Here is a 99,535-nt window from a genome sequence, read left to right on the forward strand (position 1 = left end):
CCAGCTCCCACATTTTGATCGAGTTCATTCAGGGGGATCGATAAAAGAAAAGGCCTGGCTTTTCGTGGAGCCAGGCCTTTTCTATGTTGCTCTATTGGCGTGGGGCTGCTACGCAGCCCAACTGGAGCAAGCTCCCTCGCCACAATAGCGATCCGATTCAGTTGCGTTCGAGCGCCAGGGCGACACCTTGGCCGCCGCCGATGCACAGCGTTGCCAAACCTTTCTTGGCATCGCGCTTGATCATTTCGTGCAGCAGGGTCACCAGTACGCGGCAGCCTGAAGCACCGATCGGGTGGCCGATGGCGATGGCGCCGCCGTTGACGTTGACCTTCTGCGCGTCCCACTCCAGCTCTTTGCCCACCGCCAGTGATTGCGCGGCGAAGGCTTCGTTGGCCTCGATCAGGTCCAGGTCCGCAAGCTGCCAGCCGGCCTTGTCCAGGCAGCGGCGGGTGGCCGAGACCGGGCCGATGCCCATGATGGCCGGGTCGACGCCCGCGTTGGCGTAGCTGGCGATACGCGCCAGTACGGGCAGGCCGAGTGCCTTGGCTTTGTCGGCGCTCATCAGCAGCACGGCCGCAGCGCCGTCGTTCAGGCTGGAGGCGTTGCCGGCGGTGACGCTGCCGTCTTTCTTGAACGCAGGCTTGAGCTTGGCCAGGGATTCGGCGGTGGTGCCGGCGCGGGGTTGTTCGTCCACGGCGAAGGCCACCGGGTCGCCTTTGCGCTGGGGAATCAGGATCGGTGTGATCTCATCGGCAAAGCGTCCGGCTTCGATAGCGGCGGCAGCTTTTTGCTGGGAGGCGGCGGCAAAGGCGTCCTGGGCTTCGCGGCTGATGCCGTACTTGTCCACCAGGTTCTCGGCGGTGATGCCCATGTGGTAATCGTTGAACGCATCCCACAGGCCGTCGGTGATCATGCTGTCGATCATCTTCGCGTGGCCCATGCGCAACCCGGTGCGTGCGGCAGGCAGTACGTACGGGGCCAGGCTCATGTTCTCCATGCCACCGGCAATGATCACCTCGGCGTCGCCGCAACGAATGGCCTGGGCGCCCAGGTGCAGGGCCTTGAGGCCCGAACCGCAGACCTTGTTCAGAGTCAGGCTCGGCACGGCATGGGGCAGGCCGGCAAGGATCGAAGCCTGGCGCGCCGGGTTCTGGCCGCTGCCTGCGGTGAGCACCTGGCCGAGGATCACCTCATCCACTTGCGCCGGGTCCAGGCCGGTCTGCTCCAGCAGGCGACGGATCACGGCGGCGCCCAGTTCCGGGGCCGGAATGTTCGCCAGCGAACCTTGGAAGCTGCCCACGGCGGTGCGGGTGGCAGCAACAATCACGACGTCTTGCATGGAATCTGTCCTCACTGGAAGTGCATTTCTGGAACGTGGTCCGGGACGATCAGTTTACCGGCGGTCTTGCTCACAATCTCTTCAACGCTGACGCCAGGTGCGCGTTCCTTGAGGACAAAAGCGCCATTTTCGATTTCCAGGTACGCCAGATCCGTGAGCACACGCTTGATGCAGTTGGCACCGGTCAGCGGGAGGCTGCATTGGCTGAGCAACTTGGACTCACCGTCTTTGGATGCGTGAGTCATGATCACAATGATGTTTTCTGCGCCGGCCACCAGGTCCATGGCACCGCCCATGCCCTTGACCAGCTTGCCGGGGATCATCCACGAAGCGATGTTGCCCTGTACGTCCACTTCGAATGCGCCCAGTACGGTGAGGTCGACATGCCCACCGCGAATCATCGCGAACGACTCGGCGGAAGAGAAGATCGAGGCTCCGATGCGTGCGGTGACGGTCTGCTTGCCGGCGTTGATCATGTCGGCGTCGATGGTTTCTTCGGTTGGGAACGGGCCCATGCCAAGCAGGCCGTTTTCCGATTGCAGCATCACTTCCATGCCGTCGGGGATGTAGTTGGCCACCAGGGTCGGAATGCCAATACCGAGGTTCACGTAGTAACCGTCCTGCATCTCGCGGGCAACGCGTTGAGCCATTTGTTCGCGGGTAAGCGCCATGATTGTTTCCTCTTGTTGTTCTGGACGGGGATTATTTGCGGACGGTGCGCTGTTCAATGCGCTTTTCGAAGGTGCCGCAGATGATCCGGTCGACGTAGATGCCAGGGGTGTGGATCTGCGCCGGGTCCAGCTCGCCCGGTTCGACGATTTCCTCGACTTCGACCACGGTGATCTTGCCGGCGGTGGCGGCCAGCGGGTTGAAGTTCTGGGCGGTGTGACGGTAGATAACGTTACCGAAGTGGTCGGCTTTCCAGCCTTTGACGATGGCAAAGTCGCCGGTGATGGACTCTTCCATCAGATACGGGCGGCCCTTGAATTCGCGGGTTTCCTTGCCTTCGGCAACGGGGGTGCCGACGCCAGTGGCGGTAAAGAAGGCCGGAATGCCGGCACCGCCTGCGCGCATTTTTTCTGCCAGGGTGCCTTGAGGGGTAAGCACCACCTCAATCTCGCCGCTGAGCAGTTGTTTCTCGAAGAGGGCGTTTTCACCCACGTAGGAAGCGATCACTTTGCTGATCTGCTTCTGTTCCAGCAGCACACCCAGGCCGAAGCCATCGACGCCACAGTTGTTGGAGACCACCGTCAGGTCGCGGGTACCTTTGCGCTTGATTTCGGCAATGAGGTTTTCCGGAATGCCACACAGGCCAAAACCACCGGAGAGCACGGTCATGCCGTCTTCCAGGCCTGCCAGCGCTTCTTCATAGGACGCCACGCGTTTATCGAAACCTGCCATATGCACCTCTTTTATTGTTTGTGGTCCAGCCAGTGAGTTGAGTGTTGCGCCAGCGGATTGATTTGTTAAGTTGTTTTTTAAGGTTGATTGATTTAGAAAACAGCATAGTCCAATCGTCGTCCGGAGCTGCGTCATGACCGTTAAACAGATGCGTGCCTTTCTCGCCGTCGCGCAAAGCCTGAGTTTTGCCGCGGCCTGTGAGCGTTTGCACCTCTCTCAATCGGCGTTGAGCTTGACCATCAAGGGCCTGGAAGAAGGCTTGGGCGGGCGCCTGTTCAGCCGTAATACCCGTAACGTCGCGCTGACCCCTGAAGGCGAGTCCCTGCTGCCCCTGGCCCGCCGGTTGATTGCCGATTGGGACAACGCCGAAGACGAACTGCGCCAGCGTTTTACCTTGCAACGTGGCCGCGTCACGGTGGCCGCCATGCCCTCGTTCGCGGGGAACCTGTTGCCGCCGATCCTGAAGATATTCCGCGCCCGTTACCCCCAGGTGAACGTGACGGTGCATGACCTGATCAATGAACAGGTGCTGGAGATGGTGCGCGACCGTCAGGTGGAGCTGGGGGTGGCGTTCGAGCCGTCCGATGGTTCGTCATTGGCGTTCACGCCGTTGTACCTGGATCGCTTTGTCGCCGTGGTCCCGGGGGATTCGCCCTTGGCACAGCGTGCTGAAATCGACTGGAAAGCCTTGTTGGAGCAGCCGTTCATCACCCTGCAGCGGCCTTCCACTGTACGAGTGATGCTGGAAGAACACCTCGGTGCCTTGCAGATGAAACTGCCCGTTGCCTTGGAAAGCCATCAACTGGCGACGGTGGGCAAGATGGTTGCCAGCGGTTTGGGGGTTAGTGCAGTGCCAGCGTTATGCGCCAGGCAGATGGAGGAGGCGGGAGCCCATTGCATTACCTTGACTGGCCCGGTGATCGAGCGACCAATTGGGGTGCTGACCAAGCCGGGGCATGAACTGTCGGCGGCGGCGCAGGTGCTGTTTGATATCTTTCGGGATGAGGCGGGGAAGGGCAGGTTTCCAACTTTTTAAATCAGTAAATACAAATGTGGGAGCTGGCAAGCCAACTCCCACATTGATTGAGTACTACTTAGTAGTAACGGTCGATCACTTTAACTTGCGAGCTGTCTTTGAAAGACGCCCAGGCATTGTTAAGTGTGTCGAACACTTGCTCGATAAAGTTGCGATCAGCGGCGGCCTTCTTGCCGACATAACCCTGGCCACGGCGGTACATCTTCAGGCGCGCCGCCAGCTCACGGTTGTTACGGTCAAACTCGGCTTCTTCGGTATGGGGCGCCAGGCAGTCAATTTGCACTTCGCCCGATTTGCCAATCCACAGGATATGGTCGTCGAGTGTGTCTTTCTGCGCTGCGAACATCTCAGCCAATTCATCGATAGTTGGTTGGTTGTTCAAATTCATGTGTAAGCCCCTTGACCAGTTGGCGATCTATCAGTTGATTCGTTAATACCAGTAAGTTGTCTCCGGTCACTAAAACCGGGCGTCAGCGACGGGCTGCCGAATACGGGCAGGGTCTTGAAGCTGATGCATGTAGTCTTGCTGATGAACTGCTACGCAATGCTCTGATTGCGAAGACAAGCCGCGTTTGAGCGCCTTGTACCTGCCCCTTCCGGGGCCGGTCACTTCATCAATCTGCCTTGTGGGCAGTGCACATCCGGAAAAACAGCTCGGCGGTCAGACGAGCCTGTTCGAAACGCTTGTTACCAACGCTCCCGATCCGAGAGACGTCTAGATCATGCAAGGACAAAAAGGTTACGTCAACGGTTATGTAGTGATTATTTTTGATCACTACATAAATTGCCGTGGGGACGGGGGAATGCGCGAAAACGTGACTTGGGCGTCATTTTCTGTGCGGTGGGTCGCGGGATTTTGGTGGCGGATTTACGCCGAACCCTGTGGGAGCTGGCTTNNCACACTGCTATCGCAGGCAAGCCAGCTCCCACATGTTGATGTGTCGCTATCTCAATCTCTCGGTCAATAAGGGTAACAGTTGCTCGCAAGACGCCTGGATCTTCACCTGCAACAACTCATCCCCCCGAGTCTTGCCCAGGTTGATGGCAATCACCGGCTTACCCTGTTCAACCATCGCCTTGCACAGGCGAAACGCCGAATAGGCCATCAGCGACGACCCCACCACCAACAGCCCTTCGGCATGCTCTACCGCCGTCATTGCCTTGAGCGCCGTCGCCGGCGCGACGTTTTCGCCAAAGAACACCACATCCGGTTTCAGCCGTTCGCCATTGCAGTGCGGGCAGCGGGGTACCTGGAAGTGCTGTTCAAACGCCGGATCAAGCAAGGTGTCGCCATCCGGCGCTTGCACCGCATGAACCTGTGCCATGTGCGGGTTATCGACCTCCATCTGCCGCTGGATCACGTCGCGCTCGCTGCGCAGTTGGCAATCCAGGCACAGCACCCGATGCAAGCTGCCATGCAGCTCGATCACATCCTGGCTGCCGGCCTGGTCATGCAGGGTGTCGACGTTCTGCGTGATCAGCCCGCTGATATGGCCACGGTGCTGCAGCGTCGCGAGCGCTAGGTGGGCCTTGTTCGGCTGGGCAATGCGCACCCGTGGCCACCCCAGCATCACCCGCGCCCAGTAGCGGCGCCGCGCCTCGGGAGTGGCGAGGAACTCCTGGTACATCATCGGTGGCTTGCCCCGGCGTACACCTTCCCCGTCCCGGTAATCCGGGATACCCGAAGATGTACTTATCCCTGCGCCGGTCAGCACCAGGAAACGCCGGCCGGACATGGCCCGGTGCAGAGTATCGAGGTGGTCTTCCTGATGGTCCAGCGTGTCGAGCATGGGTTCCCCCTATTCGCCGCGGATGTACTGTTCCAGTTGCTGGATCAAGGCCGCTTGTTCGGCAATTGCTTCCTTGACCAGGTCACCGATAGACAGCAGGCCCAGCAGTTTGCCGTCTTCGACCACCGGCAGGTGGCGCAGGTGACTGTCGGTCATGATGTTCATGCATTCCTCGACACTCTTGTGAGTATCCACAGTGATCACCGGCGAGCTCATCACCTCATGGACCTTGGTGGTAACTGACGAGAGGCCCTTGAGCATGATTTTACGTGCGTAATCCCGTTCACTGATGATGCCGACCACCACGTCATCCCTGACCACTGGCAAGGCACCGACGTTTTTCTCCGACATCCGCACCAGCGCTTCAAATACGGTGTGGTCCCATTTGATCGTGTGGACGTCCTGGTTTTTCTGGTCCTTGGCTTTCAGCAGTTGTGCAACGGTCTTCATGGCGGCCACTCCGGTGTTGTTGTTGGTAGTCCAGATCCCCTACAGAATCCTAGACCGAACCCGCCGGAGCAAGGGCCAATGCGGCGTTAAATCTGTCGAAAAACGTCATGTGCCAGTCTTTTTTGGTATTTATCCCGCATTTGCCGGCTTTTTTCCGCGCTTGGGGTTGGTGCCAGCTTTACGTGGGGCGGCCTTGCGCTTCTTTTTCCACGGCGTCGCACCTCGGCCAGCCGGGCTGGCGGGGCCAGTGATAGTCATGCGCATGCCGTTACAGCGTGCCACCTGCTTGCTCATCCAAGCCGCTTGCTTGGCGACGAATTCCTCCAGGCTCATTTCGCCGCTTTGCACCATGTCCAGTGCCTGTTCCCAGATGGCGGTGGTGCCGGGGTCGGCGATGGCGCGGGGCACCGCGTCGATCAGGCTGAACGCGGCCGGGGTTGCCGACAGGGCCTTGCCGTTTTTCACCAGATAACCGCGATCCAGCAAGCCCTGGATGATCCCGGCGCGGGTGGCCTCGGTGCCGATGCCAGTGGTGTCCTTGAGTTTTTGCTTGAGCAACGGGTCCTCCACCAACTTGGCGACGTTTTTCATGGCCTTGATCAGGTCGCCTTCGGTAAAGGGCTTGGGCGGCTGGGTCCACAGGTCTTTGAGGTTGACCTTGGCCACGGCGTAGTCGTGGCCCTGCACCAGCGTCGGCAAAGCTTGGGGCGCAGGCGCTTCGCGACCTTTGGCGGGTGCCAGCGCTTCGGGCAAGGCGCGTTTCCAGCCCGGTTCAATAATGACTTTGCCCACCGCGCGCAACGCCTGGCCGGCACAGTCGAAATCGGCCTGGGTGCGGTCGTATTCATGGTTGGGCAGGAACTGCGCCAGGTAGCGCGCACGAATCAGCGTATAGACCGCACGGTGCTTGCCGGTCAGTTGGCTGAGCTCCTTGCCGGCTCCGGTGGGGATGATGCCGTGGTGGGCGCTGACTTTCGCGTCGTTCCAGGCCCGCGAACGGCGCCGAGGGTCGATGTGCGACATCAGCTCGTTGACCGCCGTGTCCGCACGGCCCAGCGCCGCAAGGATCTTCGGCGCTTCACTGTGCTGGCTCAATGGCAGGTAGCCGCAATCGCTGCGCGGGTAGGTGATGGCCTTGTGGGTTTCGTACAGGGATTGGGCGATATCCAGGGTTTCCTGGGCTCCCAGGCCGAGCTTCTTCGAACAGATCTCCTGCAAGGTGCCGAGGTCGAAGGGCAGGGGCGCCACTTCGCGCATGCGCTCGGTACGCAGCTTCACCAGCCGCGCCGTGGCGGCGTTGAGCATGGCGTCGGCGGTGTCCCGCGCCAGTTGCGGGTTGAGGCAACGGCCCTGGTCGTCACAGGCATCCTCAGGGGCGCGCCATTGGGCGGTGAAGGTGATGTGATCGTGGCGCAGGTCGACATCAATGGCCCAGTAGGCCACCGGCACGAAGTCGGCAATGCTGCGATCACGGTCCACCACCAGGCGCAGGGTCGGGGTTTGCACCCGGCCTACCGGGAGTACGCCCTGGTAACCGGATTGGCGCCCCAGCAGGGTAAACAGGCGGCTCATGTTCATACCTATCAGCCAGTCGGCGCGCGAGCGCCCCAGGGCCGAGTGATACAGGCTGAAGGTTTCTGCACCGGGTTTGAGCGCCGCCAGGGCCTTGCGAATGGAGGCGTCGTCAAGTGCCGACAGCCACAACCGCTGGATCGGCCCGCGGTAGCGGCAGTGTTCCACCAGTTCACGGGCGATCATCTCGCCTTCACGGTCGGCGTCGGTGGCGATCACCAGTTCCTGGGCTTCCCCCAGCAAGCGCTTGACGGCCTTGTATTGGCTGGCGGTCTTGGGCTTGACCAGCATTTTCCATTTATCCGGGACGATCGGCAGGTCGGCCAGCACCCAGCGTTTGTATTTGGCGTCGTAGGCATCGGGCGGTGCGGTCTCCAGCAGGTGGCCGATACACCAGGTGACCGTGACTCCATTACCCAGCCAGCACCCATCGCCGCGGCGGCTGGCACCGAGCACGGCCGCGATATCCTTGGCCTGGGAGGGTTTTTCACAGAGGTACAGCCGCATGGTCATCACATCAGATCGGGTTGATGCCTTGCAGGATGCTTATTTGAAGGGGTTTGAGCAACCATTATGTGTATGGATGTACAGCAATTTGTGTGGGTGCCATACGCCGCTGTAGGAGCGAGCTTGCTCGCGAAGGTCGTTANGATGACACGGGGCGCCTGGTGCCCCGCGTTGCTCTCAGGTTCTTCGCGAGCAAGCTCGCTCCTACAGGGCAGAGGTATCAGTTGTTTTCGATATCCACATGCCGGGTTTCCTTGAGGCAGAACAACCCGACGATCAGGCTCACGCCCGTCACCACCACCGGGTACCACAACCCATAGAAGATATCGCCGGTGTACACCACCAAGGCAAACGACACCGTCGGCAGGAACCCGCCAAACCAGCCGTTACCGATGTGGTAGGGCAGGGACATCGAGGTGTAGCGGATGCGCGTCGGAAACAGCTCAACCATCAGCGCTGCCAACGGCCCGTAGCACATAGCAGCGATGAAGATCAGCACCACGATCAGCACCACCACCATCAGCTTGTTGACCTGGGCCACATCCGCCGATGACGGGTAACCGGCCAGGGCCACGGCGCCACGCAGGGCCGCTTCATCAAAGCCGTCGATACGCACATCGCCCACGCTCACTTGCACCGGGCTGCCCGCAGGGGCGGCGGCGCTGCTGTAGGGCAGACCCTGTTTGACCAAGAAGGTCTTGACCTTATCGCAGGGGCTGTCAAAACGGGCCTTGCCCACCGGGTCGAACTGGAAGGTGCAGGTGGCCGGGTCGGCCAGTACGGTGATCGGCGCCTGTCGGCTGGCCTGGTCCATTGCCGGGTTGGTGTAGTGCGCCAGGCCCTTGAAGATCGGGAAGTACAGGGCGGTCGCCAGCAGCAGGCCGAGCATCAGCACTGGCTTGCGCCCGACCTTGTCCGACAGCCAACCAAACAGGATAAAGAACGGCGCGCCAATTACCACGCTGATGATCAACAGCATATTGGCCAGGGCCGGGTCCATGCGCAGGAATTGGGTGAGGAAGAACAGCACATAAAACTGCGCCGCGTAGAAGGTCACCGCCTGCCCGCCGTTGATACTGAACAGCGCGATCAGCACCACCTTGAGGTTTTCCCATTTGCCGAAGGACTCGCGAATCGGCGCCTTGCAGGCCTTGCCTTCCTCTTTCATCTTCAAGAAAGCGGGCGATTCGTGCAGGCTCATGCGGATCCAGGTCGAGATGCCCAGCAGCACGATGGAAAACAAGAACGGAATGCGCCAGCCCCACACTTCGAACTGATCGCCGGTGAAGTAACGGCAGGCCAGCACCACCAGCAGCGACAGCAGCAGGCCGAGGGTGGCGGTGGATTGAATCCAGCTGGTGTGCAGGCCGCGCTTGCCCGGTGGCGCATGCTCGGCCACGTAGGTGGCGGCGCCACCGTACTCACCGCCCAGCGCCAGGCCCTGCAGCATGCGCAGCACAATGAGGATGATCGGCGCAGCAATGCCGATGCTGGCGTAGGTCGGCAGCAACCCGACGCAGAAGGTTGCCACGCCCATCAGGATGATGGTCACGAGGAAGGTGTATTTACGCCCGATCATATCGCCCAGGCGGCCGAACACCAGCGCACCGAATGGCCGCACTACAAAGCCTGCGGCAAAGGCCATCAAGGCAAAGATAAACGCCGTGGTGTCGTTGACCCCGGCAAAGAACTGCTTGCTGATCACCGCCGCCAGGGCGCCGTAGAGGAAAAAGTCATACCACTCGAACACCGTCCCCAAAGAGGAGGCGAAGATGACCTTTCTTGATTCGTTGGCGGTACTTGCACTGGCCGCCGAGCCCAGGGGTTGAGCATGTTCTGACATCGGGTGTCCCTCACAGTGATTATTTATTGTTGTTCCACTGTCGGCGCTGACCTCGGCGCCGCTATTTTTTCAACGTCTTCAATATCGTTAATGATTACGCGGGGTGCCTTGTAGTGCGCGGTGCCGTTGGGTTTTTCGCGAGCAAGCTCGCTCCTACAGTGTTTGGGGACAGGATCAGCTGCGCGGCCTTCTCCGCGATCATCAGCGTGGGTGAGCAGGTATTGCCGGAGGTGATGCGCGGCATGATCGACGCATCCGCAATGCGCAGGCCGGGAATGCCGTGTACGCGCAGCTGGCTGTCGACCACGGCGTCTTTGTCATCGCCCATGCGGCAGGTGCCCACCGGATGGAAAATCGTGGTACCGATCCGTGCAGCGGCCTCGTGCAGTTGTTCTTCAGTTTGCAGGGCTTCGCCGGGCAGGTATTCCACCGGTTTGAACTGGCTCAGGGCCGGAGCGGCGACGATGCGCCGGGTCAGGCGAATAGCGTCGGCGGCCACGCGCAAGTCTTCGGGGTGGCTGAGGTAATTAGGCTGTATCAGCGGCGCATCCGCCGGGTTGGTCGAACGGATATCCACCCGGCCGCGACTTTGGGGGCGCAGGTCGCAGACCGACGCGGTAAATGCCGGGAAGCCGTGCAACGGTTCGCCAAAGCGTTCCAGGGACAGTGGCTGCACATGGTATTGCAGGTTGGCGGAGGTTTGCTCCGGGCCGGAGCGGGCAAACGCGCCAAGCTGGCTGGGCGCCATCGACAGCGGGCCGCTGCGGTCGTACAGGTAGCGCAGGCCCATGCCCATCTTGCCCCACAACGTGCCGGCGATCTGGTTCAGGGTGCGGGCATTTTCCAGCTTGTAGATCAGGCGCAGTTGCAGGTGATCTTGCAGGTTGCCGCCAACGCCTGGCAGCTCGTGCACCACGTTGATACCCAGCGGCTTGAGCACATGGGAAGGGCCGATCCCTGAGCGTTGCAGAATGCCCGGCGAGCCCACCGAGCCGGCGCACAGTACGATCTCTTTGCGCGCCTTCCAGCTCAGTGCCTGGCCGTGTTGGCGTCCCAGTACCTGCGAGGCACGACCGTTTTCCAGTAGCACACGCTCAACCTCTACCTCAGTCAGCACGGTGAGGTTGGGGCGCTGGCGGATCGGCTTGAGGAACGCCTTGGCCGCATTCCAGCGCACACCGGCTTTCTGGTTGACCTGGAAGTAACCGCAGCCCTCGTTGTCGCCCTGGTTGAAGTCATTGATATTGGCGATGCCGCTTTGGGCAGCCGCTTCACGAAACGCATCGAGGATCGGCCACGACAGGCGCTGTTGCTCGACGCGCCACTCACCGCCCTCGTTGTGGAATTCAGAGCCGCCGGCAAAATGGTTTTCGCTCTGTTTGAACAGCGGCAGTACGTCTTTCCAAGCCCAGCCCGCGTTGCCCGCCGCCGCCCAGCCATCGTAGTCCTGGGCCTGGCCACGCATGTAGATCATGCCGTTGATGGACGAGCAGCCGCCCAGCACTTTGCCCCGTGGGTAACTCAAGGCGCGCCCCTGCAGGCCGGCTTGAGGTTGGGTCTTGAAGCACCAGTCGGTGCGTGGGTTGCCGATGCAGAACAGATAGCCGACGGGGATATGGATCCAGGGGTAGTTGTCGCGGCCACCGGCTTCCAGCAGCAGGACACGGTGAGCCGGGTTGACGGACAGACGATTGGCCAGCAGGCATCCGGCAGGGCCGGCGCCGACGACGATGTAATCGTATTCAGCAGTTGCATTGGGCATCTGGGGTCTCGCTTGTTTTTCTTATTGGGCCCATCCTAGTTGTTAGTTTTCGTCTTAAAAATGTTAGTTTTTACCCACCCGCTGTGCGTTTTTAAACAACGCCGGCGGGCCCAGGCTCTGGAGGCGATATGTTCGACTGGAATGACCTGCGGTTTTTTCTCGAGTTGCAGCGCAGTGGCCGCCTGCTCACCGCCGCCCAACGCCTGAAAACCACGCATGCCACCGTGGCGCGGCACATCGACGCCATCGAGAAAAGCCTCGGCACGGCGCTGTTCGTGCAGCACGCCCAGGGCTATGAACTGACGCCTGCCGGCGAAGCATTGCTCAAACATGCCGAAGCTATGGAAAACGTGGCACTGCTGGCCGAAGACGAGCTCACCCACTCTGCGGCGCCCCTGGGCAAGATTCGCCTTGGTGTAGCCGAAGGGCTGGGCGTGATGTTTCTGGCCGCACGCATGGGCGGGTTGTTTGAACGCTATCCAGGTTTGGAGGTGGAGCTGGTCGCGGTGCCGCGTTTCGTCAGCATCCTCAATCGCGAAGCGGAGATCAGCATTCACTTGGAACGCCCCAGCGCCGATCAACTGGTGACGCGCAAACTCACCGATTATCGTCTGGCGCTGTACGCCAGCCGTGCCTACCTGGCGCGTAACCCGCCCATCGAAAAACGTGAAGACCTCTCTGCCCATGCCTGGATCGATTATGTCGATGACCTGCTGTTCAGCCAGGAATTGAAGTTCCTCAACAGCTTCTGCCGTAGCCCCCGGGTGGTGTTCCACAGCACCAGCGTGATCGCCCAGCACCAGGCGGCGCGTTCGGGGTTGGGCATTGCGGTGTTGCCATGTTTCATGGCGGCTGGGGATGGAGAGTTGGTGCCGTTGCTACCGGCGGAGGGTATCCAGCGCAGCTATTGGATCAGTTCGCGCCGGGAGCTGCACAAGTCGGTGCGGTTGCGGGTGTTGTGGGATTATGTGGTGGAGCTGTGCGCAAGGGAGCAGGGCTTGTTGCTCGGCGAGTCCCGCTGACACACACGGATTAAAATGTGGGAGCTGGCTTGCCTGCGATGGCGGTGTGTCAGTNAGTCACCGATGGGCAAGCTGACCGGCCATCATCGCAGGCAAGCCAGCTCCCACATTTGGATCGTGGTGTGTCAGGGACAGTCTAGAGCTTTACTACCTGATGCACCTGCTCGGCACAGGCCCGGGCCTCTTCAATCATCTTTCCGAACGCATCGCTGGTGACTTCGGCATGGGTCAGCCAGCGCTTTTTCTGGCTCAGGCGATAGTGATAGCGCAGCGAGCCGTCCTCCAGTTTTCCGTCCAGGTCGAGGTCGTACCAGGGCGAGCGTACCTTGCAGCCGGGGATGGCTTTTTCCATCTTCCCGCCTGCCAGGGTGTAGGTGTAGTCATAGGTTTCAGGATTGCCCAGGTAAAGGTCGGCCTGTTGCCCCTGGCGGCGATAGTTGATGTAGCCCTCCCAGCGGTCTTTCAAGGACGGGTCGGTGTAGACATAGTCATTGGCCAGTTTTTCCAGGGCGCGCTGATCGTTCATGCGGGCGGTGACGCTGTAGCCGTCATGTACCACAAAGCGGGTGGGTTCGCGGGTGATCTGGCAGTCGCTGATATCGTTGCCGAAGTTGGCGCAGATGTTCTGGTCGGTGGCGGTGGTGCCTTGCTGGCGGTCTGCGACGCTCAGTTGCATCAGCGGCAGGCGGCTGAAGGTAATAGTCGCCTTGACCGCGCCATCTCCCTCTTTGCCGTACTGCACCTGTTTGTCCAGGCGTATCGAGACTTCGGGGCGCTCCAGTGGGATGTGTTCTTCGCGCACCTGGCCCTGCGCATCGTTGACCAATACCCAGCGGTCCTGAATATCGGGCATGGTCTGGCCAGGGGCGAAGACCGGGTTGGTCGGGTCAAGCCACCACACCTGGCCATTCACTTCGGCACGCACGATGGCGTGGTTCGGCGCCTGGGTGCCAGGAATCAGCAGGGCATCGACCACGTCGCCACGGCTGACCCACGCGGTCTCAGCCTTGATGCCACTGGCCTTGAGCATGGCCGTCAGCAGCGTCGCCAGGTCCTTGCAGTCGCCGTAGCCGTGCTGCTCGATTTCCGCCAGGCTGAACGGCACATAGCCGCGCTCGGTCGCCCGCCAGTCACCCAGGTAGCGGTAATGATCATTGATGTGCTGCATCATTGCCGCGACTTGCTCAGCTGGCGCCAGGCTGCGTGCGGCGGCCACGGCGGCGGCGGCTTGCGCCGGCAGGGTGGCGCCGAGGATCTGGTTGTAATGCTGGGCGAAATCACCGAAGTACGCCTGGCGGTCCACGGCGCTCCCCACTTCCAGGCGTGGGACGCGCAGTAGTGCGGCGGCGGAGGATTCATTGATGTAGTTGAGGTAGGTCGGGGCTTTTTGCACCACATCCAGGGTCTTGCCGTTGCTCGAAGGCGTTACCTTGAAACCGTCGAACAATTCACTTCGCCACTGGATCGGCCGTTCGGCGGTAAAGCGCGCCTTGAAGCGATCGCGACGGGCTGAGCTGGGCCCGAACTTGAGCACATAGTGGAACTGAGTCATCAGCGGTTTGGCCGGGTAATGCTGGCGTACCGTGTAGCGGATCTGCGTGCCCACGCGCAGGTTGGGGAAGGCCAGGGAGGTTTGCTTGTCGCGGCTGAAGCCTTGGTCCGGGTTGGGTGCGCTGCGGGTATCGATTTGCGTGGCGGCCAGGGCGACCGGCTTGGCGCCAGGCTGGGTGGATTGAGCGCTGACCACTTCAAAGGTGTCGGCTTCGGAGTAGTCGAAGTCGATGCGCGAGAGCATTTCGCGGCCGTTGGCCTTGAGGATCGTGTAGCGGTAAGTGGTGGTGCAGTCGGTGCTGGCGTCGCGGTTGAAGTGGCAGTGCAGCTCGGTGTCACTGGCCAGCGGGGCTTCGGCTATGGGTTGCAGGGCTGCGCTGACGGAATGGGAAACCAGCCCCAGGCTGATGGCAATCAAAGGGCGGTGAAACGAAAAACGGTACATGGGCGCCTCGGGTGACACATTGAAACAGCTACCCGGCGGGTAGCGAGAAGGCGCCGGATGATAATAGATCTCAACGGCAAAGGCCAGGATTGTTCGACAATTTATCGGGCTGAAAAGCCCGTGCTAGAGCCTTTTGTTTGATTTGTGTCAAGGTTTCAGCAGTTCGAACTCTGCACTGGCCAGGCGTTCACCGTTGATCAAAACATGTATCCGATGCGTGCCGGGGTAGTGCTTGCGCGTGGTCAATTCGCGGATGTGCTGCTCGCGGTTGATGGTCTGCCGTTCGCCGGCGCCCAAGGTAAAAGCCTTGAGCTTGAACACTTTGGATGCGCTGTGGCCAGCGCTTTTTACGTAGTCGATGGCGTAGTCCACCACCAGTTTTTGCGCGTGGTTGGCGGTGGATTCCAGCTGGAATGACAGATTGATCCGCTCGCCCAATCGGATCACGGCGGGGGTGACGCTCAGTCCACGGATCGTCACCTCAGCCTTGGCTCCGGCCCCCATGATCGTCAGCGCGCGGGTGTCGCCTTGCTTGATCAAGCTGCGCAACGCATGGCGAGCGATCCAGGCGGTGTGGGCGTTGGCCAGGTTCCAGCCTTCGATCACATTGAGCACCCAGTCGGGGTGGTCCTTGGTGATGTCATTGAGGTGGTTGGCCACCGACTTGCGCACATAGAGGCTGCTGTCGGCCCTGAGGTTATCCAGGATCGACGCACATAACTTGGGGTTGGCCTGCACGTTGGCGAGGCGAAACGACCAAGGCAGGCGAGGGCGTGAGCCTTCACTGGCCAGGCGGCGTACGTGTTCGTTGCCATCCAGCGACCATTGCTGCATCACTGCCAAGGTGCGCTCGAAGTCGTGCAGTAAGAAGTGGCGAATGGCGAACTCGGCCGAACCAAAGGTGGTGAAAAACTTCAGCGCGGCCATTGAACGTTTGAAATCACCCAGGCCATAACTCGCCACGTAATGCGCCAGGAACAGGCTGACAAAGCCGCTGTTGATGCGCGGTGCCAGAGCGTAAAGCAGCTTGAGGGTTTGCGCATAATCCAGCGGGATCACCGCGTGCAGGCTCTCGCTGACCCGGGCCATGCGTTGCATCACCGATAACTCGGCCAGCCCGACGCAAGCGTGCTGGAGAAAACCCTTGGCGTCGAACGCCGGGTACACCACAGTCATTTCGGTGGCGATGTGTTGCAGGCGTTCGATGTTGAAGATTTCCTTGAGGGCCGGGGCGGCTTGGTCGCTCATCTGCATTTCCATGGTGGGGTCAGAGAAACCAGCGATATTCTCGCGCATGGATCTCTTGTTGAAATGCCAGGTGATCCTGGCGTTTGTTCTCGCAATACACTTCGACAAATTCCGCGCCCAGCTTGTCGCGCAGTATTGGTTGCTGCTGCATGGCACGCACGGCGTCGAGCATTTCCACCGGGAAATCGGTGCCGCTGTTGCGGTCTTCGTTCAATGGCGCGATGGGTTCGCGCTTGGCATCAAGCCCGTGCTCCAGGCCCACCAGGATTGCCGCCAGCACCAGGTAAGGGTTGGCATCGGCGCTGGCCAGGCGGTGCTCGATCCGCAGGTTGCGCGGGTCGGACTCGGGGATACGCACACAGGCATCGCGGTCTTCAAAGCCCCAGCTCGCCCGCGTCGCAGCGTTGACCGTGCCGCCCAGGCGACGGAAGGCGTTGTGGTTGGGCGAGAAGATCGGCATGCAGTGGGGCAGCAATTCCAGGCAACCGGCTACGGCGTGGCGCAATGGCTGCTGCTGATGGGCCGCTAGCAAGTTATTGCCCGCTGCGTCGTAAAGGCTGACATGCACGTGCATGCCGCTGCCGGGAAATTGCAGATAGGGTTTGGCCATGAAGCTGGCGCGGTAACCATGCTTGAGCGCAACGCCACGGGTGCTGCGGCAGAACAGGGCGGCCCAGTCGGCGGCGCGCAGGCCGTCATCGCAGTGGCCGAAGTTGATCTCGAACTGGCCGGGGCCGATCTCGGCGGTGATCACCGTGATGTCGATGCCTTGGTCCTTGGCGGTTTGCGCCATGTCGTCGAGCACGTCGCTGAAACGCGACAGCCGTTCGATATGCAGGTTGGGCTGGTCGTCGGCATCCCCACTGAGCGGGTCGCGGGCGAATTGCGGCAGGCCGTTTTCCAGCTGTTTATCGAACAGGTAGAACTCCAGCTCAAACGCCACCACGGGATGAATGCCCTGATGCTGCAAGCGTTCCAGGACCTTGGCCAAGACTTCGCGGGGTTCGAACTCGATGGGCGCTTCGGTGCCGTCCGAGGTGATGAGCATTTGCCCCAATGGCTGCGACTCCCAGTTCACCGGTTTGAGCGTGCCGGGCACCAATCGGCGATTGGCATCCGGGTCGCCATCGTTGAAGCAGTAGTCGCCAATCTTGAACAACCCCCCCTGGACCCCCAGCAATACCGCATTCTGCGGCAGCTTCAGCGGGCTGCCAGCGGCGACTTTTTCAAGCATCTCCACGGGGTAGCGCTTGCCGTAGAAATGCCCGGGAATGTCCAGGGCGATCAGGTCGACATAGCGCACGTCGGGGTGGTTCTGGCGAAAGCTGCGTACTTCGGCCAGCAACGTGGAGGAATGGCTTTTCACGGGTGCAGCTCCTAGTTGTAAACCCACAAGACGCGGGCGGGCAGGTCGGTCAGGTTGGCGTAGCGGCAGTGGGCGAAACTGGCGAGGTGGAAACTGTCGCCGGGGCTGAGGGTGACTGGCGCGGCTTCGTCATCCACCCACAGGGTCAACTCGCCTTCGAGCACAAATCCGGCCTGTTCGGCACGGTCGCTCATGCTCTGTTCGCCGCTGTTGGCACCGGGGGCCAACAGGCTGTCAAGCATCGAGAACGCACCGTTCATGCTCGGCGACACCAGGATGTCGGTGATGCCATTGGCGTAATACACCGTGCGCCGCTCGTTGGGGCGTGTGACCCAATCCACCGCCTTGGGTTTGGGCAGGCTGTAGAAATAGGTGGTGGGCACATCGAGGGCGTGACTGATGGCAGTTAAATCGGCCACGGTCGGGCGCGACAGGCCACGTTCGACCTGGGACAGAAACCCCACCGACCGTTCGATTTTTTGCGCAAGTTGGGCCAGGGTGAGTTTCTTGTGCTTGCGCAGGTCGTGGATCAGCGCCGCGAGGGTGGCGAGTTCTTCTTGAGGGGTCATGAAATTTAATTCGAATAATTTCATGAAAAATTACACGATTATTTTCACGCTCGCAAACCCTATGCACAAACCCTTGTGGCGAGGGAGCTTGCTCCCGCTGGGCAGCGAAGCGGCCCCAACCCATTCACCGCATGCGTTCAGTGGATGCGCGGTGTGGCTTTTTGGGGCTGCTGCGCAGCCCAGCGGGAGCAAGCTCCCTCGCCACAAAGGATTGGGAAATATGGGGAAACTGTATTGGGCAGGGACATCTCAGGTGCCTGCTAGGTTGAATGGACCATTCAACCATTCAGGGGAGCAAAGGATTGCTTCACAAGCCCAACTCTCATTTGTTGCGACGTGGCCGTTATTCAGAACCTGGTCGAGCTTATTTGGTGACTGCCGTGGTTTATCAACGTCGCCCGGTATTTGCCGATCTTTACCTGGGGCGGCTATTGGTTGCCGAGCTCAAACGAGCCCATGACCTTGGACTGGTCAACTCGCTGGCTTGGGTCATTATGCCGGACCACCTTCACTGGTTATTTGAATTGCGAGGCGCGACGCTGCCTGAAGTGATGAAACGGGTGAAGTCGCGCAGCACACTGACCATCAACCGAGCCCGTCGCACGCACGGTGCTTTTTGGCAGTACGGCTATCATGATCGTGCGGTGCGGGCCGATGAAGACCTTATCAAGGCTGCTCGCTACATCATCGCCAACCCACTGCGAGCCGGACTGGTCGAGCATGTTGGCGACTACTCGCTCTGGGACGCCGCCTGGCTATAACGGTGTACCCCCCTGTGGCGAGGGAGCTTGCTCCCGCTGGGCTGCGAAGCGGCCCCAAAAAGCCCGACCGCGTACCCACTGAAAACATGCGGTGAATGGATTGGGGCCGCTGCGCAGCCCGGCGGGAGCAATCTCTGGTCACAGGGAAATACGGCTGAATGATTACGCGCCGCCGCGGTCGGAATCTGGGTACGCACCATTAATTGAAGGAGCACCCATGAAGTCGAAAACCTTAGCCGCTTGCCTGCTGGTCGCTGCCAGCTTTTCCTCCGTCAGCGCTGTAGTGCAGGCCGGCGATATCCCTCAGGAAACCGTGCAACCTTCAAACATCAACGCTCGTGATTTGAAAGAAGGCGACCGCGCTCCGGATATCCTGATGCGCAAGGAGTCGGCCATCAGCGATTGGAAAAAGCGCGGCCTGAAGCAGCCCGAAGAAGAAAGCCAGTGGGCGCGCGTAGGCGACAAGTACGTCCTGCTCAAGACCACCAACGGCACCATCCTCGAGATTACGCCAGTCAAGAAATAATCCCGCCGGGGCACCTGCTCGTTTCATGTTTCTTGCGTTAAGGTAACCGACCGCAATGGTCGCGTTACCTTTGAAGAACGAGAGCAGGATGCTTGCCACCATCAGAAACTACCCCCGCACCGTGAACCTGTTGCTGTGCGCCACGTTGCTGCTTACGCTGGCCAAGGCCATCACTTTTCCTTATCTCGTGATCTACCTCACCAGCCATTTCGCCTTGGACATTACCCAGGTCGGCCTGGTAATCGGCAGTTCGCTGATCGTCGGTTCGCTACTCAGTGTCTACGGTGGTTTCCTGGTCGACCGCATCAATAGCTATCGCCTGTTGCTCGGCTTGAGCCTGGTGTTTGTGCTGGGGTTTATCGGCACGGTGCTGGCGCAAAATATCTGGTCGTTCTATGGCTGCCTGATCCTGATCAACCTGGCCTACGCCGTCATCGATATTGCGGTGAAAGCCGGCTTCGCCAGCCTGCTGCCCGAAGACGCGCGCAGCGAAGTGTTTTCCATCAAATACACGCTTACCAATATCGGCTATGCCGTGGGGCCGTTCTTTGGCGCGATGGTGGCCAAGCTGGATATCAGCCTGCCGTTTATTCTGTCGGCGCTGTTGGGGCTGGGGTTTTTTCTGCTGTACGGGCGCTGGGGTGACCGTAACTTGGCCACGGTGGACGCCACGCAAAAGCCGCTGCCGTTCCTTGCCGTCGCCCGCGTTTTGCTGCAGGACCGTCGCCTGGTGTGCTTCACCCTCGGCGGTTTACTCAGCGCGGTGGTGTTCGGCCAGTTCACGGCCTATCTGTCGCAATACCTGGTGACCACCACGACCGCCGAATACACCTACACGGTGATCAGCGCGGTGCTGACCACCAACGCCGTGCTAGTGATTGCCTTGCAGTACTTGATTGGCAGGCGCATCTCGCACCGTTACCTGAGCCAGTGGCTGATCGCTGGCTTGAGCATGTTCATGCTGGGGTTGATTGGCTTCGGGCTGTCCACCAGCGTGGTGGGCTGGGTGCTGGCGATGGCGGTGTTCACCGTCGGGGAGATCATCGTGTTTCCGGCCGAATACATGTTTATCGACCGAATTGCCCCGGACCACCTGCGGGGCATGTATTACGGGGCGCAAAACCTGTCCAACCTCGGTGCGGCGCTGGGGCCGGTGTTGTGTGGGCTGGTGTTGGCCAGCCTGCCGGCCCATTACATGTTCTACATGCTGGGGGCGTTTATCGTTGCCGGCGGGGTGTTTTATTTCATGGGAGCGGCGATAAAGGCAAATCATCCAGCGTGAGCTTGCCGACGTTGTTGCTTTGCAGCTCGTAGCGCAATTCATCCACCATTTTCGCTACTTCCTGCGGGGTCTGCAGGCGGTTGGTGCTGATGCCGGTAACCACCAGGTCGACGCGGCCGGTCTCGGCATCGTAGACCTTGAGGGTCAAGGACGCGTCCCGGCACAGGGTGAATTCGCACGTCAGCGGTGACAGGCCTTCTTCGATGCAGTTGCGCAGCTGAGAGAGGGTAAACATGCGGGTTCCTTCTAGGCATAAATACGATCCCTTGAAGGTTATTGCTTGCACCGCCGCTCAATAAGGCGAATTCGCACTAGGCGCACTAGTGCATTTGCAGGGTCAGGGCTTGTTTTTCAGGCGCAAATCACCGGCAAACAGCCCGCGTTCACGAGCCCAGACGATCGCAGCACTACGGCTGTGCACCCCCAGCTTGGAATACACCGTGGCCACATGGTTACGCACGGTGTTGGGCGCCAGTTTCAGGCGCGAGGCGATTTCTTTGTCCGCCAGGCCCTCGCAGATCAGGCCCAATACATCGCGCTCGCGGGCGGTGAGGTCGGTGAAGGAAACATTCGGCAGGTTGGGGCTGTTGACGCTCTTGGCGTTGGCCAGCTTCTCGATCAGGGTCTGGCTGAACCAGGACGCGTCCTGCATGACTTCCTCGATGGCCGCCACCAGTTCCAGCTCCGAGCGTTTGCGCTCGGTGATGTTCATCAGCACCATCAGGTAGCAGGGGACGTCCTGGATAATCACGGTGTCGGCGGATACCACGCAGTCGATCACCTCGTTGCCTTTCTTGCGCACCTTGAGGTCCTGGCCTTCAAGGTTGCCGGCTTTTTCCAGGGTGGCGAACAACTGCGCGCCGGCCTGGGGGCTGTCGATGAAGTTGATGTCTTCGATGGATTTGCCGATCAATTCCTCGCTGATGTAGCCGGTGATGCTCATGAAGGCTTCGTTGATGTCTACTACCTGGCGGTTGTCGGCACTGCATACCAGGGTCGGCACGGGCGTCAGGCGGAAGGATTTGGCGAAGCGTTCTTCGCTCTGGCGCAGGGCGATCTCGGCTTTGCGCCGAGGCTCCAGGTCGGTGAAGGAAAACAGCATGCAGTCTTCCTCGTTCATGTCCAACGGTTGGCCGGCGACGATCACCAGTTTGCTGCCACCTTCGGGCAGTCTCAGTTCGGCCTGCATCTGCGGGATGGTCGCGCCTTCGCCCAGGCGCTGGATCGCCAGGTCCTTGCGCTCGGCCTGTTCCAGCACATCCAGTTCATACACAGATTTGCCGATGACCTGGTCGCGGTTGTAGCCGGTCATCTCCAGAAAACCCTGGTTGACCTTGATGTAGCGCAGGTCGCTGAGGCGACAGATCACCGCGGGCGCCGGGTTGGCGTTGAAGGTTTTCTCAAAGCGTTGCTCGGCGCTGGCCCATTCGGTGGCGTCGCTGAGGATCAGTACCAGCAACTCAGGTTCACCCTGGGCATCGGTCAGCACCAGGCTGCGCAGGCGATGTACCCAACTGCGGTGTTCGTCGTCGGCGGGTGTGACTTCCACCACCACATCGCTGAACTCTTCGCCGGCAGCCACGCGGCTGAGGGGGTAGCTGTCCAGTGGCAAGGGATGGTTGTTGCGATAGCGCAGGGCAAAGCGTTTGGCGTACGCCTCGGTATTGGCGCCCAGTTCCTTGACCTCGCTGACCCCATGCATGGTCAACGCCGCTTCATTGGCCCAGAGAATGGTCTGGTCGACCTCGGCCAGAATCACACCGTCGGACAGCCCGGAGATGATGGTTTGCAGTTGGCGGCGGTTGGTTTCTTTGGCGAGAACATCCTGGGTCATAACGTCTCCGATTAGGGCAGGGCAAGGCACATTGGGTTACGACATCCTGGCTTCAGGATAGTGCAGAGTAATTGCCCATGGGGCAGTGCGAATGCACCAGGTCACCTGGTGCATATGGGCCAGGACTGAACGTATGTCGTTTCGCCACACTCACACCCATCAAGGCGCATTGCCTTGCTCCTCAATTTGAAAAGGACCTTTGTATGACCACTGTCTATGAAACCAATCGATCGCTGTTTCGAGTGTCGTGGAGCTCGGTACTGGCCGGTAGTGCAATCGCACTGGTCACCTACCTGGTCTTGAGTGTGTTGGGCACCGCCATTGGCGCCAGTGCCGTTGACCCGATGGAAGCGGGCAACCCGTTGAGCGGTTTTGGCACGGGTGCGGGTATCTGGCTGTTTGTATCGACACTGGTCGCCATCGCGTTGGGCGCGTTCGTGGCCGGCCGCACCGCGCCGGATCGTGGCGGCCTGCATGGGGTGCTGACCTGGACCTTGACCACCTTGCTCACCACTTGGCTGTTGGCGGGCCTGGCTTCCAGCGTGGTCGGTACGGCCGGCAACGTGGTGGGTAAAGGTCTGTCTGCTGCGGGCAGTGGCATTGCTGCCGCCGCGCCGGGGATTGGCAATAGCATCAAGCAACAGTTGAACGAGCAGGGCATCGAGTTGGACTGGAACAGCCTGCAAGGCCAACTGGATACCTTGCTCAAGCAGAGCGGCAAGGCTGAACTGGACCCTGCCAATGTCGAGCAGAAAGCCGATCAGGCAGCTGTCGATGGCAAGCAGTCGGCTACCGATGCAGCGACCAATCCTGCGCAGGCCGGTGATGAGCTCAAGCAATGGTTCGAACGTGTGAAAGCGTCCGGCGAGCCAGCATTGAATGCAGCGGATAAAGAGGCGCTGGTCAACATCGTCGCGGCCCGCACTGGCAAGAGCAAAGAAGAAGCCACGCAGATCGTCGACAACTATGCCCAGGCTTATCAGCAAGCCATGCAAAAGGTTGATGAGCTGAAAAAGCAGGCTGAACAGAAAGCCCGTGAAGCCGGTGAAGTCGCTGCCAAGCAACTGTCCCGCGCGGCCTGGAGCACCTTGGCCATGCTGCTGTTGGGTGCGGCGTTGAGCTTCTTTATTGGTCGTATCGCGCTGACTACCCGTCGCGTGCCTTTGGCTTAAAGATGTCTGCGGCAAGGACGCCGCCGGTGTGAAGGGGTAAAATGCTGGCATTTTACCCTTATCCCACAAAGGTGACCCTTGAGCGCAGGCAAAGCCGTCGGACTGTTATTACTCACTTCCCTGTTGGCTGCGTGCGGCACCTCGCCGCCACGCACGCCCAACGACCTCTGCGGTATCTTCCGCGAAAAAGACGACTGGTACGACGCCGCCAAGGTCACGCAAAAGCGCTGGGGCGTACCGATCCAGGTGCCGTTTGCCATCATGTATCAGGAGTCGGGCTTTCGCCACGACGCCAAGACCCCGCGTAAATACCTGCTGTGGATCATCCCATGGGGCCGCGTCTCCACCGCTTCCGGCTATGCCCAGGCCAAGGATGAAGTATGGAACGACTACCGCAAAGCCACCGGCCGCAGCGGCGCTGATCGCGAAGACTTCGACGACGCGATCGACTTTATCGGCTGGTACATGGACAAGACCTACACCATCAACGGCGTCTACAAATACGATGCCTACGGCCAGTACCTGAACTACCACGAAGGCTGGGGCGGCTACCGCCAGCGCACCTATGCCAGCAAAGCCTGGCTGCCGCCGGTAGCGAGCAAGGTACAGGCGCGTTCGCAGATGTATGCGCGCCAATATGCCGGGTGCAAGGATGAGTTGGGGCGCGGGTTCTGGAGCCGGTTCTGGCATTGGTTGTAAAGGGTCGACACGGCGACCTCTGAATGCATGCAGATTCAATGTGGGAGCTGGNGCATTGACTGACACACCGCCTTCGCAGGCAAGCCAGCTCCCACATTGGATTCTGACGCGGCTGTATGCATTCCAGCGAACGGTCCACCATCACGTTGGCCATTTCCCTGCACTTGCCAAACCCCTCCGATTCTGGGAAAACCCCAGCCTTTGACCCTTCAATGAGAACCCCATGAGCAACGACGAACTGCAGGTCACCGACATCCGCCTGGGCGACGGCAAAGCCGTGGTCAAGGGCGCGCTGATCACCACCCAATACACCGGCACCCTGGAAGATGGCACGGTGTTCGATTCCTCCTGGGAGCGGGGCAAACCGTTCCAGTGCGTGATCGGCACTGGCCGCGTGATCAAGGGGTGGGACCAGGGCTTGATGGGCATGCAGGTTGGCGGTGTACGCTCGTTGTATGTACCGGCGCACCTGGCCTATGGCGAGCGCTCGATGGGCGCGCATATCAAACCCAACAGTAATCTGCGCTTCGAAATTGAATTGCTGGAAGTGCTGACACGGGATGATTGAAGAGGTTGAACATGGACGTTGATCCACAGGTGTTGCCTGGCAGTTTCCTCGAAGGCATTCGGGTGGTTGAGCTGCTTGGCTGCGATGAAGCTGAGCTGCAGCAGTTTTTTGAACAGGCGCCGGCTTACTTCATCGCGGTGAATGGCGAACCGGCTACCCCGTCCGAAGCACGGGAAGAATTACGCGGCCAATTACCCGCCGGCTGGCATTGCAGCCGCCTGTACTGGCTGGGTTACCGAGATGCGCAGGGCCACCTGGTCGCCGTGGTGAATATCGCCGCGGATTTGCTCGCCACCGGGGTGTGGCACATCGGGTTGCTGCTGGTGCATGCGCGCTGGCACGGCAGCGGGCTGGCGCAGCGCTTGCACGCGGACCTTGAGGCCTGGGCGGTGGCGAAGGGCGCCCAGTGGCTGCGGCTGACGGTAGTGGTGGGCAATACCAGGGCCGAGCGTTTTTGGCCCAGACTTGGCTATGTACAGGTGCGTACCCGCGAGGGCATCACGATGGGTCGGCAGGTGAATAAGGTGTCTATCCAGGTAAAGGGTGTTGCCAGCGTGAGCATTGAAGACTACGTGGCGTTGGTTGAAAGGGATCGACCTGATACGCCATAGCCAGGGATGTACATCAATCCCAGGTAGACGCTGATCGAGCTGACGCACCGCGATCCAAATGTGGGAGCTGGCTTGCCTGCGAAGACGGCCTGACAGTCAACACAGTTGGACCGTGTACATATCCATTCCTGCGGTAACGGCTACTCAGGGTTCCGCTTTTATAGCGGCTCACTTTTGAAAAGCCGGACTGCCGGCCCAGACAAAAGTAAGCAAAACGCTCTTTCCTGAACCCATCCTGAAGAATCTTCTTATTCACCAAGCTGGCACTTTCCTACGGTTTACTCCGCCAACATCGGGGCGTAAGCTTCGCGCGTTTTCATCAATAGCGGAGACCCTCAGTGGGTACTTGTTCGAGTGACAGTCGTCGGCCGGTTTCGGTAACCGGCCTCTACTTGGCAAGGTAACGCGCATTTTCCAGATGCCGTTGTCTCGCCTCATAAAGCGAGAAGCGGCATCCCGGCGGTGGCCACTCCTGGCAACTGCCTGATTCCCTCTCATCGACGCTGACCAGCACCTGGGTAACGCCTGGATGCTACGGACGTGCCTGCCTGTTACGGCGGGCGGGCCAGGTTCGGCTGTGCCTGTGTGACGGGCGCGGTGTGGACGGGCAGTACCTGCACGACGGTTTTTCCTCGCGCAGGAGTTACACCATGAACCTCACTTTGCTCAAAGAGTTCTTCGCCGGTTTCCTGCGGACCCGGCATATCGCCCGGCATTTTCGCCGCCTGGCGATGCTGGAAACCGTGACCGATGCCAGCGTCAGCCGCGAAGTACCGCCCAGCCTGGCGCAGACACTGGTGGCCTCTGCCAACCGCAGCACTGTGCAATTGCTGTGCGTGCTGGGCAGCCACGCCGAGGGCTTGAGCACTCAGGAAGCCGACGCCCTGCGCGTGCAATACGGCCTTAACGAAGTCGAGCACGAACAGCCGCTGCCGTGGTGGGTGCACCTGTGGCATTGCTACAAGAATCCGTTCAACCTGCTGCTGACCCTGTTGGCGGTGATCTCTTGGCTGACCGAAGACATGAAGGCCGCCACGGTGATTTTCTCCATGGTGGTGCTCTCGACCCTGTTGCGCTTCTGGCAGGAGGCCAAGTCTAACAAGGCCGCCGACGCCTTGAAGGCCATGGTGAGCAATACCGCGACGGTGCTGCGCCGCGAGTCTGCCAAGCGCATTGAACTGCCGATCAAGCAACTGGTGCCAGGCGATCTGATTGTATTGTCGGCCGGCGACATGATCCCCGCGGACTGCCGCGTGCTCAGCGCCAAGGACTTGTTCGTCAGCCAGGCGGCGATGACCGGCGAATCCATGCCGGTGGAAAAGTTCGCCCACCAGCAGGACGCCCACACGCGCAACCCGCTGGAGCTGGAGAACATTCTGTTTATGGGCACCAACGTCGTGTCCGGCGCCGCCACGGCGGTCATCCTCGCCACCGGCAACAGCACGTATTTTGGTGCCTTGGCGCAACGCGTCACGGCGACGGACCGTGCGACCACCTCGTTCCAGCAGGGGGTCAACAAGGTCAGTTGGTTGCTGATTCGCTTTATGTTCGTGATGGCGCCGCTGGTGCTGTTCATCAACGGCTTCACCAAGGGCGACTGGACCGAGGCGTTGCTGTTCGCGCTGTCGATTGCGGTAGGCTTGACCCCGGAAATGCTGCCCATGATCGTCACCTCGACCTTGGCCAAGGGCGCGGTGTTTCTGTCGCGCAAGAAGGTCATCGTCAAGCGCCTGGACGCGATCCAGAACTTCGGCGCCATGGACGTGCTGTGCACCGACAAGACCGGCACGCTCACTCAGGACAAGATTTTCCTGGCGCGCCATGTGGACGTGTGGGGCCAGGAGTCGGACGACGTGCTGGAAATGGCCTATCTCAACAGCTACTACCAGACCGGCCTGAAAAACCTGTTGGATGTGGCCGTGCTCGAGCATGTGGACATCCATCGTGAGCTGAAAGTCGGTACCGCGTTCCACAAGGTCGACGAGATCCCATTCGACTTCAACCGCCGCCGCATGTCGGTGGTGGTGGCCGAGGAGCACCAACCGCACCTGTTGATCTGCAAAGGGGCGGTGGAGGAAATTTTGTCGGTATGCAATCGCGTGCGTCATGGTGACGTCGATGAGGCACTGACCGACGAACTGCTGGCGCGCATTCGCCAGGTGACCGCGGCCTTTAACGAAGAAGGGCTGCGGGTGGTGGCGGTAGCGGCGCAGCCGATGCCGGCAGGACGTGACACCTACACCCTGGCCGATGAAAACAACCTGACGCTGATCGGCTACGTGGCGTTTCTCGACCCGCCCAAGGAAAGCACCGCGCCCGCCCTCAAGGCCCTGAAGGCCCACGGCGTGGCGGTGAAAGTGTTGACCGGCGACAACGAACTGGTCACGGCGAAGATCTGCCGCGAAGTGGGCCTGGAGCAACAAGGCTTGCTGATGGGCAACGACATCGAGTCGATGAGCGACGCCGAACTGGCCCTGGCCGTGGAAACCACCAATGTGTTTGCCAAGCTCACGCCCAGCCACAAGGAACGCATCGTGCGGCTGCTCAAGGCCAACGGACATGTGGTCGGCTTTATGGGCGATGGCATCAACGACGCTCCGGCGTTGCGCACGGCGGATATCGGGATTTCGGTGGACAGTGCGGTGGACATCGCCAAGGAAGCGGCCGACATCATCCTGCTGGAGAAGAGCCTGATGATCCTGGAGGAGGGCGTGCTGGAAGGCCGGCGCACCTTCGCCAACATGCTCAAATACATCAAGATGACCGCCAGTTCGAACTTCGGCAACGTGTTCTCGGTGTTGGTGGCCAGTGCCTTTATCCCGTTTTTGCCGATGCTGCCGATGCACCTGCTGGTGCAAAACCTGCTGTATGACATCTCGCAGATTGCGATTCCGTTCGACAACGTCGATGACGAGATGCTTGCCACGCCGCAACGCTGGCAGCCGGGGGAAGTGGGGCGCTTCATGTTGTTTTTCGGGCCGATCAGTTCGATCTTCGACATCACCACGTTCGCACTCATGTGGTATGTGTTTGATGCCAACACTCCAGACCACCAAACGCTATTTCAATCCGGCTGGTTTGTGGTGGGGCTGCTGACCCAGACCCTGATCGTGCACATGATCCGCACGCCAAAAATCCCATTCCTGCAAAGCCGCGCAGCGCTGCCGTTGATGTTGATGACCGGCGTGATCATGGCCGTGGGGATATTCCTGCCGATGGGGCCTTTGGCGCACTACTTCAAATTGCAGGCGCTGCCGTCGCTGTACTTCGTGTTCCTGCCGGTGATTTTGCTGGCGTACATGGCGCTGACTCAGGCAGTGAAGGGCTACTACATTCGCAGGTTTGGCTGGCAGTAACAGGTTCCATGCAACATCGCAAATCCTGTGGGAGCCGGGCTTGCCCGCGATGACGGTGTATCAGTCGCCAGATTCATTGGTGGTGTACCGCTATCGCAGGCAAGCCAGCTCCTACAGGGACCTGCGAGTTACCAATGTGCCGCTGCATTCATGGAGATTTCTTATGCAGGCAATCAACAACATCAACCTCAACTCCCTGGTCGACACCGTGGTCAGCCTCAGCGCTGCGTTTATTCTCGGTGGCCTCATCGGGTTCGAGCGCCAGTACCGCCAGCGCACCGCCGGCTTACGTACCAATGTGCTGGTGGCGGTGGGCGCGGCGATCTTTGTCGACATGGCCAACCGACTGGGCGGTGCGGAAGGCGCGGTGCGCGTGGTCGCTTACGTGGTGTCGGGCATTGGCTTCCTGGGGGCGGGTGTGATCATGCGGGAGGAGGGCAATGTGCGCGGGCTCAATACGGCCGCCACCCTCTGGGCTTCGGCCGCGGTGGGTGCCTGCGCCGGCGCCGACCTGATCCTCGAGGCGTTGCTGGGCACGCTGTTTGTGCTGGCGGCCAACACCTTGCTGCGGCCGATCGTCAACAACATCAATCGTCAGCCCTTGGACGTGGTGTCGGCAGAGGTCACCAATATCCTCTATGTCATTGCGCGCCGCAGTCAGCAACAGGCCGTGATGGTGTTACTGGAAGCCGAGTTGGCACGCTGCAACTACCCTGCCAGCGACGTCGACGTGCGACCGTTCGGCAGTGACGAAGTGGAAATCGAGGCCATCCTGGCCGCCACGTCGGTGGATGGCGACGAACTGGACGCGCTGGTGGCGCGCCTCTCAACGTCAACCCTGGTGGTGCAGGCCTTCTGGAGTCCGAGCACCACCGACTGATCCTTAGGGGCTGGCCAGGATTGGCTAAGCTTGCATGTGGAAAAATCCTACATGTTGTCCGGATTATCCCTTCGGTTGAAACATCATTGCATTGCTAAAGTTGGGTACTTGCGGCTGTTGCGCCGTTGAGGCCCGGCGTTCGTCGCTCTGTTGAGTTAATTGAAAGGGCCAGACACTGCTTGGTTACCGCTTCAAGGAAGCAGTGCCGCTTGTCGGAACTGTCATTTCTCACAGGTACCCAGGTCCGGCGTGATGTGTAAGGGTATTTTGTCCACATAAGGAAGTTTTATGAGCAAAGCATTAATTGTGGATGACCATCCGTTTATCCGGGCAACGGTCAAACACCTCCTGCAATTGGAGGGGTTTGATGAGATTTTTCAGGCGGGGGATGGCGCTGACGCCATGCAGTTGGCGAGGGAGCAACGTCCCGAGCTGATTATCCTCGACCTGGCGATGCCTAAATTAGGCGGGTTGGAGGTTATCAGCCGCATCAAGGCGTTGGGCTTGCCGTGCAAGATTCTGGTGCTGACCTCCTACCTGGCGGTATTTTTTTCTACCCGTTGCATGCGTTCCGGTGCGATGGGGTTCGTCGCCAAGACCGGTGAGCTGGATGAGCTGCAAAAGGCTATCAAAGCGATCATGTCGGGCTACAGCTGCTTCCCCAGTTTGCCGACCAGTTCGGTGCGCCGCGATGATCTGCAAGAAACGGAACGGCAGATGATCGAGTGCTTATCGGACCGTGAGTTAACCGTATTGCAAATGTTGGCCCTGGGGCTGGGCAACAAGGAAATTGCCGAACAGATGCTGCTGAGCCACAAGACCATCAGCACTTACAAGACTCGACTCAAGGAGAAGTTACGCATGTCTTCGGTAGTGCACTTATCCAAGTTTGCCCAGCGCAACCATCTGATCTGAATTGAGATGATCACCACCGCGTTTATAAGGTTCGCCATGATCTTCTGGATGAGCCTGTTACCTCAGATCGCGGTGGCCCTGGATGAGCCCCATGCTTTGCGGCTGTTGGGGCACTCACGTATTGACACCCCGCAGGTAGCACTGGACGAGTCTGATTGGCGCTGGCTGCGCGAGCGGCGCACATTGTTGATGGGGGTTTCTGCTCCCGATTACGCGCCTTTTGACTTGACCAATAACAACGACGAGCTCGAAGGTATCACCGCCGATTTTGCCGCACTGGTGGGTCAGGCCCTGCATATCTCCATAGAGGTACGGCGTTACGATACCCGCGATGAAGTGATCGAAGCCTTGAAGCAGGGGGGCGTGGATTTTCTCGGTTCCGCCAATGGCTACGAAGCGGCCGACCCGCAACTGCTTTTGTCTCGCTCCTACGCCAACGATCAACCGACCCTGGTGACTCGCAGCGGCGATAGCCAGGTGTTGAACGACGACCTGGCGGGCAAGCGTGTAGCGATGCTGTATCACTATATGCAGCCCGACGCCGTTCGGGCGTTTTACCCCCAGGCCCAATTGGCGTTGTTTGCCTCGACTTTCGAAGCCATTGGTGCCGTAGCGTTTGGTCGCGCCGACGTCTATTTGGGGGATGCTATCAGCAGCAACTATCTGATCAATCGCAATCACCTCAACAATGTACGTATGGCGGATTTTTCCGGCTTGGAAGTCAACCCGTTTGCGTTTGCCGTCGCCCGCGAAAATACACGTTTACTGCCCATTCTCAATGCCGCGCTGGAGGCGATTCCCGCCAGCGAGCAGATGGAAATCCTGCGCCGCTGGAGCGGAGGTAACCTGGGGATAATCGGCGTTGACCGGTTGCATTTGAGTGCCAGCGAACAACGCTGGGTGCAAAAGAATCCAAGGGTCAGAGTCGCGGTACTCAATGACTTTCTACCGTTATCTTTTATTGGTGATCAAGGCCAGTTCGAAGGGTTGAGTGCCGAGGTACTATCGCGTATCAGCTTGCGTACCGGCTTGAAGTTCGATGTGGTCCCGGGCGGCTCATTGCCGCGCCAGATCAATATCGTCAGTGCGGGTACGGCGGACATGCTGGCGGTCGTCACGCCTAGCGCGGAGCGTGCTGAAAAAGTGCGCTTTACCCGGCCCTACCTGACCAATCCCTTTGTGCTGGTAACCCGTAACGGTCCCCACAGCCCGCTCACGCTGGAGGACATGGTCGGCAAACGCCTGGCCATGGTGGTCGGCAATGGCCTGCATGAAGACATAGCGAAAAATTTTCCAGGTGTGATGTTTGTCGACGTGGAGAACCCCCAGCAAGCCATGGCGCTGGTGTCCAATGGTGACGCCGACGGCGCGGTCAACTCGTTGATCAGCGCACGTTATCTGATCACCCGGTATTACCGCGACCGCTTGCGTGTCAGCAGCACGGTTGGCATTGAGCCTGCACGCGTGACCTTTGGGGTAAATCGCAGTCAGTTGGAGCTGTATTCGATCCTCGACAAGGCGCTGCTGAGCATCACCCCTCAGGAAATGGACGAACTGATTGGCCAGTGGCGTAGCGAGGTCATCATCGAGGACAGCTATTGGTTGCGTTATCGTAATGTGATTCTTCAGGGCTTTGGGTTGGCGGCGTTGTTGTTGGCCATCACGCTGGGCTGGGCGATTTACCTGCGCAGCCTGATTCGCAAGCGCCTGCAGGCCGAGCGAGCGCTGAGCGATCAGATGCGGTTCATGAGCGTATTGATCGACGGCACGCCGCACCCGATTTACGTGCGTGATCGCCAAGGGCGACTGATGGCCTGCAATAACGCCTACCTCGACGTGTTTGGCTACAAACTTGAAGACGTGATCGGCAGGACCGTAGTGGAAACCGACATCGAAAACCCGCCACAGGCCCGGTCGTTTCATGACGATTACCTGCGCTTGATGGCCGGCGGCGAGCCGCAGATTCATGATCGAATCCTCAAGGTGCCCAATGGCGATGTGCTGACCATTTACCAGTGGATGCTGCCGTATCGCGACGGCGACGAGAAGGTGGTGGGCATGATTGCCGGTTGGGTCGACGTGAGCGAGCGGCACCGGCTGCTCGGCCAGCTACAGGAAGCCAAGGACGATGCCGACGCCGCCAATCGCGCCAAGACGACCTTCCTGGCAACCATGAGCCACGAGATCCGCACGCCGATGAACGCCGTGATCGGCATGATCGAACTGGCCTTGAAAAATGCCGAACAGGGGCGGGTCGACCGCGATGCTCTGGAGGTGGCCTCGGTGGCTTCGCGGGGTATGTTGGAGCTGATCGGCGATATTCTCGACATAGCGCGGATCGAGTCCGGGCATTTGTCACTGACCCTGGAGCCCGCCAACCTGCATGAGTTGTTGGCGTCGGTCGCACGCGTGTTCGAGGGGCTGGCCCGAGCCAAGGGGCTGGCACTGCAGGTTGAGCTGGACCCGTTGATTGACCAGGCGGTGCTGGTCGACCCGCTGCGATTCAAGCAGGTGGTCTCCAATCTGCTAAGCAATGCCATCAAGTTCACTCCCCATGGGCAGGTCAGTTTGGTCGCGCAGGCGGTGGTCGAGGACGATCGCTTGGCCGTGCAGTTATGGGTGCAAGACACCGGCATCGGAATCAGCGTCACCGACCAGCAGCGGTTGTTCAGTGTGTTCATCCAGGGCAGCAATAACCAGCAATCGGCACGCAGCGGGTCTGGGCTGGGGTTGGTGATCAGCCGCAGCCTGTGCGAAATGATGGGCGGCCAATTGCACTTGAGTAGTGTGTTGGGGCACGGCACTCGGGTGGACGTGACGTTGACCCTGGTCATGACCGCCACGCTGCCGGCCCCGATTGAGCCTGTGCAAGAGGCTGCGCCTGAAGGGCGCGCGCTGAGCATTCTGGTGGTGGACGACTACCCGGCCAACCGCTTGCTGCTGGCCCGACAGTTGAGCTTTCTGGGCCACCGTATCATCACGGCCGAAGACGGTGTCCAAGGGCTTGAACAGTGGCGAACGGGGCAGTTCGACGGCGTCATTACCGATTGCAACATGCCATTCAAGAACGGCTATCAGCTGGCCCAGGAGATTCGCGCACAGGAGCGTGAGCGGGGTCTGGAGCCCTGCCTGTTACTCGGGTTCACCGCCAACGCCCAGCCGGAGGAGGCCGAGCGCTGTCGGCAGGCTGGCATGGATGGCTGCCTGTTCAAGCCAACCGGGCTTGACGACTTGCGGGCGGCATTGGCGTCGCGTTCAGTTGGCACGAGCCCGCGACCCTTGGTTACCTTCAACTTGAGCACCCTGGTTGCGCTGACCGGGGATGATCATGCCGCGCTGGTCGAATTGCTGGCACCGTTACTCGAAAGCCTGGAGGCGGATCGTGCCTTGCTGCCACGGCTGGCAAGCCAGGCAGACTTTGCCAAGTTGCACGACCTGGCTCATCGTGCCAAGGGAGGCGCGCGGATGGTCAAGGCCAACCCATTGATCAGTGTATGTGAGGCGTTGGAGGCAGCGTGTGAACAGCGGGACCGCCAGGCATTGGGACCAGCGGTTGCAAGCGTGGGTGAGGCGATCGATGTTTTGCATCATGGCTTAAGCGCTTATTGCAATCAGCTCTGACTGTGGTTGATCGCCTTTCGGAGGATTTGGGAAAGTTCTTACATGAAGGGGGAATATGCCTGATTTTTTCGTCGGCATATGTCTGGAAAATGGGCGACGCTCACTGTCGAGCACTGCCTGCCCAGGGGTTTGCCATGCCGAACAAAGCATTGACCATCCTGATTGCCGATGAACAGCATCTGCAACGCCTGTACATCGAGAAAATGCTCAACCAGTTGGGCTATTACCGGATCGTGCCGGTGCAAACGTTCGAGGAGTTACGGATTCTCACCGCTATTCCTGCCGACCCATTCGATGTGCTGATTATCAATGCGGCGCTGATGGCCCAGGCTTACGAAGCTCAGCCTCAGGTGCGTCATGTGCTGGTCTACGATCACCTGGATCTGGGTGCGCCTTGCGGTGTAACTCCGGTAATGCGGGTGCGCCTGCCGGGCGTGCCGGACAACGTCAATCTTGAACATTTCATGGGCATCGTCGACCCCTCGGAGGTCTTCCACGGCCTGCGAGTGTTGCCGTGGCTGCGGGAGTTATCCCGCATGCCGGTGGCCAGGGCCTAGCCGCGTCCCTTAGGGAGCTTGCCCCCGCTGGGGCGCGAAGCGGACCCGCTTTTTGTCTAAAATGACGGGGCCTGCACCCCGTCCAGCGAGAGCAAGCTCCCTCCCGGATTTTGATTTTCACCGATCAGTCGGCTTTGCGGTGTTCCCGCAACTGCTCAGCGGCACTGCGTAACAACTGCTCGGTCCCGTCCCAACCCAGGCAACCATCGGTCACCGAAACGCCGTATTTCATCGACGCGCTCAGCGGCTGGCAGCCTTCGAACAGGTGACTCTCAAGCATCATGCCGACCAGCGAGGTATCACCTTGCAGGCGCTGCTCCAGCACGTCATTGAATACCGCCGGTTGGCGCAGCGGGTTCTTGCCGCTGTTGGCATGGCTGCAATCGACCATGATTCGCGCCGCCACCTTGGACTTGGCCAGGTCGTGCTTTACGCCGGCCACGCTTTGCGCATCGTAGTTGGGCCCACGGTGGCCGCCGCGCAGCACCAGGTGGGTGTCGGGGTTGCCGGGAGTCTGGATGATCGCCGGGTGGCCCTGGCTGTCCACGCCGAAATGGCGATGCGGGTGAGAGGCTGAGCGCATCGCATCGCAGGCAATGGCGACGCCACCGTCGGTGCCGTTCTTGAAGCCCACGGGCATGCCCAGGCCGCTGGCCATTTCGCGGTGAATCTGCGACTCGGTAGTGCGTGCGCCAATGGCGACCCAAGTGAGCAGGTCATCGAAGTAGCCGGCGGCCATGGGTTGCAGCAACTCGGTGGCCACCGGCAGGCCCAGGCGCAGCATTTCACGCATCAGTTCGCGGGACAGGGTCAGGCCGGCGGCCATGTCATCGCTGCCGTCCAAGTGTGGATCGTAGGCCAAGCCTTTCCAGCCCACAGTGGTGCGCGGTTTCTCGACGTAGGCACGGATCACCAGCAGCATCTGGTCGCTGACTTCAAGCGCGAGCTTCTTCAGATTGCGCGCGTATTCCATGGCCGATTCCGGGTCGTGGATAGAGCACGGGCCGACAATCACCAGCAAGCGTGAGTCTTCGCCATTGAGGATGGCGCGCACGGCTTGGCGATGGGCGTGGACTTGTTCGTTGAGGAACGGGCTGAGCGGGAGTTGGTGCTTGAGTTCAAGAGCGCTGGGCAAACGCTGGGTCAGGGCTTCATTGGCGCTGTTGAGGGCAGAGACGGGCAAAGCGGCGACGGAGGAGTTCATATTCAAGGCTTCCTGGGCAAGCGGCGGGCGATTCCCGCACGCTTGGCCTACTGGGGTGTTCGACAATTGGCCGTATCGGCTACGTGTGTTGGCTTGCCACCACGGGGTGACCGGTCGGAGGCGGCAGGCTGTCCCGAACGGAGCTGGCTAAATCGCCATGCAGTGCAAGTGTCGTAGCGGTAATAGGTGGCGTAGTTCATGGTGTGATTCCTTTAAGTGAGCGTGAAAAACAAGTTATCAGGCGCTGAAAAAACAAAACCCCCGGTCGGGGAGCCGACCGGGGGTTTAGATTTCTCTGGTAGGCGACCCCTTGAGTAGTGGGCGCCGATTTCAGGTATCAGGCGCGCCAGTGGCTAAACCAATACCCAAAATAAAAGCCGGCCAGTGCGCTCGAACCGTTCACACGGATAGCCGACACCGAGCGCAAGGCGCTGGCAGCAGGGCAAACCTGAGTGTGGGTGAGTGGCAACATGGGGCTCTCCAAATGATGGGGGGAGCTTACTAGAGGCGTGCGGGTGGGTTCAATCAGTAATTTCTATTGCGTGGCAGTACTTACCGCTATGGGCATAGGTATCTACACAACTTTGCTGCGACGCTGGACCTGTGGCGAGGGAGCTTGCTCCCGTGACGGCCTGACAGCCGGCGCTGACCTGGCTGAGGCACCGCGATCCAAATGTGGGAGCTGGCCTGCCTGCGAAGACGGCCTGACAGTCAACACAGTTGGACCGTGTACATATCCATTCCTGCGGTAACGGCGATACCTATGCCGCTATGGGGTAAGTGTGGATATGCTGACGGCTCTCAAACAATGATTGCCAGGACGCGACCATGACTGCCTTGACCCTTGCTGCGGCGCAAACCGTTTCCATCCCGGGCGATATCGCTGCCAATATCCAGCGGCACCTGGCGTTGATGCGGGCCGCGGCTGAACAGGGCGTGCAATGCCTGGTGTTTCCAGAACTGTCACTGACAGGCTACGAGCCGTTCCTGGCGGTCGACCTGGCCATCGACCCGCAAGACGCCGTGTTGGCCCCCCTGCGTGAGCTGGCGCGGGAGCTGCGGTTGATGGCTGTGGTGGGCATGCCGGTGCGCTTGGCGCCAAAAACAGGTGTGCTGATCGGCGCGCTGGTGCTTGAGGCGGACGGTTCAGTAGGCGTCTACACCAAGCAGCATCTGCACCCCGGCGAAAAGCTGGCATTTGCTGCGGGGCAGGGCGGCGAGCCTCTGGAATTGGCAGAGGAGCGCATCGCGCTGGCGGTGTGTGCGGACTTTTCCCAGGCCAGCCATCCACGCCAAGCGGCGGCAGCGGGCGCCACGGTGTATGCCGCAAGCGTACTGATCAGCGAGGCAGGCTACGCGGCGGACAGTGTTTTGCTTGAAGGCTATGCGTCCCAGCATGGCCTGTTGGTACTGATGGCTAACCATGGTGGCCCGTCCGGAGGCTGGGCTTGTGCGGGCCGCAGTGCAATTTGGACCGCCGATGGCAACTTGCTTGTTGCCGCCCCCGGTGTCGGCGACGCGCTGGTGATCGCCCGTCGCGATGGCGGGCAGTGGACCGGCCAAGTGGTTGCCCTCTGAATGAGGTTTCATTTGCGCCGGGCCACCGAGCAGGACTTGCCGTTTGCCCGCACCCTGACCCAGCAGGCCATGAGCTATTACTACCGTCAGAACGGTTTGTTGTGGTCCAACGACGGCTTCGACGTGGCCTGGGCGGGCCGCGAGAACTGGCTGATCTGCAACGATGATGGTGTCATGGGCTTTATCAGCCTGAGCCGCGACGGCAAGGCCCTGTATATCCGCGAGCTGCACCTGCTGGAATGCTGCCGCAAGCAGGGCGCGGGCACATGGGTGCTGGAGCAAATGGCGCTCAAGGCACGCGTCGAGGGCCTGGGCTTTCTACGTTTGACGGTGTTCAAGACCAACCCGGCAAGAAGGCTGTATCAGCGCCTGGGGTTGAGCATTGTCGGTGAAGAGGATGGCTTCTGGCGGATGGAGCGTGAGTGTCGCGCACTCACATCGGACTAAAACAGGCACGTCCTACAAATAAGCGCATACTGCTGTCAGCTAGTGCTTTGTTCATCGTGGGATTGAGCTTCAGGTTTATCCACGATAACGCCCTCTTTCATGCCCAGAAGTACCGCCACTTTATGGGCTTCTCCACGCCTTCCCTTTTTTCGCCCGGCGAGCACTTGATAGGTGGTTGCCGGGTCTACGCCATGCTCCCGGGCGAATGCTTGAACTGACTTTCCTTGATGTTCCAGCCAGGCCTTGGCTTGTGCAGCAGTACGGATTCCGGGCATAGTTCAAAACCGTTCAAGTTTGTTTAACGAAGTGATGGTGTGACACCTCTTGGGGTGTGCCAATTTAGGATCATACATCCAAATGAGTGGAATCGGTTCGCGCTTAAGGCAAGAAAGAGAGCGACTTGGCCTGTCGCAGAAAGTTTTTGGAGAGATTGGAGGCGTTGAAGCGAACGCCCAAGGCAAATATGAAAGCGGTGGTCGCGCACCCAAGGCCGACTATTTGTCTCGCGTCGCCGAAAAAGGAGTGGATATCCTGTACGTATTGACCGGCAGCCCAACGCCGATCCAGCTGGATAACCTGAGCAAGATCGAAGAAAAAGTGTTGGGCAATTACCGAGCGATGTTCAAGGAAGACCAGGACGCAATCCGTCGCTTGACCAGTACCTTGGCTGAGCATTCATCCGTGGTGAACGGAAAAGCCAAGTCTCACCCCCAGGATTCCTGACCTTTAGCCCAGGAAACAGTGCTGTTCGCCAGCCGGCGAACAGCCGCAGCACGTTGAATCTCTATATATATGACACTTGCAACTAGGTCTGCGCCTTGGTTTTTTGCTAAGGTGTTCAGCAACCTATAAGACCATATCGCGAGGTGTCTGCTTGATTAGGGTGCTAGTAGTCGATGACCATGATCTCGTTCGTACAGGCATTACACGAATGCTGGCTGACATCGACGGCCTGCAAGTAGTCGGCCAGGCGGAGTCGGGGGAGGAATCCCTGATCAAGGCCCGGGAGTTGAAGCCCGATGTGGTACTGATGGACGTCAAGATGCCTGGGATTGGCGGTCTTGGTGCCACGACCAAGTTATTGCGCAGCCATCCGGACATCAAGGTCGTGGTGGTCACGGTGTGCGAGGAAGACCCATTTCCCACCCGTTTACTGCAAGCCGGTGCCGCCGGCTACCTCACCAAGGGCGCAGGCCTGGCCGAGATGGTGCAAGCCATTCGCCTGGTATTTGCCGGCCAGCGTTACATCAGCCCGCAGATTGCCCAGCAATTGGCGATCAAGTCGTTCCAGCCCACCAGCGATTCGCCATTTGATGCGCTGTCGGAGCGGGAAATCCAGATCGCCCTGATGATCGTCGGTTGCCAGAAGGTGCAGACCATCTCTGATAAGCTGTGCCTGTCGCCCAAGACCGTCAATACCTACCGTTATCGTATCTTCGAGAAGCTTGCCATCAGCAGTGATGTTGAATTGACCCTGCTCGCAGTGCGCCACGGCATGGTGGACGCTAGCGCCTGACATGACCACACCGTTTGATCCGAGTGCCTTTCTCTCCACCTGCAGTGGCCGCCCCGGCGTGTACCGCATGTTCGACAGCGAGGCGCGTCTACTTTACGTGGGCAAAGCCAAGAACCTGAAGAACCGTCTGGCGAGCTACTTTCGCAAGACCGGCCTTGCGCCGAAAACCGCCGCCCTGGTGGCGCGTATCGCCCAGGTCGAAACCACCATCACCGCCAATGAAACCGAGGCGCTGCTGCTTGAGCAGACGCTGATCAAGGAATGGCGGCCGCCTTACAACATCCTGCTGCGTGATGATAAATCCTACCCTTACGTGTTTTTATCGGATGGCAACTTTCCGCGCCTGAGCATTCACCGCGGGGCAAAAAAGCAGAAGGGCAAGTACTTCGGGCCTTATCCCAGCGCCGGGGCGATTCGTGAAAGCCTGAGCCTGCTGCAAAAAACCTTTTTTGTGCGTCAATGCGAAGACAGCTTCTACAAGAACCGCACCCGGCCGTGCCTGCAATACCAGATCAAGCGCTGCAAGGCGCCCTGCGTGGGCCTGGTGGAACCTTCGGAGTACGCCGAGGATGTGCGCCATTCGGTGATGTTCCTCGAAGGGCGCAGCAACGCACTCACCGATGAGCTGTCCGGGGCCATGGAGCAGGCCGCCAGTACCCTGGATTTCGAAAAGGCTGCCGAACTGCGCGACCAGATCTCCCTGCTGCGCCGTGTCCAGGACCAGCAAAGCATGGAAGGCGGCACCGGTGACGTCGACGTGATCGCCGCGTTCGTCAACCCGGGCGGCGCCTGTGTGCACCTGATCAGCGTACGAGGCGGGCGGGTATTAGGCAGCAAGAACTTCTTCCCGCAGACCGGTATCGACGAAGACGTGGCAGAGGTCATGGCCGCGTTCCTTGGCCAGTACTACGTCAGCAGCCCTGAGCGCGACCTGCCGTCTGAACTGATCGTCAACGTGGTGCACGAAGACTTCCCCACCTTGATCGAGGCCATCCACGAGCTGCGCGGCCGCGAGCTGGACATCAGCCACCGCGTACGCGGCACCCGTGCCCGCTGGCAGCAACTGGCCGTCACCAACGCCGAACAGGCCCTGGGTGCACGCCTGGCCAATCGACAGCACGTCGCTGCACGCTTCGACGCCCTGGCCGAGGTCCTCAACCTGGACGAGCCGCCCCAGCGCCTGGAGTGCTACGACATCAGCCACTCCAGCGGTGAGGCCACGGTGGCCTCTTGCGTGGTATTCGGGCCGGAAGGGCCGATCAAGGCCGACTATCGGCGCTACAACATCGAAGGCGTTACCGCCGGCGATGACTACGCCGCCATGCACCAGGCGCTCACGCGGCGATTCAGCAAGTTGAAGGACGGGGAGGGCAAGTTGCCCGATATCCTGCTGGTAGACGGGGGCAAGGGCCAGTTATCCATGGCCCGTGACGTGCTCAACGAACTGGCGGTGCCCGACCTGATCCTGCTCGGTGTGGCCAAGGGCACCACGCGCAAGGCCGGTTTCGAGACGTTGTACTTGAATGATGCCGCCCATGAGTTCACGTTGAAGGGCGACTCACCCGCACTGCACCTGATTCAACAAATTCGCGACGAAGCGCACCGTTTCGCCATTACCGGCCACCGCGCCCGCCGTGGCAAAACCCGGCGAACCTCAACCCTGGAAGGGGTTGCGGGGGTTGGCCCGACGCGGCGTCGCGACTTGCTTAAACATTTTGGTGGCTTGCAGGAGCTCTCCCGTGCCAGCATTGACGAAATAGCCAAAGCACCCGGTATCAGTAAAAAGCTCGCTGAATTGATTTATGCCAATCTGCATAGCGAATAGAATGCCTTCTCACCTCGTAGCCAGTTGTGCCGATGAATATCCCTAATCTGATCACCGTTCTACGCGTCCTGCTTATCCCGATTTTCATATTGTTGTTCTATTTGCCGTATGAATGGAGCTACGTCGCCTCCAGTTCGGTATTCGCCTTCGCAGCCGCCACCGACTGGCTCGACGGCTACCTGGCGCGTCGCCTGGAACAGAGCACGCCCTTCGGCGCGTTCCTCGACCCCGTGGCCGACAAACTCATGGTCGCCGTCGCCCTGGTGCTGCTAGTGCAGGAACACGGCAACCTGTGGCTGACCCTCCCGGCCGCCGTCATCATCGGCCGCGAAATCGTCGTCTCGGCACTGCGCGAATGGATGGCCGAAATCGGCGCGCGCGCCCACGTCGCCGTTTCCAACATGGGCAAATGGAAGACGGCCGCGCAGATGCTCGCGCTGGTGATCCTGCTGGCCAACCCGTCGGACTTCTCGTTCTGGGTGCTCACGGGCTACGCCTTGCTGCTGGTCGCGGCCGGCCTGACCCTGTGGTCCATGCTGCAATATCTGCGTGCGGCCTGGCCCCATCTGCGAACCACCGTTGAAAAGAAATAAAACTTTTTTGAATCAAGGGGTTGACGGGTGCTGAGGATTCTATAGAATGCGCATCACCAAGCGGGAATAGCTCAGTTGGTAGAGCACGACCTTGCCAAGGTCGGGGTCGCGAGTTCGAGTCTCGTTTCCCGCTCCAAGCATAAAAGAAAAAGCCACTCTAACGAGTGGCTTTTTTTTGCCTGTGATTTACGGAATAGACGCTAAGGCGTCTTTTTTTGAGTGCAAAACCGTGGGTGCTCAGTGTGATCCGGTAAGACTCAAATTCGTATTGCTCCTGGATTCGCTCAGTTCACCTGTCACCAAGCCTGCTACTGTTTATTCATCTTCCCGGCGCGCATCGACCTTTGGTCACGCGTCACTTCTGGTACCGATAATCCTGAGTCACGGTGGTTTCCAGGCGGTGGACTTGCCCCATCATGCGACAGCAGCAGCTCGCCTTCATCAGCTCAACCCCGACAACCTTCCTATCCTGGCAACTGCTTGAAAAGGCCTCGCTGCGTGATGCGCCCCCCAATGCTCACCCGAAGAAGCTATGAGACATGAGAATTGGACCCCATGAACGCGGTGTTTATACTCAGTGAACCCGCAGTGTGAAAGGGGCAAAAAACACATGGAGCTACACAAGGAGCAAGGAATGGTCTACGGCCAACGGAAAGAAACGCAAACGGGGCGACGATCAACGACTCTTCGCGCTGCCAGCGCGGAATGTTCCGGCGTGCGTCTGCGGGTAGTGCTGTCGGAGTGCAAGATCGCGCCAATGGATTTCGCGCTATTTCTGAAGATCAGCCCCCAGCGGCTGACCAATTGGTTTTCTCGTGGTATCCCACACTCGCAGCTCGATAAGATAGCCAGGCTGCTGAGCGTTAATGCACAGTGGCTGGAAACAGGGGATGGCGAGAAATTCCCGGCGAAAAGCGAGTAGCGAAGCCCTGCGCGAGCACATAGCAGAGAGCCCCCGGCAGGCGGGGGCTCAAGGTCTGATGGTTGATTGGGTTACGGCGTGACGGTCCGCAACATCAGATAGGTCGCCGTGGCGGCCAGTTCCAGATCCTCCTCACCGTTGAGGATGGGCGTGAACGCCTCCGAATGCGGGTCGAAATGTTCCGCGAAATCATCGCCGCCCAGCTCCTTGCGGGCCAACGCCCACCAGTCGTCGAATACGTCGACATCGGGGTTACAGCCCACCGCATAGGCAAGCAACCTCTGGCGGCCATTGGCTTGGCGTTCACCGCGCTCGGCGAGCCAGTAGACGCCCTGGTCCTTGACCAGAATGATGGAACATTGATTGGCGATAGCCTCTGCCAGCACCGGCTTCAGATCGCTGCCTTTGAAGAGCAATGACATGGTGGCCTCCTTGCTACCGCGGGACTCCCCAACCGCAAGCGTGGGCGTCCCTTGGGATGACGGAAGTGATGAAGGGATAACGCGGCCAATGTGCCATTGACGCACCGCGGTCTTGAAGGCGTTGACCGCCTGTGACGTTGCCGGCGATGCCAGCGAACATCGGGTCAGCGTGGTCGAATGCTTGGAGGTGGGTGTCAGTCAAACCGCATCAGGCACATGCCGGTTTTATCGCTGGCGGTCAGTACTCATCCAGCAGGAACACCGCCGTAAGGTTCCGGTCCGCTTCGGTGAAGATACACAGGACCAAGCCGTCACTGGTGGTGTATGACGACAGCAGGTAGCCGCCGAGCTTCAGAGCTGCATCGTTATAGCGCCGATGCTCTGCGCGCACATTGCCCCAATCGCCGCAAATGTGCCGGCGCACATAGGGCAGCGGGTCGAGCAGATCCTCTCGGATCAGGGCGTCCACACAGCGGGAGATGGTCAGGCCACCGAAGGGGAATTAAGGCTGGAGGGTGACGAAGGCGGGCATGGGGAGATGCAAATCCTCCACGGGGATGGGGCTTCGTACTCTAGCAAGGTAGAACGTTTCGGCGGCGAGGTCGCGGTCACAAACACGTGCGTAATGGCATGGCTTGTGGGGGCGGCAGGTATGCTTCGGCTGGGTAGGAAAATTCCATGAGACAGGCTCTTGGCAACGTGTCCAACCCCGCAGGTACTTCATCGTTCGCTGACCCATGACGGTGTCACTATTTATGGGTGAAGGTGTTCGCCTCGCTGGTTTCCTTGACCGCAAACATCAGGCAGCGCACCGCTTCACGATCCTGTTCCGACAAGCAACGGTAGTAATGGACTAGGCGCTCTTCCTCTCGATTGAGCTGTCGGGGCCGCAGGGATGTACCGATGGCGGTACGTAATGAGGGGAAAAGCGAAGTATTTAGCATGATCGAAGTTCTTCATGAGATAAAAGGAGATGTGGGCTTCTTGCCCAGAACAACTGAATACATAACGTTTATTGTAGAAAAGGGCTCGTCATTTTTCGTGACTGTTGGGTATTTCAGATGGGGCCGTCGGAAGTGTTTGGCGAAGGTGTAGGAGCGATCTTTCAAGCCCTATTGAATAGAGGTGCGATTGAGCGGAAAGCCCACCAATCTGGCACCCATCATCAGATTGGCGGTGGGGAGGTACGAGTCTGTCAAAAACGGGACACCTCCTTGAAGGCGCTGGTCAAATAGCGCGTCGCCACCCGGTCGGTTTCCGACAGCGTACGGAAATGTTCAATCAAGCGTGCTTCTTCACTCGTGAACGCACAGTCGGCGCCTCGGCCAGAACACAAAAATCAGTTGTGAAACACTTTTGGTAGCTGGCATGAGCCTCGTCCTTACTTGCGGGGAAAACAACTGATCGTGTGGTGTGTTGAGGCCCGTCTGGGCAAGCAATCAAGGGTATTTATGGTAAGTGTAGAAAGCTGTTCTCGGCCGTGTTAAATATTTTTTACAGGCGGGATTTGCTGTCAAAAAACGCGCTCGGTGTTGGTGCATACGCATGCGATTGACCATGTTCAACCATCGCTGCAACTCAAGTTGATTCGCCCGTCTTTGTAGGGGTATAGACGCTGGCCAGCACCTTGAATGGATGATGATCGTGCAGCTGCTCGAGGGAATTGTCGTATTGCGCTCGCTTTGAGCATTAGCACTCTTGCCTCACCTCTGGCCGAGGGCCCGCCCGGATTCATCAGGGGGGTCAGGCATGCAGGACGTTACACAGGTGGGCTTGGAAAGTTGAGAAAAACTCTGCACAATTTTGAGTGGCCAGAGCTATGTGGTGATAGATGAAAAGATGGGTGTTATTTCAACTTATTGAATTAAAACGATATTTATAATTGGCATTGGTTTTGCACTTCAGATTGGGCACTGGTTCATCTCCCGGTGCTTTCAACCCAATAAGGAGAAGCGCAATGCCAACACCTGCCTATATGATTATCGAGGGTAGCAAGCAAGGAGCGATTACATCCGGTACCTTCACTGCGGATTCGGTCGGCAACATCTACCAGCAAGGCCATGAAGATAAGATTCTGGTTCAGGCGTTTGATCACCAGGTGATCATTCCGCGTGACCCCCAGTCGGGACAACCAACCGGGCAGCGGGTACACAAGCCGTTGATGATCACCAAGGTCTTCGACAAGTCTTCACCGCTGATTTTCAACGCCTTGACCTCGGGCGAGCGTCTTGAAAAATGTCACCTTGCTTGGTATCGAACGTCTGCAAAAGGGCAGCAAGAGCACTATTACTCAATCGAACTGGAAGACGCGATTATTGTAGACGTGAAGTCGCGCATGCCCAACTGCCAGGACCCGGCGATGGCGCATTTTACCCATCTTGAAGATGTGTATTTCACCTATCGGAAAATCATTTGGACCCATGAAATCAGTGGGACGACGGGGTCTGATGACTGGCGGAATCCGGTCACTGCATAACGCTCGTTCTTGTAAGTAAAGGGGAGTGGCTTTACTCGGCCACTGCCCTGCTGGTGAGGTCATGAGCAGTATATATTCTTCATTTTACATTGCTTTGATTTCAGTGATCAGATCCGTGAATTCAGCTTCTGTTAACTCGAACTCGGGCCCTTCTTCCATTGCCATCAACACAAGCAGCGCGCGACGCATAGGGGTAGTGAGCTCTAAGCAATGGTCTTGATGTATTTTGAATGCTGCTTCAGCTATTTTGGTTATATCAAAACCTCTCGCAAGTGTTTTTTCAAGATCGATGGCAAGTTTATTATTTGAGTACATTATTTCCAACTCTCCAGTTCTGCACCTGTTGGTGGGTAGTGCTGCGCCTTCAATGTTTGCCCATTGATGCTTTTGGGGTGAACTCGATTAACGTTGCCTGAATGATCATAGCTTTCCATCCATTGCCTCGTGAAGCCTGTCTTAGGGTTGTACTCTGTGACAAAAGAGGCACCACGTGTAGGTCCTTCTTTTCGAGCTAGCGTTTCCTCATCGTAGTAACGAATTCTGCCATCAGGCAACGTCTTCGTGGTAGCTGCCGTTTGCTGTGCGCTTTGTAATCCTGAAGTTTTAGCTTTTAAAGCAGCTGCGGCATTAACACTTGTGGCATCACTCGAGCGTAGTGCAGGCTTGGACGGGGTGATGTCATCCATAACCAATGGGGCAGGTCGCGGAATGATAACCGGAGCCGCCTCGTTGCCCGATATGCCTCGCACAGTACCATTTGATTTGATCCTGTAGGACCTTAGCCAAGCGCCCAGCTTTTTCAGTACTTCACCAAGCTTTTTCAGAAGCCCCAGGAGCTTGGTAGAAATAGATCCCGCCGCTCTAGCGGCAAGACCAACACCGGCGGTGAATACAATCAGCAATGCAGCCAATACGATCTCGAATACTGCAGCTCCGGCAACCTTCGCCCATTCCCTTCGGTGCTGAGCTTTTACGTAGGTAATCGAAAAATTTTTAAGTAGCTCTTGGCTTGGTGCGTCTTCATAAACGAAGCAAGCGATCTCAAAGGCTTGCGCAAGATCTTCAGGTTTTATTTTTGAAGGATCAAAGCCGAGGGCCTTCACGAGATCGTTTTTCTGTGCCTCTGAGTAATTATTGGCGAACGATTCGACCCAAGATTTTCCATTGCTACTTTTTGCATTCCAAGCAGAAATTGCAGCGTTTGCAAAATGATTGAATGGGTTGATAAGGTCTGACCACGCTTTGGTGTCTTTGATCAGTCCAACGCCACTTAAAAAGAATCCACTCACGGCGCTGCCGGTTAGATCAAGAGCATTGCTGAACGCACTCTGCTGGTCTTGAATTTTCTGTAGCGCAGCAGCCTCGGCTTCCTCGTGTTTAATAATTGCGTCAAGCGCGTCTTTGAGTTCCTGTCGGGCTGTGGTGAGCTTTTGCTCATCAAAATTCTGAAGCAACTCAGCTTTATATTCGCCGGGTGGAGCTTCGCAAAACAGATCTTTACCATTCGCAAGTTTGTGGATTGTCGTCTCGCCCCCGATCGTGAGATGACAATCTATGTTCGGGTCCAATCGTTCCCCGTTACTCCACTCGTAGATGTGGCCAATGTGCTTGTTTTTGTCAGGTTTTCGAGGCGCTTGATCCTCGCAATCAAACTGCCTTTGCACAAGCGGCACGTGTGGGGGGAAGCTATTCGGCTGTGTCGGGCTGCAGACCCCTGATGGCGTCAATTTCCTTGAGTTGTCGCTGCTCATCGGCAATGAGCTCCTTCAAATGGTTGTTCTGTCCTTGAATCGCCACTGCCGTATCAACTATCGGCAGTGGCAAGCTTCGGGTGTACCTCCTCGGTTAGATCGGGTTCGGCGGCGCATGCCAAGGGCGCAACCACCTTGACCAGCGTGGGCGATTCGCTTCACTGAAGGCGGCGCGTAACTCCTGCGCTGAAATGCGCCGGGCGACCGAGTTGATCTTCAACGCAAGCTGCAGCGCCGGCCAGCAGGCACGGGGCAGATGTGGCGGGCACACCAACGTACGGTCCAGCCGCTGCGTCTTGGCCTGCTTGGCGCTGCAGTGGTGATAGGGATGTTGGCCGCCCGCCAGTTCGTACAACACACAGGCGAGGGCGTAGAGGTCGGAGGCCTGGCTGATCTCGCCACCCTCCAGCAGTTCCAGTGCGGCGTATCCGGGTGTCCAGGCGGCAATGCGCTCACGTTGCAATCGTGGCAGGCCGAGCAAGCGGGCGTCATTCGAGGCGGCCAAACCGAAGTCGAACAGGCGTAACCCGTTGTCCCCCAGCATCAGGTTGCTGGGCTTCAAATCGCCATGCACCACACCGTGGAGATGGGCATGCACCACCGCATCGAGTATGGCCAGCGCCAGTGGCTGCAGCAGGTCCCAGCACACTCCCTGCGGGCACTCGGCGATCACCCGGTCGAGGGGCGCACCCTGCAGCCATTCCATGCTGATGAAACCCCGCTGCGATGGTCCATCGACGGCGTAGTCGTACAGCCGGATCACATGGGGATGGTGCAGGTGCTGGGTCAGCGCAAATTCACTGAACAACAACGCATTGGCATCCGGGCACGCCGCATGGCTGTCGTTCATGACCTTGATCGCCACATAGGGCTGAGGGTCGCCAAACTGGGCACGTAGTGCATCGTGGGCGCAGTAGACGGCGCTCATGCCCCCCACGCCGAGCAGGCGTTCCAGCCGATAGCGATCGTTCAACCGCTCCGGTAAGGGTTCAAGTGGTATCGCTGTAGTGGCCACATCAGGTTGTGCGGCGAAGGCAAAGTATGTCGGCTGCGAGGCGTTTTTCCCTGGTGGCGGGCCGGTGATGATGTCGCGGTGCAGGTCGCTCATAGCCGCACCACCACGGCCGTCAGGTTGTCGTGCGCCGGGCCGCGCAGCGCCGATTCGACCAGTTGCTTCACGGCGGCCTGCGGCGTGGCAAGGCTGAGTGCCTGGCCAACCGCCTCGCTGCTGAGTTCCTGATACAACCCATCGCTGCACAACAGGAAGACATCGCCCGGCCGGGGGGAGAGCTCCAGCACGTCCAGTTCCAGCTGCGCTTTGGCGCCGATGGCCTGGGTCAACGCCTGGGCAGAGGGGTGCAGGCAGGCCTGTTCGAGGCTCATGTGCTGCTGCGCCACCAGGTGTTCGAGCAAGGAGTGATCGCGTGAAAGCTGGTAGAGGCGATTGTCGCGCCAGAGGTAGCAGCGGCTGTCACCGGCCCACACACAGGCCAGCCGGTTGTCATGCATCAGCAGGGCCACTACCGTGCTGCCCATGGTGGTGTCCCGCCGTTGTGGCGTCACCGTCAGCTCCTGATTGAGCCGACGGTTGAGCCAGTGCAGGCATTGGCGCAACTGCGCCAGGCGCTCCGCGTAATCACCCGCTGCCGGTAGGGCGAGCAGGCTGTCGACTACCAGGCGGCTGGCAAGGTCGCCGGCTTGGTGGCCGCCCATGCCATCGGCAACGGCCCAGAGCCCGCGTTCGGGGCAGTTGAGAAAGGCGTCCTCATTGCGCGCCCGCACCTTGCCCGGGTCAGTGTGGGCGGCACTGCTCCAGGACCCGATCATTACAACGCCGCCGGCAGACGGAAGTTGCGCACTGCCGTCAGGTCGAAAGGGTTGGGCGAACGCTGGCTCAGCAGCAGGTAGTTGGCACGCAACCCGCCGACATCGGCTTTCAGCATCAGCACATCACGTCCGCGATGCGCCTCGGTTTCCATCAGGTCGAACAGCCGAAACAGTGACCATTGCCCGGTGTTCTTCTGAATACCCGTGCGGTGCCCGCTGAGGTCTTCAACCAGCAGGCTGGTGAGGCCATCGCTCGCTTCGTTGGGCCACTGAAAGTTGGCTGACGTGATGGGGCCATGCCGATATTCCAGCTGCTTGTCACCAAAGCGGAAGTCGGCGCGACTCAGGTTGGCGTCGAGCGAGTAGGGTTCCAGGCTGAATTTGATCAAGGGTTCCGAGGCATTTTCGGCAAAGAAACCACGACGGATCTGTTGCACGTTGCTCATCTGCTGCAGGATGCCGCGGGACACTGGCAGGCTCCGGCCCTCGACACTGCGCATGCGGTACTGGTTACCGTCAAAGGTGACGAAGGGTTTCAGGTAGGTATCGAAGAAACTGTCGACGGTGCCTTGGGCTTTGAAGAACTCCCGGAAGTCGGCGATCGCAACATCGCTGGCGCTATGGGCATGGAACGGATATCGCTCATGCAAGGCGGTTGTATAGACGCTGTAGAGCTCGCCTTGATAACGCTTGTTGAGGTAGTGGTAGGCATCGCCCAACACCAGTTGCCAGTTGTCGTCGCTCATCCCGCGCAGCCAATGGGTGATCGGTGCGGGTAAGCGGGCCGCCGATGCGCGTACGCTATCCAAGGCACTGCGCTGGCCGCTCAGGCGGGATTTAGCCAGTTCGAAGGCCGCGTAATCGGGCTGGTTGCCTTGGCTGACCGCCAGCAATTGTTGATGCAGGTCGGTGAGGGCGGCCATGGCTGGAGCCAACTCTGGGCCAGTACCGCCATTGTCGTCCAACAGCCGATGGAGCGGTTCGAAGCGCCGCTGCAGGGCGGCCTTGGCCGTTACTGGACGTTTATCCGCCAGGGTGGTGGTGGCTTTCTGGGCGACCGCTTTCGTGAGGCCGCCTACAGGGCCAGCCACATCCGCGATCTGGCCCGCGGCGTCGGCTACGTCTGCTACGGCTTCGCCGACGGTCGGGAAGCGTGTGTTGTCGCGTAGTTGCGTCAACAACTGCACCAGGGGCGAATTGGAGGCAATCAGTGCGGCGGCCTGGTCGGCCCCCTGGGCGAGGCTGTTGAGCGGTTGCAATGCAACTTTGGCCAAGGCCTGATCCCAGTGCTCGCCGTAGTCGCGAAAGTACAGTTGCTCCAGTTCGGCCAGCAGGTCGCGCAGCTGGATGGGGTTGAGGCTGCTGCTTTCGCCCATCACCCAGTTGTCGCGCAGGAACTCGTGAACAAGCGTTGCACCGCGCACCAGGAAGTACTGCTGATAGCCCTGCTGTGTGTACAGGCCTGGGATTACCGTATGGGTTCCGGTCAACGCCAGCCCCTGCGGCCCCAGATGCTCGTCCAGACGATACGGCGGCAGGTTGCGCGACTGCTCGCGCAGGCTGCGGTAGACCAACTGGGCCAGCGGCTCCTTGCGCAGCGCCTGGCGGGCCTGGGTGACCAGGCTGTCGTTGAGTGGATACTCGAAGGGCTGTTGCAGCAGGCGGGAGAAGTGTTCGTTCAAACTTGCCTGCGCGGCCACATTGCCCGCGTAGCGTCGATCCCAGTCCGTGGCTACCCAGTCTTTGAGGGTGTCGTTGTCACGGTGTTCCGGGCGGCCCAGCATCAGGTAGGTACGCAGGTTGTCGAGCAGTGCTTGCCGGTTGCTCAGGTTTGCGCGGATTTGCCCTTCCAACTGACGTGCAACGCGCGGCAGCAATTGCCTGTCCAGCTCATGCTGGTAGCGTTGCTGCAGAACGGCGGTGGCAGGCTCACCTTGGTACAGGCCAGTACGTTCGTGCAGTGCCAGTGCCGACTGAGGCGGGAATACTTGTGTGGCGCGGTAACTGGTTTCCAGCTCGGGCAAGACCCCCAGTGCATCATCCTGGGGGGTGATTGCCGCCAGTTGCTGCCCGAACTGTTGGCCCAGGGTGCGCAACTGTTCGAAGCGTTGGTGATTCTGCGTGAAACCACCAATCCACAGCAGCCCGAACAACGCCAGGCAACCCAGTGCGCCGGCGTACAACGCCCGTTGCCCCCAGTGCAGGCGGCGTGATTCCCGTGCGTCCAACCCCGCCAATCCGGCTTCAGGAAATACCACGCGGGTAAGCAGATGATGCACAAAGCGCGGGGCGCCACGCATTGTGCGCAGCGTACGTGGCGCTACTACCGGCGCTTCCACCTCGTCCGGGTCAGCGGTACTGCTGGGGGTGGCACTGTCCCAGTGCGGAACGCTGGCCAGGTAGACGCCGCGTAACTGGCTGGCAGGCTCATAGCGGTTGCCGGCAAAGGCGGTTTCAACCAGCAGCGCCAGGTGGGTGCCGATCAGGCCCAGCCGGTGTGGGAAGTCCAGAATGCGGCCCCTGGATTCGATGCTGCGTTCCTGCTGCAGGCGCATCACAACCTGGCTGTTCAAGCGCCGGAGCAGGTCTTCGAAGGTTTCATGCAGCACCGTTGGGTCGGTGCCTTGCTGGTGCTCCTTGAAGCTGATCCCCAACACCTGTTGGCTTTCTTCTCGGGAGAGCTGGCTGAAAAAAGCATCGAAACCTTGAACGCTATCGGCCTTGGTGAGTACCAGGTACACCGGCAGCCGGCTATGCAGGCGCTGATGGATGTCCAGCAGCCGGCTTCGGACCTGTCCGGCCAAGTGCCTCAGCGGCTCGGGATTGCTGTCCAGCAACAGGGTGATCGGAATATTGACCAGCACTCCATTGATAGGGCGGCTGAGCCGACGACGGCGCAACAATTTCAGCAAGGTACGCCACCCTTCGGTGTCCGCAGGTTCCTGTGCGGCCAGGTAACGGCCGCTGGTATCCAGCAGCACGCCTTGTTCGGCGAAATACCAGTCACACTGTTGGGTTGCCGGCGGCGGGCTGCTCTGCTGGCCGTCCAGTTGGTTGAGCGGAAACTTGACGCCGGAGTGGTCGAGCAGGCTGGTCTTGCCTGCGCCTTCGGGGCCTATCATCAGGTACCAGGGCAACTCTTTGCGCCACCGTGCACTATGGCCGCTGTACAACCCGGATCGTTGCAGCGTCTGCACGGCGCTTTTGAACAGGCGACGCAGCGTGGCCTGTTCCTTGTCGACAGCACGCCGTGAGGGCGGCAGGGGATCCTGGCCGTTGTTTACCGAACCGACGGCGTTGCGCCGATCACTCGCAACAAGAAACAGGCCCCAGGCGAGCAACAGCCCGCAGATGGTCAGCAACCGGGACGTGGCGCTTTCCCAGAAACGGTGATCAGCCACCGCCAACAAGGGGCCAGCGAACCAGATCAGCAAGGCCAGCGCGATAACCACGAGCAGGCTCCATAGCCACGTCTGGGCTAAGAGGCGGGTCAGTGAGGTGAATAGCTTTTTCATCGAAGAGGCTCTCTGAGGCAGAAATCAGGCGTAGGCCCGTTCGGTATTTTGTGGGGTGACCTTGGCCAGGCCAGCTGCCGCCTGGTTGGCGTCCAGGGTGAGCCAGGCCTTGAGCAACTGCTGCAGGGCTGGGCTGTCGGCGACATCGCCAAACACATCCTGCCAACCGAGTGTTCGCTCGCCTTGTGCTTTCAGGCGTTTTTGCGCCCGGCTGAGCTCCTGACGCTGCTGGGTGCGCAAGGCGTTCAGTTGCTGCTGGCTGTCCTGGAACAGCGTGCGCAGTTGCAGCTCGGTCAGGCGATCGAACCGTAGGTCGGTTCGCCCTCGCAGGTTGTGGCGGAACTGGGTGTAGGTCAGTGCCGGGACCTGCTCGACCTCGGCCTGAATGGACTCGATCTGCAAGCCCAATTGCTTACGCTCCCTGTCGGTGAACAGCGCGCCCGTTTCTTTCTCCCGGGAGACGCTGGCGTACCAGCGCAGCAAGGTGGCCAATGCGGCATTGGCATAGCCGGGGTCATTGAAGTGTTCGCCCATCGACAGCACTTGCGTGGCGAAGGACTGGCGCGCGGGCATGTCGCCTTTGAGCTCGATGGCGCCGGCGAACTTCGCGCAGGTCAGCTCTTCGATGGCCGCGCAGCCGGGTTGCCAGAGCACCGACGAGGCCGCGGTCAAGCCGGATTTGCGCGGCATGAAGTGCCGCTGTTCGCCATGGTGCTGGTAGGGATCGCCACGCAGGTTGAGCAGGCCGCCCAGTAGCAGGACGGTACCGATCATTGGGTTGCCGATACTGGCGATGAGCATGGCACTGCCGGGTAGCGCCATTTTCCATTCGGCGTCCATCCAGGTGGCCGGAACCGACGGGATTGGGTCGTTGTGGTTGACCAGCCGATGGTGGGGCAGGGACTGGGCAGCCTCGACGAAGGTCCGGTTGCCGGTGCGTGGGGAACCGTAGGTGTAGAGCTGGATATCGTCGGAGTATTCGCGTTGTAGCCATTCGGCCAGCAGCAGTGCGATGGCGCCACCCAAGCTATGCCCGCAGACAAGAATGGTTTGCCCCTTGCGGTAGAACGCATCCATATATCGCTCTACAAATGTGCGGGCAACCAGAAAGGCAGCGTGAAAGCCGCGATGGATCTTCCCCTGGCCGTCGACATGCGGCACTTGTCGGGCATCTGCGTCACGTAGAAAGTCAGCGAACTCCTGGCTGCCGCGCACCGAAATCAGCACTACCTTGTCGTTGTGGGTGATAAAGGCCTGGGTTTCAGTCTTCTTATGATGAAGAAAGTGCACCTGTTCAGGGTACTTCCAGTCGGCCTTGGCTTCCTTGGCATAGCGTTCGGGATCGTAAGGCATGATCTCCAAACGTTTGGAGTAGGGCACCTCTTCGCTCAGCAGATGGAACGGGCCGCTTTGCTTGAACTGGGTCGGCGGGAGCAGGTGGCCGAGCTGGCTTTGCAGGACGCTGCCGATGCAGCCTGGCACGGTGTAGGGTGGTGGTGTCGGTGCTTCGTCAGGCCTGCGCTCGCGGTGAAACGGCGCATAGCTGAGTACGGCCATCATCGACAGGTGATAGGCATTCAAAGCGCAGAAAGTTTTGTCGCGTGACAGCAGCGGGCTTAAGGCACGCAGGGCCTTAACTTCCAGCACATTGTGCTTGTTGACCATCAAGGCAATGCCGGGCTGGGTGTTGGAGTGCGTACAAGCTTCTTTCAGAAAAGGCGACGGGCGTGGTTGGAGCGTGGTATCCGCGTCTGGCAGATGAGCCGCTTCGCCAGGCTTGGCAAAGTCGCGAACTTCAACCTGGAAAAATACGGCCTGTTCTTTTTCGGCAAGCTCGCGTGCCAAGTAGGTACGGCCATTTCGGCGCGGGCCTGTCGGGGCTTGCTCGGCAGCGACCTGAAGGGCGGTTAATGGAAGCTTGAAGTGCTTCCGTGTTTGAAGTTCTTTGTACCAAGTGTCATCGAAGTTCTGATTGGGCGAAGATAGATCAAGTATCAGAGGGCCGATATAAAAGTTCTCCAGGCGCGCGTAACCCTTACTGTCGAGTGTTCCCGAGTAGGTCATGCCCATGCGGTCATGCAGGGTGTAGTCAATACCTGCATAGGGTGCGGCTTCACCATGTTCATCAACCAGACGAAAGCTGCACCACGAACCGCGTTTCGGGCAGGTTTCCTTAAGCTTAAAAGTCATTCGTGATTACTCCGTACAGCCCGGATAGACCGTGCAGGTCCGGCCGTTCATTTGGAAGGTTTGGAATACGGGCGGATTTCTGCACCAACGCCAACCATTGCTTTCATGTGCGCAGGGTTTCCAGCCTGTTGGGAATTTGATCCACGTGTCATCGTGCGAGGGCTCTTCCTCGGGGTTGACCTCAATGACCAACTTCACTGTCTTTCCGGCCAATTGGTCATATTGCAGATGGGTACCGCTGGCTGCGCAGGTGAGGAGCTTGCTGATTTCACCAAACCGAGATTTCGCCTGACTTTGCTGAAACAGCCAGTTGCATTGCGCGGTCACGGAGCGAATTCCATCTTTGTCGAACTTGGGTGAGTCTGCCGGCAACTGGTTGAAAATCCTGAAGCCGCCATTGGCGTAAGTTTGTTGCCAACGTTGCTGGCCGTAGCGCCCATTGATATTCAGGTCCAGCGCTGTCAGCCGCATCGTGCACAGGCCAACGCTGTAGGTCAGCGGTACCTTGTGGCTAAAGGCCTGTGGTTGCGCCTGAATGGGTATGTTGTCGCTGGTGCCGTAGTAGCGCGCACTCCATTCGCCATACAGGTTCTGGCGCTGACAGACGCTGCTCTCGGGGTCCACCGGGTCATAGGAGGGCATGATGTCCATACCGAATTCCGCCGGCAGCGTGCCCTCGAAGGTGAAGCTGTCCAGGCCGTAGCGGCCGGTGGCTGAGACGGCACCTTCCTTGGCGGCGAGGGCGACCCAACTGCAGGCATTCAGGCTGAGCAGGGCAATGGCAAGGATGCCCAGGCGCAGGCATCTCAGAGGTCTTCTGTGTTCAGGCACAGCAGCCGAATCAGCGATTGGAGGACGCATTCGCAACCTCCTTAGGCAGTACGCTGTTTGTCTGTTCAATCGCCGTTGGCGCAGGCAATTGGAAAGGCTCAAGCACCGCCCCCCGTTGCTCTTTCAGCACCCAGGCAAACCCGGCGTAGAGCGTGGCGAGGCTGATCACAGTGAACAGTGCTACCAACCACCACGGCACCAACCGTGTGTGTGTTCGATGCTCTCGAAGCAGGCCCTGCCATTGCGGCGATAGCTCATGCGGGGTATCGCCACGCAACTGACGAATGTGGCGATAGAGGTCGTCGCGGATCTCTTCCAGCTCCACGCTGCCCCCCGTCGTATCCATCGCGTACTTGCCCTTGAACCCGAGCGACAGGCACAGATACATCAGTTCAAGCATGTGCAGGTGCCGGGCCGGGTTCTTGATCACTCGCTCCACCAGCAGGAAGAATTTCTCACCGCCAGAGGTCTCGTTATGGAAGTGGCTGAGCAGGCTGCGATGCGGCCAGTCACTGTGCTTGCCCCACTCAGTAGTCAGCACCGCTTCGTCAACCACGGTGCATAACAGGTACCGGGCGGTCTGAACTTCGTAGTGTTCCACCCCGGCCAATCGGGTTCGGCGCTCGAACGCCTTGATGTCATTGTTCAGGCGTTTATTGAGCTTGATGAGGTCTTTGCAGCGCTTGCGTTGCTTGAGCTTGACCACATCGGAAAGCAGATCCGCCGCTGCGGCCACCAGGGGATTGGGGCTGATGCTGAAGGTTTGGATGGCTTCCTTTCGCGCGGAATACACATAGTGAGATTCCAGTTCCTCGTAGCGGGGCGGCTGCTCAAAGTCGGTCAATGCGCTCTGCGCGGGCGCCGTACCATCCAGGTTGACGATCACAGTCTTGTTATCCAGGCTGCCAAAAGTATCGCGTTGCATGGTAATCAGCTCCTGATGGCCCAGAATTGCAGTTCAAGCGCGGTGAACTCACCCGATAGGTGCAGCGCGAAGCCACGGGAGCTCTCCAGGTCCGAGATGTCCTGGATGGAGAGTTCGAGCTTGAAATACGATTTGTCCGTGTGGTAAGGGATCTGCCTGGGTGCCACAGGCAGCGGGCTCAGCTTGATACCGGGCAGATGCAGATTGACCAGGTCGCGGATGCTGTTGACGGTGCCGATCTTCAGATGCTGTGGCAGGCGCTGGCGTAATTCGCCCATCTCGCACTGGGCACTGGCGACCAACACGAAGTAGCCGTTCTTGAGGAAGGACGGGTCTTCCAGGCGCGCCACCTGAACGCCGTATTTGTGTTGCTCCAGCGACAGCTCGACCGCGTGCTGTTCCAGAACCAGCGACAGCACTTGGCTGATTTCGTCCCGGAGCTTGAGGAAACACCCGAGCTGATCCTGGTGGTCATAGCCGACCAGTACCGCCTCGGGTCGGCGTGCGCTGGAAAACGCCGATAGATCACCGACTAGGGTCAGAAGGCTGCGATAGAGCTGTTCGGGATGGAGCTGATCCATTGCCAGGGAGTGACGCAGCAGCAGCTCCGAGCGGTTGATCAACTGCAACATCATGAAGTCGCCCAGCTCCGCCCCCCCAATCTGGCCGGTGGAGCGCATCCGGTCAGCGATGGCTTCGCCGCGGCTGTTGAGTTGGTTAAGTACCTGTTCGACGCACTCGACCAGGCTCTTGCAGGCGTGAACATGCAAATGACTGGGCAGGAAACCCGATTGCAGGATGGCGATGTTGTTGTTGTCGACACCTTGGATATGGCAGAGCTTGATTTTGACGAACGCGCTGTCACGGCGTTGCTCCCCCAGAAGCAACTGCAGATCCAGTCGCGCGCAACTCATCGCATTGGTGGTGTGGGCACCGGCATTCGAGTCGGTCACATCGAGATCGTGGCTGAGGTAGCGTGCCAGCGCGTCAGTCTGGGTCGCATCGCGGGTTTCTACCTGGCTGCCACTGATCAGAGGAAGCCCCAGGTATACCGGTACGTCATAGGCGTTCGGCGGCACATCCAGTGTCAGCGCTTGACGGTCATGGGTATGCTCAAAAAAAGTGCCATCCGGCATGATCCCTGAGGCGGCCCGAACCAACACCTTGGCCTGTCTCAGGTAGCTGGTGTCCACTTCCAAATTGAAGAGGCCCCAGCTGTAGGGGCTGGTCAACCGGGTGCGCATGTTCAACTGATGCGCGTAGTAGCGGTCGTTCTGTTGGAAGTGTTGCGGGCGCAGCAACATGCCTTCTTTCCAGACTGTTTTATCCGTATTCATGGTCTGCCCTCGGCGGCTGGCTTGGGATCGGCGGGGGGGCGTATGCCGTGCTGATCGAGTATCAGATGGGTTCGGTTGATCTCGGCGGGCTTCAGTGGGATCACATAGCGCCACTGGGTTTCTGGCAGATCGCGGTAGGCGGCGAGTACGGCCACGTAGTGGCTGGAGGGCTGCACACTCAACTTGAGCTCGACCTGTTTGCCGGGGCTCAACTCCAGCTCTTCGGTGTTCACCAAATCGACGGCCAGGGCAGTCTTCGGGCGCTCATAAAGGCTGAAGAAGTCGGCGTTCTCAAACGCCACCGGGTGTTTGAGCTCCATCAGCCGCAACACGATGGGCGAAGGGCGGCCATGAATATCTGGATTCACGTCCTCGCTGGCGGTAAGGGACAGTTCCAGTTTGGTCATGGAAGAATAAGGGGACAGGGCCGAGCACCCGCTCAGCAACAGCCCCAAAGCCATGCAGGCCAATGTTCTTAGGTAAGGCATCAAATCTCTCCTGTTGGCAGGTGCTCAAAGGTGTCGAGCAGGCGCTGCTGCTCGTTGTAGGCGTGGGGGTAGCCTTCTCCCAAAGGGTGTTGCAGGAGTGCCTCGCGTTGGTCCTGATGCAGCCGGCAGTAGGTTTTCCATCGCCCTTGTGCAATGAACCAGCGTCGCGAGGCGGTTGGCTCGAAGTGCAAGGTCACATTGGCCGGCGATAGTTGTTCCACCGCATTACGCAACGCGGTGCGGCTGGCGGCATGCGTGGCCACTTGATGGCGTTGCAGCGTGCGGCAGCTACGACCGACTTGCGCCAAACTGGCCGACAGCGGTGCATGCACCAGCTCCGCTGCTGAGTCCAGGCGAACGTCAGCGTCCGATTCAATCCGGGTGTCGTGTTTGAGCTCGGCGCAGGTGCGCAAGCATCGCTGTAGCTCTGTGGTGCAACTGCGCAGCAGGTGGGCAGCATTGACCGCCAGCGTCTCACGCTCGTGATCGGAGAGATGGAGCAGGTCCATACCCAGGGCGCTTCCGAACTCATTCCAGAATGGCGCCGAGGAGAGCGGGGTTGGCGCTGCCATGGCGGTAGGCGCGGGTGCCAGGGTCGGTACCCGCACATGGGTGGCTTCCAACTGAGTGTGATCATCGTGCTGGTCGACTTTCGGCGAAGTGTTCAGCACATCGCTCAGGTCATCATCACTAGCGTGATGTGCTACCCGGTCGAGCAATGTGATGGGGTCGGCATCCAGGTAGTCTTCCCGGATCACGCTGTCAGCGGGCAGTCGGCGCCCGGCGCCGAGGGTGAGCAGATCCGAGGGTTGTACCAGGCGTACACCGATCTCGAATTGGCTCAGCCGGTAGACGGCGCGATTGCGCAGGCGCAGCGGCCGGTCCTTGGTCAGGCGCTTGCCGGTATGCACCTCCCAGGTACCATTGCTGCTGGTATCGGTGAGGTAAAAGTCGCCGTCGTGAAAACTGATGCGCGCATGTTGGCCGGAGAGCTGTTTTGTCGGGTCGGGGATGCACCAGTGGCAGTCATCGTTGCGACCCGCCAAGCCACCGGCTGAGGTGAAAACTTGGCTGCGGGAGTGCTCCGGCAGTGATGCCGGAGGATTGAGGATTTCCATGATCATTTGCATGTCGAGATCTCTGCCTCATTGACTGCGGTTGAGCGCGCGAGGATCACCGAGTGGGCGGTAATCCGGGTCGCTGAATACGTAGTTGCCGGTACAGCCGCTGATGCACAGCAGCAGAAGAAGAAAAACAGGTGAAAAACAACGCATTCGGGCGCTCCTTCATTGAATTTTGGCAACAGGTGCCCGCCCCATGCCGATGAGGAAAGTCACTGTTTGGGGTTAAATCAGGCGTAGGCCTGCTGTTCTTCGCTGGGGCTGGATACCTTGGCCAACGCGGCGGCTTTTTTGTTTTCAGGGCGATCAAGCCACTCGTCGATCAATTTGATGAGTTCATCGCTCTTTGGGATGTCACCGAAAACGTGTTGCCATTCGAGTCGATGTTCGTCCTGATTTTTCAGTCGTGCTTGTGCTCGGCTCAGACTTTTTGTCTGATCACTCTGAAGAGATTCAAGGCGCTGCTGACTTGTTCGGAAAAGTCCGCGCAGTTCCACTTCAGAGGTTTGCGAGAGCCGTGGATGGGGGCGGCTGCGAAGGTTGTGTCTAAAACGTTCGTAGCTAAGGTTGATAGGTTTTTCCATCTCTGCTCGTAGCGGCTTGATCTGCTTTTCGATCTGTTCGCGCTCGTCGGGGGTGAGCAACTTCCCCCCGCGGTGCTGAACGCTGGCATGCCAGCGCAGCAGGGTGGTCAACGCGTTGCGACTGTAGCCGCCGTCGCTGGAGTGCTCAGCGGCCGACAAGGCTTGCATGAGAAACGCCGCCCGTTTTGGCATATCGCCTTTGAGCTCGATATGGGCGGCGAACTCGGCGCACGTCTTCTGTTCGATGGCTGCGCACCTTGGTTGCCACAGCACCGAATTTTTACCTAGTTTGCGTGGCATGAAGTGCCACTGTTCGCCGTGATGCTCGTAGTTATCGTCCTTGAGGTTGAGCAAGCCGCCAAGGGTCAGCATCAGACCGATCCAGGGCGAGCCGATGGAGGCGATCAGCAGGGTGGTGCCGGGGAGTACCATCTTCCATTCGGCGTCCATCCAGGTGGAGGGCACCCCAGGCACCGGGTCGTTGTGGTTAACGATGCGATGGTGGGTGAGGTCGGCGGCGGCTTTGACGAAGGACTGATTACCGGCGCGCGGCGCGCCGATGGTGTAGAGCATGACTTTGGGTTTGCTTGCGCGAAGCCGTAGCCACTCGGCCAGCAGCAAGGCAATGGCGCCGCCCAAGCTATGGCCGCAGACCATGATGGTCTGATTGCCGGTGTAGAAGGCATTCATGTAGCGTTCGACAAATTTGCGTGTCACTTCGAAGGAATTGTAGAAGCCTCGGTGCGCATTGCCTTGGCCGCCCTCATCGGCAAGGAATGGCACTTGCTTGGCGTCCATGTCTCGCAGTGCATCAGTGAGACCGGCGGTGCCACGTACCGAGATCAGCATCACCCTGTCGTTATGGGTAATGAAGGCCTGGGTATCGGACTTGTGGTGAAGGAAATGGACTTTTTCGGGAAAATCCCACTCTTCCTTGGCCTCCTTGGCATACCGCGCCGGATCATAGGGCACTACTTCCAGGCGTTTGGAATACGGCACTTCTTCAGTGAGCAGGTGATAGGGTCCGCCGTCGCTGAAATGGGTCGGTCTTTCACAACGAGCCAACTGGCTTTGCAGAACAGCGCCGATGCAACCTTCGTCCCTATAGGGCGGTGGCGTAGGGGCTTCGTTATAGGCACGCTCTTTGTGAAACGGGGCGTAGCTGAGCAGCGACATAATCGATAAATGGTAGGCGTTAAGCGCACAGAAACCTTTGTCGTGGGAGAGCAATGGGTTGTAGGCGCGCAGGGCTTGAACTTCTAGCACATTGTGCTTGTTGACCATCAAGGCTATGCCGGGCTGGGTGTTGGAGTGGGTGCAGGCTTCCTTGAGAAAGGGCGAGGGGCACGAATCCAATGCGCTATCAGCCTCCGGCAGGTGGGCGGCTTCACCCGGCTTGGCAAAGTCGCGAACTTCCACTTGGAAAAATACGGCCTGCTCTTTTTCGGCGCGTTCGCGTGCCTTGTAGGTGCGGCCATCGATGCGTGGGCCGGTGGGGGACTGTTCGGCGGCGACCTGGAGGGCGGTTAAAGGAAGTTTGAAGTGTTGTCGAGTTTGAAGACGTCTATACCAAGTATTGAGCCCCGTATACGGTGCACTCAGATCAAGTATCAGAGGGCCGCAGTAGAAGTTTTCCAGATAGCCGTAGCCTTCAGTATGGAGTGTCCCCGAGTAGGCCATGCCCATGCGGTCATGCAGGGTGTAATTGAGGCCGGCATAAGGTGTCGCGTCGCCATGTTCATCAACCAGGCGAAAGCTGCACCAGAGGCCACGTTTGGGGCAGGTTTCTTTGAGTTTAAAAGTCATCCGTGATTACTCCGTGCAGCCGGGATACACCGTGCAGGTCTGGCCGTTCATTTGAAAGGTTTGGAATGTGGGAGGGGTTCTGCACCAAATCCAGTCGTTACCTTCTGTCTTGCATGGCTTCCAGCCGTTTGGGAATTTGATCCAGGTGTCGTCGTAGTAGGGTTTTTCCTCCGGATTGACCTCAATGGCCAATTTCACCGTCTTGCCGGCCAACTGGTCGTATTGCAGGTTGGCGCCGGCGCCTTTGCAGGTCAGCAGCTTGGTAAGTTCCAGATGTAATTTGCTTTCTTGGAACAGCCAGGTGCACTGGGCATTTACTTGACGAATCCCGTTTATGTCGAAGCCTTGTTCGTCATCGGGCGCCCGCTTATGGATATAAAAAATTGCGTCGGAATAGGTTTTTTGCCAGTTTTTTTTGCCGTAACGCCCGTCAATCTCCATTTCAACTTTGCCCAATCGAAGCTCGCAGGCACCGACGTAATAGGTGAGCGGAATAGTGCGGGAGGTGGACTTAGCCTCGGTGTTGATTGGGATATCGACTCCCTTACCCAACTCACGGGCTTGCAGTTTGTTGTTATGAAGATTGGTGACCTGGCAATTGAGGCGGTTCTTATCGACCGGGCCGTACCAACCGATGATGCTGAGGCCGAAACCTTCAGGCAGGTCGGCCACCAGGGTGAAACTGTCCAGACCACGCCGTTCGGTCAATAGAAGTGGACCCTCTGTGGCAATGACAGCGACCCAACTGCAAGCGGTGAGAGTGGAGGCCGTCAGGGCTAGCGCGAACAGGCGAATGTGACGGGGGCGTATAGGCCCTCGGCAGTTCCTGGATAGGCGATTAGTCATCCGTGATACTCCGTGCAGCCAGGATAGACCGTGCAGGTCTGGCCGTTCATTTGGAAAGTTCGGAAGATAATTGGTTGTTGGCATCTCTTTCCGCCTGCTGCTTTTGGGGTGCATGGTTTCCAGCCTTCCTGAACCTTTATCCAGGATTGTTCACTGGAGGGGGCCTCCTCAGGATTGAGTTCAACCATCAATCTCAAGAATTTTCCGGAAAGATTGGCGCGCTCGAGATAGCCGGTGCGTTCGCCTTCACAGCTGAGCGATTTTTTGAGCTCCTTATTTCGCATCATGCTTTCGCCGAAAAGCCACGTGCAGTATCGATTCACCGCTCGTACTCCATTTCTGTCGAAATCAGGCTCACCACCAGGAAGTTGTGCTCGGAGGTAGAAGTTGGTTTTGTTGTAGGCCTCCTGCCAGCTTTGGTCGCCGAAACGACCCGTGGTCTCCAACTCAACTCTGCCAAGGATCAGTTCGCATTCCCCAATGTAATGTGTGAGCGGAATCTGGCGCCGTTGCACATTCGCACGCGGCGTGATCGGGATGTCGAACCCCTTGGTGATGATTCGAGGCTTCAGCCGACCGCTATAAAGGTCGATGTCCTGGCAGTGCAGTTGAGTGTCATCTGCAGGTCCGTACCAAGCGGTCACGCCCAAGCCAAATTGCGCAGGAACATCGCCTACAAGGGTAAAACTCTGTGACCCGCTGCGTTCAGGCACAAACACGATGCTCTTTTTGTCGAGCACAGCGACCCAACTGCAGGCACTAAGGCCAAGCAAAGATAGGCTCAAACAACCCTTGGATATGAGCCTTTTCATGGCTGCAATCCCCTGCTGGTTTGCAGGATGTCCTGCTGAACTCTCACAAAGTGGGCGTCTGGAGCCTCATCTGCGCGCGGAGTCCAGGCAGGAAGATTGGCAAGGTCGTCACTGAGCTGATGTTCCAACAGGAAATGAATCTGCTCCTGCCTGGACCAACCCCAGCTATCAGCCTTATCTAGCTGCATCTGAAGCCAGGGCGCCAATGGTTCACGGGTGAGCAACTGCTGAGTAGCTTCCAACTGGTTTTCCCAGAGCCATGTTTCCAATATGGCCTTCTGCGCTGCGGCGGATTGCTCTGTTGAAGACGTTGTTTTCAGCCACGGTGTATCGAAGGGCTCCGGGTAGGTACAAGGGGCGCGATTATCCACACTCACCCACTGCTCGCCGTCCCAGCACAATGCGCTGCACAGCGGCCCCAGCAACAGTGGTATCTGGTGGCTATCCAGCGCCTGAAGGTGGCGCGCGATGACGCGGTTGTCCTGGAAGCGATACAGCGCACGTTGCCCTTCATCATGGATGACCATGCGGGCTTGCCAATGCGCAACCACCTCGTTGATATCCAACTGCTGCGCACTGGCGACCCACCCCCAATGATGTTCTGGCGACTGCAGCAGAGCGGACAGCGCAGCAATTGTGCTGACGTTTATACGCACCAGCCATGGCCCCAGTGGCGCGAGGTTTTCAAACGGCGTGCCTTGATAGACCTTGACGTAATCACGTATGGGCGCACTGGCAAACAACGTCGGGATCGGGTTTGGCGTTGCCATCGGATTGGCAATGACCACCAAGTCGCGCTGGTGGCTCCTTTGCTCACTTAACCACTGACTGGTCAGGACGGAGGACATGCTCATGCGGATGGGCTCCTGTGGGCGGCAAGGGGATGTGCTTGTTCTGCACGCGGGCGGACGATTGCCCCAGCAGGGGATGGTGCGTGGATCAGGGAGATCAGGCTGGCGTGCATACACCCTCCTGACAGGCTTCACAGATCAGGCAGCGTTCGCTGCCCTGTTCCTGTGCGACTTGCATCAACTTGGCCTGTACGGGGGCCAGTGGCGGAGGTGGGGGGGCTAGCTCCAGGGGGGACAGCAGTTGAAGACCAGAACCTTCGCCAGCGCTGCCCCCGGCGTTGAGGCCGACCTTCTTGCCGTTGCACCAGACGCCGCTTGGGTCGATCTTCACAAAGCTGCCACCGGCTATCAGCGTCAGCTCTACGCCGGCTTCGATGACCACCTTGTCGCCGGCTTTGAAGTGCAGCTCATTACCCGCTTCAACAAACTGCCCGACACCCACCTTGATATGTTGGCTCTCGGCGATGTTGAGGTGATCGCTGGCTTTGATGGCGACCATGCGTTCGCCGTGGGTTGTGTGATGTTCTTGTGCTTTCAGCTCGGTATAGCAATTGGCGCCAACCGTGGTGCGCCGCACATTGCCGACGTATAGGGTATGGTCGTGCTTGACGATCTGGCGCCAGTCGCGCTCGGCATGCACGAGGATCTCTTCGCTTCCTTTCTTGTCCTCGATGCGCACTTCGTTGAAGCCACCACCGCCAGGGGTGCTGGAGGACTTGAACACCGACTGGGTTTTGTTCGCGGGCAGTGGGTAGGGCACCGGGTTGGTGGTGTTGGGCAGGCAGGCTGACACGTAGGGACGGTCGGGATCGCCTTCAAAAAAAGACACCTCGACCTCCATCCCGATACGCGGAATCACCACGCTGCCGTACTGGTTGCCGGCCCAGGCGCTGACCACGCGCAGCCAGCAGCTGCTGTGTTCGTCGGCCTGGCCGGTGCGCTGCCAGGGGAACTGCACTTTGACGCGACCAAATTCATCGCAGAACACTTCTTCACCGGCCGGGCCGGTGACGGTCGCCGACTGGCTGCCGTGGATCACATGGCGTTGATGCTTCAGCTCCGGCCGATAGGGGGTGTCCCAGGGCGTGGCGGTAAAGGTGTTGCGGTAGCCCTGGTGAAACCCGTTCGGGTCCTTGCTGGTGTCGCTGGTCACCGACTCTTCCAGTACCTGCGGTTGACGGCCTTCATGGGTGAGGGCGGTCAGCAGCCATAGGTCATTCCAGGTAGTGCGCGGGTGGGCAGTGAGCGGTAGAAAGTGGCCGCTGACCAAGGCCGGCTGATCGCTTTTGCCCTCAGCCAGGCGGTAGTCGTGGCGATGCCGTTCCAGGGCGCGCTTGCTCAATTGGCTGCCACGGGCGTCATCGCGGAACTCGCCGGGGTAGTCGTAATCTTCCAGCGGCGGTGGGGCGCGTTCGCCCTCGGCCACCACCACCCGCTGCTCGGCACTCAGGCGTACGTGCGGTTGCTTGAAGTCGTAGTCGCGGCGGCTGACCTGGGCGGCGCGGGTTTCCACCCGTACACCGAAACGTGACACCACGCTATGCTGTGCTGCCATTCCCGCACCTGGCTGGTAGGCGGTCTCCGGCAGTTTGCGGAACACAGTCTGGTCATCGCCGAACACCAGCAGGTGCTGGGTGGAGCTGTGCTGGAAGTGGTAGCTCAGGCCTTCCTCGGCGCACAGGCGCTGCAGGAAGTTGAGGTCGGTCTCGTCGTACTGGGTGCAGTAGTCGCGCGGAGGATAGACCGTCGGGCCACACTGGAAGCGGTAGCTGTCGGCGAGGATGCCATGGCCTTCCAGCACGGCGGCGATGATCTTCGGCACGTTCATGTTCTGGAACATGCGCTGCTGGTGAGCGTGCGCCAGGTACGCCAGGCGTGGCACCAACACCAAGTGATAGTGGGTCAGGCGCCGCCCGGTTTCGCCCTGGGCCACGCTGTGGATCTGACCATGCACGCCGGCGCCTTGGGCGTCGAAGGCGAGGAACGCCGGTTGGTGCAGCAGGCCTTCCAGGTCGATATCGGCACGCTCGCTGACCACTTCGATCTCGAAGCAATAAGGCGTGTTGAGGGCTTCATTGCCCTTGAAGGCCAGCACTTTGAAGTCATTGGCTACATCGGGTAGTGACAGTGCGAGAGGGGATTGACTCATCCTGAGATACCTTTCGAGCGAAGCATCGGGTCATGGAAGTGGGGTTTGGTCGATTTTTCTACCGGCCTGAAGTCCTGTTCGGCCGGCTTGATATCCAAGCGCGCCAACCGATTGAGGAAGGTGCGGCGGGACACCTGCAGCTCCCGCGCGGACTGGCTTTGGTTGCCCCCATTGCGACGCAGGCAGTCCAGCAGCAGCCCGCGTTCGAGCTGGTCGAGGCGTTGCTGAAGATTGGTGGGGGCCGTTACCGTTCGTTGTATCTGGCGCGGGTCGAGGTGGCAGGGCAGCAGTTCGCCACTCTCGCAAAGCAAAACTGCACGCTCGACCTGGGCCCTGAGCTGGCGCACATTGCCCGGGAAGGTGTCACTGTCGAGCAAGGCCAGTGCTTCCGATGACCAACTGCAGGTGGGGCGCTGCAAGGTTGTGCAGAACGTGGCAGTGAAGTGTTCGGCGAGCGCCCGCACATCCGCCCCACGGGCTCGTAGTGGCGGTAGTTCAATGGGAAAGTAGGCCAGCCGATAGAACAGATCCCGGCGAAATTTCCCGGCTTCCACCAGTTCTTCCAGGTTATGGTGGGTGGCGGCAATAATGCGCACGTCCACTTTGTGGGTTTTATTGCTGCCCAGCGGGCGTACTTCGCCCTCCTGTAATACCCGCAACAATTTGCCCTGCAAGGCCAGTTGCATGTCGCCGATTTCATCCAGGAACAAGGTGCCGCCATTGGCCGCATCGAACAGGCCTGGGCGATGGCTATCGGCGCCAGTGAACGCGCCCCGCACATAGCCGAACAGTTCACTTTCCAGCAGGTTCTCGGGAAGGGAGGCGCAGTTCTGTGCAACAAAACTCTTGCTGGCCCGTGCGCCGTTGTCATGAATGGCACGGGCTACCAGCTCTTTACCGGTGCCCGTTTCCCCGGTGATCAATACGCTGACCGGATAGTCCAGCACCTTGCTGATCAGCTCACGAACACCTTGCATGCAGGGGCTATTGCCGAGTAGGCCGTAATTGCTGACAGGTTGATCGGAAGTGTTGGCCTGTTTCGGCTGTATTTTCTGCTCTGGGTGAAGGCGACGGAGCCGTCCCAGTTGTACGAGTACGAAGTGCCCTAGATGGCAGAGCGAAGCAGAGGATGAATTCAGATCACGGGCGTGGCGATCGGCGACCAGCAGCAGGCCACGAAGGCCCTGTGAAACATCATGCAAGGGGATGCAGAGCAGGCAGCGCCAGCCCGGCTCACCGGCAGGTAAAAAGTCCGTCTGATACAGCCCGTTGCTCAGTAAAGGGATGTTCAAGGATTGCTGCTGATTCAGGCAGTACTGCAGCAACGCCTCGTTCATGTAGTTGCGCGGCTGGCTATCGGCAGCCTGGGCTTGCACCTGACCATCACACCATGCGGCAGCCAGGTTCAGCCCGGCGCCGGTGTCATCCAGTACGAAAAGGTAGCTCAGCGGGCATTGGGCCAACTGCGCCGCAGTGGTCACCAACCCCTCTTGAAGCCGGGCGCAGTCCGTCAACTGCGCCAGTTCACCGAGGTGGCGCAGTAGCGCCTCGGTGTCGGGCATCAGTTGGTCGATTGCAGGTTCAGGTGAACTCACAGGCTACCGCTCCCTGGGCATCAACGCTGGCGTGTACCTGCTGTATCGGTTGACCACCGGCCATGGCTGCGAGCAGGCGGTCCACGATCTGGGGTTGCAGGTGTTGATCAATCAGGGCATCGATCAGGCGGGCGCCGCTGGCTCCATCGGTGCATTGCTGTGCGAGGTGCTCGATCAGGTGGTCGCTGTAGCTGAAACGCAGCTTGCGCGACGTCAGGCGTTCACCGAAGCGATTCAGTTTCAGTGCGACCAGGGCGTGCAGCACGTCGCCCGCGACGGGGTAGTACGGCACAACCCGCATGCGCGCCAGCAGCGCCGGTTTGAAGTGCCGAACCAGGGTCGGTTGAATCAGCTGTTCCAGGTCTTGCGCGGTGGGCGGTTGACCGCTGGCGCATCGGGCGGAGATCTGCTCGCTGGCCAGATTGGAGGTCATCAGGATCAGGGTATTGCGGAAGTTGATCTCGCGCCCCTCACCATCGTTGGCTACGCCCTTGTCGAAGATTTGGTAAAACAGGTTGAGCACTTCGGGGTCGGCTTTCTCGACCTCATCCAGCAACAACACCGAATAGGGCTTTTGCCGAACGGCTTCGGTGAGCATGCCACCCTCGCCATAGCCGACATAACCGGGTGGTGAACCGATCAGGCGCGACACGGTGTGCTTTTCCTGGAACTCGGCCATGTTGATCGTGGTGAGGAAACGCTCGCCGCCATACAGCAGGTCAGCCATTGCCAGCGCGGTTTCCGTTTTACCCACACCACTGGGGCCGACCAGCAGAAACACGCCGACCGGTGCGTCGCTGCGATTGAGACCGGCGGCATTGGCCCGCATCGCCCTATCCAGCGCGTTGATCGCCTGCGGCTGGCCGAGCACGCGCTGGCCCAAGGCGTGGCCGAATTCGGCGACGGCGCTGTTGTGCTCGCGCGCCAGGTGGGAGAGGGGCACGCCGGTCCAGTGGCTGATGACCTCGGCCACCAAGCGCGGGCAAACCTCGTGGCTGACCAGGCGTTTGTGGTGCTGGCTGGTGGCTAGTGCCGACTGCGCTTCGAGTAGCTGTGCTTCAAGGTCTTCCAGCGCCGATGATGAATGCACTTCACTGGCGGGGGAGCGACGTAGCGCGGCGCATTGCTGGCGCAGATCCAGTAGCTTTTTTGCCGCCTCGCGCTGGGTCACCCATTCTGCTTCCAGGGCCGTCACTTCTGTGGCCGTAGCATCGAGCTGCTGATGCAACTCGGCTAGTACGTGCGAGTCGGTTGTCAGCCCAGCGTCATGGTCGCGCTGCAACGCTTCACGTTGGCGTTCACCTTCGGCCAGTTCATTGCGTAGGCGCTCAAGCAGTGAGGGGGCTGCAGCGAGGCTGATGCGTACGCGGGCGCAGGCCGTGTCGAGGACATCGACCGCCTTATCGGGCAACTGCCGGCCGGACAGGTAACGTGCTGACAGTTCGGCGGCGGCCACGACCGCGTCATCGCGCAGGTAGACGCCATGGCTCTGCTCATAGAACGGCGCAAGCCCACGCAGAATCGTAACCGCCTGCTGGACGGTGGGTTCATGTAGCTGAACGGGTTGAAAGCGTCGTGCCAGGGCGGGGTCTTTTTCAAAGTACTTCTTGTACTCACTCCAGGTGGTCGCTGCGATGGTGCGCAGTTCTCCGCGTGCGAGCGCAGGTTTGAGCAGGTTGGCCGCATCTGAGCCACCGGCCTGGGCGCCTGCGCCGATCAGGGTATGGGCTTCGTCAATGAAGAGAATGATTGGCTTGGTAGCATTCTTCACCTCCTCAATGACCCCTTGCAGGCGCCGTTCAAACTCGCCCTTGATGCTTGCCCCGGCCTGCAACAACCCCAGGTCCAGCGTTAACAAGCGCATGTGCCTGAGGGCCTCCGGGACCTCTTTGGTCGCAATGCGCAACGCCAGCCCTTCGACGATGGCGGTCTTGCCCACGCCTGCTTCGCCGACCACGATGGGGTTGTTCTTGCGGCGACGCGAGAGGATATCGATCATCTGCCGAATCTCGTCATCCCGGCATAAGACCGGGTCCAGCTTGCCCTCAACCGCTTGCTGGGTGAGATCGTGGGCGAAGCGTTGCAGAGCGGAGTCGGCGGCGACAGAAGTACCGGAGGCGGCGGGCGTCAGAGCGGGGGCCGTAGCCTCAGCGTACTCGCGAAGACGTGTCGCATTCAACCGCGCCAGGAGCGGTTGGTATTGGCTGCCGGCATACCGTTGAGGGTTGTGTAATAAGGCCAGCAGCAATGCCGCCTCGCCAATGTAGGGTTGGCGCAGCTCCAGCGTGGCCAGCATCAGCGCATCCTGCAGCCATTGCACCAGTTCGGTGGAAAATACCGGGTTGCGGGATTCGCTCTGGCCGCTGGTGGCATGCAGCACCCGCTCCAACTCACCGGGCTCTATCGCAGCATCCTGCAGGGCGCGAACGAGCATGCCTTGCGGGCGTTCCAACAACCCCAGCAGCAGGTCCTCGATAAGAACTTTCTGGCCTCCGCGTCGTATGCAGCGCTCGGCACTGCGTTCCAGTTCAGCTTTGCAATCGGCATCCAATGCCTGGACCAGGTGCTGCAGATCAACGTTGATCATCGGAGTTGTCCTCTAGTGCGCTATTCAATGAAACGATGCCGTCGGCGTGTTCATGGCCCAACCAACTGGTCCAGCCCAGATGGCATTCGTTGTCTTCGCCAATGCGTTGTTCGTGGATTTCGTCGGGGCGTAGCTGCAACTGAATGTCGTAGCTCAAAGGGTCCCGTATGGTGAATCGCACCAGGGCGCACAACGGGCGGTAGTCGTCGCCGATCGGCAGGTAGGCGTGCAGTTGGTCCCAGCGCAGTTGGCGGATGTGCACGCGGAATCGGCTGCCGCCATCGACGGTCTGCTCGCCCAGCACAGCTGTCTCGTTCAGTTGATGGTTGGCTCTTCCCAATGCGTTTTGTTGATCCAGGGGAATGGCGACCTGTCGCACCAGGCACTGCTCGATGAACAGGTCGGCATGCTTGAAGTAGTAGCGCAGCACTGACTCGATGAGCGCGGCGGAATGGGCACGCAGGCTGAGCAGCCCTAGGTAGGGAAGCAGGCGTTTCCAGTTCAGTTCCGAGGTTTGGCGGATGCGCTGCCCACCTAGCCCGATCAAGGCAAACAGCTGTTCGGACAGAGGGTCGCGAGCGCCTGCGCGGAACCGGGCGTGGTAGCGGTACTTCTGCCAGATAGGCAGCAGCAGGCACTGCAAACGGTGGTTGATCAGGTTGAGGAAATCACGGGTGCAGCGGCCGCCATCACTGTCGGCCAACGCCTGTTCACTGTAAAAGGATGGCAGCGGCGATCCCGCCCCGAGCAGGCTGACCAGGTTGATCCGCAGCCGGGCACGTGAGACGCCTTTCTCGGTAAAAAACTGCACCTGATCGATGTCCCGGCCGGGGAAACCCATGCTGGCATTGGCCTGAAATTCTAGGCGCTCGTACAGTGCCTCATCGCTCAGGCCCGGGGCCGCTTTGGCGAGTTGAGTCAGCACCTGCTGTACGCCCTGGAACAGGCTGTACTCGCGGATCGCATGGCTCAAGGGCGTTAGAGCAGAGGCTGTTGCCCCATGCGTGGCGTCCATACGTAGTCCTCTCCTTGCTTGCTGTGTACGTGCAGTTGATGGAAGGAGTTCAGGCTGGCGTACAGCGCGAAGAACTCATTAAGTACCGAGGCGAACAGGTACAGTTCCCCCTCGCTGCGGTAGCCACTTGTGTCAACGGTCAGGTGGGTACGCACGCCACGTATGGGCAGGCCGCGGTAGAGGCGATCGGTGTGCTGGTGGCGGATCTCGATCAGGCTGCTCATCAGTTGGCGGCTGATCTTCTCGGCGTACTTGTCGTAGTAACGTGGCAAGTCATACGTTTCGAGAATGACCTTGAGGGCCTCGACGTTGGCCAAGGACAAATAGTTGAGCGACATGTTGCTGATCAGCTTCCAGAGGAAGTCACGGTGCAGCGGTGGGGCATAGCAGGGGGTGATCAGGCCAATGTTGCGAAAGCTCAGCGAAGAGGGCGTTCCCACACACGGCAAGCAGATGGTGCCGTCACCCAACTGGCTGGGGAGGTTCTGATTAGTGCAAGTCAACTCGACCGAAATCGTCTCGCTCTGGCTGGCATCGCGCTGGCCGAAACTCAGATAGGTGTCCAGGCGGCCAGCTACCATCGACGGCTCCTGGCGTACGCTGTAATGAGGCCTGGCTCCCGGACCATCGAAACTGGCATCGTGCTCGAAGGACTCAAACAACGCATATTCGGTGTACCCCGCGTTGCCGGGCTTCCAGCCAATCACTTTGTCGACCGAAAACACACCGAAATGCTGAGGATCCTGCGTACCGGGGAGCACGCGGTAACGGTCCTGTTTGCCATCAAGCCGGATTGGTGCGGCATCGTCGCAGAACAGGTTGACGATCGGTGTGCAGTACAACCGGATGTTGTCCACGGTAGGCTGCACGCGCTGGGCACTGGCGCCAGTCAGGGTAAAGCGCAGCTCTAGACCCTGGGCCTGCTCGATCACGTCCTTTGGGTGTGTCGCCAGAACATCCAGCCCTTCCAGGTCGATAAACAGAAACTTCTCGGGGAAGGCGAAATACTCCTGCAGGTGCCGATATCCCCGGAAGGTGTTGAGCGGGTAGGGCACCAGCGCCTCGTTTTCGGCAAAGCCAACCGGTTTTACGTGCTCGCGCTGCAGGATGCTGTTGTAGGTATTGCCATTGCTGTCTTCGAGCGGTTGTCCCATCGCGCTCAACAGTCGCAACTGCACGCTGTCTAACTGTTGCAGCAGGCTCAGGTAAAGCTGTTGGCTGATGTAGCGTTCACCCGTCAGATGCAGGCGTAAGCGCTTAAGGTCCAACTCATGCAGGTGGCCTTCGCCGCACAGGGTCAGCCGCAGCGACAGCACTGCGCCTTCACCGGTGACCGTGTACTCCAATCCGCTCAGCGCCAGCGGCAAAACGTCGGTGTCAAAGGCTGTCTGGAAGCGGCATTGCACTCCCTGCAATGGTGTGGACTGCACTGGTGTATGGCGCGGCACTAGCTGCGCGGGGCCAGCGCGGGTCAGCGGGTCAAACTGCAGCATGCCGAACGCGGGCAGCGGGCGCATGTAGTTGGGCCACAGCAAATGCATCAGCGAATGCGTCAGTTCCGGCAGCTCGTCATCCAGCTTTTGCCGCAAGCGGCCGGTCAGGAAGGCGACGCCTTCAAGTAGCCGTTCGACATCGGGGTCACGTCCACTTTCTGCCAGGAACGGCGCCAACGCCGGGTTGCGCTCGGCAAAGCGTTTGCCGAGTTGGCGCAGGGCGGTGAGTTCACTTTGGTAGTGGTGGTTGAGTGACATCTGTACTTCCTGCCGTTCTAAGTCGTAGGGCAATCAAGTTGTAAGTTGGGATTAATTTGGTCGGCCTTTCACAGTGCTACACCAAGTTTCATAATTATTTTTATCAAAGTATGGGCACGTATTCGATTTTGAAACATAGATGTAAGGTATGTCGTCGTCGTGTGAAAAATAGTAGTAATTTTTTTTGTCTTTTCCGTATATCCAGTTGTTGGATGAGCCTTGGTCAATGATGTAGGGGTCAAAAAATAGGATCGATGATTCGGCGGGGATGAAATTGCTTCGGTCCGTTAAGAGCATGAATGTATTTGAGAATAGATTAGTGAGTGTAATGAGCATTGATATTGCATAGAGCGTGAAAGCATAAAAAATGCGTTTGGTTGTGATTTTATTTTTCATAAAAATATAGATAGTCCGTGCCTTTGTCTGCTCGTTCTAGAAGTGCGATAGCGTCGCGCCCATATTTTCTTGCATCTTTGCCAGACCCGTTGTAGGCGGAAATAATGTCCCTAAGTTGTACCTTGTCGACCTTTGCGTTATGGCATAGCTGCCCAGTGACTCGATCAATCAACTCTCGCAAGTGCGCTGCGCAGTAGTAGAGATCAGCTTTCCAATCGTCACCAGGGATTCGGGTATCTTGGTTGTAATCAAATATTCGGTACTGAACTTCAGGTGGCATGGGAGGCTTGTTGTAATTGAATTCTATATATTTCACGGCATTTCTAAGCGTTGCTCTGCTCATGTTTGCCAAACCACTTGAGCTGGCGGAAACCCTGTCTGGGAATAGGTCAAATATCAACTCATCTGTAATCGCAGAGATTGTCGTCAGGGTGCGCTCGACGAATTGGGCAATCTTCAGAAGAGTACCTGCTTTGGGCCAGTTTTCTTGTTGAATAATCACAGCCAATAAAACGTGTGGGATGCCGTGGTACTCAGCGGCTGAACGCACCCAACTGCGAATTTCGCTAGCGGGAAAGTAGATCTTGAAGGCTTCGTGTGCTTCTGGAACATAGGGCATCAAGGGGAATGGAGAGGGGATATCTCCTGAATAGCTTGGAATACTGTCGTAACCATAAATTTGTGTGACTTCGGTGCCGCTACACTGGCAAGGTTTTGGTGATGGTTTGGGTGACATTAAGGAGTCTAAATATTCGGTGAGTTTGTCGTGTTGCTTTTGGGTAGGTGGACTCGCAAGAAGATTGATCAGCGACGTGTGTGAATTCTCTTTGGAGGGTGAATCTCCGATTAGTACGGTCCTGGACCCACTCATCACGACATTTCCAGCACTGCCTTCACTGTCCACCATTACCGCTGCTTTTCCATTGATCAGCACTGTCAAACTCAGCTGATCGCACAGCTCACTGCCGCACTCGGTCGTATCGCCTTCGCGCGCTGCCGGCAGACCGTCGAACAGAACATCGGGAGAGCCGCTATCAATCAGATTGCTGTCGCCATCGGCGGTTGGGTCGCCCTTGCGGGCCGCAGGTTTTGCAGACATCAGTAGTTCCTCAGCGTAGGGTGACCTGGCCACTGCCATCCAGGTTCGCAGCAAATTGAACAGGACGTTTGTCGCCTTCAACCTCCAATAGGCCGTAGATGCGAAAGCTCAACGACAAATGGTGGTGGTCGCGGGGTAAAGAGGTCACCTGAACCTTGCTCAACCGCGGTTCATAGCGTTCGATAAAGCGTTCGATTGCCTGACGTGATTGGCTCAATGCGTCATGCAGGCTCAGGCGCATGTCGTTGAGATCCGGCAGCCCGTAGTCAGGCAGGGTTTGCACGCTGCCTGCGCGGGTACTGAGCATTTTCGCCAGGTGCCCGGCCACCGAGGCCGTGAGATCGGCCTCGTGAGACTGGCGGGGAGCCTGCGCTCCGCTGCTGTTCAACCGCTCAAACAGGCTGCCGTATCTCGACATGGTGGTGCTCCTATTCCTTGTCCAGCTTGCCGACCAGCGATAGGGTGAAGTCGGCACCCATGTACTTGAAGTGCGGACGTACATTCAGGCTGACCCGATACCAGCCCGGCTCACCCTGCACATCGCTGACGCTGATCTCGGCAGCGCGCAAAGGGCGGCGGCCGCGCACTTCGGCGCTGGGGTTTTCCTGGTCGGCGACGAACTGGCGGATCCACTTGTTGAGCTCTGTTTCCAGGTCCGTACGTTCCTTCCACGAGCCGAGCTGTTCGCGCTGCAGCACTTTGATGTAGTGCGCCAAGCGGTTGATGATGAACAGGTAGGGCAGTTGAGTGCCGAGCTTGTAGTTCAGCTCCGCCGCCTTGCCTTCGTCGCTGTTGCCGAAGTTCTTCGGTTTCTGAACCGAGTTGGCAGAGAAGAACGCTGCGTTGTCGCTACCCTTGCGCATGGTCAGCGCAATGAAACCCTCTTCAGCCAGTTCATACTCGCGGCGATCAGAGACCAGTACTTCCGTTGGAATCTTGGTTTCGATCTCGCCCATGCTCTGGAAGTGGTGCAGGGGAAGGTCTTCCACGGCGCCGCCGCTTTGCGGGCCAATGATGTTCGGACACCAGCGAAACTTGGCAAAGCTGTCGGTCAACCGGGTACCAAATGCGTAGGCGGTGTTGCCCCACAGATAGTGCTCGTGGCTGTGCGCGACGTTTTCCGCATACCCAAAGCGTTTGATGGGGTTGCCTTCCATATCGTAGGGTTGGCGCAGCAGGAAGCGCGGCGCGGTCAATCCTGTGTAGCGAGAATTTTCCTCCTCGCGAAAGCTCTGCCATTTGGCAAATTGCGGGCCGGTGAAGTGGTCTTTCAGGTCCTTGATGTCCGGCAAGCCGGTGAAGCTTTCCAGGCCGAAGAACTTGGGGCCTGCAGCTGCAATGAATGGCGCGTGCGCCATACAGGCGACCCCGGAAACGTACTGCAGTGTTTTGATATCCGGTGCGCTGGGGTCGAAATAGTAGTTGGCAATCAATGCCGCTACAGGCTCGCCGCCGAACTGCCCGTACTCCGCGCTGTAGATGTGCTTGTAGAGACCCGACTGAACCAGCTCGGGGCTGTCTTCGAAGTCGTCGAGCAGGTCCTGTTTTGACGTGCTGAGGATTTCCAACTTGATGTTTTCGCGAAAGTCGGTGCGATCCACCAGCAGCCGCAACCCACGCCACGCCGATTCGGCCGCTTGAAAATCCGGGTGATGGAGGATCTCATCCATCTGTTCGCTGAGCCGCGCATCGATCTGCGCAATCATGCGGTCGACCATGGCTTTCTTGACTGGCTCGCCACTGTTCTGCGGTTTCAACAGTTCTTCGATAAAGGCTGAAACGCCACGTTTGGCAATCAGGTAGGCATCGTCATCCGGTGTCAGCCTGGTTTCGGCAATGATGCGATCCAGGATGCCGACGTCGGCGGTGCTGTGTTGTTGGGCTTTGGCGGCTTGAGTGCTCATGAGTACTCTCTTCCTTGTCGGGGGATCAGGCGTCCGTAGTAGGGCGGGCGGCTAGGCCCAATTCTTTGAGTACGCGTTCACGGCTATCGCCGTCGTCCAACACGCTCTCAATGGCTTTGCGGAATGCCGGTGCATTGCCCAGGGGGCCTTTCAGCGAGACCAGGGCATCGCGCAGCTCCATCAATTTCTTGAGTTCAGGAACCTGTTCAACCAGTTGGTCGGGATGAAAATCCTTCAACGACTGGATGTTCAGCTGGACGGCCAATTCGTCGTCGCCCGCATCCTCTTGAAGCCGGTTGGGCACCGCCAGGGTCAGTTGTATTTCCTGTTTGGCGAGCACATCGTCAAAGGTGTTCTTGTCGATGCTGATGGGTTTGCGGTCCTCAATCCGGCGCTCGTCCTGACGCTGGGTGAAGTCACCCAACACCATCAGCTTGAGCGGCAGTTCGGTCTGTTCTTGCGCGCCTCCGGTTGCAGGTTTGTAGGTGACGTTGATACGTTCCTTGGGGGCAACTGAGCCTTCTTTGGCCATGTCCATTCTCCATCGCGGGGTTGATCCGAGGGGTTAGTCGAGCACCACTTCAACATCGAGGTGGCACAGCCTTCGGTGAATTTCTTCTTTGTGCTCGCGCACTTCGTGGTTCTGCGGCAGCAGCTCGCAGCAGGTATGCAAAAGATTGAGTACGTCCAGTACGAGGTCCGGCTCCCAATCATTCAGGCCGCTGTTGTGCAGCAACGTGTCCAGGGCATTGAGCTGGACCCTGGCCAGTTCGTATTTCTTGGCATGGAAGCTCAGGCGCGCGAGCGTCAATTGCCAGAGGAAGTGTTCGCGACGGTTCCCGGCCATGCGCATGTCTTTTTTGAAGTGCTGAACGGCAGCTTTCAGGCCTGATGCCTGCAGGGTGGGGAGGGCGTCCTGCAAGCTTTGCTCCCACGGTGCAGTCGTGTCATCACCATTTTTGGGGTGAAGGTCAGGCGGCGGCTCATTGGCTTTCAAGTGGGGAAGGACGGATGCGCGGATCCACAATCGGGTTTGCGGATCGGCGAACGGGGTGCCGTCGTGAAACTGTAATTCCTCCAAGCCGGGAACGCGCTGCAGGAACAGGGCCAGCTGGATTTCCACTTCACGCATGGCGTGTTCTGCCTGCAAGGCCTGAAGGCATTCCCAGGTTAAGCGTTGCCCATCCAGCCAGAAGGGAGAGCGGGCCGTACAGGCTTCCAGCTCAGTCATCAGGTCGGCGTATTGCCGTTGGGCAAAACGCTCCTGAAAGTCGGCCAACTTGTCGATGGGAACGCCACGCAGTGCCGTGACCTTCTCGGCGTTGTGTTCTGGCAGGGTATCGATAGGCAGCCAGAGTAGCGTTCGGCCCAAGCGTAAAGCTCGAATGTCGCTGGATTTTTGTTTGAGCCAGTACAGGCACAGTGGCCGGGTCTGATCCTGAAGCGTGCGAAGGGTTTTATGGGCGGTTTTTTCATTGTCCACCGGTGCCCCAGGCGTGATCAGTTGTTCCGCGACGTGCTTCACCTGGGCGAACGCGGCACCCAGGGTGCCGGGCTCTGGATGCCCTTGACTGGCCCGTGTAAGCAACTCATCCAGGCGACGACATAGCGGAAGTAACAGAGGTGCCCCTTCGCCCAAGTGATGAGATAGCGAGCCCTCAATGGCGTGTAGGTCGTCGATCAATTGGCGAAAAAGCGCAAGCTGCCCGGCGATGGCGACCTGCTCAAATTGGATTTGCTCCAAGCGCAAGCACAACCAACTGACGGCCGCTGCCCGCGTGCGCGGCTTCTGCGGGTGGATCTCGTCCCAATGGTCGCTGATGAGATAGCGAAGCATGGCGAGGCCAGCTTGCAGGCCTTTATAGGATTCGCACTGAAACAGGCTCCACGCCAGCCATGCTACGACGCGCAGGTCTTTGGACTGCGTTTCAAGGAATGTTTCGCTGCGTTCGCGAACCAGCTTCCAGTCTGTCTGCGCTGTCTCATGAAATGTGGCTTCGCGCCCCACTTCGCTTTCGAGTTCTTCAAACTCTGGACAATACCGTAGGTCACTTCCCACAAAGTCATCGGACGAGATAGCGCACTTGGCTAACTGCAAGTAATGAGTACAGAGCGGATGGGCGTGGTTCACATTATATCGTCCATGATGAACGGTTCGGTAGAAAGTAGCCGTGTTGACTGATTTTTCTTGCTTTGGGTGAGTTTCTAGCCCGTGGCGAATTTTGCATCTCAATGTGAGAACAATACTTGCCGGAATGCAATATAAGTAGCAAGTAGGACCGATCCTTGAATTTTGTGTGAGATTTTTCTCTGGTTTCGTAAGTCTTTTCCGAAACAGCTCTAGCTAGGGCTTTGCGTGGCTTCGTTGATTTCGCTTTTATTTGTGGGAAGTCACGTAATACTGCGAACTTGGAACAAGTTGCATGGTCTTTTTGCGCTATGGTGTGATGAAGTTCTGAGCGCATGCTGACTGCAGGCAATAGTTAATTTTCTGCGCCTGCGGGGCGGTTTAATCATGTGTTGTGTTCATTAACTTTCTATTTGTAGGAAGTGGACGACAGTTGTTTCTTTCTACTTTGGTTTGATCAGGTGAAGGAGGGGTGATGGAGTCGGTTAAATCGTTGCACTATTCCGCGCATGCACTGGAGCAATTCAAGCAGTCGACCCTCACGGTCAGGAAAGAAATGCCGGGGATCCGCGCTGCTTATATGACCGTCGTGTCACTGCTGCAAGAAAGTGTGAAGTTAATTCTCCCAAACCATGCTGATCCAATACCTGAACGTGTTCCTCAAGGACAACCTCGATGCCCTGTACTCCGACAGCCTCGGCGGCTACCTGGTACGCAGCGACGTGCTGGAGCAACTGAAAAAGGCCGAGCGCATCCGCGAGACCTTCTTCAACCATCGCGGCCATCTGGCCGTGCAACTCACCATCGAACCCCTGGCCCTGAGTGCCACTCGCCTGAGCAGCATGCTCAGCGTCGACGGCCAACTGATCCCCTACCAGCACGGCGCGCCACAGCGCACGGGTCTGGTGTGGCCCAACAGCCTGGGCAACAGCAATGGCAGTCAACTGACTCTGGTGCATAGCACCGGCAACACCGCCAGCCTGAGCTACCGCGGGCCGTGGTCGTTGTTCCGGCTGCTGAGTCGCGGGCACCTAAATGGCCGTACCGACACCAGTGTGGACCTGACCTTTTCAGTCGCCGATGGGTTGATGCGTTATCGGATTGGAGCGGAGAAGGCTAATAACCCGATTACACAGCGCAGTTTTGAAGGGTTTGTATTGCCCAGGACTCTGTTGGAAGAACGTCAAATAAAGAAAAAACCGAACAAGGTCGAGAGGCTCGCCGCAACAGCTCTCACCTATGAACGCCCATAAGTCAGCGATGACTGGGTGCGAAATAATCACACGCGAAACAGGACTGCTTACATGGCAATCAAGCTGCAAATTTTGACCGAAGACCCTAAAGAAGTTGAGCTGATCGAGCGGTACTGGGCTGTCGATGAGTCAGGGCAGTACCTTGAAAAAGTGAGCGCTCTGACGGACGTTATTGAAATGGCCCCAGGCGTTACACTCGCCAGCTTCGTACGGCAACGTTGCAATGCATTCGATGATAATCAGGTCTGTCCCAAGTGTGCGGAACTGATCGAAATCAAAAATCGCTCAGAGGCCAAAAAGGTCCCTCAACGGTCCACGAAGCTTTGTACGCTTTGTCAGAACGACCATGACGCCATTGCGCTTGAGGCTAGAAAGACCAAAGCCGCAGAGCTTGAACGGCAGTTGGCCGAATACGTACGCAAGCAGTTAACCCGTACGGTGGACTACTCAGCGGTCCCGGATAATCAGGTGGTGCTTCTGCTGGCGTTGGACAGGGCTGTTACCCCAAGGTTGACCAATGGCGGCTTCAGACCGGGTGATTGTCGAGGGCTGGCGCCTCGATATGTCGATGACTTCATGCTGCAATTGCGTGAGGCTGGGCTCGTCCTTGATGACCCCAGTAAAGCAAGCCCGGGCACCTACTATTGGGAGGGCGATGAGATTTGGGTGTTGAGGGACCAGGTTGTCTATCGTTTGGCACCAGATGTCGCATCAAGGCGTGCGGACGAGGTCATTCGTAACCTGTCGGATAGGGTGTATACCGATGCTGACGGGCTGTTCAACCTGTGGCTTGATTACGCAGTCGCCGATGTCATGCGCTATCTGGACGCTCAGTGCGAACTCTATAACCATGATCTGTCGGAACAAGAGCTGGCAGAAATTAAAAGTACTATGCGCGCAGCTTTGCATACCTACAGTGTTTCACAGCTGTGGTCGGTGGCCTGGAAGGTTGTCAGGGATGCCGCAAGTTTAGCTAACCGCGAGTACTACAATCGCCCCAAAGCGGCGGCGACCATTCCTGGAAAGATTCGGCGGAACTTGGAAAAGGTGCAGCGAGAGTCAATTGAACTCAAGACTTGGAGCCGCCCGGAACAACATCCTGCAGGCACACTGGGGATGGTGTTAGGCGAGATTTTGGGTGTTGATGAAGATACCCCTGGCCATAGGGTCTCGTCCCTTGTTGCCTGGCTCACAGGGCAGGCGTGTTCTCCCAGCGTCGAAGCAGCGCTTGATGAACCGATACGCGAACTGATGACCTTGGCGCTGTCCCACGATGTCGGCTCTTCAGTGATGCTGCGGTTCGCGGAGTTGATTCGTGCGGGGCATGACGTTGGTTTTGCTATTGAAGAAATTGGTGAGGCGCTGCGCTCGTAAAGGGGGCAGGGTGCTCGATCTGGGGCTGCTCAATGAGGCCGCGTTCTGCCTGCCCCCCCATGGTGGTGAACAAACCGATCGCCAGCGTTACGCTGATGGCGCGTGAACGTACCTTCATGAGGGAATGCTCAGGCAAGGCGTGGCCGCAGTTTTTTGGTCATGCGCGCGCACCTTGTAATCTGGTTGAACTGCACGTAATGGGCTTGCGCCGTCCATTCCTCGACCAGGATCAAATACTCGGCCGGCGGATTGATCTGGCGCAGATACCCGCACAGCAGGCGTGTGCGTCGCGCGTTCATCGGCTGCTTTAATGTCAAGATGACGTTGTCTGCGGCGCGGCATTCAGTGATCTCCATGACTGAGCCTCTCATCGAGTGCTGGCGGCAAACGTGCAGGCCCAGGATCAGAGGCTGGGATTCTTGCCGCGTGGCGTTCATTCTCAGGTGAGTCGTCGCAGGCGTCTACTGTCATACTTGACAGTCCTTTAGCCGGTGTTGCACTGCCGTGACCCATTACTCGACGTAACGGGCGTTAAATGATTCAGAGACACAGATCCTCGACTACGTGCGCTCAGCGTCAAGTAACAATGGGCTGCCTCACCTTGCGACTTAACCCCGGTGTCTTGCCCGTAATGCGTTTGAATGCGCGACTGAAAGCGGCCTGGGATGTATAGCCCAAGCGCTGTGCTACCTCTTCGATCGGCAGCCTTTCGAGGGTCAGCCACTGGCTTGCGAGCCGCATTCGTAGTTCGGTGACATAGCGCAGCGGCGTCATGCCAATCGTCACCTGGAAGCGATCCGCGAAGGCTGAGCGTGAGGTATTGCATTGCTCTGCCAACTGGGCAACGGTCCAGTCGCGGCCCGGTTGTTGATGGAGCGCTAGCAGCGCACCTGCCAAGCGTGGATCGCGCAAGGCGGCGACCAGGCCAGAGGCATTACCGCAAGCGCACTCCACCCAGCCGCGAACGACCATGGCGGCCACCACGTCGGCCAACCGCGCGAGGATACCGGCGAAGCCCACACGTGCGGCGCTGACCTCGCGTTCCATGGTGGTCAGGATAGGCACCAGTCCAGGGTAGCGCTGGCCGCCGGCATCAATCAACATCAGGCCCGGCATCAGTTTGCCAAGGCCATGGATACTGCCCAGTTCAAACTCCATGCAACCACTGAACAAAATAGTGCTCGGCGTTGGGCTGGCATCGGTTGCGGTGTGCACCGCGCTCACGGTGTCACCGAGGGGGACGCTGTCTAGACCGTCGATGTCCTGAACAGGTGCGTCCGCATGGGAAGACAGTTGATGGGCGGCGCCATGGGAGATGAACACGGCGTTGCCGGCAGACAGCGCGTAGGTGGTGCCGTCCGCCATTCGCAGCACCGCATTGCCGACCGCCATGAAATGGAACCAGGCATGCCCAGGTTTTTCAGCGAAGCCCAAACCGAAACTCGGACTGGCTTGTATACGCCGGTATTCGACGCCACGCAGGCGCATACCGCGCAACAGCTCGTTGATGAGATCCGAGGAAAGAGCAAACTGTTTTGCAGACATTGTTCAGGTGTTTTAGTCAAAAAGTAGAGGTTTTTGATCATAGATCATCCAGTTTCCGGCGCCTAGACTGCGGCTTGAAATGAAGACTGGAGATCCCTGCAATGACTGACTGTATATGTAATGCCGTATCCAACCGCCATCCCGGCGCCTTCTCGGAGGCGGAGCCTGCGGCCCCCGCGTGGATGGCGGTCTTCTCGCTGGCAATGGGGGTGTTCGGATTACTGACCGCTGAGTACCTTCCGGCCAGTTTGTTAACACTGACGGCGACTGATCTGGGAGTGTCCGAAGCACTGGCTGGCCAGGCGGTAACGGTGACAGCAGTGGTAGCGCTGTTCGCCGGTTTGTTGGCGCCAGGCCTGACCCGCGGTATCGACCGACGTTGGGTGTTGCTGGGGTTTTCAACGCTGATGGTTGCCTCCAATCTTCTGGTCGCCGTTTCCTCCAGCTTCGCGGTGCTGTTGTTGATGCGCATCTTGCTGGGGATTGCCCTAGGCGGGTTCTGGAGCATGGCTGCGGCGGTGGCGATGCGCCTGGTGCCGAGTGCTTTGTTGCCTCGGGCGCTTTCGATCATTTTCAGCGGGATTGCTATCGGGACGGTTGTTGCCGTGCCGCTGGGCAGCTATCTGGGTGGGCTATACGGCTGGCGCAGTGCGTTCTTTGCAGCGGCGGCGGTAGGCATGGTGACCCTGGCTTTTCAGTCATTGACTTTGCCGCGCCTCGCGCCGCGCCGGCCGACACGTCTGCGCACCGTTTTCGAAGTGTTGCAGCGCCCGGGCATCGCCATGGGGATGTTCGGTTGTGTGCTGGTGCATAGCGGTCACTTTGCGATGTTCACCTATGTTCGGCCATTCCTGGAAGGCACTACCGGCATCGGCCCGCAAGGGCTGTCGCTGATGTTGCTGGGGTTCGGTGTGGCGAACTTCTTCGGCACGCTGTTGGCTGGCAGGCTGCTGGAGCACCACCCGCTGGCCACTCTGGTGTTAATGCCTGCGCTGGTCGGGGTTGCAGCACTGGCGTTGGTGCTGTTGCCACCCTCGTTGCCGATGCAGGCAGTACTGCTGGCAATATGGGGCTTGGCCTTCGGCGGTGTGCCGGTAGCGTGGTCGAACTGGGTCGCCAGCGCGGTACCTGATCAGGCGGAAAGCGCCGGGGGCATGGTGGTGGCATCTGTGCAGTCCGCCATCGCCACGGGCGCCGCCGCTGGCGGTGCAGTGTTCAGCCTCGGTGGCAGCGCGGGCGTATTCATAGCGGCAGCGGTGCTGATGCTGCTGGCTGCGTTGCTGATTGCGCTGCGTGTCCGGGTCCCTTCTGTCCATGGCGTTCGCGAGTCCACGCCCGCATTGCACCTTTGATTCGGTTTTCCAAACTGCCTCGTTGCGCTTTGGGTGGATGTCACATTTGGCACCGATAATCCTGAGTCACGGTGGTTTCCAGGCAATGAAATTGCCCCATCGTTCGGCACACGGATTTCTCCGCACCTTCGCGTTCTGCGCGTGCGTAGTCCCAAAACTGGCAGCGCCCCGTGGCGATCGCCAAACCTTGGGATTCCCGGATTTGGCCGAGCTCGAATGGCGTATGTACGTAGGAGAGTTGGACCAGCCCATCGGACGGGTTGCCGCCGGTAGCTTCCCAATATTTCGGCGTGACGCAGCCTGCAAAGAGCGGTAGGGCGATGGCGACGATGACGGGTTTCATTGTCGAGGACGATCCTTTGTTGGTGAAAATGACGTTGGTAGGCTTCGTTTTTTGTTCGCCAGCATCAACGTAGAGAGCGAAGGCGGCCCAAATTTGACTGACTGGTAACCACTGGGCAGCAGCGGTTCGCCTGCATCGGCCTCAAACCCGACAACCTTCCTGTCCTGATCCATGGTGATGGACAGGATGCAGTGATTCGGGTTATTGACCGTCGAGCAGTTGACCAGACGGCCTCTGGAGGTCGCGGCTTTGAGTTCAGTCCAGCGCCGCCCAGGAAATTCTCCTTGCGAATGGCGGCGGCAAAAAAATCTGCGCCGTGCCGCCTGTGGGAATCATGATGGGAAAGGGACTTGCCCCACGGCGGCGGAGTCTAGAAGCGCGTAAAGAGCCCGACAATCACCTGGAGGAAATCGAGACGCAAGCTACGGTGGACCGTGCTGGGGCTGACGGAAATCGGCTACAACCCAAGCAGTTATAGGGCTCTGCGACGCTGCTACCGATTGCGGCGCAGGGCTTTGCGATCAATGTATTGGCGCATGAGCAACAACTGCTGAGCGACCGCTTTGCGACGCCGACCGCGGATAAGTTCAGCCAGGTGCCTTACGCAATCAACCAAAACCACAATGTGTGGGTCTGGTTCAGATAGCGCGTAGCCGAGTACCCATCGGGTTGGGGCAACTGATGATGGAAGTGGTAACTCTGCCCAGTCATCGGCCCCAGGCTGCTGACTTGCCAGATCAGTCACTGCATCACTTGCCAGCGTTGTACGGGCGATGTGCCGCCAAAACGTGCGTGTTTTTCCGCCAGGTATAGAAGCACCGCGGCAGACTCCACCACCACTTGCTGGTTGTCGTTGTCCAGCAGCACCGAGATTTTGGCGTGCGGGTTCACCTGCAGATACGCGGGAAGGTGTTGTTCATCGCCGGCGAGATGGATGTGGCAGATGTCATAACTGACCGCCAAGGCCTCCAGCATCAGCAGCATTTTATAGCCATTGGCGGTGGGTGAGAAAAAGACGGTGTACATAGAGGCCGTTCATGTGAGCGCAGGGCAAAGAGCCGGCAGGTGCCGGCTCGCGGTACGTTGCAGGGGGCTTATGCGATGGGGTATCGCTTGAAGGCCGGGTGTTCCTCGAGCCTCCCAGCATGGCGCTGCAGGTGCGGGAAGGCCTCGGCGTTAATCACTGAGGCCACTGTGAACTGGCTGAACGACCAGGCCACTGCTGCGCTGATGGCACCTTGGGTCAAGCCTGCATCCGGCGCATGGGCCAGGCGTTTTTCCAAGGCTGAGTAGGCGGCCAGCAACTGGCCGGTTACTCGGTCGAGCCAGGGCTCGTGGAGTTTTTCTGCGGGGCGCAGGTTATGTTCGTACACGATCTGTACGGTTTTCTCACAGGCAGCAAGGGCGAGGCCAATCAACTGCAGGTCTTGGACGCGCGCGCTGGCTTGCTGTGGCAACAGCTTTCTATCAATCGGGGCCGACGCTTCGAAGTAATCGAGAATCAGGCTTGAGTCCATCAGTACGGTTGAATCGTCCAGCACCAGGCTGGGCGCTTTTACCACCGGGTTGATGCTGGCAAATTGTTCGTAGGTGCTGAATACCGAAAGTGGCTGATGCTCAAAGTCGACGCCGTAAAGATCCAGGGAAATTGCTACGCGGCGCACGTAAGGCGAGTCCAGCATGCCGACCAGTTTCATGAAACCTCCATTTACGTCAGGGTAATTTTCAACGTGCAGTGGGGATGCTTGAGGTACTTGTACAGGTTGAACAGCAGCCCCCAGGCGCGGGGGGTGGCCTCGTGGTCGGCCAGGTACAGCGCAATTTCCCCTTCGCCTTCCAGCAGTATCAGGCCCGGCGCAAGGCAGGTGAAAGTCCCTTGTTCCAGGCAGACATCAATGCCTTGGGACGTCATCCAATGGCGGCCCTTCAGCGCGATCACATAGGCCTGCTGCTCCAGCCAGAAGGAGAGTAGTTGATCCTTGGTCACCAGCCATTTCAGGGCATGGCGCCCCTGGCTCATTTTCGTCAGTAATACCTGCGGGGCCTGGTTGAGGCGGGTGGTCCGGAGGCTTGGTTCCATGAGGGTGGTTTTCATCGAAGACGCTCCGCTGTTCTCGAGGTGACGGTGGAACGCAAAGACGCCCGTGGCTGGCAGGAATTGTTAATTTGAGGTTACTTTAACGTTGGTAAAGCCCTCAAAATATCGATAATTTTTACCAGAACAGGTTAGCTGAGCTTACATGAGTGCATTTCCTCCATTGACCTGCCTGCGCAGTTTCGAAGCCACTTCCAGATTGGGGAGCGTCACCCTTGCTGCCAAGGAGTTGCACGTCACGCATTCTGCTATCAGCCAGCAGATCAAGGTGCTGGAGGAAATTGTGGGGTTGACGCTATTCGTGCGCGAAGGGCGCGGCTTGCGAGTCAGCGAGGATGGGCGCCTGTATGCGTTGCAGATCCGCAAAGCGCTGGGCGACATCGCCGAGGCCACCCGATTGATCCAGGCACTGCCCAAGATGGGGGAGTTGGTGGTAGCGGTTCTGCCGTCGTTCGGCCGGTCCTGGCTGTTACCGCGACTACCGGGTTTTCAGCAGCTTTACCCTGATATCAGCATTCGTCTGCAAGCCAGCTTGACCATCTCCAATCTGCATCAGGAGTCAGTGGATATCGGCATCCGCATGGGCAAGGGGGATTGGGAGGGCGTCGAGCAAAAGCTGTTGTTTCATGATGAAGTCGTTGTGGTTGCCGCCCCTCATTTCAATGGTGGGCGCCTGCCACAGACGCCGCAGGAGGTGGTCGACAGCACCATCATCTACAACACTGAGTCCTGGTTGTCCTGGTGCGAGGCTGCAGGTGTCGAGATGGGCAGCGAGCGCAAGGGTTTATGCAGCAATGACTCCAACCTGGTGCTGGAAGCCGTTCGCCTGGGGCAAGGCATCACGCTGGAGCGGCGCAGCCTGGTGCATGACGCTGTCGAGCGGGGCGAACTGATCCAGCTGTGTGACGTCAGTGCACCGTACGCGTACCCCTATTGGCTGGTGTGGCCACCCAGGGAAAGTTCGGAAGATAAACAACGCGAGTTCTCCCATTGGTTATCGGGGGAAGTGGAGCGTTACCTCGTGCAACTGAAAAAAAACACCTGACGGAGGTACTGCCCGAAAGGATCTGTCTCTGCAAGAACGCCTGGTTGTGGTCGCGGGCGGCAGCTCGGGGATTGGCCTGGCATGCGCCCGGGCATTCGCCGGTGAAAGCGCCCGAGCGGCGATCGTTTCAAGGTCGCAAGTGCGGCTGGAACAGGCGCAACGCGAGTGCGAGCGAGCGGGCCTGCAGGTGCATACCTTTGCCAGCGACCTGACTGACGCCGACCAGGCACAGACGCATCGAGAAGGGTAGTTACATCAACGTCGACACAGCCGACTATTGGGTGATTGAGAACACACGTTGATCGACGGCATGCACCTGCGCACGGATGAGAGGGTGATTTGATGAGCATTATTGAATTTCTAGGTAACCCTTGACACTCCCCAGCGCCGCGCACTCAATCGACCCCGGCTGTGCGAACTGATCGCCATCTGATAGTCATTTGAAAGGGGCGAAGGGCATGGGCGTTTTCGATTACAAGAGCATGAGGGGCGAGCAAGCCAAAGCGCTGCTGGACAACGCCTTGGCGTTGTCCGAGTACGCTTATGACTCCACCGGCAAACCCCTGGCCACCGGTGGCTGGGCGCCCATTGGTGCGCAAGCGTTGGGCGTGACGCAGAACGTCGACAAGCAAGGCACCTTTTGGGGCGAGACTGCCTTGGCCCCTTCGGCAAACGTCGAGACTCTCGGGCAGTACGATGGGGGTGGCAGGCTGATTGCCATGGGCATTGCCTTTCGTGGCACGTCCTTTGGCTTGACCTGGGATGGCGCGGGTGACGTGGCCAGCGACCTGGCAGCCGCTGCACTACCTGGATACGCCGCCAATTATGCCAAGTTCGCCTTCAGCGCCTTGTTCGAGAACGTCGCCCGTTATGCCGCGAGCCAGGGGCTGAGCGGTAAGGATATCCTGGTCACCGGCCATAGCCTCGGCGCGCTCGGGGCCAACAGCCTGGCGGCCTTGAGCCCCGATTATTGGGGCGGCTTCTACCAGGACGCTCACTATGTGACCTTCGCTTCACCTACCCAACGTTCAGGTGACACTCAGGTATTGAATATCGGCTACGAGAACGATCCGGTGTTCAAAGCCATTGATGGAAACGGCATCAACACCTCGGCGCTCTTCTGGGGTAACGACAGGGGCTGGGATTCGGCCGCGAACAACCTCGTCAGCTTTACCGATAATTACGCATCGTTCTCGGCGCATTTACCCAATAGCCTCAATTGGGGCGTCGCCAAGGCCCACTCCCTGGACGGTTATATCCAAGGCCTGGGGCGCATCGCGTCCTCGCAGTTCTATGACTTGACCGACAAGGACTCGACCATCGTGGTTTCCAGCCTTACAGAGGCTGCGCGTGGAACCACCTGGGTAGAAGATCTGAACCGCTACGCTGAAAAACACACCGGCAATACCTTCATCCTCGGCACCGAGGGCAACGACCTGCTCAAGGGCGGGGCCGGCAATGACTTCCTGGAAGGCGGGGCCGGTGATGATCGTTTTCGCGATGACGGTGGCTACAACATCCTGCTGGGCGGGCAGGGCGATAACGTCTTCGAACTCCAAAAACCACTGGCCGGCTTCAGCTTTGCCAATGATGGCGATGGCACGCTGTACGTCAACGACGCCTATGGTGGTATCAGTATGACTCGGGATATCGGCGCGCTGGTGAGTAAGGAGACGTCCTACATACTGTGGAATTCAATTCCGTGGGGTTCTCACGACATCACCTATACCGTAACCGGCCAAGGCCTGCTGGCCGGAACAGCCTTGACGCACTACGTGCCCTCAGTCAACGGCGATGTACAGGATAACGTTCTCACCGCTCATGCAGCAGGGGAGTGGTTATTTGGTATGGGCGGCGACGATCATTTGATCGGTGGGCAGGGCAATAACGTGTTCGTTGGCGGGGCGGGCAATGACCTGATGGTGTCGGGCGGTGGCAGCAATACCTTCCTGTTCAACGGCCTCTTTGGTAATGACCGGGTCGAGGGGTACCAGGCCAGCGATAAGCTGGTGTTCATGGGTATCCCTGACTTGGGACAGCAATACGATTATCGCTCCCATGTCTCGATGTTCGAGGACAACGCGCTGCTGTCCTTCGGGGACAATTCTGTGACGTTGGTTGGCGTGAATATGACTCAGTTGAATGGGGCGGGGATTTATATTTCCTGAATCTCCAAGCAACGGTGATGTGACGCTGGATCTGTGGCGAGGGAGCTTGCTCCCGTGACGGCTTGTCAGCCTAGGCGTATCTACCTTACTCCCCACATTTGGATCGCGGCGTGTCAGTGAGATCAGCGTCTGCTGTCAGACCGCTACGGGAGCAAGCTCCCTCGCCACAGGTGCGGCGCACCCCACCTCACTGGCGACATCCTTGTAGCCAGTGAGGTGGGGTAAGTTGCATCAGACGGGATATCTCGATGCTATCCACTACGGGTTTGTCATCGAATTCAAACCCGTTGTCTTACAGCCTCCGTTTACTTGAGCGTGACGTCGAGCATCGGCGGGATGTAGCCGTAGTCATACTCGGCGACTACGAACGTTTGCTGCCCTTTGATCTTGATACCCACCGTCGGTGCCTCGGTGCCCCCGATACGGATCTGCGTGCCGGTGTCGTCAGTCGGTACGCTGTCGATAAAGGAGGTCACCAGGCCGTTGGGCATGACGCAGTGCGAGTAGGTCTGGAACGGTTGGGAGGACGGGTTGCCCAGTACCAGGCCAGAGCCGTTCAACGGCACATACGGGCCGAACAGCGAATCGGCGACGAAACCGTACACCCCGTCCGGGCCGGTTACACCGTCGGCGTAGGTGAAGGTGTGGCTGATGGTGAACAGGTAGTACTTGCCGTCCTGGAACACGAAGTGCGGGCGTTCGGTCTGGTCGTTGACGCCGACCGCGGTCAGCAGCGGTGGGAGCATTTCCCAGTCGTCGCCGTCTTCGTCGCGGGCCACGGCGATCCCGACGCAGGCGGTCTGGAAGCGCGAGTTGCCGACCTCTTCATAGCCGGGTGGCACGTCGCCGATTTCGGCTTTACCGACCTTGTGCGAACCGCGCTCGCCGGCCACGTTGCCTTCGAACAGCATGTACAGCTTGCCGTCTTTCGGGTCGCGGAATGGCCATGGATCGCGAAAGCCCCAGAAGGCGTTTTGCGCTTCGGTCTGGTACATCTTGCCGTCCGCCTCGAACAGCGGCTTGACCTTCTCGAAGCCCACCAGGCTGACGCCGTGCTCGGTGGTCACCACGCGGCCACGCACCTTGACGATGGTCGCGCCGGGCGTGACGGCGGTGTAGTACAGGTCCACTTCGCCTTGTTCGTTCAGCAGGATCGGTGTGCCAGCCCATTCGCGCACGGTGGGCGAAACCCCTTCAGCCATTACCCGGCCGCCGAGTTTCCAGTCTTTGCCGGTGCGGGAGAACCAGTAGTACATCTTTGCCCGGCCATGGCGATCGTTCCAGTCGCGGATGACGTCGTAGTTACCATTCTGATCGAGGTATTGCGGGTCGTTCGGATGGCGATCCGCAGTGAGGGTGAAGATCACCGACCAGCCGTCGACGGAGGTGATGTTGCCGTCGATATCACGCAGCGGCATGGTGTCCCAGATAAAAACCTCGTCACTCAATACCGGGAAGTTCGCACTGACCAGCGGCTGGGTGGTGGTGGGGTCGTCCGCATGGACTTTGAGCGCATCGGCGCGGGTCCACAGGCTGGGTTGATGGGGTGTTTTGCCAAATTTCGAAGGGGTGCTTTTCATAGTAAGCCTCGTCCATGAAGGGATTCAAAATACTGTATTTATATACAGTTATTTGAATTTAGAGGACTCGCCGCTATGGGTCAAGGTTAAAAATGCACTTGTGCATAATTCGTGCTTTTTCCACGGCTGATACGTTTCAGCTTGTCTTGTTTAAAGCGGTTCGTTCCTGAATGGATCGGCGAAGTTGTCCGCATGATGGCGGCAAACCAAGCGCCAGGCAGAAAGCCCAAAAATAATGAACCCTGCCTGCGCCTGCGCACCAAAAGTTACATAACCTGGAGGTGCATCATGCAAACCACTTACTTCTGGATAGGCCTGGCAGTGATCCTCGTACTGCTCGACGCGTGGATCATCAACAGCATCTGGCGCAGCGATAACGCATCGGCCAGCAAGGCAGGCTGGAGTGCTGTCGTCGTGGTACTGCCGTTCCTGGGCGCCGCGATATGGGCGATTGCCGGCCCAAGGGGTGTTACCAAGGGGCCGTCTTCTCCCGAGCACAGCAAGGGCTGAGTCCGGGCCGCGCTATGAACAACCCAGACCCCGACGACTTACAGAGCCGCAACTACCCGGTACCGGAAGATATGGCCTTGCAGCGCAAGGTCTGGCGCTTTGAAAGGGTGGGTTGGTACGCGCTGCTGGTGCTGATGGGGCTGAGCCTGGCGGGCCTGTTTTCCAGCGGGCCGCTGAGCACCCGCGAAGTGCGCAGTGCCGATGGGCAGTTGCGCGTGGAGTACCAACGCTTTTTGCGCAATGGCGCCTCCGATGGGCTGGTGATTCATGTGCAAGGCAAGGCCCAAGAACCCCTGGAGGTCGAGTTGAGCGGTGAGCTGCTGCGCGGTTTCAATATCGAGATGCTCCAGCCGCAGCCGCTCAAGGCCAGGGCGGCCGGGGAGGGTGTAAGCGTCTGGATGCTGAGTGACAGCGCCGGCCAGGCCGTGTTGTACCTGACCTTGCGCAGCGACACGGTGGGCAGCGTGGATACCCAGGTGTCGCGACCAACAGGGGCGTCCGTGCGCTTCTCTCAGTTCATCTACCCTTGACCGTCAGCCCAAACCCTAACGGCGTGAGCGGCACAGTTTTTCGATCAAGGAGATCAACGAGTCATGGCCCACGGGTTTGCTGACATGCGCATTAAAGCCCGATTCAGTCGCCTTTTTCTGGTCATTGCCAGCGCCATAGCCCGTTAAGGCGATGGCGGGAGCCTGTCGAAGGTGGCTTACTTTGCGCAGCTTCTGCATCAGCTCATGGCCATTCATTTTAGGCATGCCGATGTCCGAAATAATCACGTCGTACTGGGCATCCCGGGCTGTTTCAAGTGCGCTTAACGGGTCGCTGAAGGCGCTCACTTGGGCGCCTTCCATTTCCAGCAGCATGTTCAGTACCTCCAGCACCTCCGCTGAATCATCGACCAGTAAAACCTTGAGGTCATTGAGGCGCTGATCTTCGTTCTGGGTAGCGCCGCTATCCAGCAGATGATCCTGCTGTTCGCACAGCGGCAACCAGATCGAAAAGGTGCAACCGAAGCCCAACCCTCGCGAATGCACGCTCACCGAACCGCCGTGGGCCTCCACCAGCTGCCGCACCAACGACAAGCCAATCCCCAGGCCTTCGCGCTGGTGAGTCTGGTGCTGGTTTTCCGCTTGCCCGAACAGGTCGAAGATTTCTTCCAGGCTTTCTTGGGCCAGGCCCGCGCCGCTGTCGATGACGTCCAGTTGCGCGCGCCCGTCCGAGCGGCTGACCACCAACTGCACCTGGCCGTCTTCGGGGGTGAATTTCAGGGCGTTGTTGACCAGGTTCCAGATCACTTGCTCGATGCGCGTGGGGTCTACGTCAACGATCAACGGGCCCGGCACCGAAGGTGTCTGAAGGCTGACCTGGCGACGATGACCGTCGGCAAGGACCACGCTGTGAATGTCCTTGAGGGTGCGAATCAGGTCGATCGGTTGCTTTTTCAGCTTCAGTTTGCCCGTGCGAACCCGGGCGACATCCAGCAGGTCGTCAATGATCCGCGCCTGGCTGGACACCGCTTCGCAGATGGTATTGACCGCCTTGATGGCCGGGCCCGCGACCTTGGTGGCTGGCAAGCGCCGCAACAGTTCGGCGTTCAGCTGGATCAGGTTCAACGGATGCTTGAGTTCGTGGGACATCACCGCGAAGAACTCATCCTTGAGATGGCTTTTGGTCTGGGTTTCCTTCAAGCGCTGATTCTGTTCGTCCTGGGTGCGTTTGTGGCCGGTAAGGTCGCGGGCAATCTTGACGTAGCCGCGCAAGCTGTCGCTCTTGAGCTGCGTCACCTCGCCACTGCAATAGAAACGGCTGCCATCCTTGCGCACATGCCAGCGTTCATCTTCGCCACGCCCATGTTCGCGGGCGGTGCGCAGTTCGCTCTCCGGCACGCCAGCGGAGCGGTCTTCCGGGGAGAAAATCAGGTCGTAGTAAGCGCCCAGCACCTCGTCCTTGGTGTAGCCGAAGATCAGTTCGGCACCGGTGTTCCAGTCGGTGATGGCGCCGTGGTCATCGAGGATGATGATGGCAAAGTCGTGGGTGCTCTCGGCAACCAGACGCATGCGCTCCTCGCCCAGGCGCAGTTCCTCTTCGGCCTGACGCCGCTTGGTGATATCAATGAAGGTCAGCACGGTGCCATCAATGTGGTCTTCACTGGAGCGGTAAGGCAGCAACCGCGCAATGTACCAGCGGTCGTCGTTGCTGCTGATTTCCCGCTCGATCAAGCTCAGGGACTCAAACACGGTGGCGGCGTCTTCGGTCATTTGCGGGTAATTGAGGCGGTGGGTGATGTCCAGCAATGAGCGTCCGGTGTCCACCGGCAACATACTGAAAATATCCGTGGCCCGTGGCGTGAACCAACGGATGCGCATGTTGCGGTCGACAAAGACCGTGGCGATGTCGGTGGACGCGATCAGGTTGGTCAGGTAGTCGTTGACCTTGTCCGTCTCTTCCACCTTGGTCTTGAGCTCGAAATTGACGGTCAGCAATTCTTCGTTGATCGACTGCAACTCTTCCTTGCTGGTTTCCAACTCCTCGGTGGCCGAGCGCAGTTCTTCGTTGACGGCCTGCATTTCTTCGTTGGAGGCCTTGAGTTCCTCGCTGGAGACTTCCGCCTGTTCGATGGTGTCCTGCAGGTGCAACTTGGTGCGTTGCAGCTCGCGCTCCAGGTTGCTCATGATCGCGTTTTCGGCCTGGCTGACGGTGTCGATGTCGGGCAGCTGTGGGTCGACGGCGGTTTCCTGGAAGATCACCAGCACGTAGTCGTTTTCGGTCGCTTCATCGCGGTAGGGGCGGGCGCTGATGTCCACCAGGAAGGGGCCTTGCTCGCGTTGGATGCGGATCTTGCGCGAAGACACCGGGCTATTCGATTGCTGGACCTGAAACAAGGTGGTGCGGATATCGAGGCGTAAATCGGGATGCACCAACGTCAGCAGGTTGTGCGTCACCTCGCCGGCCACGTAGCGCAGGAATCGACCTGCGCCTTCGCTCATGTGCAGGATATCGGCCTGCATATTCACGATAACGCTGGGCGGCGCGGCTTTTTCCAGAGCGCGCAGATGGATGTCCGCGAACGAGACCTTGCTGGGCGCCTTGGTTTCAATCGCCAGCGTCGTGGCGCTCGGGCGCAGGTAGCCGCCTCGCGGCATGGTCGGGGCGCGACGCACGGCGGACGAGCCGGCACGCACCCTGAAAATGCGGTTGCGCTTGTCCACCGGTACAAACAGGTCCAGGCAGCCGTCGGCCGACTCCGAGGAGCCGAGAAACAGGTAACCTCCGGGGCGCAACGCGAAGTGGAACATTTGCAGGATGTCGCGTTGCACTTCGCGGTCCAGGTAGATCAACAGGTTGCGGCACACGATCAGGTCGATCTGCGAAAACGGTGGGTCGGCCAACAGGCTGTGCTTGGCGAACAGTACCTTTTCGCGAATTTCCTTGCGCACCCGGTAGTGCTGGTTCTTCTCCTTGGCAAAGTACTGGCGCAACCGTTGAGGCGGTACGTCGGTGATGATCGCTTCGGGGTACACGCCGTTGCGGCCATGGGTAATGGCCCGCTCATCAATATCAGTGGCAAACACCTGCATCTTTGCACCGCTGGCGTCCAGCGCCAGTTGCTCGGCCACCAGCATCGCCAGGCTGTAGGCCTCTTCGCCGGTGGAGCATCCTGCCGACCAGATACGCACTTCCTCACGGTGCGGCACGCTGTCTTCCAGTGACTTCACCAGGTTGGGGATTACGTCTCGCTCAAGCGCTTCGAAGGCCTCGCGGTCGCGAAAGAAGTTGGTCACGCCAATCAGCATGTCGCCCAGCAAAGCCTTGGTTTCGTCCGGGTTGGCCTGGAGGAAGTTGTAATAGGTGGCGAGGTCGGGTTGGGCCGTGACCTGCAAGCGCCGCTCGATACGACGTAACACCGTGGCGCGCTTGTAATGCTTGAAGTCATGCCCGGTACTGGCGCGCAACTGGATCAGAATATCCAGCAACAGCTGCTCGGCCACGGCGGCATCGCGTTCGGTACTGGGTGGGGTGGTCTTGATCTCAGGGTCGTTGGCGGTGGGCAGCACAATCGACTGGGCATTGCGCCACAGTTCCAGCAGCTTTTGCGGCATTTCCACCACCGGCAGCACCAGGTCGACCATCTGGGTTTCGATGGCCGCCAGCGGCATGCCATCGTACTCGGCGTCTTCCGGCGCCTGTACCAGGGTGATACCGCCTTGCTCTTTGATCCGCGACAGCCCCACCGCACCGTCTGAGCCGGTACCAGACAGGATCAGGCAAAACGCGCGTTCTTTATGGGTGTCTGCCAGGTCGCGAAAAAACAGGTCGATGGCAATGTGCGGTCCACCTTCGCGCACGGAAGGTGAGACCGCGAGGTAGCCATCATTCATCTTCAAGAGCTGTGCTGGCGAGATGACGTACACGTGATTCTTTTCGATGGGCGTGGCGTCATTGACCTGCGACACCGGCATGCGGGTCGTTTCCTGAATGATCTTGCCCGCCACACTTTGATGGTCGGGCGAAAGATGCAGGATCACCACAAAGGCCATGCCGCAGTCTCTGGGCATGTGCTCGAAGAACGCTTTCACTGCTTGCAGCCCGCCCGCCGACGCGCCAATACCCACCACCGGGAAATTCAAGTTGCTGGGGGTCAGATCTTTGCGTTGCGGAACGTTGGGGGACCGCGGGGGGGCAGACTTCATAAATACCAACCTTGGATAACGGCGCACAGGAAGACGGGTGTAGAGGGAAGAACTTGAACAACGAGGGCGAGGGCTGAACCGACAGTGAAATATAGCTGAAAACCTGCTGCCAACAAAAAAAGCCTTGAAGCCACCCGGTCATTCGACGGACCACTTACTGCCGGTTGAGGCACGCAACCTGCGGAAGGTTTAATCAAACTGACGAGTGGCCATCGCGGTTGCACGGTTATCCGATTTTCTGAAAATCCGTCTGAACTTCGCTTCCTGGCGAACCCTCGCAAAGAGAAACCCACCCAGGAGACGTTCTGATGAACAGCTACCCAAAACCACCCTTCAACGCCCAGCAACAGCCCGTACCCGGTGAGCAGCGCAAGATGGACCCGATGCCCGATTGCGGTGAGCAGTCATACCAAGGCTCGGGCCGGCTCGCCAATAAAATCGCCTTGGTCACCGGGGCCGACAGCGGCATCGGACGGGCCGTGGCCATTGCCTTCGCACGTGAAGGCGCGGACGTGGCGGTGTCGTATCTGGATGAACATGAAGACGCCAAGGAGACCGCACGCTGGGTCGAGGCGGCGGGTCGTCAATGCCTGTTACTGCCCGGCGACCTGGGCGATGCGGCGCAGTGCACGGCCATCGTCAACGACACCGTGGAGAAGTTCGGCCGCATCGATGTGCTGGTCAACAACGCAGCGTTCCAGATGACCTATCAATCGCTGGAAGACATCCCCGACGAGGACTGGGTGAAAACCTTCAACGTCAACATCACCGCGATGTTCCGCATCTGCAAGGCCGCGCTGCCTCATATGGCCGAAGGCAGTTCGATCATCAACACCAGCTCGGTCAACTCCGATATGCCCAACCCCAGCCTGTTGCCCTATGCGGCCACCAAAGGCGCGATTGCCAACTTTACCGCCGGCCTGGCGCAGATGCTCGGCGAGCGGGGGATTCGCGTCAACAGCGTGGCACCCGGGCCTATCTGGACGCCGTTGATCGTCTCGACGATGACGCCGGACATGGTGAAAAACTTTGGCGGCAACACCCCATTGGGACGCCCAGGCCAGCCAGTGGAAGTGGCACCGATCTATGTGCTGCTGGCGTCGGATGAAGGCAGCTACATCTCCGGCGAACGCTACGGCGTGACGGGTGGCAAGCCGATACTTTGATCAGTGATTGAGGAGGGCGGTATGAGCGAAGCCTCGAAGCACCACGAACCGAATCCTTCTGAGCGCAAGGTGCGCCCGCCGGCGGCTAAGCGAAATGATAAATCGCAGGCGCCGGCAGGCGGGCAACAGGCACAGGAGCAAGGCGGTGTCGCCCCTGGAGGGCCTTCGACAGACCCTGAGTCAGGGGCGTGAACGCGAGGGGATATACACTCGGCCTGACATCCTGATGGGTTGTCAGGCCGCTATCGCAGGCAAGCCAGCTCCCACAGGCTGACGTTATTTCCGCTTGGAACGATGAATTCGCATCCACTCTCGATAGGCCACCGTACGCTGCGCATCCGCACGTTTCTTCGCCTCGGTAAACCGCGCCCACGTCTGCGCATCGCCGCTGTAGGACTCAATGATCTCGTACGCCAACGCGTCCAATCGATCTGCTTCGAAGAACATCTCGGCGTTTCGCGTGACCTCGTCGTCCCGCCTGTTTGTAGTTGTGTAACCAAGAGTCTGACTGTTCATCCTCTGAGGCCCTCCGCCCATTGAATCTGTGCCGCGCCACTCCAGCGCACCTGGGTAATGCCGTATTTCTCCGCCATCGGTTTGGACACACGCTTGAACGTGTGTTGCCCAAATTTGGGGATGACCGCCACACCAGCGTCACAACTGGCCCAATGCCAAGCCTCGGCATTGTCCATGCGCGGTGCGCGCACGATGAAGGACTTGGGCTCGCCGTGCAGCTGGTACTCGATAGTGAAAAGGTCGTTGTGTTTCATGAGGCCTCCTTGATACTCATGAACTACAGATATTTGACGTCAAAAAAAATTCAAATAAGTTGTCCGACAATTCGATGACTGGGCGCAGGGCATGGATGAGGCCTAATCATCTACCGTAAAGGTTACCCATCCAGGCCCATCGGCCGGGCGTTGCAGTTCGGCGATGACACCGCTGACGGAGGATCCGTCGGGCAAATTGACGGTGATAAAGTTGGGATTGCCAGGCCAATCCATTGGCGTGTCAAAGTCCAGGCGCGCGATGGTCGGTTTACCGCTACTGGTCATTTGAATGTTTTTTGATTCGTTAAGGCGTTCATCTGAGGGTGTTCCAAGATGGCGCGAGGCAGTGATGACACTGGCAATACCTTGGTAGTCGTAAGACATGCTGGGTTACCTCATGTAAAGGGAACAACGAAGATCAAATGTGGGAGCGGGCTTGCTCGCGAAGACGTCCGTCCATTAAACATTG

General features: G+C 58.9%; 85 protein-coding genes, 1 tRNA gene and 1 pseudogene. 32 read left to right on the top strand and 55 right to left on the bottom strand.

All coding sequences use genetic code 11. From position 1 onward, the window contains the following. Window positions 1-157: 157 nt before the first annotated feature. Genes ACTJLA_RS14230 through ACTJLA_RS14240 form a run of 3 tightly spaced genes read right to left on the bottom strand, consistent with a single transcriptional unit; the run spans window position 158 to window position 2,740 of the window. On the bottom strand, window positions 158-1,339 hold the full coding sequence (locus tag ACTJLA_RS14230) for an acetyl-CoA C-acetyltransferase (RefSeq protein WP_003190325.1): 1,182 nt from the start codon (window positions 1,337-1,339) through the stop codon (window positions 158-160). 11 nt (window positions 1,340-1,350) lie between these two features. Then, entirely contained in the window at window positions 1,351-2,010 is a 660-nt protein-coding gene (locus ACTJLA_RS14235) for a CoA transferase subunit B (protein WP_005786928.1), read from the bottom strand. Window positions 2,011-2,041: 31 nt separating this feature from the next. Beyond that, the gene (locus tag ACTJLA_RS14240) at window positions 2,042-2,740 is read right to left on the bottom strand and encodes a CoA transferase subunit A (RefSeq protein ID WP_003190329.1); all 699 of its coding nucleotides are present in this window, start codon (window positions 2,738-2,740) and stop codon (window positions 2,042-2,044) included. 133 nt (window positions 2,741-2,873) lie between these two features. Between ACTJLA_RS14240 and ACTJLA_RS14245 the strand changes: the two genes are divergently transcribed. Further along, the gene (locus tag ACTJLA_RS14245; protein WP_034127061.1) at window positions 2,874-3,776 is read left to right on the top strand and encodes a LysR family transcriptional regulator; all 903 of its coding nucleotides are present in this window, start codon (window positions 2,874-2,876) and stop codon (window positions 3,774-3,776) included. Window positions 3,777-3,834: 58 nt separating this feature from the next. On the opposite strand, the gene ACTJLA_RS14250 is transcribed toward ACTJLA_RS14245, so the two are convergent. From ACTJLA_RS14250 to ACTJLA_RS14275, 6 genes are all read right to left on the bottom strand, one after another. Beyond that, the gene (locus ACTJLA_RS14250; RefSeq protein ID WP_003190335.1) at window positions 3,835-4,164 is read right to left on the bottom strand and encodes a hypothetical protein; all 330 of its coding nucleotides are present in this window, start codon (window positions 4,162-4,164) and stop codon (window positions 3,835-3,837) included. A 556-nt stretch (window positions 4,165-4,720) separates the two neighbouring features. Further along, on the bottom strand, window positions 4,721-5,566 hold the full coding sequence (locus ACTJLA_RS14255; protein ID WP_089042774.1) for an NAD-dependent protein deacetylase: 846 nt from the start codon (window positions 5,564-5,566) through the stop codon (window positions 4,721-4,723). A gap of 9 nt (window positions 5,567-5,575) precedes the next feature. After that, a complete protein-coding gene (locus ACTJLA_RS14260) occupies window positions 5,576-6,016 on the bottom strand; it encodes a CBS domain-containing protein (RefSeq protein WP_034127063.1) in 441 nt (146 codons plus the stop codon). 129 nt (window positions 6,017-6,145) lie between these two features. Continuing rightward, entirely contained in the window at window positions 6,146-8,095 is a 1,950-nt protein-coding gene (locus tag ACTJLA_RS14265) for a DNA topoisomerase III (protein ID WP_089042776.1), read from the bottom strand. Between the two features lie 220 nt (window positions 8,096-8,315). Next, complete coding sequence (locus tag ACTJLA_RS14270; RefSeq protein WP_054895765.1) at window positions 8,316-9,938, bottom strand: MFS transporter; 1,623 nt, start codon at window positions 9,936-9,938, stop codon at window positions 8,316-8,318. A gap of 94 nt (window positions 9,939-10,032) precedes the next feature. Then, window positions 10,033-11,700: a GMC family oxidoreductase gene (locus tag ACTJLA_RS14275; RefSeq protein WP_072448753.1), complete on the bottom strand. Its 1,668-nt coding sequence runs from the start codon at window positions 11,698-11,700 to the stop codon at window positions 10,033-10,035. A 128-nt stretch (window positions 11,701-11,828) separates the two neighbouring features. Here ACTJLA_RS14275 and ACTJLA_RS14280 point away from each other — a divergent pair, with 128 nt between their 5' ends. Next, window positions 11,829-12,722: a LysR family transcriptional regulator gene (locus tag ACTJLA_RS14280; protein WP_034127066.1), complete on the top strand. Its 894-nt coding sequence runs from the start codon at window positions 11,829-11,831 to the stop codon at window positions 12,720-12,722. Between the two features lie 136 nt (window positions 12,723-12,858). On the opposite strand, the gene ACTJLA_RS14285 is transcribed toward ACTJLA_RS14280, so the two are convergent. The 4 genes from ACTJLA_RS14285 to ACTJLA_RS14300 form a co-directional block, all read right to left on the bottom strand. Further along, complete coding sequence (locus ACTJLA_RS14285; protein ID WP_089042772.1) at window positions 12,859-14,718, bottom strand: DUF3857 domain-containing transglutaminase family protein; 1,860 nt, start codon at window positions 14,716-14,718, stop codon at window positions 12,859-12,861. 147 nt (window positions 14,719-14,865) lie between these two features. Further along, window positions 14,866-15,966, bottom strand: a complete 1,101-nt coding sequence (locus ACTJLA_RS14290) for a DNA alkylation repair protein (RefSeq protein ID WP_089042771.1) — start codon at window positions 15,964-15,966, stop codon at window positions 14,866-14,868. A gap of 19 nt (window positions 15,967-15,985) precedes the next feature. Beyond that, window positions 15,986-17,332, bottom strand: coding sequence for a glutamine synthetase family protein (locus ACTJLA_RS14295; RefSeq protein WP_089042770.1), 1,347 nt, complete (start codon window positions 17,330-17,332; stop codon window positions 15,986-15,988). Between the two features lie 11 nt (window positions 17,333-17,343). Then, window positions 17,344-17,901: a helix-turn-helix domain-containing protein gene (locus ACTJLA_RS14300; protein ID WP_072448734.1), complete on the bottom strand. Its 558-nt coding sequence runs from the start codon at window positions 17,899-17,901 to the stop codon at window positions 17,344-17,346. A gap of 269 nt (window positions 17,902-18,170) precedes the next feature. On the opposite strand from ACTJLA_RS14300, the gene ACTJLA_RS14305 reads away from it, so the two are divergent. From ACTJLA_RS14305 to ACTJLA_RS14315, 3 genes are all read left to right on the top strand, one after another. After that, on the top strand, window positions 18,171-18,662 hold the full coding sequence (locus tag ACTJLA_RS14305; RefSeq protein ID WP_233453222.1) for an REP-associated tyrosine transposase: 492 nt from the start codon (window positions 18,171-18,173) through the stop codon (window positions 18,660-18,662). 217 nt (window positions 18,663-18,879) lie between these two features. Further along, a complete protein-coding gene (locus ACTJLA_RS14310; RefSeq protein ID WP_089042768.1) occupies window positions 18,880-19,188 on the top strand; it encodes an RcnB family protein in 309 nt (102 codons plus the stop codon). An 88-nt stretch (window positions 19,189-19,276) separates the two neighbouring features. Continuing rightward, window positions 19,277-20,470: an MFS transporter gene (locus tag ACTJLA_RS14315; RefSeq protein WP_034127072.1), complete on the top strand. Its 1,194-nt coding sequence runs from the start codon at window positions 19,277-19,279 to the stop codon at window positions 20,468-20,470. Here ACTJLA_RS14315 and ACTJLA_RS14320 read toward each other — a convergent pair. Both ACTJLA_RS14320 and ACTJLA_RS14325 read right to left on the bottom strand, forming a co-directional pair. Continuing rightward, window positions 20,433-20,705: a DUF1652 domain-containing protein gene (locus ACTJLA_RS14320; RefSeq protein WP_003190355.1), complete on the bottom strand. Its 273-nt coding sequence runs from the start codon at window positions 20,703-20,705 to the stop codon at window positions 20,433-20,435. The two genes, ACTJLA_RS14315 and ACTJLA_RS14320, sit on opposite strands and share 38 nt — an antisense overlap. Before the next feature lie 102 nt (window positions 20,706-20,807). Next, window positions 20,808-22,304 (bottom strand): PAS domain S-box protein, encoded by a 1,497-nt coding sequence (locus ACTJLA_RS14325; RefSeq protein ID WP_014717983.1) that lies wholly within the window; start codon window positions 22,302-22,304, stop codon window positions 20,808-20,810. Between the two features lie 203 nt (window positions 22,305-22,507). On the opposite strand from ACTJLA_RS14325, the gene ACTJLA_RS14330 reads away from it, so the two are divergent. The 9 genes from ACTJLA_RS14330 to ACTJLA_RS14370 all read left to right on the top strand — a co-directional run bounded on the left by ACTJLA_RS14330 (window position 22,508) and on the right by ACTJLA_RS14370 (window position 34,683). Beyond that, window positions 22,508-23,476, top strand: coding sequence for a hypothetical protein (locus ACTJLA_RS14330; protein WP_089042767.1), 969 nt, complete (start codon window positions 22,508-22,510; stop codon window positions 23,474-23,476). A gap of 78 nt (window positions 23,477-23,554) precedes the next feature. After that, window positions 23,555-24,175, top strand: a complete 621-nt coding sequence (locus tag ACTJLA_RS14335) for a transglycosylase SLT domain-containing protein (RefSeq protein WP_034127075.1) — start codon at window positions 23,555-23,557, stop codon at window positions 24,173-24,175. A gap of 223 nt (window positions 24,176-24,398) precedes the next feature. Next, window positions 24,399-24,743 carry an FKBP-type peptidyl-prolyl cis-trans isomerase gene (locus tag ACTJLA_RS14340; protein ID WP_034127076.1) on the top strand — a complete coding sequence of 115 codons (345 nt, stop codon included), beginning with the start codon at window positions 24,399-24,401 and terminating at the stop codon, window positions 24,741-24,743. A gap of 11 nt (window positions 24,744-24,754) precedes the next feature. Beyond that, complete coding sequence (locus ACTJLA_RS14345; protein ID WP_089042766.1) at window positions 24,755-25,354, top strand: GNAT family N-acetyltransferase; 600 nt, start codon at window positions 24,755-24,757, stop codon at window positions 25,352-25,354. A gap of 650 nt (window positions 25,355-26,004) precedes the next feature. After that, window positions 26,005-28,710: a magnesium-translocating P-type ATPase gene (mgtA, locus tag ACTJLA_RS14350; RefSeq protein WP_314544676.1), complete on the top strand. Its 2,706-nt coding sequence runs from the start codon at window positions 26,005-26,007 to the stop codon at window positions 28,708-28,710. A gap of 163 nt (window positions 28,711-28,873) precedes the next feature. Further along, window positions 28,874-29,590: an MgtC/SapB family protein gene (locus ACTJLA_RS14355; protein ID WP_003190369.1), complete on the top strand. Its 717-nt coding sequence runs from the start codon at window positions 28,874-28,876 to the stop codon at window positions 29,588-29,590. Window positions 29,591-29,878: 288 nt separating this feature from the next. After that, the gene (locus tag ACTJLA_RS14360) at window positions 29,879-30,505 is read left to right on the top strand and encodes a response regulator transcription factor (RefSeq protein WP_034127079.1); all 627 of its coding nucleotides are present in this window, start codon (window positions 29,879-29,881) and stop codon (window positions 30,503-30,505) included. 6 nt (window positions 30,506-30,511) lie between these two features. Further along, window positions 30,512-34,126, top strand: coding sequence for a transporter substrate-binding domain-containing protein (locus ACTJLA_RS14365; RefSeq protein WP_314544669.1), 3,615 nt, complete (start codon window positions 30,512-30,514; stop codon window positions 34,124-34,126). Window positions 34,127-34,260: 134 nt separating this feature from the next. Then, the gene (locus tag ACTJLA_RS14370; protein WP_314544665.1) at window positions 34,261-34,683 is read left to right on the top strand and encodes a chemotaxis protein CheY; all 423 of its coding nucleotides are present in this window, start codon (window positions 34,261-34,263) and stop codon (window positions 34,681-34,683) included. A gap of 124 nt (window positions 34,684-34,807) precedes the next feature. Here the strand turns inward: ACTJLA_RS14370 and ACTJLA_RS14375 are convergent, their stop codons facing one another. Further along, complete coding sequence (locus ACTJLA_RS14375) at window positions 34,808-35,887, bottom strand: 3-deoxy-7-phosphoheptulonate synthase (RefSeq protein WP_314544662.1); 1,080 nt, start codon at window positions 35,885-35,887, stop codon at window positions 34,808-34,810. Window positions 35,888-36,715: 828 nt separating this feature from the next. Here ACTJLA_RS14375 and ACTJLA_RS14380 point away from each other — a divergent pair. Both ACTJLA_RS14380 and ACTJLA_RS14385 read left to right on the top strand, forming a co-directional pair. Beyond that, window positions 36,716-37,465 carry a carbon-nitrogen hydrolase family protein gene (locus ACTJLA_RS14380; protein ID WP_440841459.1) on the top strand — a complete coding sequence of 250 codons (750 nt, stop codon included), beginning with the start codon at window positions 36,716-36,718 and terminating at the stop codon, window positions 37,463-37,465. Next, a complete protein-coding gene (locus tag ACTJLA_RS14385) occupies window positions 37,466-37,912 on the top strand; it encodes a GNAT family N-acetyltransferase (protein WP_057978354.1) in 447 nt (148 codons plus the stop codon). Window positions 37,913-37,947: 35 nt separating this feature from the next. On the opposite strand, the gene ACTJLA_RS14390 is transcribed toward ACTJLA_RS14385, so the two are convergent. Then, the gene (locus ACTJLA_RS14390; protein WP_082423322.1) at window positions 37,948-38,187 is read right to left on the bottom strand and encodes a DNA-binding protein; all 240 of its coding nucleotides are present in this window, start codon (window positions 38,185-38,187) and stop codon (window positions 37,948-37,950) included. 82 nt (window positions 38,188-38,269) lie between these two features. Here ACTJLA_RS14390 and ACTJLA_RS14395 point away from each other — a divergent pair, with 82 nt between their 5' ends. From ACTJLA_RS14395 to ACTJLA_RS14420, 6 genes are all read left to right on the top strand, one after another. After that, a complete protein-coding gene (locus ACTJLA_RS14395; protein ID WP_054895748.1) occupies window positions 38,270-38,635 on the top strand; it encodes a helix-turn-helix domain-containing protein in 366 nt (121 codons plus the stop codon). A gap of 151 nt (window positions 38,636-38,786) precedes the next feature. Further along, window positions 38,787-39,428 (top strand): response regulator transcription factor GacA, encoded by a 642-nt coding sequence (gacA, locus tag ACTJLA_RS14400; protein WP_003190387.1) that lies wholly within the window; start codon window positions 38,787-38,789, stop codon window positions 39,426-39,428. A gap of 1 nt (window position 39,429) precedes the next feature. Then, complete coding sequence (uvrC, locus tag ACTJLA_RS14405; protein WP_019821446.1) at window positions 39,430-41,253, top strand: excinuclease ABC subunit UvrC; 1,824 nt, start codon at window positions 39,430-39,432, stop codon at window positions 41,251-41,253. Between the two features lie 32 nt (window positions 41,254-41,285). Beyond that, window positions 41,286-41,846, top strand: a complete 561-nt coding sequence (gene pgsA, locus ACTJLA_RS14410) for a CDP-diacylglycerol--glycerol-3-phosphate 3-phosphatidyltransferase (protein WP_003190391.1) — start codon at window positions 41,286-41,288, stop codon at window positions 41,844-41,846. Between the two features lie 60 nt (window positions 41,847-41,906). Beyond that, window positions 41,907-41,982: transfer RNA gene (locus ACTJLA_RS14415), tRNA-Gly, on the top strand. 498 nt (window positions 41,983-42,480) lie between these two features. After that, window positions 42,481-42,768: a hypothetical protein gene (locus ACTJLA_RS14420; protein ID WP_052199959.1), complete on the top strand. Its 288-nt coding sequence runs from the start codon at window positions 42,481-42,483 to the stop codon at window positions 42,766-42,768. 71 nt (window positions 42,769-42,839) lie between these two features. Here ACTJLA_RS14420 and ACTJLA_RS14425 read toward each other — a convergent pair whose 3' ends face one another. Further along, window positions 42,840-43,190, bottom strand: a complete 351-nt coding sequence (locus ACTJLA_RS14425) for a DUF3085 domain-containing protein (RefSeq protein ID WP_198715208.1) — start codon at window positions 43,188-43,190, stop codon at window positions 42,840-42,842. Between the two features lie 238 nt (window positions 43,191-43,428). Next, window positions 43,429-43,659 carry a plasmid related protein gene (locus ACTJLA_RS14430; RefSeq protein ID WP_314544638.1) on the bottom strand — a complete coding sequence of 77 codons (231 nt, stop codon included), beginning with the start codon at window positions 43,657-43,659 and terminating at the stop codon, window positions 43,429-43,431. Window positions 43,660-45,147: 1,488 nt separating this feature from the next. Between ACTJLA_RS14430 and ACTJLA_RS14435 the strand changes: the two genes are divergently transcribed. Next, window positions 45,148-45,666, top strand: coding sequence for an Hcp family type VI secretion system effector (locus ACTJLA_RS14435; protein WP_236453205.1), 519 nt, complete (start codon window positions 45,148-45,150; stop codon window positions 45,664-45,666). An 84-nt stretch (window positions 45,667-45,750) separates the two neighbouring features. Here the strand turns inward: ACTJLA_RS14435 and ACTJLA_RS14440 are convergent, their stop codons facing one another. The 25 genes from ACTJLA_RS14440 to tssA form a co-directional block, all read right to left on the bottom strand. Continuing rightward, window positions 45,751-45,981: a hypothetical protein gene (locus ACTJLA_RS14440; RefSeq protein WP_314544635.1), complete on the bottom strand. Its 231-nt coding sequence runs from the start codon at window positions 45,979-45,981 to the stop codon at window positions 45,751-45,753. Further along, window positions 45,981-47,417, bottom strand: a complete 1,437-nt coding sequence (locus ACTJLA_RS14445; protein WP_294204549.1) for a hypothetical protein — start codon at window positions 47,415-47,417, stop codon at window positions 45,981-45,983. Before ACTJLA_RS14445 ends, ACTJLA_RS14440 begins: the two co-directional genes overlap by 1 nt. Before the next feature lie 94 nt (window positions 47,418-47,511). Further along, a complete protein-coding gene (locus ACTJLA_RS14450) occupies window positions 47,512-48,525 on the bottom strand; it encodes a serine/threonine-protein kinase (RefSeq protein ID WP_314544629.1) in 1,014 nt (337 codons plus the stop codon). Then, window positions 48,522-49,244, bottom strand: a complete 723-nt coding sequence (locus tag ACTJLA_RS14455; protein ID WP_236453228.1) for a PP2C family protein-serine/threonine phosphatase — start codon at window positions 49,242-49,244, stop codon at window positions 48,522-48,524. The genes ACTJLA_RS14450 and ACTJLA_RS14455 overlap by 4 nt, the downstream gene beginning before the upstream one ends. After that, window positions 49,244-52,759 carry a type VI secretion system membrane subunit TssM gene (gene tssM / locus ACTJLA_RS14460; RefSeq protein ID WP_314544625.1) on the bottom strand — a complete coding sequence of 1,172 codons (3,516 nt, stop codon included), beginning with the start codon at window positions 52,757-52,759 and terminating at the stop codon, window positions 49,244-49,246. Before tssM ends, ACTJLA_RS14455 begins: the two co-directional genes overlap by 1 nt. A gap of 24 nt (window positions 52,760-52,783) precedes the next feature. Continuing rightward, a complete protein-coding gene (locus tag ACTJLA_RS14465; RefSeq protein ID WP_314544623.1) occupies window positions 52,784-54,949 on the bottom strand; it encodes a lipase family protein in 2,166 nt (721 codons plus the stop codon). Window positions 54,950-54,955: 6 nt separating this feature from the next. After that, window positions 54,956-55,810, bottom strand: a complete 855-nt coding sequence (locus ACTJLA_RS14470; RefSeq protein WP_294204544.1) for a hypothetical protein — start codon at window positions 55,808-55,810, stop codon at window positions 54,956-54,958. Beyond that, window positions 55,791-56,705, bottom strand: coding sequence for a type IVB secretion system protein IcmH/DotU (gene icmH / locus ACTJLA_RS14475; RefSeq protein WP_294204542.1), 915 nt, complete (start codon window positions 56,703-56,705; stop codon window positions 55,791-55,793). Before icmH ends, ACTJLA_RS14470 begins: the two co-directional genes overlap by 20 nt. A gap of 5 nt (window positions 56,706-56,710) precedes the next feature. Then, window positions 56,711-58,042, bottom strand: coding sequence for a type VI secretion system baseplate subunit TssK (gene tssK / locus ACTJLA_RS14480; RefSeq protein ID WP_294204541.1), 1,332 nt, complete (start codon window positions 58,040-58,042; stop codon window positions 56,711-56,713). Continuing rightward, window positions 58,039-58,530 (bottom strand): type VI secretion system lipoprotein TssJ, encoded by a 492-nt coding sequence (gene tssJ, locus ACTJLA_RS14485; protein WP_314544619.1) that lies wholly within the window; start codon window positions 58,528-58,530, stop codon window positions 58,039-58,041. The genes tssK and tssJ overlap by 4 nt, the downstream gene beginning before the upstream one ends. Then, entirely contained in the window at window positions 58,530-59,660 is a 1,131-nt protein-coding gene (gene tagH, locus ACTJLA_RS14490) for a type VI secretion system-associated FHA domain protein TagH (RefSeq protein ID WP_314544617.1), read from the bottom strand. Before tagH ends, tssJ begins: the two co-directional genes overlap by 1 nt. Window positions 59,661-59,881: 221 nt before the next feature. Continuing rightward, window positions 59,882-62,041, bottom strand: coding sequence for a lipase family protein (locus ACTJLA_RS14495; protein WP_314544615.1), 2,160 nt, complete (start codon window positions 62,039-62,041; stop codon window positions 59,882-59,884). Between the two features lie 6 nt (window positions 62,042-62,047). After that, on the bottom strand, window positions 62,048-62,749 hold the full coding sequence (locus ACTJLA_RS14500; protein WP_294204535.1) for a hypothetical protein: 702 nt from the start codon (window positions 62,747-62,749) through the stop codon (window positions 62,048-62,050). Window positions 62,750-62,883: 134 nt separating this feature from the next. Further along, on the bottom strand, window positions 62,884-63,699 hold the full coding sequence (locus ACTJLA_RS14505; RefSeq protein WP_294204533.1) for a hypothetical protein: 816 nt from the start codon (window positions 63,697-63,699) through the stop codon (window positions 62,884-62,886). Continuing rightward, entirely contained in the window at window positions 63,696-64,553 is an 858-nt protein-coding gene (locus ACTJLA_RS14510; RefSeq protein ID WP_314544611.1) for a DUF4123 domain-containing protein, read from the bottom strand. The genes ACTJLA_RS14505 and ACTJLA_RS14510 overlap by 4 nt, the downstream gene beginning before the upstream one ends. A 94-nt stretch (window positions 64,554-64,647) precedes the next feature. Further along, entirely contained in the window at window positions 64,648-66,699 is a 2,052-nt protein-coding gene (locus ACTJLA_RS14515; protein WP_440841469.1) for a type VI secretion system Vgr family protein, read from the bottom strand. Continuing rightward, a complete protein-coding gene (locus ACTJLA_RS14520) occupies window positions 66,696-68,261 on the bottom strand; it encodes a sigma-54 interaction domain-containing protein (RefSeq protein WP_440841510.1) in 1,566 nt (521 codons plus the stop codon). Before ACTJLA_RS14520 ends, ACTJLA_RS14515 begins: the two co-directional genes overlap by 4 nt. A gap of 19 nt (window positions 68,262-68,280) precedes the next feature. Next, entirely contained in the window at window positions 68,281-70,881 is a 2,601-nt protein-coding gene (tssH, locus tag ACTJLA_RS14525; protein WP_440841471.1) for a type VI secretion system ATPase TssH, read from the bottom strand. Then, on the bottom strand, window positions 70,868-71,896 hold the full coding sequence (gene tssG, locus ACTJLA_RS14530; RefSeq protein WP_440841472.1) for a type VI secretion system baseplate subunit TssG: 1,029 nt from the start codon (window positions 71,894-71,896) through the stop codon (window positions 70,868-70,870). Before tssG ends, tssH begins: the two co-directional genes overlap by 14 nt. Beyond that, window positions 71,860-73,647, bottom strand: coding sequence for a type VI secretion system baseplate subunit TssF (gene tssF, locus ACTJLA_RS14535; protein WP_314544598.1), 1,788 nt, complete (start codon window positions 73,645-73,647; stop codon window positions 71,860-71,862). The genes tssG and tssF overlap by 37 nt, the downstream gene beginning before the upstream one ends. Before the next feature lie 385 nt (window positions 73,648-74,032). After that, on the bottom strand, window positions 74,033-75,142 hold the full coding sequence (locus ACTJLA_RS14540; RefSeq protein ID WP_233098221.1) for a PAAR domain-containing protein: 1,110 nt from the start codon (window positions 75,140-75,142) through the stop codon (window positions 74,033-74,035). 10 nt (window positions 75,143-75,152) lie between these two features. After that, window positions 75,153-75,560 (bottom strand): type VI secretion system baseplate subunit TssE, encoded by a 408-nt coding sequence (gene tssE, locus ACTJLA_RS14545; RefSeq protein ID WP_105226455.1) that lies wholly within the window; start codon window positions 75,558-75,560, stop codon window positions 75,153-75,155. 10 nt (window positions 75,561-75,570) lie between these two features. Beyond that, window positions 75,571-77,046, bottom strand: a complete 1,476-nt coding sequence (gene tssC / locus ACTJLA_RS14550; protein WP_236455106.1) for a type VI secretion system contractile sheath large subunit — start codon at window positions 77,044-77,046, stop codon at window positions 75,571-75,573. A 25-nt stretch (window positions 77,047-77,071) separates the two neighbouring features. Continuing rightward, window positions 77,072-77,578, bottom strand: a complete 507-nt coding sequence (gene tssB, locus ACTJLA_RS14555) for a type VI secretion system contractile sheath small subunit (protein ID WP_105226457.1) — start codon at window positions 77,576-77,578, stop codon at window positions 77,072-77,074. Between the two features lie 33 nt (window positions 77,579-77,611). Beyond that, entirely contained in the window at window positions 77,612-79,177 is a 1,566-nt protein-coding gene (gene tssA / locus ACTJLA_RS14560; protein WP_294204518.1) for a type VI secretion system protein TssA, read from the bottom strand. 638 nt (window positions 79,178-79,815) lie between these two features. Between tssA and ACTJLA_RS14565 the strand changes: the two are divergent. Both ACTJLA_RS14565 and ACTJLA_RS14570 read left to right on the top strand, forming a co-directional pair. Next, window positions 79,816-80,427, top strand: a pseudogene (locus tag ACTJLA_RS14565) (type VI secretion IcmF C-terminal domain-containing protein); the annotation flags it as partial. A 51-nt stretch (window positions 80,428-80,478) separates the two neighbouring features. Next, complete coding sequence (locus ACTJLA_RS14570; protein WP_314544587.1) at window positions 80,479-81,801, top strand: hypothetical protein; 1,323 nt, start codon at window positions 80,479-80,481, stop codon at window positions 81,799-81,801. A gap of 128 nt (window positions 81,802-81,929) precedes the next feature. Here ACTJLA_RS14570 and ACTJLA_RS14575 read toward each other — a convergent pair whose 3' ends face one another. Next, window positions 81,930-82,157: a hypothetical protein gene (locus tag ACTJLA_RS14575; protein WP_054895720.1), complete on the bottom strand. Its 228-nt coding sequence runs from the start codon at window positions 82,155-82,157 to the stop codon at window positions 81,930-81,932. Between the two features lie 220 nt (window positions 82,158-82,377). Continuing rightward, a complete protein-coding gene (locus ACTJLA_RS14580) occupies window positions 82,378-83,346 on the bottom strand; it encodes an AraC family transcriptional regulator (RefSeq protein ID WP_314544583.1) in 969 nt (322 codons plus the stop codon). A 101-nt stretch (window positions 83,347-83,447) separates the two neighbouring features. Here ACTJLA_RS14580 and ACTJLA_RS14585 point away from each other — a divergent pair, with 101 nt between their 5' ends. Next, a complete protein-coding gene (locus ACTJLA_RS14585; RefSeq protein ID WP_440841477.1) occupies window positions 83,448-84,698 on the top strand; it encodes an MFS transporter in 1,251 nt (416 codons plus the stop codon). Window positions 84,699-84,738: 40 nt separating this feature from the next. On the opposite strand, the gene yecR is transcribed toward ACTJLA_RS14585, so the two are convergent. From yecR to ACTJLA_RS14605, 4 genes are all read right to left on the bottom strand, one after another. After that, window positions 84,739-85,041, bottom strand: coding sequence for a YecR family lipoprotein (gene yecR / locus ACTJLA_RS14590; RefSeq protein WP_089042627.1), 303 nt, complete (start codon window positions 85,039-85,041; stop codon window positions 84,739-84,741). Between the two features lie 741 nt (window positions 85,042-85,782). Beyond that, the gene (locus ACTJLA_RS14595) at window positions 85,783-86,067 is read right to left on the bottom strand and encodes a glutathione S-transferase N-terminal domain-containing protein (RefSeq protein ID WP_294204513.1); all 285 of its coding nucleotides are present in this window, start codon (window positions 86,065-86,067) and stop codon (window positions 85,783-85,785) included. A gap of 68 nt (window positions 86,068-86,135) precedes the next feature. Further along, window positions 86,136-86,738 carry a glutathione S-transferase gene (locus tag ACTJLA_RS14600; RefSeq protein ID WP_089042630.1) on the bottom strand — a complete coding sequence of 201 codons (603 nt, stop codon included), beginning with the start codon at window positions 86,736-86,738 and terminating at the stop codon, window positions 86,136-86,138. An 11-nt stretch (window positions 86,739-86,749) separates the two neighbouring features. Continuing rightward, entirely contained in the window at window positions 86,750-87,136 is a 387-nt protein-coding gene (locus ACTJLA_RS14605; RefSeq protein WP_089042631.1) for a hypothetical protein, read from the bottom strand. Window positions 87,137-87,281: 145 nt separating this feature from the next. On the opposite strand from ACTJLA_RS14605, the gene ACTJLA_RS14610 reads away from it, so the two are divergent. The 3 genes from ACTJLA_RS14610 (at window position 87,282) to ACTJLA_RS14620 (ending at window position 90,349) form a co-directional block, all read left to right on the top strand. Beyond that, on the top strand, window positions 87,282-88,181 hold the full coding sequence (locus tag ACTJLA_RS14610) for a LysR substrate-binding domain-containing protein (protein ID WP_314544573.1): 900 nt from the start codon (window positions 87,282-87,284) through the stop codon (window positions 88,179-88,181). Window positions 88,182-88,227: 46 nt separating this feature from the next. Further along, the gene (locus ACTJLA_RS14615) at window positions 88,228-88,431 is read left to right on the top strand and encodes an SDR family NAD(P)-dependent oxidoreductase (protein WP_181197099.1); all 204 of its coding nucleotides are present in this window, start codon (window positions 88,228-88,230) and stop codon (window positions 88,429-88,431) included. Window positions 88,432-88,639: 208 nt separating this feature from the next. Continuing rightward, window positions 88,640-90,349: a polyurethane esterase gene (locus tag ACTJLA_RS14620; RefSeq protein WP_440841480.1), complete on the top strand. Its 1,710-nt coding sequence runs from the start codon at window positions 88,640-88,642 to the stop codon at window positions 90,347-90,349. Between the two features lie 305 nt (window positions 90,350-90,654). Here the strand turns inward: ACTJLA_RS14620 and ACTJLA_RS14625 are convergent, their stop codons facing one another. Continuing rightward, window positions 90,655-91,929 carry a glycoside hydrolase family 68 protein gene (locus ACTJLA_RS14625; protein WP_057978089.1) on the bottom strand — a complete coding sequence of 425 codons (1,275 nt, stop codon included), beginning with the start codon at window positions 91,927-91,929 and terminating at the stop codon, window positions 90,655-90,657. 288 nt (window positions 91,930-92,217) lie between these two features. Here ACTJLA_RS14625 and ACTJLA_RS14630 point away from each other — a divergent pair, with 288 nt between their 5' ends. Further along, the gene (locus tag ACTJLA_RS14630) at window positions 92,218-92,439 is read left to right on the top strand and encodes a PLDc N-terminal domain-containing protein (RefSeq protein WP_003190416.1); all 222 of its coding nucleotides are present in this window, start codon (window positions 92,218-92,220) and stop codon (window positions 92,437-92,439) included. Between the two features lie 14 nt (window positions 92,440-92,453). Continuing rightward, window positions 92,454-92,969: a hypothetical protein gene (locus tag ACTJLA_RS14635; RefSeq protein WP_105226467.1), complete on the top strand. Its 516-nt coding sequence runs from the start codon at window positions 92,454-92,456 to the stop codon at window positions 92,967-92,969. Window positions 92,970-92,984: 15 nt separating this feature from the next. Here ACTJLA_RS14635 and ACTJLA_RS14640 read toward each other — a convergent pair whose 3' ends face one another. After that, window positions 92,985-97,130 carry a CheR family methyltransferase gene (locus ACTJLA_RS14640; protein ID WP_127881740.1) on the bottom strand — a complete coding sequence of 1,382 codons (4,146 nt, stop codon included), beginning with the start codon at window positions 97,128-97,130 and terminating at the stop codon, window positions 92,985-92,987. A gap of 308 nt (window positions 97,131-97,438) precedes the next feature. On the opposite strand from ACTJLA_RS14640, the gene ACTJLA_RS14645 reads away from it, so the two are divergent. Continuing rightward, window positions 97,439-98,296 carry an SDR family oxidoreductase gene (locus tag ACTJLA_RS14645; protein ID WP_014718015.1) on the top strand — a complete coding sequence of 286 codons (858 nt, stop codon included), beginning with the start codon at window positions 97,439-97,441 and terminating at the stop codon, window positions 98,294-98,296. A 276-nt stretch (window positions 98,297-98,572) separates the two neighbouring features. On the opposite strand, the gene ACTJLA_RS14650 is transcribed toward ACTJLA_RS14645, so the two are convergent. The 3 genes from ACTJLA_RS14650 to ACTJLA_RS14660 all read right to left on the bottom strand — a co-directional run bounded on the left by ACTJLA_RS14650 (window position 98,573) and on the right by ACTJLA_RS14660 (window position 99,450). Further along, window positions 98,573-98,812 (bottom strand): hypothetical protein, encoded by a 240-nt coding sequence (locus ACTJLA_RS14650; RefSeq protein ID WP_019821471.1) that lies wholly within the window; start codon window positions 98,810-98,812, stop codon window positions 98,573-98,575. Then, entirely contained in the window at window positions 98,809-99,066 is a 258-nt protein-coding gene (locus ACTJLA_RS14655) for a DUF6555 family protein (protein WP_003190423.1), read from the bottom strand. The genes ACTJLA_RS14650 and ACTJLA_RS14655 overlap by 4 nt, the downstream gene beginning before the upstream one ends. Before the next feature lie 102 nt (window positions 99,067-99,168). Then, on the bottom strand, window positions 99,169-99,450 hold the full coding sequence (locus ACTJLA_RS14660) for a hypothetical protein (RefSeq protein WP_020303208.1): 282 nt from the start codon (window positions 99,448-99,450) through the stop codon (window positions 99,169-99,171). Between the last annotated feature and the right edge of the window lie 85 nt (window positions 99,451-99,535).

The sequence above is a fragment of the Pseudomonas sp. 22072 genome, assembly GCF_052046095.1.
Taxonomy (GTDB): domain Bacteria; phylum Pseudomonadota; class Gammaproteobacteria; order Pseudomonadales; family Pseudomonadaceae; genus Aquipseudomonas; species Aquipseudomonas paracarnis.

Excerpts from the sequence above, each read along its gene's own strand:
- ACTJLA_RS14230 (WP_003190325.1), bottom strand. The coding sequence starts at position 1,339 with ATGCAAGACGTCGTGATTGTTGCTGCCACCCGCACCGCCGTGGGCAGC.
- ACTJLA_RS14235 (WP_005786928.1), bottom strand. The coding sequence starts at position 2,010 with ATGGCGCTTACCCGCGAACAAATGGCTCAACGCGTTGCCCGCGAGATG.
- ACTJLA_RS14240 (WP_003190329.1), bottom strand. The coding sequence starts at position 2,740 with ATGGCAGGTTTCGATAAACGCGTGGCGTCCTATGAAGAAGCGCTGGCA.
- ACTJLA_RS14245 (WP_034127061.1), top strand. The coding sequence starts at position 2,874 with ATGACCGTTAAACAGATGCGTGCCTTTCTCGCCGTCGCGCAAAGCCTG.
- ACTJLA_RS14250 (WP_003190335.1), bottom strand. The coding sequence starts at position 4,164 with ATGAATTTGAACAACCAACCAACTATCGATGAATTGGCTGAGATGTTC.
- ACTJLA_RS14255 (WP_089042774.1), bottom strand. The coding sequence starts at position 5,566 with ATGCTCGACACGCTGGACCATCAGGAAGACCACCTCGATACTCTGCAC.
- ACTJLA_RS14260 (WP_034127063.1), bottom strand. The coding sequence starts at position 6,016 with ATGAAGACCGTTGCACAACTGCTGAAAGCCAAGGACCAGAAAAACCAG.
- ACTJLA_RS14265 (WP_089042776.1), bottom strand. The coding sequence starts at position 8,095 with ATGCGGCTGTACCTCTGTGAAAAACCCTCCCAGGCCAAGGATATCGCG.
- ACTJLA_RS14270 (WP_054895765.1), bottom strand. The coding sequence starts at position 9,938 with ATGTCAGAACATGCTCAACCCCTGGGCTCGGCGGCCAGTGCAAGTACC.
- ACTJLA_RS14275 (WP_072448753.1), bottom strand. The coding sequence starts at position 11,700 with ATGCCCAATGCAACTGCTGAATACGATTACATCGTCGTCGGCGCCGGC.
- ACTJLA_RS14280 (WP_034127066.1), top strand. The coding sequence starts at position 11,829 with ATGTTCGACTGGAATGACCTGCGGTTTTTTCTCGAGTTGCAGCGCAGT.
- ACTJLA_RS14285 (WP_089042772.1), bottom strand. The coding sequence starts at position 14,718 with ATGTACCGTTTTTCGTTTCACCGCCCTTTGATTGCCATCAGCCTGGGG.
- ACTJLA_RS14290 (WP_089042771.1), bottom strand. The coding sequence starts at position 15,966 with ATGAGCGACCAAGCCGCCCCGGCCCTCAAGGAAATCTTCAACATCGAA.
- ACTJLA_RS14300 (WP_072448734.1), bottom strand. The coding sequence starts at position 17,901 with ATGACCCCTCAAGAAGAACTCGCCACCCTCGCGGCGCTGATCCACGAC.
- ACTJLA_RS14305 (WP_233453222.1), top strand. The coding sequence starts at position 18,171 with ATGGACCATTCAACCATTCAGGGGAGCAAAGGATTGCTTCACAAGCCC.
- ACTJLA_RS14310 (WP_089042768.1), top strand. The coding sequence starts at position 18,880 with ATGAAGTCGAAAACCTTAGCCGCTTGCCTGCTGGTCGCTGCCAGCTTT.
- ACTJLA_RS14315 (WP_034127072.1), top strand. The coding sequence starts at position 19,277 with ATGCTTGCCACCATCAGAAACTACCCCCGCACCGTGAACCTGTTGCTG.
- ACTJLA_RS14320 (WP_003190355.1), bottom strand. The coding sequence starts at position 20,705 with ATGTTTACCCTCTCTCAGCTGCGCAACTGCATCGAAGAAGGCCTGTCA.
- ACTJLA_RS14325 (WP_014717983.1), bottom strand. The coding sequence starts at position 22,304 with ATGACCCAGGATGTTCTCGCCAAAGAAACCAACCGCCGCCAACTGCAA.
- ACTJLA_RS14330 (WP_089042767.1), top strand. The coding sequence starts at position 22,508 with ATGACCACTGTCTATGAAACCAATCGATCGCTGTTTCGAGTGTCGTGG.
- ACTJLA_RS14340 (WP_034127076.1), top strand. The coding sequence starts at position 24,399 with ATGAGCAACGACGAACTGCAGGTCACCGACATCCGCCTGGGCGACGGC.
- ACTJLA_RS14345 (WP_089042766.1), top strand. The coding sequence starts at position 24,755 with ATGGACGTTGATCCACAGGTGTTGCCTGGCAGTTTCCTCGAAGGCATT.
- mgtA (WP_314544676.1), top strand. The coding sequence starts at position 26,005 with ATGAACCTCACTTTGCTCAAAGAGTTCTTCGCCGGTTTCCTGCGGACC.
- ACTJLA_RS14355 (WP_003190369.1), top strand. The coding sequence starts at position 28,874 with ATGCAGGCAATCAACAACATCAACCTCAACTCCCTGGTCGACACCGTG.
- ACTJLA_RS14360 (WP_034127079.1), top strand. The coding sequence starts at position 29,879 with ATGAGCAAAGCATTAATTGTGGATGACCATCCGTTTATCCGGGCAACG.
- ACTJLA_RS14365 (WP_314544669.1), top strand. The coding sequence starts at position 30,512 with ATGATCACCACCGCGTTTATAAGGTTCGCCATGATCTTCTGGATGAGC.
- ACTJLA_RS14370 (WP_314544665.1), top strand. The coding sequence starts at position 34,261 with ATGCCGAACAAAGCATTGACCATCCTGATTGCCGATGAACAGCATCTG.
- ACTJLA_RS14375 (WP_314544662.1), bottom strand. The coding sequence starts at position 35,887 with ATGAACTCCTCCGTCGCCGCTTTGCCCGTCTCTGCCCTCAACAGCGCC.
- ACTJLA_RS14380 (WP_440841459.1), top strand. The coding sequence starts at position 36,716 with ATGACTGCCTTGACCCTTGCTGCGGCGCAAACCGTTTCCATCCCGGGC.
- ACTJLA_RS14385 (WP_057978354.1), top strand. The coding sequence starts at position 37,466 with ATGAGGTTTCATTTGCGCCGGGCCACCGAGCAGGACTTGCCGTTTGCC.
- ACTJLA_RS14390 (WP_082423322.1), bottom strand. The coding sequence starts at position 38,187 with ATGCCCGGAATCCGTACTGCTGCACAAGCCAAGGCCTGGCTGGAACAT.
- ACTJLA_RS14395 (WP_054895748.1), top strand. The coding sequence starts at position 38,270 with ATGAGTGGAATCGGTTCGCGCTTAAGGCAAGAAAGAGAGCGACTTGGC.
- uvrC (WP_019821446.1), top strand. The coding sequence starts at position 39,430 with ATGACCACACCGTTTGATCCGAGTGCCTTTCTCTCCACCTGCAGTGGC.
- pgsA (WP_003190391.1), top strand. The coding sequence starts at position 41,286 with ATGAATATCCCTAATCTGATCACCGTTCTACGCGTCCTGCTTATCCCG.
- ACTJLA_RS14420 (WP_052199959.1), top strand. The coding sequence starts at position 42,481 with ATGGTCTACGGCCAACGGAAAGAAACGCAAACGGGGCGACGATCAACG.
- ACTJLA_RS14425 (WP_198715208.1), bottom strand. The coding sequence starts at position 43,190 with ATGTCATTGCTCTTCAAAGGCAGCGATCTGAAGCCGGTGCTGGCAGAG.
- ACTJLA_RS14435 (WP_236453205.1), top strand. The coding sequence starts at position 45,148 with ATGCCAACACCTGCCTATATGATTATCGAGGGTAGCAAGCAAGGAGCG.
- ACTJLA_RS14440 (WP_314544635.1), bottom strand. The coding sequence starts at position 45,981 with ATGTACTCAAATAATAAACTTGCCATCGATCTTGAAAAAACACTTGCG.
- ACTJLA_RS14445 (WP_294204549.1), bottom strand. The coding sequence starts at position 47,417 with ATGAGCAGCGACAACTCAAGGAAATTGACGCCATCAGGGGTCTGCAGC.
- ACTJLA_RS14450 (WP_314544629.1), bottom strand. The coding sequence starts at position 48,525 with ATGAGCGACCTGCACCGCGACATCATCACCGGCCCGCCACCAGGGAAA.
- ACTJLA_RS14455 (WP_236453228.1), bottom strand. The coding sequence starts at position 49,244 with ATGATCGGGTCCTGGAGCAGTGCCGCCCACACTGACCCGGGCAAGGTG.
- tssM (WP_314544625.1), bottom strand. The coding sequence starts at position 52,759 with ATGAAAAAGCTATTCACCTCACTGACCCGCCTCTTAGCCCAGACGTGG.
- ACTJLA_RS14465 (WP_314544623.1), bottom strand. The coding sequence starts at position 54,949 with ATGACTTTTAAGCTTAAGGAAACCTGCCCGAAACGCGGTTCGTGGTGC.
- ACTJLA_RS14470 (WP_294204544.1), bottom strand. The coding sequence starts at position 55,810 with ATGCGTCCTCCAATCGCTGATTCGGCTGCTGTGCCTGAACACAGAAGA.
- icmH (WP_294204542.1), bottom strand. The coding sequence starts at position 56,705 with ATGCAACGCGATACTTTTGGCAGCCTGGATAACAAGACTGTGATCGTC.
- tssK (WP_294204541.1), bottom strand. The coding sequence starts at position 58,042 with ATGAATACGGATAAAACAGTCTGGAAAGAAGGCATGTTGCTGCGCCCG.
- tssJ (WP_314544619.1), bottom strand. The coding sequence starts at position 58,530 with ATGCCTTACCTAAGAACATTGGCCTGCATGGCTTTGGGGCTGTTGCTG.
- tagH (WP_314544617.1), bottom strand. The coding sequence starts at position 59,660 with ATGCAAATGATCATGGAAATCCTCAATCCTCCGGCATCACTGCCGGAG.
- ACTJLA_RS14495 (WP_314544615.1), bottom strand. The coding sequence starts at position 62,041 with ATGACTTTTAAACTCAAAGAAACCTGCCCCAAACGTGGCCTCTGGTGC.
- ACTJLA_RS14505 (WP_294204533.1), bottom strand. The coding sequence starts at position 63,699 with ATGAAAAGGCTCATATCCAAGGGTTGTTTGAGCCTATCTTTGCTTGGC.
- ACTJLA_RS14510 (WP_314544611.1), bottom strand. The coding sequence starts at position 64,553 with ATGAGCATGTCCTCCGTCCTGACCAGTCAGTGGTTAAGTGAGCAAAGG.
- ACTJLA_RS14515 (WP_440841469.1), bottom strand. The coding sequence starts at position 66,699 with ATGAGTCAATCCCCTCTCGCACTGTCACTACCCGATGTAGCCAATGAC.
- ACTJLA_RS14520 (WP_440841510.1), bottom strand. The coding sequence starts at position 68,261 with ATGCCCGACACCGAGGCGCTACTGCGCCACCTCGGTGAACTGGCGCAG.
- tssH (WP_440841471.1), bottom strand. The coding sequence starts at position 70,881 with ATGATCAACGTTGATCTGCAGCACCTGGTCCAGGCATTGGATGCCGAT.
- tssG (WP_440841472.1), bottom strand. The coding sequence starts at position 71,896 with ATGGACGCCACGCATGGGGCAACAGCCTCTGCTCTAACGCCCTTGAGC.
- tssF (WP_314544598.1), bottom strand. The coding sequence starts at position 73,647 with ATGTCACTCAACCACCACTACCAAAGTGAACTCACCGCCCTGCGCCAA.
- ACTJLA_RS14540 (WP_233098221.1), bottom strand. The coding sequence starts at position 75,142 with ATGTCTGCAAAACCTGCGGCCCGCAAGGGCGACCCAACCGCCGATGGC.
- tssE (WP_105226455.1), bottom strand. The coding sequence starts at position 75,560 with ATGTCGAGATACGGCAGCCTGTTTGAGCGGTTGAACAGCAGCGGAGCG.
- tssC (WP_236455106.1), bottom strand. The coding sequence starts at position 77,046 with ATGAGCACTCAAGCCGCCAAAGCCCAACAACACAGCACCGCCGACGTC.
- tssB (WP_105226457.1), bottom strand. The coding sequence starts at position 77,578 with ATGGCCAAAGAAGGCTCAGTTGCCCCCAAGGAACGTATCAACGTCACC.
- ACTJLA_RS14570 (WP_314544587.1), top strand. The coding sequence starts at position 80,479 with ATGGCAATCAAGCTGCAAATTTTGACCGAAGACCCTAAAGAAGTTGAG.
- ACTJLA_RS14575 (WP_054895720.1), bottom strand. The coding sequence starts at position 82,157 with ATGGAGATCACTGAATGCCGCGCCGCAGACAACGTCATCTTGACATTA.
- ACTJLA_RS14580 (WP_314544583.1), bottom strand. The coding sequence starts at position 83,346 with ATGTCTGCAAAACAGTTTGCTCTTTCCTCGGATCTCATCAACGAGCTG.
- ACTJLA_RS14585 (WP_440841477.1), top strand. The coding sequence starts at position 83,448 with ATGACTGACTGTATATGTAATGCCGTATCCAACCGCCATCCCGGCGCC.
- yecR (WP_089042627.1), bottom strand. The coding sequence starts at position 85,041 with ATGAAACCCGTCATCGTCGCCATCGCCCTACCGCTCTTTGCAGGCTGC.
- ACTJLA_RS14595 (WP_294204513.1), bottom strand. The coding sequence starts at position 86,067 with ATGTACACCGTCTTTTTCTCACCCACCGCCAATGGCTATAAAATGCTG.
- ACTJLA_RS14600 (WP_089042630.1), bottom strand. The coding sequence starts at position 86,738 with ATGAAACTGGTCGGCATGCTGGACTCGCCTTACGTGCGCCGCGTAGCA.
- ACTJLA_RS14605 (WP_089042631.1), bottom strand. The coding sequence starts at position 87,136 with ATGAAAACCACCCTCATGGAACCAAGCCTCCGGACCACCCGCCTCAAC.
- ACTJLA_RS14610 (WP_314544573.1), top strand. The coding sequence starts at position 87,282 with ATGAGTGCATTTCCTCCATTGACCTGCCTGCGCAGTTTCGAAGCCACT.
- ACTJLA_RS14620 (WP_440841480.1), top strand. The coding sequence starts at position 88,640 with ATGGGCGTTTTCGATTACAAGAGCATGAGGGGCGAGCAAGCCAAAGCG.
- ACTJLA_RS14625 (WP_057978089.1), bottom strand. The coding sequence starts at position 91,929 with ATGAAAAGCACCCCTTCGAAATTTGGCAAAACACCCCATCAACCCAGC.
- ACTJLA_RS14630 (WP_003190416.1), top strand. The coding sequence starts at position 92,218 with ATGCAAACCACTTACTTCTGGATAGGCCTGGCAGTGATCCTCGTACTG.
- ACTJLA_RS14635 (WP_105226467.1), top strand. The coding sequence starts at position 92,454 with ATGAACAACCCAGACCCCGACGACTTACAGAGCCGCAACTACCCGGTA.
- ACTJLA_RS14640 (WP_127881740.1), bottom strand. The coding sequence starts at position 97,130 with ATGAAGTCTGCCCCCCCGCGGTCCCCCAACGTTCCGCAACGCAAAGAT.
- ACTJLA_RS14645 (WP_014718015.1), top strand. The coding sequence starts at position 97,439 with ATGAACAGCTACCCAAAACCACCCTTCAACGCCCAGCAACAGCCCGTA.
- ACTJLA_RS14650 (WP_019821471.1), bottom strand. The coding sequence starts at position 98,812 with ATGAACAGTCAGACTCTTGGTTACACAACTACAAACAGGCGGGACGAC.
- ACTJLA_RS14655 (WP_003190423.1), bottom strand. The coding sequence starts at position 99,066 with ATGAAACACAACGACCTTTTCACTATCGAGTACCAGCTGCACGGCGAG.
- ACTJLA_RS14660 (WP_020303208.1), bottom strand. The coding sequence starts at position 99,450 with ATGTCTTACGACTACCAAGGTATTGCCAGTGTCATCACTGCCTCGCGC.